The 87,759-nt window shown below is 71.8% G+C and carries 76 protein-coding genes and 2 pseudogenes; 39 read left to right on the top strand and 39 right to left on the bottom strand.

The window, feature by feature from the left end; translation table 11 throughout:
* Nucleotides 1-207, bottom strand: a pseudogene (locus tag CGQ25_RS14745) (IS481 family transposase); the annotation flags it as partial.
* 362 nt (nucleotides 208-569) lie between these two features.
* Between CGQ25_RS14745 and CGQ25_RS14740 the strand changes: the two are divergent.
* Nucleotides 570-1,523, top strand: coding sequence for a hypothetical protein (locus CGQ25_RS14740; RefSeq protein WP_208710604.1), 954 nt, complete (start codon nucleotides 570-572; stop codon nucleotides 1,521-1,523).
* A 67-nt stretch (nucleotides 1,524-1,590) separates the two neighbouring features.
* Nucleotides 1,591-2,940: a rhodanese-like domain-containing protein gene (locus CGQ25_RS14735; protein WP_208710603.1), complete on the top strand. Its 1,350-nt coding sequence runs from the start codon at nucleotides 1,591-1,593 to the stop codon at nucleotides 2,938-2,940.
* Nucleotides 2,941-3,109: 169 nt separating this feature from the next.
* Here CGQ25_RS14735 and CGQ25_RS14730 read toward each other — a convergent pair whose 3' ends face one another.
* The 3 genes from CGQ25_RS14730 to CGQ25_RS14720 form a co-directional block, all read right to left on the bottom strand.
* Nucleotides 3,110-3,574 carry an Lrp/AsnC family transcriptional regulator gene (locus CGQ25_RS14730; RefSeq protein ID WP_208710602.1) on the bottom strand — a complete coding sequence of 155 codons (465 nt, stop codon included), beginning with the start codon at nucleotides 3,572-3,574 and terminating at the stop codon, nucleotides 3,110-3,112.
* A 278-nt stretch (nucleotides 3,575-3,852) separates the two neighbouring features.
* Nucleotides 3,853-4,137: a WXG100 family type VII secretion target gene (locus CGQ25_RS14725; protein WP_208710601.1), complete on the bottom strand. Its 285-nt coding sequence runs from the start codon at nucleotides 4,135-4,137 to the stop codon at nucleotides 3,853-3,855.
* Nucleotides 4,138-4,314: 177 nt separating this feature from the next.
* Nucleotides 4,315-4,815: a hypothetical protein gene (locus CGQ25_RS14720; protein ID WP_208710600.1), complete on the bottom strand. Its 501-nt coding sequence runs from the start codon at nucleotides 4,813-4,815 to the stop codon at nucleotides 4,315-4,317.
* Between the two features lie 196 nt (nucleotides 4,816-5,011).
* Here CGQ25_RS14720 and CGQ25_RS14715 point away from each other — a divergent pair, with 196 nt between their 5' ends.
* On the top strand, nucleotides 5,012-6,055 hold the full coding sequence (locus CGQ25_RS14715; protein ID WP_255405354.1) for an LLM class flavin-dependent oxidoreductase: 1,044 nt from the start codon (nucleotides 5,012-5,014) through the stop codon (nucleotides 6,053-6,055).
* A gap of 86 nt (nucleotides 6,056-6,141) precedes the next feature.
* Here CGQ25_RS14715 and CGQ25_RS14710 read toward each other — a convergent pair whose 3' ends face one another.
* The 6 genes from CGQ25_RS14710 to CGQ25_RS14685 form a co-directional block, all read right to left on the bottom strand.
* A complete protein-coding gene (locus CGQ25_RS14710) occupies nucleotides 6,142-7,062 on the bottom strand; it encodes an HAD family hydrolase (protein WP_255405353.1) in 921 nt (306 codons plus the stop codon).
* On the bottom strand, nucleotides 7,055-9,886 hold the full coding sequence (locus CGQ25_RS14705) for a phosphoribosyltransferase domain-containing protein (RefSeq protein ID WP_208710598.1): 2,832 nt from the start codon (nucleotides 9,884-9,886) through the stop codon (nucleotides 7,055-7,057). The genes CGQ25_RS14710 and CGQ25_RS14705 overlap by 8 nt, the downstream gene beginning before the upstream one ends.
* Entirely contained in the window at nucleotides 9,883-11,127 is a 1,245-nt protein-coding gene (locus CGQ25_RS14700; protein ID WP_208710597.1) for an HpcH/HpaI aldolase/citrate lyase family protein, read from the bottom strand. Before CGQ25_RS14700 ends, CGQ25_RS14705 begins: the two co-directional genes overlap by 4 nt.
* Nucleotides 11,128-11,193: 66 nt before the next feature.
* Entirely contained in the window at nucleotides 11,194-12,009 is an 816-nt protein-coding gene (locus CGQ25_RS14695; RefSeq protein WP_222703656.1) for a hypothetical protein, read from the bottom strand.
* Nucleotides 12,006-12,563 (bottom strand): TerD family protein, encoded by a 558-nt coding sequence (locus CGQ25_RS14690; protein WP_208710595.1) that lies wholly within the window; start codon nucleotides 12,561-12,563, stop codon nucleotides 12,006-12,008. The genes CGQ25_RS14695 and CGQ25_RS14690 overlap by 4 nt, the downstream gene beginning before the upstream one ends.
* The gene (locus CGQ25_RS14685) at nucleotides 12,563-13,105 is read right to left on the bottom strand and encodes a hypothetical protein (protein ID WP_208710594.1); all 543 of its coding nucleotides are present in this window, start codon (nucleotides 13,103-13,105) and stop codon (nucleotides 12,563-12,565) included. The genes CGQ25_RS14690 and CGQ25_RS14685 overlap by 1 nt, the downstream gene beginning before the upstream one ends.
* A 118-nt stretch (nucleotides 13,106-13,223) precedes the next feature.
* Between CGQ25_RS14685 and CGQ25_RS14680 the strand changes: the two genes are divergently transcribed.
* Nucleotides 13,224-14,426, top strand: a complete 1,203-nt coding sequence (locus CGQ25_RS14680) for a hypothetical protein (protein WP_208710593.1) — start codon at nucleotides 13,224-13,226, stop codon at nucleotides 14,424-14,426.
* Between the two features lie 71 nt (nucleotides 14,427-14,497).
* Here CGQ25_RS14680 and CGQ25_RS14675 read toward each other — a convergent pair whose 3' ends face one another.
* From CGQ25_RS14675 to CGQ25_RS14655, 5 genes are read right to left on the bottom strand one after another with little or no spacing between them, the layout of a single operon-like run.
* Complete coding sequence (locus tag CGQ25_RS14675) at nucleotides 14,498-15,703, bottom strand: toxic anion resistance protein (protein WP_208710592.1); 1,206 nt, start codon at nucleotides 15,701-15,703, stop codon at nucleotides 14,498-14,500.
* Between the two features lie 50 nt (nucleotides 15,704-15,753).
* Nucleotides 15,754-16,335: a TerD family protein gene (locus CGQ25_RS14670; protein ID WP_208710591.1), complete on the bottom strand. Its 582-nt coding sequence runs from the start codon at nucleotides 16,333-16,335 to the stop codon at nucleotides 15,754-15,756.
* A 47-nt stretch (nucleotides 16,336-16,382) separates the two neighbouring features.
* Nucleotides 16,383-16,964, bottom strand: a complete 582-nt coding sequence (locus CGQ25_RS14665; protein WP_208710590.1) for a TerD family protein — start codon at nucleotides 16,962-16,964, stop codon at nucleotides 16,383-16,385.
* 28 nt (nucleotides 16,965-16,992) lie between these two features.
* Nucleotides 16,993-17,595: a TerD family protein gene (locus CGQ25_RS14660; RefSeq protein WP_208710589.1), complete on the bottom strand. Its 603-nt coding sequence runs from the start codon at nucleotides 17,593-17,595 to the stop codon at nucleotides 16,993-16,995.
* 43 nt (nucleotides 17,596-17,638) lie between these two features.
* Nucleotides 17,639-18,748: a DUF475 domain-containing protein gene (locus CGQ25_RS14655; RefSeq protein ID WP_208710588.1), complete on the bottom strand. Its 1,110-nt coding sequence runs from the start codon at nucleotides 18,746-18,748 to the stop codon at nucleotides 17,639-17,641.
* 419 nt (nucleotides 18,749-19,167) lie between these two features.
* Between CGQ25_RS14655 and CGQ25_RS14650 the strand changes: the two genes are divergently transcribed.
* From CGQ25_RS14650 to CGQ25_RS14640, 3 genes are read left to right on the top strand one after another with little or no spacing between them, the layout of a single operon-like run.
* On the top strand, nucleotides 19,168-20,637 hold the full coding sequence (locus CGQ25_RS14650; protein WP_208713109.1) for a DUF3375 family protein: 1,470 nt from the start codon (nucleotides 19,168-19,170) through the stop codon (nucleotides 20,635-20,637).
* Nucleotides 20,638-21,546, top strand: coding sequence for a DUF4194 domain-containing protein (locus CGQ25_RS14645; protein WP_208710587.1), 909 nt, complete (start codon nucleotides 20,638-20,640; stop codon nucleotides 21,544-21,546).
* Nucleotides 21,543-25,067 carry an ATP-binding protein gene (locus tag CGQ25_RS14640; protein ID WP_208710586.1) on the top strand — a complete coding sequence of 1,175 codons (3,525 nt, stop codon included), beginning with the start codon at nucleotides 21,543-21,545 and terminating at the stop codon, nucleotides 25,065-25,067. The genes CGQ25_RS14645 and CGQ25_RS14640 overlap by 4 nt, the downstream gene beginning before the upstream one ends.
* Before the next feature lie 172 nt (nucleotides 25,068-25,239).
* Here CGQ25_RS14640 and CGQ25_RS14635 read toward each other — a convergent pair whose 3' ends face one another.
* Together CGQ25_RS14635 and CGQ25_RS14630 are read right to left on the bottom strand one after the other, a co-directional pair.
* A complete protein-coding gene (locus tag CGQ25_RS14635) occupies nucleotides 25,240-25,776 on the bottom strand; it encodes a TetR/AcrR family transcriptional regulator (protein WP_255405352.1) in 537 nt (178 codons plus the stop codon).
* A complete protein-coding gene (locus CGQ25_RS14630) occupies nucleotides 25,773-27,746 on the bottom strand; it encodes an MFS transporter (RefSeq protein ID WP_208710585.1) in 1,974 nt (657 codons plus the stop codon). Before CGQ25_RS14630 ends, CGQ25_RS14635 begins: the two co-directional genes overlap by 4 nt.
* 133 nt (nucleotides 27,747-27,879) lie before the next feature.
* Between CGQ25_RS14630 and CGQ25_RS14625 the strand changes: the two genes are divergently transcribed.
* A complete protein-coding gene (locus tag CGQ25_RS14625; RefSeq protein ID WP_255405351.1) occupies nucleotides 27,880-28,731 on the top strand; it encodes an SGNH/GDSL hydrolase family protein in 852 nt (283 codons plus the stop codon).
* Nucleotides 28,732-28,819: 88 nt separating this feature from the next.
* Entirely contained in the window at nucleotides 28,820-30,013 is a 1,194-nt protein-coding gene (locus tag CGQ25_RS14620; protein WP_208710584.1) for a multidrug effflux MFS transporter, read from the top strand.
* Between the two features lie 76 nt (nucleotides 30,014-30,089).
* Here CGQ25_RS14620 and CGQ25_RS14615 read toward each other — a convergent pair whose 3' ends face one another.
* Together CGQ25_RS14615 and CGQ25_RS14610 are read right to left on the bottom strand one after the other, a co-directional pair.
* Nucleotides 30,090-30,479: a DUF1304 family protein gene (locus CGQ25_RS14615; protein WP_208710583.1), complete on the bottom strand. Its 390-nt coding sequence runs from the start codon at nucleotides 30,477-30,479 to the stop codon at nucleotides 30,090-30,092.
* A gap of 33 nt (nucleotides 30,480-30,512) precedes the next feature.
* Nucleotides 30,513-31,130, bottom strand: a complete 618-nt coding sequence (locus tag CGQ25_RS14610) for a maleylpyruvate isomerase family mycothiol-dependent enzyme (RefSeq protein ID WP_208710582.1) — start codon at nucleotides 31,128-31,130, stop codon at nucleotides 30,513-30,515.
* An 84-nt stretch (nucleotides 31,131-31,214) separates the two neighbouring features.
* On the opposite strand from CGQ25_RS14610, the gene CGQ25_RS14605 reads away from it, so the two are divergent.
* Nucleotides 31,215-31,637: a MarR family winged helix-turn-helix transcriptional regulator gene (locus CGQ25_RS14605; RefSeq protein ID WP_255405350.1), complete on the top strand. Its 423-nt coding sequence runs from the start codon at nucleotides 31,215-31,217 to the stop codon at nucleotides 31,635-31,637.
* 121 nt (nucleotides 31,638-31,758) lie between these two features.
* Here the strand turns inward: CGQ25_RS14605 and CGQ25_RS14600 are convergent, their stop codons facing one another.
* Nucleotides 31,759-32,163: an antibiotic biosynthesis monooxygenase gene (locus CGQ25_RS14600; RefSeq protein ID WP_208710580.1), complete on the bottom strand. Its 405-nt coding sequence runs from the start codon at nucleotides 32,161-32,163 to the stop codon at nucleotides 31,759-31,761.
* Nucleotides 32,164-32,475: 312 nt separating this feature from the next.
* Here CGQ25_RS14600 and CGQ25_RS14595 point away from each other — a divergent pair, with 312 nt between their 5' ends.
* From CGQ25_RS14595 to CGQ25_RS14565, 7 genes are all read left to right on the top strand, one after another.
* Complete coding sequence (locus tag CGQ25_RS14595; protein ID WP_255405800.1) at nucleotides 32,476-33,252, top strand: nuclease-related domain-containing protein; 777 nt, start codon at nucleotides 32,476-32,478, stop codon at nucleotides 33,250-33,252.
* A gap of 124 nt (nucleotides 33,253-33,376) precedes the next feature.
* The gene (locus tag CGQ25_RS14590) at nucleotides 33,377-34,768 is read left to right on the top strand and encodes an ATP-binding protein (RefSeq protein ID WP_208710578.1); all 1,392 of its coding nucleotides are present in this window, start codon (nucleotides 33,377-33,379) and stop codon (nucleotides 34,766-34,768) included.
* A gap of 73 nt (nucleotides 34,769-34,841) precedes the next feature.
* Entirely contained in the window at nucleotides 34,842-35,933 is a 1,092-nt protein-coding gene (locus CGQ25_RS14585; protein WP_208710577.1) for an App1 family protein, read from the top strand.
* Nucleotides 35,934-36,072: 139 nt separating this feature from the next.
* Nucleotides 36,073-38,448 carry a molybdopterin oxidoreductase family protein gene (locus CGQ25_RS14580; protein WP_208710576.1) on the top strand — a complete coding sequence of 792 codons (2,376 nt, stop codon included), beginning with the start codon at nucleotides 36,073-36,075 and terminating at the stop codon, nucleotides 38,446-38,448.
* Nucleotides 38,445-38,930 (top strand): hypothetical protein, encoded by a 486-nt coding sequence (locus CGQ25_RS14575; RefSeq protein WP_208710575.1) that lies wholly within the window; start codon nucleotides 38,445-38,447, stop codon nucleotides 38,928-38,930. The genes CGQ25_RS14580 and CGQ25_RS14575 overlap by 4 nt, the downstream gene beginning before the upstream one ends.
* A gap of 49 nt (nucleotides 38,931-38,979) precedes the next feature.
* The gene (locus tag CGQ25_RS14570) at nucleotides 38,980-40,137 is read left to right on the top strand and encodes a type III polyketide synthase (RefSeq protein WP_208710574.1); all 1,158 of its coding nucleotides are present in this window, start codon (nucleotides 38,980-38,982) and stop codon (nucleotides 40,135-40,137) included.
* A gap of 14 nt (nucleotides 40,138-40,151) precedes the next feature.
* Nucleotides 40,152-41,297, top strand: a complete 1,146-nt coding sequence (locus CGQ25_RS14565; protein ID WP_208710573.1) for an NAD(P)/FAD-dependent oxidoreductase — start codon at nucleotides 40,152-40,154, stop codon at nucleotides 41,295-41,297.
* A gap of 63 nt (nucleotides 41,298-41,360) precedes the next feature.
* On the opposite strand, the gene gluQRS is transcribed toward CGQ25_RS14565, so the two are convergent.
* From gluQRS to CGQ25_RS14550, 3 genes are all read right to left on the bottom strand, one after another.
* On the bottom strand, nucleotides 41,361-42,263 hold the full coding sequence (gene gluQRS, locus CGQ25_RS14560; RefSeq protein ID WP_208710572.1) for a tRNA glutamyl-Q(34) synthetase GluQRS: 903 nt from the start codon (nucleotides 42,261-42,263) through the stop codon (nucleotides 41,361-41,363).
* A 32-nt stretch (nucleotides 42,264-42,295) separates the two neighbouring features.
* Entirely contained in the window at nucleotides 42,296-43,363 is a 1,068-nt protein-coding gene (locus tag CGQ25_RS14555) for an LLM class flavin-dependent oxidoreductase (RefSeq protein ID WP_208710571.1), read from the bottom strand.
* Nucleotides 43,364-43,513: 150 nt separating this feature from the next.
* Nucleotides 43,514-45,022 carry a serine protease gene (locus CGQ25_RS14550; protein ID WP_208710570.1) on the bottom strand — a complete coding sequence of 503 codons (1,509 nt, stop codon included), beginning with the start codon at nucleotides 45,020-45,022 and terminating at the stop codon, nucleotides 43,514-43,516.
* A gap of 347 nt (nucleotides 45,023-45,369) precedes the next feature.
* Here CGQ25_RS14550 and CGQ25_RS14545 point away from each other — a divergent pair, with 347 nt between their 5' ends.
* Nucleotides 45,370-45,921 carry a MarR family winged helix-turn-helix transcriptional regulator gene (locus CGQ25_RS14545; protein ID WP_208710569.1) on the top strand — a complete coding sequence of 184 codons (552 nt, stop codon included), beginning with the start codon at nucleotides 45,370-45,372 and terminating at the stop codon, nucleotides 45,919-45,921.
* Nucleotides 45,918-46,685, top strand: a complete 768-nt coding sequence (locus tag CGQ25_RS14540; RefSeq protein WP_255405348.1) for an SGNH/GDSL hydrolase family protein — start codon at nucleotides 45,918-45,920, stop codon at nucleotides 46,683-46,685. The genes CGQ25_RS14545 and CGQ25_RS14540 overlap by 4 nt, the downstream gene beginning before the upstream one ends.
* Nucleotides 46,686-46,687: 2 nt before the next feature.
* Here CGQ25_RS14540 and CGQ25_RS14535 read toward each other — a convergent pair whose 3' ends face one another.
* The 4 genes from CGQ25_RS14535 to CGQ25_RS14520 all read right to left on the bottom strand — a co-directional run bounded on the left by CGQ25_RS14535 (nucleotide 46,688) and on the right by CGQ25_RS14520 (nucleotide 50,593).
* The gene (locus tag CGQ25_RS14535) at nucleotides 46,688-47,566 is read right to left on the bottom strand and encodes an FAD:protein FMN transferase (RefSeq protein WP_208713105.1); all 879 of its coding nucleotides are present in this window, start codon (nucleotides 47,564-47,566) and stop codon (nucleotides 46,688-46,690) included.
* Between the two features lie 82 nt (nucleotides 47,567-47,648).
* Nucleotides 47,649-48,191 (bottom strand): FMN-binding protein, encoded by a 543-nt coding sequence (locus tag CGQ25_RS14530; RefSeq protein ID WP_208710568.1) that lies wholly within the window; start codon nucleotides 48,189-48,191, stop codon nucleotides 47,649-47,651.
* The gene (locus CGQ25_RS14525) at nucleotides 48,188-49,657 is read right to left on the bottom strand and encodes a ferric reductase-like transmembrane domain-containing protein (protein WP_208710567.1); all 1,470 of its coding nucleotides are present in this window, start codon (nucleotides 49,655-49,657) and stop codon (nucleotides 48,188-48,190) included. Before CGQ25_RS14525 ends, CGQ25_RS14530 begins: the two co-directional genes overlap by 4 nt.
* A gap of 108 nt (nucleotides 49,658-49,765) precedes the next feature.
* Nucleotides 49,766-50,593: an enoyl-CoA hydratase/isomerase family protein gene (locus tag CGQ25_RS14520; protein ID WP_208710566.1), complete on the bottom strand. Its 828-nt coding sequence runs from the start codon at nucleotides 50,591-50,593 to the stop codon at nucleotides 49,766-49,768.
* Here CGQ25_RS14520 and CGQ25_RS18640 point away from each other — a divergent pair.
* Together CGQ25_RS18640 and CGQ25_RS18730 are read left to right on the top strand one after the other, a co-directional pair.
* Nucleotides 50,592-52,166, top strand: a pseudogene (locus tag CGQ25_RS18640) (DUF222 domain-containing protein); the annotation flags it as partial. The gene CGQ25_RS14520 and the pseudogene CGQ25_RS18640 overlap by 2 nt on opposite strands.
* Nucleotides 52,105-52,485, top strand: a complete 381-nt coding sequence (locus CGQ25_RS18730; protein ID WP_369802232.1) for an HNH endonuclease signature motif containing protein — start codon at nucleotides 52,105-52,107, stop codon at nucleotides 52,483-52,485. The pseudogene CGQ25_RS18640 and the gene CGQ25_RS18730, both read left to right, overlap by 62 nt.
* A gap of 55 nt (nucleotides 52,486-52,540) precedes the next feature.
* Here the strand turns inward: CGQ25_RS18730 and CGQ25_RS14510 are convergent, their stop codons facing one another.
* Entirely contained in the window at nucleotides 52,541-53,824 is a 1,284-nt protein-coding gene (locus CGQ25_RS14510) for an MFS transporter (RefSeq protein ID WP_208710564.1), read from the bottom strand.
* Nucleotides 53,825-53,834: 10 nt separating this feature from the next.
* Nucleotides 53,835-54,998 carry an acetylornithine deacetylase gene (argE, locus tag CGQ25_RS14505; RefSeq protein ID WP_255405347.1) on the bottom strand — a complete coding sequence of 388 codons (1,164 nt, stop codon included), beginning with the start codon at nucleotides 54,996-54,998 and terminating at the stop codon, nucleotides 53,835-53,837.
* Nucleotides 54,999-55,128: 130 nt separating this feature from the next.
* Between argE and CGQ25_RS14500 the strand changes: the two genes are divergently transcribed.
* The 4 genes from CGQ25_RS14500 (at nucleotide 55,129) to CGQ25_RS14485 (ending at nucleotide 59,379) form a co-directional block, all read left to right on the top strand.
* Nucleotides 55,129-56,202 (top strand): glutathione S-transferase family protein, encoded by a 1,074-nt coding sequence (locus tag CGQ25_RS14500; RefSeq protein ID WP_208710562.1) that lies wholly within the window; start codon nucleotides 55,129-55,131, stop codon nucleotides 56,200-56,202.
* A complete protein-coding gene (locus CGQ25_RS14495) occupies nucleotides 56,199-57,008 on the top strand; it encodes a gamma-glutamyl-gamma-aminobutyrate hydrolase family protein (protein WP_208710561.1) in 810 nt (269 codons plus the stop codon). The genes CGQ25_RS14500 and CGQ25_RS14495 overlap by 4 nt, the downstream gene beginning before the upstream one ends.
* Before the next feature lie 21 nt (nucleotides 57,009-57,029).
* On the top strand, nucleotides 57,030-58,097 hold the full coding sequence (locus tag CGQ25_RS14490; RefSeq protein ID WP_208710560.1) for an enoyl-CoA hydratase/isomerase family protein: 1,068 nt from the start codon (nucleotides 57,030-57,032) through the stop codon (nucleotides 58,095-58,097).
* An 82-nt stretch (nucleotides 58,098-58,179) separates the two neighbouring features.
* Nucleotides 58,180-59,379, top strand: coding sequence for a metallophosphoesterase (locus CGQ25_RS14485; protein ID WP_208710559.1), 1,200 nt, complete (start codon nucleotides 58,180-58,182; stop codon nucleotides 59,377-59,379).
* A gap of 121 nt (nucleotides 59,380-59,500) precedes the next feature.
* Here CGQ25_RS14485 and CGQ25_RS14480 read toward each other — a convergent pair whose 3' ends face one another.
* From CGQ25_RS14480 to CGQ25_RS14465, 4 genes are all read right to left on the bottom strand, one after another.
* Nucleotides 59,501-60,991, bottom strand: coding sequence for an aldehyde dehydrogenase (locus CGQ25_RS14480; protein ID WP_255405346.1), 1,491 nt, complete (start codon nucleotides 60,989-60,991; stop codon nucleotides 59,501-59,503).
* Nucleotides 60,988-62,226, bottom strand: a complete 1,239-nt coding sequence (locus tag CGQ25_RS14475; RefSeq protein WP_208713103.1) for an acyl-CoA dehydrogenase family protein — start codon at nucleotides 62,224-62,226, stop codon at nucleotides 60,988-60,990. The genes CGQ25_RS14480 and CGQ25_RS14475 overlap by 4 nt, the downstream gene beginning before the upstream one ends.
* A 64-nt stretch (nucleotides 62,227-62,290) precedes the next feature.
* Nucleotides 62,291-63,628: a CaiB/BaiF CoA-transferase family protein gene (locus CGQ25_RS14470; protein ID WP_255405345.1), complete on the bottom strand. Its 1,338-nt coding sequence runs from the start codon at nucleotides 63,626-63,628 to the stop codon at nucleotides 62,291-62,293.
* Nucleotides 63,625-65,001 carry an aminotransferase class III-fold pyridoxal phosphate-dependent enzyme gene (locus tag CGQ25_RS14465; protein ID WP_208710558.1) on the bottom strand — a complete coding sequence of 459 codons (1,377 nt, stop codon included), beginning with the start codon at nucleotides 64,999-65,001 and terminating at the stop codon, nucleotides 63,625-63,627. The genes CGQ25_RS14470 and CGQ25_RS14465 overlap by 4 nt, the downstream gene beginning before the upstream one ends.
* 278 nt (nucleotides 65,002-65,279) lie before the next feature.
* Between CGQ25_RS14465 and CGQ25_RS14460 the strand changes: the two genes are divergently transcribed.
* The 4 genes from CGQ25_RS14460 to CGQ25_RS14445 all read left to right on the top strand — a co-directional run bounded on the left by CGQ25_RS14460 (nucleotide 65,280) and on the right by CGQ25_RS14445 (nucleotide 71,340).
* Nucleotides 65,280-66,698, top strand: coding sequence for a PucR family transcriptional regulator (locus CGQ25_RS14460; protein WP_208710557.1), 1,419 nt, complete (start codon nucleotides 65,280-65,282; stop codon nucleotides 66,696-66,698).
* Between the two features lie 169 nt (nucleotides 66,699-66,867).
* Nucleotides 66,868-68,391 carry an MFS transporter gene (locus CGQ25_RS14455; protein ID WP_208710556.1) on the top strand — a complete coding sequence of 508 codons (1,524 nt, stop codon included), beginning with the start codon at nucleotides 66,868-66,870 and terminating at the stop codon, nucleotides 68,389-68,391.
* A gap of 48 nt (nucleotides 68,392-68,439) precedes the next feature.
* A complete protein-coding gene (locus CGQ25_RS14450) occupies nucleotides 68,440-69,705 on the top strand; it encodes an amidohydrolase (protein WP_208710555.1) in 1,266 nt (421 codons plus the stop codon).
* 138 nt (nucleotides 69,706-69,843) lie between these two features.
* Nucleotides 69,844-71,340: an amino acid permease gene (locus CGQ25_RS14445; protein WP_208710554.1), complete on the top strand. Its 1,497-nt coding sequence runs from the start codon at nucleotides 69,844-69,846 to the stop codon at nucleotides 71,338-71,340.
* Nucleotides 71,341-71,429: 89 nt separating this feature from the next.
* Here the strand turns inward: CGQ25_RS14445 and CGQ25_RS14440 are convergent, their stop codons facing one another.
* Nucleotides 71,430-72,209 (bottom strand): IclR family transcriptional regulator, encoded by a 780-nt coding sequence (locus CGQ25_RS14440; RefSeq protein WP_208710553.1) that lies wholly within the window; start codon nucleotides 72,207-72,209, stop codon nucleotides 71,430-71,432.
* A 132-nt stretch (nucleotides 72,210-72,341) separates the two neighbouring features.
* Here CGQ25_RS14440 and CGQ25_RS14435 point away from each other — a divergent pair, with 132 nt between their 5' ends.
* The 6 genes from CGQ25_RS14435 (at nucleotide 72,342) to CGQ25_RS14410 (ending at nucleotide 79,073) form a co-directional block, all read left to right on the top strand.
* Nucleotides 72,342-73,178 carry an ABC transporter ATP-binding protein gene (locus tag CGQ25_RS14435; protein WP_208710552.1) on the top strand — a complete coding sequence of 279 codons (837 nt, stop codon included), beginning with the start codon at nucleotides 72,342-72,344 and terminating at the stop codon, nucleotides 73,176-73,178.
* Between the two features lie 110 nt (nucleotides 73,179-73,288).
* Nucleotides 73,289-74,038, top strand: coding sequence for an ABC transporter permease (locus CGQ25_RS14430; RefSeq protein WP_208710551.1), 750 nt, complete (start codon nucleotides 73,289-73,291; stop codon nucleotides 74,036-74,038).
* A 36-nt stretch (nucleotides 74,039-74,074) separates the two neighbouring features.
* Nucleotides 74,075-75,193 carry an ABC transporter substrate-binding protein gene (locus tag CGQ25_RS14425; protein WP_208710550.1) on the top strand — a complete coding sequence of 373 codons (1,119 nt, stop codon included), beginning with the start codon at nucleotides 74,075-74,077 and terminating at the stop codon, nucleotides 75,191-75,193.
* Complete coding sequence (locus CGQ25_RS14420; RefSeq protein WP_208710549.1) at nucleotides 75,174-76,460, top strand: CaiB/BaiF CoA-transferase family protein; 1,287 nt, start codon at nucleotides 75,174-75,176, stop codon at nucleotides 76,458-76,460. Before CGQ25_RS14425 ends, CGQ25_RS14420 begins: the two co-directional genes overlap by 20 nt.
* The gene (locus CGQ25_RS14415) at nucleotides 76,457-77,398 is read left to right on the top strand and encodes a hydroxymethylglutaryl-CoA lyase (protein WP_208710548.1); all 942 of its coding nucleotides are present in this window, start codon (nucleotides 76,457-76,459) and stop codon (nucleotides 77,396-77,398) included. The genes CGQ25_RS14420 and CGQ25_RS14415 overlap by 4 nt, the downstream gene beginning before the upstream one ends.
* Nucleotides 77,399-77,501: 103 nt before the next feature.
* Nucleotides 77,502-79,073, top strand: a complete 1,572-nt coding sequence (locus tag CGQ25_RS14410; RefSeq protein WP_208710547.1) for a sodium:proton antiporter — start codon at nucleotides 77,502-77,504, stop codon at nucleotides 79,071-79,073.
* Nucleotides 79,074-79,104: 31 nt separating this feature from the next.
* Here the strand turns inward: CGQ25_RS14410 and CGQ25_RS14405 are convergent, their stop codons facing one another.
* The 5 genes from CGQ25_RS14405 to CGQ25_RS14385 form a co-directional block, all read right to left on the bottom strand.
* Nucleotides 79,105-81,141 (bottom strand): acyl-CoA dehydrogenase family protein, encoded by a 2,037-nt coding sequence (locus CGQ25_RS14405; RefSeq protein WP_208710546.1) that lies wholly within the window; start codon nucleotides 81,139-81,141, stop codon nucleotides 79,105-79,107.
* 74 nt (nucleotides 81,142-81,215) lie between these two features.
* A complete protein-coding gene (locus tag CGQ25_RS14400; RefSeq protein WP_208710545.1) occupies nucleotides 81,216-82,028 on the bottom strand; it encodes an alpha/beta fold hydrolase in 813 nt (270 codons plus the stop codon).
* A gap of 134 nt (nucleotides 82,029-82,162) precedes the next feature.
* Entirely contained in the window at nucleotides 82,163-82,807 is a 645-nt protein-coding gene (locus CGQ25_RS14395; RefSeq protein WP_208710544.1) for an NADPH-dependent F420 reductase, read from the bottom strand.
* A 129-nt stretch (nucleotides 82,808-82,936) separates the two neighbouring features.
* On the bottom strand, nucleotides 82,937-84,598 hold the full coding sequence (locus tag CGQ25_RS14390; protein ID WP_208710543.1) for a hypothetical protein: 1,662 nt from the start codon (nucleotides 84,596-84,598) through the stop codon (nucleotides 82,937-82,939).
* Nucleotides 84,595-85,113, bottom strand: coding sequence for a hypothetical protein (locus CGQ25_RS14385; protein WP_208710542.1), 519 nt, complete (start codon nucleotides 85,111-85,113; stop codon nucleotides 84,595-84,597). The genes CGQ25_RS14390 and CGQ25_RS14385 overlap by 4 nt, the downstream gene beginning before the upstream one ends.
* 153 nt (nucleotides 85,114-85,266) lie before the next feature.
* Between CGQ25_RS14385 and CGQ25_RS14380 the strand changes: the two genes are divergently transcribed.
* The 4 genes from CGQ25_RS14380 (at nucleotide 85,267) to rpsN (ending at nucleotide 87,196) form a co-directional block, all read left to right on the top strand.
* The gene (locus tag CGQ25_RS14380) at nucleotides 85,267-86,247 is read left to right on the top strand and encodes a glycosyltransferase family 2 protein (protein ID WP_208710541.1); all 981 of its coding nucleotides are present in this window, start codon (nucleotides 85,267-85,269) and stop codon (nucleotides 86,245-86,247) included.
* Nucleotides 86,248-86,480: 233 nt separating this feature from the next.
* Nucleotides 86,481-86,717, top strand: a complete 237-nt coding sequence (gene rpmB, locus CGQ25_RS14375; protein WP_208710540.1) for a 50S ribosomal protein L28 — start codon at nucleotides 86,481-86,483, stop codon at nucleotides 86,715-86,717.
* Nucleotides 86,717-86,887 (top strand): 50S ribosomal protein L33, encoded by a 171-nt coding sequence (gene rpmG / locus CGQ25_RS14370; protein WP_043122011.1) that lies wholly within the window; start codon nucleotides 86,717-86,719, stop codon nucleotides 86,885-86,887. The genes rpmB and rpmG overlap by 1 nt, the downstream gene beginning before the upstream one ends.
* 3 nt (nucleotides 86,888-86,890) lie before the next feature.
* Entirely contained in the window at nucleotides 86,891-87,196 is a 306-nt protein-coding gene (gene rpsN, locus CGQ25_RS14365; protein WP_208710539.1) for a 30S ribosomal protein S14, read from the top strand.
* Nucleotides 87,197-87,759: the final 563 nt, after the last annotated feature.

Raw genomic sequence — 87,759 nt, 5'->3', positions numbered from 1 at the left:
CCGGCACGGGCTGGTCAGCGGACGGTTCGACCCGACTTCGGTGGCGGCCCACGTCCCCTCGGCCCGGGCCTTGGCGAGGACCTTGTAGAACCAGGCCCGTGAGACACCGTGCCTGCGGCAGAACTGCGCCACCGCTCCGCGCGGGGCGTCATCGGGCCACTGGGCCACACGCATACGGACCTTCAGATCAGGCTCATGGATGCTCATGCCGTGATCTGAGCGGTGAAGTGTCCACACACTCGTGAGACACACCGTCCACGATCTCCTGAGACAGAAGTGTCCATTCAGTCCCGAGACTTCACATCCCGCCCACGCCATTCCGGGTACGCACGACGGCGCGTGAGCCCCACGCGCGGCCGGCGCCCTTGTGCGGGACGCGCTTGTACGAGACGCCCTGTGGCGGAGGAGACGCCCCGAAGGCGCCCTCCCCGCACCAGGACGTCCCGGCAGCGCCGCGCGGCGTCTCAGGTGCACCAAGGCGTTCCTGGGGGCACCCGCGTGCCCGAAAGCCCCGGGCGGGCAGAGCCGTACCCGCACCACGGCCGGCGGCCCTCGCTAGCATGGTGGGCATGGCTTCCGGCAAGCTGGACCGCCAGCCCTCGTTCCACGACCTGCGCGACCTCACCCCGTTCCGGGGCGTGCAGGTCTATGCGCCCGTGCGCGGATTGGGCCGCAGGATTGCCCGCCGCGTCACCGGGCGGGTGCGCGCCCCCAAGCTCCGCACGTTCGCGTCGAAGGTCGAGAAGCAGGTCCATGCGGCGATCTTCCTCGGCAGCGACCCCGAGCGGCTCGTTCTGCTCGCACGGGCGCATCCCGGCTGGTCCGGCCTCTGCTACGTTGCGGCCGGCCTCCACGCCTACCGCGCGCACCAGCACGCCCAGGCCGCGGAGCTGCTCTCGCGCGGCCTCGCCGGAGCGAGCGGGCCGCCGGCCGCAGCCTTCGCCGCCACGTACCTCGGGGGCCTGCGCCACTGGATCGAGCTCTCCGAGGGCGTCGAGGTGGAAGTCGCCTTCAGCGAGGAGGCCGTATGCCTCGCGCTCGCCCACAGCCTGAGGGAGATCGGCAGGCCCGAGGAGGCGCTTGCCGTCATGGATCCGCTGCCGCCGTCCCTTCCCGCCGCGCTCGCCACCTGCCGCCTCTACGAGGTGCTCGGCCGCCCCCGGGACGTCGTCTCCCGGACCGAGGGCCTCACGAACGCGAACGACGTCGCCGCCGCCCTCCTCGTGATCCGTGCCCGCGCGCTGCGCGAGCTCGGGCAGCGCCCCGCCGCCCAGGCCGCCGTGCGGGAGGCGATGCGGCGCCGTCGCACGTCGTTCGCTGTGAAGAACGCTGCGGCGACCGAGCGCGCGCTGCTCATGCTCGGTGTCGGGCGGAGGAGCCGGAGCGGGGCGGCGGAGTCGGCGCCGTCGGCGGCCTTCGAGGAGCTGCGGGCCGCGACGAAGGCGCGCCGCGCGCGCGAGGCCGAGGCCCGGGAGCTGTGGCTGCGGGAGTTCGAGCGGCTCGACGGCGGCCCGCGGCTCTAGCCCTGTCGTGGCAGGCTGCCCCGACGTACGGTGGGCTCACGCCAGGCCGCACGACGAGGAGGACGCCATGGAAGTCGTGGTCATCGAGACGCCGCCGCTCGGGGACAGGAGCTACCTCGTCCACGACGGCGCACACGGCCTCCTCGTGGACCCCCAGCGGGACATCGACCGGCTCGAGCGGGCGGCCGCCGAGGCAGGCGTGGAGGTGACCCACGTCCTCGAGACCCACCTCCACAACGACTACCTCACCGGCGGCTACGCATACGCCCGCAAGCACGGGGCGCAGTACCTCGTGAGCGCGCTGGACGACGTCTCCTTCGAGCGCACCCCCGTCGCGGACGGGCAGCGGTTCAGCGTCGGCGCGCTGACCGTCACCGCGGTTGCCACACCAGGCCACACGCACCACCACCTCTCCTATGTGGTGGAGCACGAGGGCCGGCAGGCTGTGTTCTCCGGCGGGAGCGTCCTGTACGGGTCGGTGGGGCGCACGGACCTCCTCGGCGCCCGGGACACCGTGGGCCTGTCCCACGACCAGTACGCCTCCGCCCGGCGGCTCGCGGGGGAGGCCCGCCCGGACGCGGCCCTGTACCCGACGCACGGCTTCGGTTCCTTCTGCTCCTCGGGCCCCGCGTCGGATGCGACCGAGTCGACGCTCGGGGAGCAGCTGGAGTCCAACCACGTCTACACCGACCCGGACGAGGGGCACTTCGTCGCCGAGCTCATCGCCAACCTCACCGCCTACCCGAGCTTCTACGCCCACATGGCCCCGCTCAACGCCGAGGGCCCCGGCGAGCCCGACCTCTCCGTCCCCGAGCCCCTCGACCCCCACATGCTGCAGCACCGGCTCGAGGCGGGGGAGTGGGTGGTGGACCTCCGCAGTCGGGTCGCCTTCGCCTCGGACCACCTCCGCGGCACCGCGAGCTTCGAATACGGCACCAACTTCACGAACTACCTCGGCTGGCTCTTCCCCTACGGCCGCACCCTGACCCTCGTCGGCGCGCGCGACGACGTCGAGCGCGCCGTCCGCGACCTCGCCCGCATCGGGATCGAGCGTCCCGACGCCGCCCTCGGCGAGGATCCGGCCCAGCTTGCGCCCGGCGCCCCGGCCTCCTCCTACCCCCGGCTCGGCTGGGCGCACGTGGCGGCGCAGCTCCCGCCCGAGGACACGGTCCTGGACGTGCGCCGCCGCGAGGAGCACGACGCCGGCCACCTCCCCGGGGCGGTCAACGTCCCGCTGCACGAGCTGCTCGCGAGGCTCGACGACGTCCCGGCTGGTCGGGTGTGGGTGTACTGCTCGTCGGGCTACCGGGCGAGCGTCGCGGCGAGTCTGCTCGACCGGGCAGGCCGGGCAGTGGTGCTCATCGACGACCGCCTCTCGCGGGCGGCCCACGCCGGGCTGTCGCTCGTCACGGCCTGACCCGACCCTCCCTTCCCGTCCCCCTCCCTTCCCGTCCCCTCTCCGTCCCCTCTCCCTTCCCGTCTCGGGTACAGATCGGGACGCCAGAACGCCCTTTCGGGTACACGCCCCCGTACCCGAAACGCCCACGGGGCGCGCGAACTGTACCCGAGATGGGGCGGTGGGGCGCTCAGGCGAGCAGCGCCGTCGTGCGGTAGGGGATGACGGTGCGCAGGATCATCCGCGTCGAGGTGCGGCGAATGCCCGGGCAGAGGCGGATCTCCTCCGAGACGCGGTAGAGGTCGTCGGGGCTGGTGGCGACGACCCGGATCAGGAGGTCGGTGTCCCCGGCGGGGGCGAGGCACTCGAGGACCTCGGGGATCCCGCGGAGCGCGGCGACGGCGTCGTTGATCCGGCTCTGGTCGAGCTCTGCGCTGACCTCCGCCATGACGCCCCGGCCGAGGCCCTCCGGGCGGACCCGCGTCGAGTGCTCACGCAGGACCCCGGAAGCCGTCATGCGCTCGATGCGCGACTGGACGGTCCCCCGGGCCAGGCCGAGCCGCTGGGCGAGGACCATGATGGGCGCCCGCGGGTCCTCGTCCAAGGCGAGCAGGATCCGGCGGTCGGTGGAGTCAAGCTGCTGCGAAGTGACCACTCCTCGCGGAAAATCGGGCGGACTATTGATCAGATTGACCACTCTACTCCACGCCTGTTGTCACTGACGGGCATCCAGTGGTCCGATGGTGGCAATCAGCCGGACCGGCCCACAGGTCGGCCCGGCGCGGAGACGGCCCGCGGCGCACCACCCAGCGCCCGGGACCCGAGAGGGCGCGCCAGCCCTGCCGCACGCCAGCACAGGATGCACTTGAGATGCACTGAAGGGCCCAGAGGCGTCTGCCTCGGGGCCCTTCAGTGCTGCAGCTGCGCTCCGGGTCAGCTGAGGGTGCTGGAGGTCTGCTCCTGGGCGGCGGCGTTGGTCTTCATCGTCCGGGACGCCTCGCGCAGCTGCTCGATGAGCTTCGCGAGCGACTTCATGCCGCTGGCCTGCCACTCGTTCTTGAACTGGTCGGCGTCGCGGCCGGCCCAGTTGGCGGGGATGTTGTTGTTGATGAGGGCGTTGAGGTTGTTCTTGATGCTCTCGACCTCGGCGGCCTTGGAGTCAAACTGCTTCGCGACGCCGCGCAGCTCGGCAACGTTGGCACCCTGCTGAATCGCCATGATCTCTTCCCTTCGTCCGTTCCCCGAGCTTCCCCCGTGGACTCTGGGCCCCACGCTACCGGGCCGGGCCAAGGGCTGCGATGGGGAGAACTCCACACGCGCCCGAGGGCCCCGGACCGCCGTCGCGCGGCGCATCGGGGCCCTCGGTGGTCGGGCGGGCAGGTGCTGGGGCTCCGGTCAGCTGGCCCGGCCGACTGCCAGAACGGGCTGGGTCCCCGTATGGATGGGGCGGCTCGCTGCTGGCCTGACGAGGGTCACGGTGGTTTCGACGGCGGCGGTGGAGGCTGCGGGTGCGGCGGCCGGGACCGCGACGTCCTCGTCTTCAGCCTGGGTGGCGCCGGTGGCATCCCGCTTCGGATCGCGGGCGGACGAGGCCGCCTCGCTGGAGGCGACCGCTGCCGCGCGCTGGGAGGCGAGGATCGCGTCCGCCTTGGCGATCACAGCCGTGCGGATGTGGTCCGCGTCGGCCGCGTCCGCCGTCGTGCGCTCGGCTACGGCCTGGCCGCCGGTGCGGCGGAAGGGGCGCAGGAGCAGGCCGATGATGGAGGCGATCCCTTGCCCGGCACCCGCGATCAGGAGGGTGATGCCGAAGGCTGCGGCGAGGAAGGCGAACAGGACACCGCCCAGAATGAGTGTCCCGATGTAGACCAGGTTGGCAACCAGCAAGGCGTCGTCCACAGAAGCTCCTCCCCACGGGGTCGGTTGGCTGGCCCTCGCGCCGGCCACGACCATCCATTCTTTCCAGAGAAGCGGCTGCTCCCACAAGCCGGAAGCGGCTTAGTTGCTGAAAAGCAATGCACCTGTTATCCGCTGTGACATTCTTCCCACATCCGTCTCGGGAACATCTCGGCTCGCGCTCAGGTTGCCCAAGCATGTGACCGCTCTTTCGATCCTGGACCTTGCCCCCGTCGTGGAGGGCGCCACCGTCGCCGACGCCCTCGCGTCCGCGACCCGCCTCGCCAAGCTCGCCGAGGAGGCAGGCTACCGGCGGCTGTGGTACGCGGAGCACCACAACACCGACGCCCTCGCCTCGAGTGCCACCGCGCTGCTCATCGCGAACGCGGCCGCGAACACCTCGACGCTGCGGGTCGGCTCCGGTGGCATCATGCTGCCGAACCACGCCCCGCTCGCCGTCGCCGAGGCCTTCGGCACCCTCGCGCACCTCTACGGGAACCGCATCGACCTGGGCCTCGGCCGCGCCCCGGGCACCGACCCGCGCACGGCGGCCCTCCTGCGCCGCGGCTCGCACGACGACGGCGAGGCCGCCTTCGCCGCGAACATCCGCCTCCTCGCGTGGTACTTCGGGGACCAGGTCGATGACGCGGAGTCGGTGCAACTCTCGCACGGCGTCCACGCCGGCGTGGCCCGGGGGACGAACGTGCCCCTCTGGATCCTCGGGAGCTCGACGGCGGGTGCGGCCATCGCGGGCCAGCTCGGCCTGCCCTACGCGGCCGCGAGCCACTTCGCCCCGTTCCAGCTCTCCGAGGCCATCTGGACCTACCGGCAGATGTTCAACCCCTCGGCCCCGACAGCCCAGATCGCAGAGCCCTACGTCATGGCCGGGGCAAATCTCATGGTCGCCCCGACGCGCCAGGAGGCGGAGTTCCTCTTCACCACACATCAGCAGATGTTCGTTGCGATCCGCCGTGGCACGCGCGGGCCGCTGCGGCCGCCCGTGCCTGAGATGGACTGGGCGCCCCACGAGGAGCAGATGGCGACCTCGGCGCTGCGCGTCTCCGCCGTCGGGACGCCGACGGAGGCCGCCGAGTTCCTGCGGACCTTCGCGGGCTCTTACGGGATCGACGAGATCATCCTCACCGGCTACGCGCACGACCCCGCGATGCGCGAGCGCTCCTTCCGCCTCATGGCCGAGGAGTGGGCCCGGGACGCGTCGGCATCCTCTGCGCTCCGGGGCTGAGCGTCCGGGGTGAGTCCGCGGGGGTGAACCCGCGGAGTGAGCCGCAATTGTCGGCTGGCCGTGGGTGCGCGCGCCCGGAACCGGCGTCAACCCGACAATCGCAAGGCCAGCGGCGAGGGCCGTCGCACGGCCTCGAGCGCCGCGCGGAGGATCTCCTCGCCGGCACGGACACCGGGAGTCTCCGTGACCCGGAGCCCCGGCCGCGTGTAGCCCGCGGCGTCGAGCTCGCCATGGCAGGGGCGCAGGGCGACGTCCGCGATCTCGAGCAGCCCACGGTCAAGGAGCGAGTCCCCCGCGGCGACGAGCGTCGTCGCGCCCACGCGTTCCATGACCTCCCCGATGGCCGCCTCCTTCGTCACCGGAGCCGGGACGCAGTACAGCTTGCGGCCCTGCAGCGAGACGACCCAGCCGCGCTCGGCGCACCACGCGGTGAGCTGGCCGACGTATCCGTCCGGCAGCTCGGCCCGCTCCACGATCGCGTACGCGAACAGGTCCTCCGCGGTCCGGATCCGCTGCACCCCCGGCGCGGGTTTCTCCGACAGGTGCGCTAGGACCTCCGCGAGCGGGGCAGACCCGCGGTCGACGGCGCCGCGCACCTGGGCGGCCCAGTCGCCGTCGGGCTCGCCGTGGGCCAGGAGGACTCCGCCGTTGGTCGTCACGGCGTACCGCGTGGCCGGGAGCTGGACGCGACGGAACTGGGCACGCGTGCGCGTCGTGACCGGGACGAGGAAGGCGTGGTCGAGGAGCTCGAGGAGGAGGTCCTCGGCGTCGCGCGTCATGTAGCTCAGCGGGAGGCGCTCGTGCAGCTCGCTGACCACGAGCCGGGGAGCCTCGTGGTCGGGGCCGTCGAGGTAGAGGGCCTTCGCCGAGTAGATGAGGGTGCGGTCCAGGTCGCACGCGACCACGGGCAGCCCGGTGAGGTGTGCCGGCAGGGCGTCTCGGGGTGCGTCGGGCGCTGTGTCCGGCGGGGTGTCCGGGACGAGCGAGAGCGTTCCTGTCTCAGACATCGAGCACCGTCTTCCCATCGGCCCCGGTCGCGCCCGGGGTGAGCTGTGGATGGATGAGCCCCACGCAGCTGTAGGGCAGTCCCTCGACCGGTTCGACCGGGACGCCCCGCTGCTCGGCGAGCAGCAGCACGTGGGCGAGTTCGCCGCGCAGGAGGCGCCCGGCGTCGTCCGTCTCGAGGAGCTCGGGGCGGGCCAGGACCTTCCACGGCACGCGGCGCAGGAGGACGCGGGTGGTCTCCCCGACGCCGGGCTTGACGAGGTTCACCGCGCTGCGGACCGGGCCGAGGCCGTGCTCCGCGGCGATCTTCTCCACGGCGGCCCAGCCCGCCCAACTGGGGTCCGCCAGCGGCGGCTGGGCTGCCGGGCGGATGGCCGGGAAGCAGGCCGCGACCGCGTCCACGAACTCGTTCGAGACGTCGCGCCCGGCGAGCTCGCGGTAGAACTTGGCGCCGTGGAAGTCATGCGGCCCGATGAGCTCCCGGTTGAACACGGTGCGGGACGCGAGACCCGAGACGGTCGAGTTGAGGCATGCGGACGGGATGAGGAAGTCGTCCCGGGTGCCGAACACCCGGACGCAGTGCCCGGGGTCCGCGAGGACGGCGAGCTCGGGGGAGAGGCGCCCACCGGATGGCTGGAGGCCTGCGCCGCCGGACCCGTCCGCGGCGAACGCCGCCACCGCGGCGGCCAGCTCACGGGTGATCGCGCCCTTGCCCGTCCACCCGTCCACGAACATGAGCTGCTCGGGGCGGTGGCGGGTGAGGAGCCAGCGCAGGGCGTTCCTGTCGATCCCGAGCCCGCGCACGATGCTCATCGTGTAGTGCGGCACGTCGAGCCCATGGGCGTGCCGCGCCCAGCGGCGCATGAGCACGCCGACCGGAGTCCCGGCACGGGCGAGCGAGACGAGGACCGGCTCGTTGCCGCGCAGCGCCAGGACCTGCTCGGTGACGTCCGCGACCGCCTGGGCGATCCGGTGCTTGGACTCCTCGAGGGCCTGGTGGAAGAGGGCCTGGTACTCGGGGCTGGGCTCGTACTCCTGGGGGAGGGACTCTGCGTAGCTTGCCCGGCCCGACTGGATCGCCGCCTCCCGCTCGTGGGTCGGCGCCTCGAGGCGCGCGTGGAAGAGGTCTTTCAGCAGCCAGCCGACATCCTCGGCAGGGTAGGAGCCGAAGCCCGGCCCGCGGAGCGGTTCGGGGTACGGCGGCGCGGCGGCGAGGTGGAGCACGACGACGGTGTCCGCCGCGCGCTTCAGGGCGGCGGACACGCTGCCGTCGCCGGCCTCGAGGTCTCCGGGGGCGGTGCCGGGCTCGGGGACGTAGACGATCGCGTCGAAGCGCTTGCCGCCTGTGGTGAGGTTGTATGCGAAGCGCGGGCCGCTGCCGGGCCCCCCGTCCACTGCGTGGTCGTGGGACGCGAACTGCAGGGCCGAGCGGATCGCGTAGCCCGGCTCGTCGTGGACATGGACCGGTGAACGGGTGGTGGAGGAGAAGCTGGTGTCCGGGAACGCGGCCGTCAGCGCGTCCGCGATCGCGAGCGGCAGGGCGAGGTGCTCCTCCGATCCGAGGACGAGGACCCGGGCCGTCCGCACGACTCCGGCCGCGGCCAGCGCCTCCGCGGCTTCCCGGGCCGCGGGGACGGCGAGCTCGGAGAGGCGTGTCCCGTGCGGGCCGGAGGTGTCGATGCCGAATCGCGCGCTCCGCACCCCGCCGAGGTCGCCCCGTGTGGGCTCGAGGTCACCCGGTGTGGGGGCGAGGTCACCCCGTGTGGCGCCGAGGTCACCCGGTGTGGGGGCGAGGTCACCCCGTGTGGCGCCGAGGTCACCCGGTGTGCCGCCGAGGTCACCGCGCGTGGGGGCGAGGTCACCCGGTGCGGGCATTGCCAGCCACTCCGAGGCGCGGTCCAGCACATCATCGGGGAGCTCGACCGATCCTGAGCCGAGTGCCACGACATCCAGCCGGCATCCCAGCTCGTCGGCCACCGCCTGGAAACGGGACCTGTCCTCGCGCGAACGCAGGTCCACGAGTGCGGCGACCACATACCGCCGCCCGCCCTTCTCGCCGCCGGGCGCGTCGCCGTCGTGCGTGCCGGTTGACGCAGCCGGGCGCCACGCGGTGTGGAGCTCGCGGATGGTGTTGAGGACGGTTCGGCCGGTCGAGAGCTCGTCGTCGACGAGCACCACGGTGGCCGCGCGCGCGAGCCGGTCGGGATCTGTGGGGACAAGCGTGTGGCTCGTCGCGTGCGAATGCTCCTCTTCGAATCCGCCGAACGGCCGCACGGCAGTGGCGATCCGGGTCGAGTGCACGTAGTACGAGCCGAGGAACTCTGCGACGAGGTGGCCCAGCCCGGTCGCGGTCTCCGCGTACCCGAGCGTGCCGATGGAGCGACCGGCCGCGGGCGGGCTGTCGGGCAGTGCGACGATCTCCGCGCACGACGGCGGCGTCCCCTCCAGCCAGCGGCGCAGCGCCTCGGCGGGGGCCTTGGGATCCGGCGAGAACAGCCCGTGCGCGTGCGCCACTGCGGCCCCCAAGAGCCGGCCTGCGCCGATCGCGAGGCCCGGAGGCGTGGGGGCGTGCTTCGCGAGGACCCGCGAGACGAGCAGCTGGGCGCGCTTGGGATTGCGGCGCACCGCCAGTCCCACGAGGGCGTCGATGGGCAGCAGGCTCCCGGGCGCCGTCGTGAGCCGGATGCCGAGCCGCTCGCTCACGACGGCCCCCGGCCAGCGCTGTTCACGCCGGGAAGGGGTGACCTCGGCGCCAGAGGGGGTGACCTCGGCGCCAGAGGGGGTGACTTCGGCGCCAGAGGGGGTGACTTCGGCGAGGTGGGTCACTTGATGCTCACTTCCAGGAAGTCGACGAAGGTGACCTTGGGACGCGCCACCCCGTAAGCCTCAGCACGGCGCAGAGTGCGCAGGGCCCAGGCACGGTGGGGCTTCGACTCGTTCATGCGGGTGCCGGACCGGGAAGCGGTGGCGCCCCCGCCCTCGGACCCGACGATGTCCAGCGCGTCCACATACTCCTCGTGGCTCACCACGTGCAGCGCGTGCACCACTGGGACATGCGTGGGGTGGATGACCGTCTTGCCGATGAGCCCATTGGCCTGGTCGAGCTCGATCTCGCGGATGAGCCCGTCCAGGTTCGCGCCCAGCAGGTGCTGCCGCAGCATGGCGGAGTTCGCCACCTCGAACGGAGTGGCGCGCAGGAGGGGCCGCAGGATGCGCTCGGTGTTGCTGTAGTGCTCCCAGACGGTGCCGGAGATGACCCACCCGTCGTCGGCGCGCCCGAGGATGCCCACGACGTCGGCGATCACCTCGGCCACGACTCCCACGTGGTAGATGGTCAGGTCGCGCGTGCGGCGCAGGCCGTACTCCGAGGCGATGTCGGTCCCCCCGAGCCGCACCGACAGGACCTGGCCGCGGTGGGCCCTGAGGAGGTCCCGAACGGCAAGGAGCGCCTCGTGCCGGGTTTCGCGGTGCGTCGTGAGCGGGTGCTCGATGATCGGCATCGCGCGCAGCGGCACGCGCAGGGACAGCTCGGCGTTGAGCCGCTCGAGCGCGCGGAGGTACCGCTCGCCGCGACCGGTCGAGTTCTCGAACTTGGGGAGCACGAAACCGGTGAGCAGCTCCGACGCGTCGCCCAGCCGGCGGCCCACCGACAGGAGCTGTTCCGGCGAGCGGGGTCTGATGAACAGGAGCGGGAGGCGTTCCGGGCGCCCGCCGTCGTCCGTCCACACACCCGCGGCCGCGTTGCCCGCGTGGGCCGGGGCCGCGCCGTCGACCCCGGTGGCGCGCCGCCTGGCGAGCTCGTGGAGGGCGGCCACCACGTTGTCCTCGGCACTCTCCACAGCGGAATCGGCCACCGAGTCCTCAAGGCACAGGACGGTGCTCGTGCAGCCCGCGCGGGCGCGCTTGAGGATCCCCTCGCCGAGGGCCGCCCGCGTCCCGGGCGTGTAGAGGGTCGCGCCCAGCCCGGTGGCCAGGGTTGCCGGGTCGGAATCCGCTCCGAGCTCCTGCGGCGGCCGGTGGAAGAGTCGATCGCGTGTGCTGTCGTTGAGGAAGGAATAGTGCAGCATGGTTCCCCCAAAGTGTCGGCTGCAGTGTGCGGTTGGCTCCGGGGCGGCGGGTGCCGCGGCCGGGGTCTAGCGGCGTGGGCCTCCCAGTCCCACCGTCATGGTGAACGCGAACTCGCGCCAGATCTGCCCGTCGTCCCACTCCTCGGGCACGGACTCGGCGCGCACCTCGAGCATCGACCCGATCCGGGCGACCGTCAGCACGGTGCGCTGCCCGGGTGCGAGGGTTCCCTGCACGGCGACGCCGGAGCCGTCGAACGTCTGGACGGTCATCGGGGGTCCCGCGGCGATGAACAGGGCACGGCGGAGCAGCCGGACGTGGCGCAGCACGATGAGGGCATCCCGTCCGTGGTAGCCCACGAGCGGGCGGTTCCCTGCGGTGGGAATCGGGGTGCCGATCTCCTCGTGGTGCACGCTCTGCGCGCCGGTCGTGCGGTCCTCGCCCTCCCACGCGACACCGCGCGTGCCCGTCACGATGAGCGAGCCGATCCCAGACTGGCGCGGGTTGAGACGCACGACGGCGTCGCTCGCCGTGAGCTGCCGCAGCTCGCCGAACGCCGGGGCCGGGTAGAGGCGGGACTCGGGGGAGCGCGGCACCTCCGGCCGAGCCACCGACGGCCCGGGCGCCGACGGCCGGGGGGACGCGTGATGCGAGAGGTCGAGGGGGTTGCGGTTCGGGGCCGCCGCGGACGATGGGCTGTGTGCCGACGGCGCCGAGAGGTCGAGGGGGTCTCGGTTCGGGCTGGCCGCGCGCGTCGGGCTGGGCGCCGACACCGGGCTGGCCGCTGCCGGGTTGGGCACCGCCGGGTTGGGCGCCGGTGTCGCCGGCTCCTTCACGCGCCGGGTCAGGAACGGCACGTCCGAGCCCCGCAGGCCCCGCGTCACAGGTCCAGCCCGAAGTCCTGGGCCACGCCCACGAGGCCGTTCTCGTAGCCCTGCCCGAGGGCTCGGAACTTCCAGTCGTCCCGATGGCGGTACAGCTCGCCGAACATCATGGCCTTGATCCGGTCCCCATGCATCTCGGGAATGTCGAAGCGCAGCAGCTCCGACCCGTCCGGGCGCGCGACCCGGACGTAGGCGCTGCGCACAGCGGCGAACGTCCCGGGGCCCCGGAGCTCGGGGTCGACATAGGCGAGGAAGGAAATTTTGGCGACGTCCGCAGGCACGCGCGCGAACTCGACATCGACCTGCTCGGCGTCCCTCGCCTCGCCGCCGGCGAAGCGGACGCCGCCGCCCGCCGTCGTGAGCTGGTTGAAGAACACGAGGTGCTCTGGGGAGAGGGCGCGGCCGTCGGCGCCGCAGACGATCGCCATCGAAGTGAGCTCCGACTGGGGCCCATTGCTGGGCACAGCGGTCCAGCCCATCGCGATGATGACCCCGGGCAGACCGGGGTTCTCTGCCGTGAGCGGGGCGTTGCTGCCCGCGACCATCGAGGCCATCAGTGGCTGTCTCCTTCGTGGGGGTGCGGGCCGGGGCCGGGCGTGAGGCGGATCCCCCCGACGTCGAACTTGTCCTGGAGGAAGCGGCCGTGCACGCTCAGCTCCGCGATGGCGCCGGTCCGGACCTGGTTGTCGAGGTCGAGGGCCGTCGAGTGGAGGATGTCGAGCTGCTCGAGCAGCTTCTCCGCCTCGGGGCTGTCCTCCGTATGCGTCGAGGCCGGCAGGGCCCGGTACACGCGCAGGGAGGTGGGGAGGTAGTCGGTGACCATGGCGTTGAGCAGCACCCGCTGCTCGGTCGAGGCGCCGTGCTCCGCGATGTATCCGATGAGGGCGGCGAGGAGGTCGTCCGTCTGGCGGAGCCGCGACGACGCGAGGACCGGCAGGACGGCGCCCGCGCGTCGGACCGCGCTGCGCAGCTCCGCGAGGGCCACCCTCGTCTGCTCGAGCTCCTGCTCCTGGGTCAGCGGCAGTTGCTCGTCGAGCGCGCGCCGGGGCTCGCGTTCGGCACCGCCGAACAGCGAACCGAAGAACTTCGCCACCATGGGATCAGCGTAGCGTCTGGCGCCGACAGCCTTGCAGCCCGCTCCCAGCCTCCGCCCGGGGGGGTGCCCGTAGGGCGCGGCACTGTGTTGCGGCGCGGTCGGGACGTACGCTCGTGTCATGCCGAAGAGCCGCACCCGCAAGCCGAAGAACACCCGCCCAAAGCAGGCGGTCGCGCCCAATGTGGTCCAGCGGCGGGCCCGGAACGTCGCACTGCTCGTGGACTCCGTCACGCCCGAGTACATTGCCTGGGCCACCGGGGGCGAGCCCGACATGGCAGCCTTCGCGGCCCAGCAGCTCAACGTGGTCAAGGGATTCCTGACCATCATCCACGCCGATCTCGCGACGCCGACCTCGTTCCGCATGGATCCCCGGAGCTTGGAGACCTACCTCGAGCCGTACATCGAGGACGCCGCGACCTTGGCCGAGGCCGAGGGGGCCGATGAGGACGAGGCCATCGAGGACCAGCGCTATGTGGTGGGGACCCTCGTCGACTGGCTGAGCTTCCTCGAGGAGACAGGCCGGTGGGTGGGCACCGCGGAGGAGCTCGAGGACGTCGCCGAGCAGCTCGACGCCCAGGCCGAGCGGCTTGGCGGGATTGTCGACGCCAGTCCGCTGGCCGGCCTTCCCGAGGCCACCGATGAGGAGTCCAGAGCCTTCGCGACCGATTCGCCGTTCGTGCGCCACGCGCGCCAGCTCCTCGAGTGGCTCGGGGAGGGCCGCGAGGTCGACGCCGATGGCTCGCTTCCCACGGCTGCGCTCACGGAGGTGGCCGGCCCGATCGGGTCGGAGGAGCGCGCGCTCCGTGTGTGGCAGGCCATGCTCGCCGCGGAGCTCGTGGAGCTCGACGAGGGGTCGGCCCGCCCCGGCGAGGGCGCCGCGGACCTCGGAGGCGACGACGCGATGGGGCACCTCGAGGCGCAGTTCCTCGCCACGGAGATTGTCGCCGCCGCCTGCTCCGACGGGGCGCCCGGGACCCTCGAAGGGGAGACCGGGGCCGTGCTCGCGACGATCCTCAACGCGGGCCTCCACCAGGAGCCGTTCCCCCTTGAGGACGTCGCCTCGCTCGGCACGGAGTCCGGGGACGACCTCGACGTCGAGGAGGAGCTGGGCCCGGACGCTGCCGAACGGCTCAAGGGCCTCGGTGAAGCCCTTCTCTCCGAGATCCGCGAACTCGAAGCGCTCGGGCTCCTCGACACCTCGGACGGCATGGTCGCGGTTCCGGTCGCAGCCCTCGACGCCGTCTACGACGCCCTCATGACCGAAGAGGAGCTCGGACTCGTGGACGAGGACTTCGAAGCGCGGGAGCTCGACGAGACCTGACCTTCCCGGCGGAGCCGGCGACGCCCGCCGGGGAAGTCAGCAGCGAGGGGGAAACCGTCGCGAGCGCGGCGTCAGCTCGCGTTGCCCTCCTGCCGGCGCACCCTCTCGATGTACGGGCGGGACCTCTCCAGACCTTCCTCGAGGGCGTGCACCGTGCCCTCCATGCTCTTCGCGGCCTGCGACCGGAAGGTGTCGATGGCGTCCATCGTCTCGTAGATGTTCGCGAAGGCCTTCTCGAGGGTCTGGACGGAGACGCCGGAGCTGGCCGCCTGCTGGTGGATGCGCCCGGTCTGGTCCTTCAGCATCTCGGAGGTGCGCAGGATCATGTTGTTCGTCGTCGTGTTGATCGCATCGATCTGGTCGAGCACGAGCTTCTGGTTGGCCAGCGCCTGCGCGACGATCACTGCCGTGCGGAGGGCGCTGATCGTCGTCGTGCGTGCGCGGTCGACGCCCTTGATGAGCTCGTTGTTGTTCTTCCGGATCATGTCGATTGCGAGGTAGCCCTGCACGGACACCGCGAGCTGGGTCAGGATGTCCTGGCGACGCTGGCGCACCGGGAACAGGACGTCCGACTCGAGCTGCTGGGCGTGCTCCGCCTGCCCGCCGCGGCGCACCTCGTCGATCTTCTCGACGGTGGCCTTGTCGAGCTCCTGGGCGAAGACGGCGTACTCGGAGAGCTGCTGCATGGTCTCCCACAGCCGCGTCTTCTCCTGCGCCAAGGACGCGTTGTCCTTCATGAGCTCGTCCTGGCCCGCCATGAGCGACTTGATGATCTTGTCCAGCTGGGTCTGCGCGGACTCGTAGCGCTGGAAGTACTTGGCCAGCTTGTTCCCGCCGGGGATCACGCCGAGGATCTTCCGGCCGACGCTGAGGTCCGACTGGTTCGGGGTGAGGTCCTCGACCGTGGAGCGGAGCTCCCCGAGCGTCGACGCGACATACATCTGGGCGCTGTTGCCGGTCTTCTTCGCGCTCGCCATGGACGTGGTCGAGCGCTCGAGGAGGCGGTTCGAGGCGTCCGACGACGCGACCATCTCGCGGCCCGCGAACCTGTTGAGGCCCTCGACCTTCTGCTGGAAGTCAGGGCTCCGCGAGTCCATCGCCGCGATCTCGGCCACGAACGCCTTCGCCTGCGAGGCGATCTCGGTCTGGCGCTCGGTCGGAACCGGCACCATGCCGGGAGCTTCCTCCTCCTTGATGACAGGCGCCGGCTCGGGTGCCTGCAGGACGAGGGCGGCCTGCGTCTCGGTGGGATCCGGAGGGGTCAGGGAGATGGACATCGCGTGCTCCTTCGTAGTGGTCTGCGGTGCTCGTGCGGCCGGTGCCCGCGTCAGCCGAGGTTGACGCCGAAGTCGGTCGCCACGCCGGCGAGACCGCTCGCGTAGCCCTGGCCGACGGCCTTGAACTTCCACTCGCCCGAGTGGCGGTACAGCTCGGCGAAGATCATGCAGGTCTCGGCTGCCGCATCCTCGGAGAGGTCGTAGCGGACCACCTCGGTGTCCGTGCCGGCGTTGACGATCCGGCAGTACGCGCCCCGGACCATGCCGAAGTTCTGCCGGCGCGACTCGGCCTGGTCGATGCTCACGACGACGACGATCCGCTCGACGTCGGCAGGGACGTTCGCGAGGTGGACCTTGATCTGCTCGTCGTCTCCGCCGCCCTCGCCCGTGCGGTTGTCCCCGAGGTGTGAGACCGATCCGTCGGCCGAGTCCTTCTGGTTGTAGAAGATGAAGTCGGCGTCCGACCGGACCTTTCCGTTGGCCCCCAGCATCAGCGCGGAGGCGTCGAGGTCGAAGGCGTCGCCAGTGGTCGTGCGCGGGTCCCAGCCGAGGCCGACGATCGCGTTCGTCAGGCCCGGGTCGGTCTTGGTGAGGGAGAGGTTGCCGCCCTTGGAGAGGGTCAGTCCGGCCATGTCGGTGCTCCTTTGCTGTTGGTCTTGGGCCGCGCTCTCGGCGCGGGTCAGTCGAGGACGATGCCGAAGTCGGTCGCGACGCCGCGCAGGCCGGTGGCGTAGCCCTGGCCGACCGCCCGGAACTTCCATTCACTGCCGTGCCGGTAGATCTCCGAGAAGATCATGCAGGTCTCCGAGGCAGCGTCTTCCGTGAGGTCGTAGCGGACCACCTCGTCGCCGGTCTCGTCGTTCACCACGCGGCAGAAGGCGCCGCGGACCATGCCGAAGTTCTGCCGGCGGGCTTCGGCCTGGTCGATGGAGACGACGATGACCACCTTCTCGATGTCCGCTGCGACCTTGGAGAGGTCGATGAGGATCTGCTCGTCATCTCCCTCGCCCACGCCCGTGCGGTTGTCGCCCTGGTGGACCACCGAGCCGTCGGCGGCGGTGAGCTGGTTGTAGAAGATGAAGTCGTCGTTGCTGCGCACCTTGCCCCTGGCCGTGACGAGCAGGGCCGAGGCGTCGAGGTCGAAGGCCTCGCCCGCCGTCGTGCGGGGGTCCCAGCCGAGACCCACCATGGCGCGGGTCAGGCCGGGGTCCGCCTTGGTGAGGGACAGGTTGCTTCCCTTGCTCAGGGACAGGCTTGCCATGATGCTCCTTCGCGGACTGTGGTGGCGGTCAGAGGACGGCGGCCGCGGGGCCGACGAGGTCGCCGACTGTGCGGCCGTTCGCCGGCTGGCCGATCGCCGTGAACTTCCAGCCTGCACCCTCACGGGACAGCTTGGCCATGATCATCCCCGTCGACGGGCCCTGTTCGGTGAGCGTGTACCGTGCGACCTCGGGGCTGCCGGGCACCGAGTCGTCGACCACCCGGCAGAACGCGTTCTGGACGCGGTCGAAGGTCTGCTGCGAGTAGCTGGTGATGACGAAGACGATGTGCTCCACCACGCCGTTGACGCTGGGCAGGTTGACCATGATCGTCTCGTCGTCGCCCTCGCCGGCGCCCGTGAGGTTGTCGCCCGTGTGGCGGATCGAGCCGTCCTTGCTGGCGAGCTGGTTGAAGAACACCGTGTCGAGGGCCTGACGCCCGGCGTTGTACAGGATGGCCGAGGCATCGAGGTCGATCTCGGCTTCCCCGCCCCCGAACAGGCTCCCGAACAGGCCGCCCTTCTTGGGCTGCTGGACGGCGTCCCACCCGAGGCCCATGCGGACCTGGGTCATGCTCGAGCCGTCCTGCTTGGTCAGCGAGAGCCCTTGGCCCTTCTGCAGGCTCAGTCCCACAATGCGCTCCTTGTCGTCGTTCTTCTCGGTAGTGGTTGGTGTCTCAGGCTGTGGCCGCGGGTTCCGGCTCGCGGGCCCTGCGGCGGTTCCGGCGGACGGAGGCGATGAACGCTGCCGCGATGAAGAAGACGCCAACGAGGCCGGTGACGACCTCGTTGACCTCGATGCCGATCGTGATCAGGAGGATGATCGCGAGGGCGCCGATCGCCCAGTGCGCCCCGTGGTCGAGGTACTCGTACTCGTCGAGGGTGCCCTGACGGACGAGGTAGACCGTGAGCGAGCGGACGAACATGGCGCCGATGAGGCCGAGGCCGAGGGCGATGATGATCGGGTCGGAGGTGATGGCGAAGGCGCCGATGACGCCGTCGAACGAGAACGACGCGTCGATCATCTCGAGGTACAGGAAAAGCATGAACGCGGCCTTGCCCGAGACCTGGACGACCCGGTTGGGGACTCTCGCATGGGTGCCGCCGGCGACTGCTGGGATGTCCGCCGCATCGATCTCGCCGCTGTCGTCGACGTCGAAGAGCTCGCCGAGGCCCTTGACCAGGAAGTAGGCGACCATGCCGAAGATGCCCGACATGAGGACCGCGCCCTGCAGTCCGGGACCGGAGAGCTGACCGATCACCGCGAGGGCGATGAGGCCCACGACGAGGGACGCGCCGTTCATCCGGCCTACCTTGGCGAGGGGCATCTCGAGCCAGTGCAGCCACTTGATGTCCCGTTCCTCGAAGAAGAAGTCGAGGAAGATCATGAGCAGGAAGAGGCCGCCGAACGCCGCGATCTGCGGGTGGGCGTGGTGGAGGATGTACGCGTAGGTGCCGGGCTCCTCGATCGGGCCCTTGGCCAGCGCGAGCTGGACAGCCTCCACGGGGTTGAGCTGGGCCGTGAGGCCCACGATGAGCAGCGGGAAGAGCACGCGCATGCCGAACACGGCGATGACGATGCCCACGGTGAGGAACATCTTCTGCCAGAACGGGTTCATGCGCTCGAGGATGCGGGCGTTGACCACCGCGTTGTCGAAGCTCAGGCTCACCTCGAGGATGCCGAGCACGAGCGCGAGGAACAGCGCTTGGGGCCCGCCATAGAGGAATGCGACGGCCAGGGCGACGAGGCTCACGCCGAACGACCACCCGAAGGTTCTCAGAAACACCGCTTGGGTACAGAGCTCCTTGTTCAAGGCCCGGGGTGCCGGGCGGCATCCAGCGTTGGCGCTGCCGACGGGCCAGGGGCGGTTCCCCCAACCAGCCACGGCCATTATGTCGCGGGGCGCCGACAGTTCTCGAACCCCGCCGGGGTCCGGGCAGCTTCTGCCGGTTCAACGGGGAAGGGCGGCCCGGGGTTCCCGCAGTGGGCTGCCGGCGCAGGACGGCCGGACCGGTGTCGCTAGACTGGTCTGCCGTGCCCGAATCCACGCCTCCGTCGACGCTTCGCGCAAGCGTGCCCGAGCGCGTGATCGGGCCGGACGCCGCTCCAGCAGCCCGGGCCGCCGCTCCAGCAGCCCGGGCCGGCGCGCCAGCCCCACGGGCCCGAGGTGCGGCGGCCGCCAGGGGTGGGGCGGCGCCGTCGTCCATGCTGGCGCGGCTCGCGGAACTCGAGGCGCTCCACCACGGCCCGGCATGGGCGCTCACGCGCTCGGCCCCGTGGACCATCGCCGCGCTGCACACTGCCTTCTCGCGCAACCGGCCGCAGGTGGAGCTCGAGGCGTTCCACGACGAGCTCGGGGCGTTCCTCGAGGACCTGCGGTCCCGCGACGCCGCGGCCGGCCAGGCGCCCACGGCCGGTGCCGCGACTGCCCGCGCTGTCGCCGACGACTGGACCCGCCGGCGCTTCCTCACGCGGCGGGCGCAGGGTGGCCGGATCGTGTACGAGCTCACCGAGGCCACGGCCCGCGTTCTCGCGTTCCTCGAGTCCCTCTCCTCCGACCGCTCCACGCTCACGGGCTCGCGCCTCGGGACGCTCCTGGGCGACGTCGAGAAGCTCGCACGGGAGACCAACCCGGACACCTCGGCGCGGATCGAGGCGCTCGAGGCGGAGATCGAGGAACGGAGGGAACTCGTCCGCCAGCTGCGCGCGGGCGAGCAGACCGGCGGCCTCGACAGCGACACCGCGCTAGAGGCCGCCGAGAACATCCTCGACCTCGCAGCCGGCCTCCCTGCCGACTTCAAGCGCATGCGCGCCACGCTTGAGGACTCCGTAGGCCAGCTGCGCAACCAGATCATCGAGGAGTCCCTCACGAAGGGCGCCACGATGGCGCAGGTCCTCGAGGCCGACCGCCGGCTGCGCGCCTCGACTGAGGGACGTACCTTCCGGTCCTTCACTGCGTTCCTCGAGGACCCAGAACAGCAGCTGCGGTTCCGCTCCGCTATCGCCGAGGTGCTCTCACGCGACTTCGCCGACCGCCTCGGCCACGAGGAGCGCGAGACGCTCCGCCACCTCGTCATCGAGCTGCGGGAGTCGCATTCGCAGATCCAGAGCATCTACGGCAAGCTCTCCGAAAGCCTCAACACGTACGTCCAGAGCGACGACTACCGCCAGTCCGTCCGCCTCCGTGATGCGATCCGGCGTGCGGAGCAGGCGATCCGGCGGCTCCCCTATGCCCGGGAGGAGTCCGGTTTCGCGCCGGGGCCGGAGCTGTTCGGCGCGGAGTTCGAGTCGCTGTCCATGGTCAAGCTCTTCGATCCCGACGAGCTCGCCCCGCCGCCCCGTCTCGCCGAGCCGATCAGCTTCGGCGGCCAGGAGCGGGCGCGGTCGGCCCGCACCGCGAAGGCGCGGGCGGCGACGCTGAGGCAGGCGGTCGCCGTCGCGCTTGAAGCGGGCGGCGGACAGGCCCGGCTCTCCGAGGTGTGGGAGCAGATCCCGCCCGAGGAACAGCACATCAACTCGATCCGCGCCCTGCTCGGCCACCTGCTCCACGAGGGCGTGCGCCTCGACCGTTCCGGCTGGGTGGCGCTCGACTTCGGCCAGGTCGATGGAACCCGGCGCTCCGCGTACGTCCCGGACGCGACGATCACCCGCCCTTCGCGCGAGGAGGAGAACTAGATGGACACGACCGCCGAGGTCACCGCCTCTGACGCCGAGGTCACGCTTTCTGAGCCCGAGGTCACCCCGTATGACGCCGAGGTCACCCCAGAGCACGCGTACTCCACGGGATCGGCCCTCTACGACGGCGACACCGGAGCCCTCCCGCTCCGGGTCCGCCACGTCCTGGTCAGGCTCCTCAAGGGCCCCTACCTCGACGGCGGCCGCGACGAGAAGGCCTGGACGACGCTCCTGGACCACCAGGAGATCCTCCGGTCGCGGCTGTCGGAGCTCTTCCTCCGTCTGCAGATCGACCACGAGCGGAAGGTCGCGGTCCTCCGGCCCGTCGACCCCGAGCTGCTCGGGACGGCGTCGCGCGCGACGGTCCTGCGCCAGCAGCGGGCCCTGAGCCGCGTCGAGACAATCCTGGTGCTGCGGCTCCGCCTGCTCCTCGACCGGCACGCCACCGCCCAGACCGAGCCGACGGTCACGCTGGAGGAGCTCGCCGACGTCGTTGCCCACTACCAGCCCCCGGAGGAGCAGGACGCCCTCCGCGATGCAGACACCTTGGCCCGCGCCGTCGCCAAGCTGCAGGCGCGCCGGCTCCTCATCCCGACCGCCCTCGACGACGCGTACCTCATCTCCAATGCCCTCCCGCTCGCGCTGCCGTTCGACAACATCGGCGACGTGACCCGCCACCTCGAGGCGGTCGCCGCCGCGGGGCCCGTCCGGAATGCGGTGCCCGCGCACGACGCCGGCCAGCTCGCCTTGGGCGTCGACGGCGCCGCACCCTCGGCGGAGGAAGAAGGTGACCTCGGCGTCACTGGGGGTGACCTCGGGCCCACTGGGGGTGACCTCGGGCCCACTGGGGGTGACCTCGGGCCCACTGGGGGTGACCTCGGCGTCGAGGGGCAGGAGGCCTTCCTGTGAGCATCGCGGCCATGCTCCCGCTCGGCACCGAGGTCAACCCGGGCCAGTACCGCCTCGCCCTCGTCCAGGTCGTCAACTGGGGCACCTTCCACGGGGCCCACACGATGCACGTCGACCGGGGCGGCACGATGCTCACCGGTAACTCGGGCGTGGGCAAGTCGACCCTGTTCGACGCGATCGCCCGTGTCTTCGACGCGCGCCCGCGCTCGAACGAGGCCGCTGCCGCCCGCACGGGCCATAGTGAGGACCGCCGCACCACCTACACGTACATGCGGGGCAAGGTCGGCGACGTGGCCGTCGGCGAGGGCCAGACGAGCGCGTTCCAGCGGCCCGGGGCGACCTGGAGCGCCGTCGCCCTCACGTTCGACAACGCCGCCGGCACCCGCCACACGCTCACTGCCCTGTTCGACCTGCCAAAGAACGGCACTGAGTCCAGCCTCGGCCGCTTCTACCTCATCGACTCGGCTCCCTTGGACGTCCAAGCCGTGGAGGGCCTCGCGGGCGAGGGCCAGGGGCGCCGCTTCACGAAGTCCGCCCTCGAGGCGCTCTTCCCCGACGCGCAGGTCTTCGACGTCCACAAGACGTTTGCCGAGCGCTTCCGCCGCCTCCTCGGCATCTCAAGCGACCAGGCGCTCCCGCTCCTGCGCGTCATCCAGGCGGGCAAGGGCCTGGGCGGCAGCGTGAACAGCTTCTTCCGCGACCAGGTCCTCGACCCTCCTGCCACCCTCGCCGCCGCCGACGAGGTGGTCGAGGAGTTCAGCAACCTCATGTCCATCCGCGCACGGCTCGAGGACGTGCGCCTCCAGCGCGACCAGCTTGCCCCCGTCCCGGCGCTCAACAGCGAGCATGCGGCAGCGCTCGAGGAGGCCGCGGGGCTGCGCGAACTCGCCGCTGAGCCGTTCGACGCCGTCCGGCAGGCCCACGCCGTCACGGTCCAGGAGCGCCTCCTCGCCGGGATCAAGGCCAGCGCCCAGGCCAAGGCCGCGGAGCTCGCTGCGGAGCGGCAGCGCCGGGATGCCCTCGCGGCGGACCTGCGCTCCCTCGAAGCCGAGTACAACAACGCCGGCGGCAACCAGATCGCCACGCTCGAGCAGGCCCGCGACAACGCTGCAGTGGGCCTGCGCCTGCGGCGCGAGGTCGAGGAGGCAGCCCGGGCGGGGATGCGCGACGCCGGCCTCGACCTCCCGTTCTCAGCCGAGGGCTGGGCGGCCGCCCACCAGCAGGCGGCCGAGGCCCTGGACGCCCTCGAGGGCGACAGTGCGGCGCTCAAGGAGGCCCGCTTCGAGGCGTTCGAGGCCCAGGCCACCGCGAAGCGCGCGCTCGCCGAGGCCCGGGCCGAACTCGCGGCGATGTCCTCGAGCAAGAGCCTCCTGCCCCCCTCGGCCGTGGAGAATCGCGCCCGCATTGCGCAGGCCCTGGGCCTGGCCGAGGAGGAGATGCCGTTCGGCGGCGAGCTCGTGGACCTGGCCGACGGCGAGGAGCGCTGGCGGCCCGCTGCGGAGCGGGCGCTGCGCTCGCTCGCGACGACGCTCCTCGTCCCCGGGCGGCACTTCGCCGCAGTGACGCGCTGGCTCGACGCGAACCCGGTGCGCGGGGCGCTGCGCGCCGTCGACCTCTCGGCCCGCGTCCCGGGCGCCGAGCTCGCACTGGCCCAGGTGCGCGACGGCGACCTCCTCACCAAGCTGCAGTTCCGGGACGCTGCCGCGTCCTCCGCGTCCCCCGCGTCCCCCGCGTCCTCGGGAACCCCGGCCGATCCCGCCGACGACCCGGCCCAGTACGTCCGCGAGCGCATTGCCGCGGACTTCGCGTTCCCGTGCGTCGAGAACCCCGACGAGCTCGCCGGCCTCGAGCGGGGCCTGAGCCTCGGCGGGGTGGTCAAGCGCGGCCGAGGCACGGTCGAGAAGGACGACCGGTTCGCCGCCCGCGCGGACTTCGTGCTCGGATTCGACAACGGGGCCAAGGTCGAGCTCCTGGCCTCGCGGGTCCTCGAGCTCGAGAGTGCGCTCGCCCGCGCGGCCGAGGCGGCGCAGGCGAGCGAGGATTCGCACCAGGGCGTCGCGCGCCGGATCGAGGCGCTCCGGCGCGTCGCGCAGGACGACCGGCCGTGGGAGGAGCTCTCCTCCGCCGTCGCCGAAGACGAGCTGGCGCGGATCGAGGACCGCCTCAGGGACGCCCTCGCCGCCCAGAGCGACCTCGAGCCGCTGCGGGCCAAGGTCGAGGCGGCCCGCGCCGAGCACCAGGCATCCACCGAGGCCGCAGCCGTCCTCGGCAGCGAGTACTGCCAGCTCGACAGCCAGCTCTCGTCCGCCGACCGCGTCCTCGACGCCGCGCGCTCGCGGCTGGCGGCAGCACCGCCGTCGGACGCGGCGACGGGAATGCTCGCGCCGCTCTTCGCCGAGTTCGGCGAGCCCGGCGACCAGCACGACCTCGAACGCATCGCCGCGGAGGTCCAGGCCCAGCTCGCCGCCAGGATCCACGCCGCCGAGAGCCGCGCGCAGGCCGCCGCCGAGCGGCTCACGCGCATCTTCGAGCAGTTCCAGCGGGACTGGGGATCGGTCGTCTCGGCGGACCACGGCACCTCTGTCGCGGCGGCAGACGCCTTCGAGGACCGCTACCACCAGATCGTGACCGAGGGCCTGCCCGCCCAGGAGTCCCAGTTCCGGGAGTTCTTCGCGCAGCGCACGCACGAGTCCTTCTCGACCCTGCTCCACCTCCTGGACGAGGAGCGCCGCGGGATCGCCGCGCGCATCCTGCCGCTGAACTCGATCCTCGCCGGAGTGGACTTCCACGAGGGCTCCTATCTCGAGCTGGACATCCGCCAGACCGTGCCCGCGTCCGCGAAGCAGTTCAAGGATGCGATCGTCTCGGCGCTCAAGGCGCGCCACGCGCCGTCGGCCGTCTCGGCGGCGTCGGTGCCAGCGTCGGCCCCGGGCACGCACGACGGCGCGGGCTCGCCCGGCGAGGACCAGCTCACCATCCGCTACAAGACCCTCGAGGGCCTCGTGAAGCGGCTCGCGTCCCAGACGCCCGAGGACCGCCGGTGGCGCGCGGAGGTCCTGGACACGAGGGCCCACGTGTTCATCTCGTGCAAGGAGCACCGGGTGTCCCGGGACGCGGCGACAGGGGAGCCGCGGGATGAGGTGTTCGTGCACGCCGACACCGGCTCGATGTCCGGCGGCGAGCGGCAGCGCTTCACCGCGTTCATCATGGCCGCCGCCCTGAGCTACCAACTGGGCATCGCAGAGCAGGGGTTCACGAGCTACGGGACGGTCATGATGGACGAGGCCTTCGTGCTCGCGTCCGAGGAGTTCGCCGGGGCAGGCATCTCGGCCCTGCACGAGTTCGGGTTCCAGCTCCTGCTCGCCGCGCCGGAGAACGTCATCGACCTCTCGCGGTACCTGGGCTCGGTCACGGAGATCCTCCGGGACAAGCGCACCAACAGGTCGGGCCTCATCGAGGGGCCTGCAGTCCCGGGCGGTCCGGCGTCCCAGGCGAATCCGGTCGACATCGTGCTGCGCTGACGCCGGGTTCGCCGTCCGGCTCCGACGGGGTGCGTCCCACGGTCGGCCCTTGCCCGCATGATCGGTGCCGGGCAGCACCGGTCATGCGGTGTGGCACCGATCGAGCGCTGACGCCCGGCCGGACGACCGGCGCCCCGCCCGCCGCCCCGCCCGCCGCCCTGCCCCGCCCGGCTCACGGGACCCGGTCGATCTCCGCCTGGATGATCGCGCCGTAGTGCCGCACGGCGTCGTCGAACTCCCACCCGGGCGCCGCGAGCAGCCCGAGCGTGCGGGTGCCCTCCGCGAGCCCGAGCATGAGCGAGCACACCACCTCGGCGTGCCGCCGCCCCGGCGACGTGTCGCCCATGAGGTCGGCCATCCAGGCCAGGAGCTGCTCGCGGGTCGCGTCCCGGGCCGCCTCCGAGTCGGGCAGCTCCCGGACGTTGCGGGACATCGTGATCCACGGCTCCGGCAGATCCCGCTCGCGGCGCATGAGCACGCGGAACACGAGGGCCTCCCCGAGCTCGGAGCGCGGCGCGGTGATGGCGTGGGTGAGGGCGTCGTCGGGGCGGGTCTGGGCGAAGAGCTGCTCCTTGGACCCGAAGTGCTTGATCACGAGCGCGGGCGAGCAGCCGGCCGCCGCCGCGATCTCCCGCACCGTGACGGCCCGGTAGCCGCGCGCCCCGAACAGCCCGTGCGCGGCGGCCAGGATCGCGTCGCGCGCACTCACGGCGTGACCCAGTCGAGCTGCTGCGAGCGAGTCTCGATGTGCACCTTGCGGGCCTGGGCGTGCTCGGTCGCCGGGTCGAGCAGGCTCACGACGTAGCGTCCGGCCGGGGGCAGCAGGAGGCGGTAGCGGCCGTCGTCGTCCGTGCGGGCCGTGCCCTCGAACGCGCCTTCCCAGCCCACGACGGAGAGGACCGCCCCGCGCACCGGTGCGCCGGCGGCGTCGTGCACCATCCCGTGCAGTGCCTGCTCCTCGCCGAGCAGCAGCTCGTGCGGCGTCTCCGGCTCGAGCCGCACGACCCGGGCCGACGGCGCCCAGCCCGGCGCCGTCGCGACCGCGAGGTACTGCCCGGCCTCGGGGACCGCAACCGAGAACCGGCCCTCGGTGTCGATCCGCGCCCAGTCCATGGGCGTGCCGTCGAGCGTGAGCACGGTGACCAGCCCGCGCGTGGCCGGCGTCCCGGCCCCCGTGCGGAGGATCCCGCGCACGACGACGTCGCCGCCTTCCCGCGCCGCGTGCACCGTCGTGGGGGTCGGCTTGGGGACGAACCAGACGACGGCGATGGCGCCGAGCGCGGCCACGGCGGCCATCCAGTACACGTCGTGGAAGGCATCGGCGGAGGGGAAGGTGGCGTCCCCGCGGTGCACGACCACGGTGGAGAGGAACGCGGCCACCGCGGCGCTCGAGGCCGAGGTCCCGACCGCCCGCAGGAGCGCGTTGAGCCCGTTCGCGCTCGCCGTCTCGGTGACGGGCACGGAGCCCATGATGAGGGTCGGCATGGGCGCATACGCGATCGCGGTGCCGATGCTGACGAGGGTCGCGCCGATCGCGACCTCGAGCACGGAGCCGGAGAAGAAGACGCGGAACACGTAGCTCACGGCGAGGACCGCGGCGCCGATGATGAGCGTGAGGCGGCCGCCGAGCCGATTGATCATCGCTCCCGAGACCGGCGCGAAGACCGCCATGACCAGGCCGGACGGGACCATGACCAGGCCGGCCTCGAGCACGGTGAGGCCGAACCCGTAGCCGGTCGCGGTGGGGAACTGGAGCTGCTGCGAGGCAAGGAGGAGGTTCGCGAACATCGAGAAGCCCACGAGGACCGAGGCGATGTTCGTCAGCAGCACCGGCCGGCGGGCGGACGTGCGCAGGTCCACCATCGGGGCGCCGACCCGCAGCTCGTAGGGGAACCACACCGCGAGCAGCGCCGCGGCGGCGAGGAACAGGCCGAGGACCGCCGGGCTGCCCCAGCCCCACGTTCCGCCCTTCGTCACCGCGAGCAGCAGCGCGACGAGGGCGGCGGAGAGCAGGAGCGCGCCGGGGAGGTCGAAGCGGCCTGGCGTCTTGACCCGCGACTCGGGGATGCTGCCGAGGATCGCGGCGAACATCGCTACGCCCGCGGCGCCGGTGACCCAGAAGAGGCTGTGCCAGCCGAGGTTGTCGTAGATGACGCCGGCCAGCGGCAGGCCCAGCGCCCCGCCGATCCCGAGCGTCGCGGACATGAGGGCGACCGCGCCGCCCACCCTCTTCGGCGGGAGCTCGTCCCGCATGATGCTGATCCCCACGGGGATGAGCGAGGCCGAGAAGCCCTGCAGCGCCCGTCCGACGATGACCCAGGCGAACCCGAGCCCCACGGCGGCGACCACGGAGCCTGCGATCATGACCCCGAGGCACACGAGCATCATGAGCTTCTTCCCGAACATGTCCGCGAGCTTGGACACGATGGGGGTCGCGACGGCCGCGGTCAGGAGGGTCGCGGTCACGAGCCACGAGGCGTCCTCCGGGGAGACGCCGAGGATCTTCGGGAAGTCCGGCAGGAGCGGGACGACGAGCGTCTGCTGCAGCGCGACCAGCGTCCCCGAGAGGGACAGCACCAGCGTGAGGAGCCAGGGCGCACGACGGCGCCCGGCCGGCGTGCTGCTGTCGCGGCGTCCGGGTGCGGCGGGAGTGGGGGCGGCGTGCGGGGAGGTGCTCATGGATCCTTCGGAGCTGGGAAGGGTGAACGTGCGTTTACCTCCAAGGGTAAACGAGTGTTCACCCGCGCCGCATGTCGTCTCGCGTTAACCCGGGCGTCGGCTGCGCGTGGCCTGCCGCGCCTAGACTCCCGGCGTGGCTGAGCGCGTGTCCGGGAGCCGGAGGAGGTTCGTCGCCCTGGGCGACTCCTTCACCGAGGGCGTGGGGGACTGGAACCCCCTCCTGCCCAACGGAGTCCGCGGCTGGGCCGACCGCGTCGCCGAGAAGCTCGCCAAAGCCGAGAAGGGCTGGGAGTACGCAAACCTCGCGGTGCGCTCGAAGCGGCTGCGGCAGATCATCGCGGACCAGCTCGAGCCGGCCCTCGCGATGGAGCCGACCCTCGTCACGCTCTACGCCGGCGGGAACGACATCCTCGACCTCGGCACCGACATGGACGACCTGCTCGCCGAGTACAGCGGACTCGCCCGGGCCCTCGCCGAGACGGGCGCCACGCTGGTGCTCTTCACCGGCTACGACGTCAAGGTCAACCCTCTCCTCGAGCCCCTCAAGCGCCGCAACTGGCAGTACAACGCCCATGTGCGCGCGCTGGCGCGCGAACTCGACGCCGTGCTCGTGGACTACTGGTGCTTCGACGAGTACGCCGATCGGCGCATGTGGGACTCCGACCGCCTCCACATGTCCAAGGCGGGCCACAAGTTCCTCGCCCGCCAGGTCCTGGACCACCTCGGGGTCCCGCACCGCATGGAGCCCAAGGAATGGGAGGAGCCCGCGCGCCGCACGGCCCGCGAGTGGGTGTCGCAGCAGCGCACGTGGCTGCAGGACTGGGTCGTCCCCCTCATCGGGCGCAAGCTGCGCGGCGTGACCCTCGGCGACTACCTCGAGCCCCGCTGGCCCGAGCCCGTCAAGGTTCCCCGCACGGGCGGGCTGCGACGGTACGTCGAGGAGCACCCCGAGGTCCTCGCCCGGACCCCGGGCTGGCTTTCCTAGGTGTGGGTAGCAGAGCCTGGAGCGTCACGAACGGGCAGACCGCCTAGGCTTGTCGGGTGCCTGACGTCTCAACCACCTTCCTACAGCGATGCCCGCGCACGCGCTGAACCGCAGCGGCGGCATCAGCGCGGGCTGGCTCCTGGTCCTCGCCTTCCTCGCGACGGCCGCGCCGCTTTCGACCGACCTGTACCTGCCCGGGTTCCCGCGCGTGCAGCAGGAGTTCGCTGCCACGGCGTCGGGCGTGCAGCTGACGCTGACCGGGTTCCTGCTCGGGATGGCGGCGGGCCAGCTCGTGTTCGGCTCGCTCTCGGACCGGTTCGGCCGGCTGCGCCCGCTGCTGGTGGGGAACGTCGGTGCGATCGCGTCGAGCGTGGTCGCGGCGATCGCGCCGAGCCTCGAGGTGCTCGTCGTGGGCCGGCTCTTCCAGGGCCTGTGCGGCGCGGCGGGGATCGTGATCGCGCGGGCCATCATCGTGGACCTCACGAAGGGCCACGAGACGGCCCGGACCATGAGCCTCATGATGACCGTGGGAGGCGTCGCCCCGGTCCTCGCGCCGTCGATCGGCGCGCTCCTCGAGGGGCCGATCGGGTGGCGCGGCATCATGTGGGTCCTCGGGCTCGTGTTCGCCCTCATGATGCTGAGCGTCTCGACGGTCTTCCGCGAGACCCTCCCGCGCGAGGCGCGCGGGAAGCACAGCCTCGCAGGCGGGTTCGCCCAGCTGTTCCGCGTCCCCCGGTACCTCGGCTTCGCGGCGCTGTTCGCCACGACGTTCGCGGTGATGATGGCCTACATCTCCGCGAGCTCCTTCGTCTACCAGAACGTGATGGGCTTCTCCGCGGTCGCGTACGGCGTCCTGTTCGGCGCGAACGCCGTGGGCCTCATCACCTCCGGCTACGTCTCGTCCCGGCTCGTGCGGCGGCTGGGCGCCCAGGCGATGATCGGCGTGGCCGTCCCGGTCCTCCTCGCGGCCAGCATCGCGATCCTTGCCGTGGCGCTCCTTCCCGGGCCACGATGGATCCTCGCGATCCCGGTCTGGGTCGCGGTGACGAGCGTCGGGTTCGTCATGGGCAACTCCTCGGCCCTCGCGCTCGGGGAGGTGCGGCACGTCTCCGGCAGCGGCTCCGCCCTCCTCGGCGCCTCGCAGTTCGTGTTCGGCGCCGTGGTGTCCCCGCTGCCCGGCCTCGCGGGCGAGGACTCCGCAGTGCCGATGGCCCTCGTCATGACGGCCGCAGCCGCCGCGGCGGCGGTGCTGGTCGCCGTCCTGCGCAGGCACCGGGACTGACTGGGGCCTGCGCTTCCGGCGGCCCCGACCCGCCGCCGCCGCGCGCGGCAGCGCCGTCCAAGCGGTAACGCGCGGGTCACCCCGCGACGGCGAACGCCACGAGCCCCACGAGCGGCAAGGAGGCCTGGCCGATCGCGCTGCCCCACAGCCTCCGCTCGGTGACGCCAAGCCACGGGCCGAGGAGCAGGTTGGCCGCGAGCGTGTACACGACGATCCCGACGCCCATGCCGTGCACGAGGCCGGTTCCCGCGTTGGCCATCCACAGGCCGGACGCGATGCCGGCGGCCGTGACGATGTTGACCGCGCCGATGTTCTGGGCCCACATGCGCACGGCACCCTCGGTTCCCGGGTCCACGTAGAAGATGGGCCGGAAGCGCTGGTCTCCGTAGAAGCGGATTTCGAGGATCCCGACGACCACGAGGATGAGGGCGGACAGCCCCGCGGCGATCTGGGTGACGAGGTTCATGGCGGCCTCCTCGGGCCTGGTCCTGCGTGGGAACTACAGACGTGCCACTCCGGGACCGGCGAGGCGGTGCAGCCACGCCCGTCGGCCCGTGAGCAGCGTCAGGAGGGCCTCGATGGGACCCTCGACGGCGGGGCCGTCGCCGGCCTGCCAGTCCGCGTCGGTGGCACGGAGGCCGAAGCCAGCCAGCCGGCGTCGTGCGTTGAAGGGGAAGGCGACCCGCCACACCTGCTCCGTGCACGCGGCCGCCGCGTCGACGGGCATGCGGTGCGCGAGGCCGAGGGGGATCGCGATGTCCTGGGTGTGGACGAGGACGTCGAGCAGCGGGGTGACGCCTCCGGTTCCCGGCGCACGACGGCGCGAGGCCGCCAGCCGCCGGTAGTCGCCGAGGATCTCGGTCACCGGGGCGGAGCCGCGCCGCTGGCCTTCGAGGAGGTTCATCCGGTCGAAGCCGCCGCGGGCGCGCGCGAACGCCGCCGCCTCGCCCAGGACACCGGTCTGCGCTGCCGAGATGACATGCGCGGCGACATCGCGCACGCGCCAGCCTGGGCAGAGGCTCGGGGAGTCCCACTGCTCGGGCGTGAGGCCCGAGAGGAGGCTTGCGAGCGCGCCGCGCTCGGCGTGGACATGGGCCCAGAGTTCGTCACCGCGCATCGGGCACTCCTTGCAGGGATCTGCAGCAGAAGAAGTACGAGTTCCTGATCAATTATGGTCAGGGAGACTGACTATAATCAAGGGGTGGCGTTGAACATCGGACTGCTCCTCTACATCCCGTACCGCGCCCTCGAGGACCGGGTCTTCGAGGCGGTCACGGCCGCCGGGTTCACCGACATCACGATGGCGCAGTCCCGCGTGTTCCAGCGGATATCCCAGCACGGCTCGCGGGTGACAGAGCTCGCCGACCGGGCCAAGGTCACGAAGCAGACGGCGAGCGCGCTCGTCCAGGCCCTCGAGGATGCCGGGTACGTGGAGCGCGTGCCCGATCCCACTGACGCGCGGGCTTCGCTCGTCCGGGTGGCATCGCGTGGGGCGGCGGCGACGGCGGCCGCGAGCGCGGAGATCGGGCGGATCGAGGCCGAATGGCGCCGGGAGCTGGGGGCCTCGCGCTACGACCGACTGGTGCGGGACCTCGAGGTGCTGCAGAGGCTCACGGACATCTGACGGGCGCGGGCAGTCTCAGCCGCGCCGACCGGCCGCCCCCGGGTGGCCGCACCTCAGGTTCCGGACATCACCACGCGCCGCGGCGGAGGGCGATGTCCGGAAGCTGGGGCGACGGCGTGGACTACTTCCCGAGGTCAGCGGGCTCGAAGCTCCACAGCTCGGCCGAAACGCCGACGGGGCGCTGCCGCCCCGCGTCCCCGGCCCCTCCGGTCCCCGCGGCTCCGGCTCCGGCCTCTGCGTCTCGGGCCTCGGGGCCGCCCCCGGTCTGGGCCGCGCCTTCGGTCCCCACCGGCCGCCCGTGCCCGTGCCCGAACGACGCGGAGTTCTTCCACGCCTCGAAGCTCTCCTCGTCGGCCCACCGGGTCACGACGAGCCAGACGTTGCGCCCGTCCGTGGGCTGCAGCAGCTCGAAGCCCTCGAATCCGGGGACGCCGTCCACGGCGCCGGCGCGGGCGGCGAAGCGGCGGGCAAGCTCGTCGCCGGAGTCGGCGGGGACGGTGATGGCGTTGATCTTCACGATGCTCATGGCTCCGATCCTCGCAGGTGACTCTGTCCGTTTCCTCTGTGTCCGTTTCTCTTGCGAGACGGCCTGTGGCGGGTGAGAGCGGGGCCGGCGGCACGCGAGACGCCACAATACGGGTGAGACGCCTACAGGCGACCCTCGTCGCGGCAAGGCGTCTCACCCCTCGTGGCGTCATCCCCCGGCGCCCTCCCCGCCCGCTCGGGCCTCCCGCCCGCCCGGCCCCTCCCGCCCGCCCGGGCCTCCCGCTACCCTGATCCCCAGGGCGTGTCATGGGGGCGCTGCCCGGCACGGCGAAGGGGGACCACCGTGGACTTCATGACCGGCCCGCTCAGGGCGCGCGTCGCAGGACAGGCCGTCATGGCAGAGACTCTCCGGCTGCAGGCGGGGACGCCCCGGCGCAGGCCGCTCGCGCGGCTGTTCGGCGCGAACCCACTCGCCCCCGAGGCGCGCAGCTGGTACGCGGGCGCGGTGGGGGAGATGCGCGTCGCGAAGGCCCTCGCGAAGCTCGGCCCCGAGTGGCACGTCCTGCACTCGCTCCCGGTCGGGTCGCGCGGGGCGGACATCGACCACCTCGTCATCGGCCCCGGCGGCGTCATCACGCTCAACACGAAGAACCACGCCGGCAAGGACGTGTGGGTTGCCGGGAGCGTGCTCCTGGTCAACGGCCAGCACGAGCGGTACCTGCGCAACTCCGCGCACGAGGCGAAGCGCGTCGCCGCCGCCCTCACCGCCGCGGTGGGCCGAGAGGTGCCGGTGCGCGCCGCCGTCGTGCTCGTGGCGCCCCGCCGGCTCACGATCCGCCGCTTCCCCGAGGGCGCCGCGGTCGTGACGGACTCGCAGCTGCGCCGCTGGCTCACCCGGCAGGCGGAGGCCCTCGCCGCGGACGACGCCGCGCGGCTGGCCGCCGCTGCCGCGGAGCCCGCGACGTGGGGTCACCGGCAGGCCCCCGCGGACGACCCCTCGGCGACGCGGATGTCCTTCGGCGCCCTTCACTCCGAGGTGATGGGCGCGCAGCTGCGCCGGCTCACATGGGCCGCCGGCGCCGTCCTGACGATGCTCGGGGCCGCGGCCGGCGGCGTCTGGCTCCGGTAGCGCGGCCTGGGCAGAACCGGAGCGGGCCGTCACGCAACGTCCCCGCGACCTGCCCGCAGGCGGCCCGCCGATAGACTCGCTGCAGCGCCCACAGGGCACACGGACAGCGCAAAGGAGCACGCCCATGACCACGTGGCGGATCAGGGACTTCCACCCCTCGGACCTCGACGGCATCCTCCACCTGTGGAGCGCCATGACGGCGTCGGGCATCGAGCCGGTCTACTCGCTCTCGGAGGTCCTCGCGAGCTGCCAGAAGGACGTCGCGGTCGTGGCCCTCCACGGCGACGATGTGGTGGGCGCCGCGGTCGGCCGTGCCGCGCACGAGCAGGGCTGGATCGTGTTCCTCGCGACCCTGCCCGAGTGGCGCTCCCGCGGCATCGGCACGGCACTCCTCGCCGCCCTCGAGAACCGGATGGCCCCGCTGGGCCTCACGAAGCTCTCGGCACTCATGCCGGACACCGAGACGCGCCTCGAGGCGTTCCTCTCGCGCGGGTTCAAGGACGTGCAGAACCTGCGCTTCTTCGAGCGCCAGATCCCGGTGGCGCGCACCGAGCTCGAGCCCCTCGCCCAGCTCGGCGGCCGGGTCCTACCACGGGACCTGTGGGACAGGGTCGCGGGCATGAAGCGGGAGAAGCAGCTCCTCGAGCGCCGGCTCGTCCTTCCCCTGGCCGAGGCCGAGCTGGCCGACGAGTTCGGCGTGGTGCCGCCGCGCGCCGTCGTGCTCTTCGGCCCGCCCGGGACCGGCAAGACGACGTTCGCGAAGGCCATCGCCTCCCGCCTCGAGTGGCCGTTCGTGGAGGTGTTCCCGTCCCGCCTGGCCGGCGACGCGGAGGGCCTCGCGGGCGCGCTGCGGCGCACGTTCACGGAGATCGCCGAGCTCGAGCACGCGGTCGTGTTCCTGGACGAGGTCGAGGAGATCGCCTCCCACCGCGCCGGCGACCCTCCGAGCCCCAACCAGGGCGTCACGAACGAGCTGCTCAAGATCATCCCGGCCTTCCGCGAGCAGCCCGGCCGCCTCCTCGTGTGCGCGACCAACTTCATCCGCGCCCTCGACTCCGCGTTCCTGCGCCACGGCCGCTTCGACTACGTCATCCCGATCGGCCTGCCGGACGCCGAGGCGCGGCGCAGCATGTGGGAGCGGTTCATCCCCGAGGCCGTCGTAGCCGAGGTGGACGTCGAGCGGCTCGTCGGGCTGACCGAGGGCTTCTCGCCCGCGGACATCGAGTTCGCCGCGCGGTCGGCGTCCCAGCGCGCCCTCGAGAAGGCCGTGTATGCGGGGGAGTCCGAGCCCGTGCCCGTCGCCGCCGGTGCTGGCGGCGCCAGCGCCACCGCCGGTGCCGGCACCGAGCCGACCGCGCACGACGCCGGCCCCCTCGCGGAGGGCGCGGGGGTGCCGGCCAGGCGGGGCCCCACCACGCAGGACTACGTCGACGCCATCGGGGAGACGAAGACGACCGTGAGCGAGGAGGTCGCGGCCGCGTTCCTGGAGGACATCGACGAGCTCGCACGGGCCTGAGGGGCCTGTACCCGATGGGCCTCGGGAGGTGCTGAAGGTGAGCTGGGCCCTTCCTGCGTGGGAGAGTGGAACCATGACAGCGCAGCACACCCACGCCGTCGCCCGGGACGCCGATGCCGACGCCGCCGCGGACCGCGCCGGGACCCCCCGCCTCAAGCCCCTCTTCCGTCTCGCGCAGAGGCTGGGCCAGGCATGGAACGGCCTCCGCACGCGCCAGGCGAGGAACGGCGACTATGTGGCGCAGGTCGTGGCCTACCGCGGCTACGGGACGACCGAGCGCGTGCGCGTCCTCGGCCGGGTCATGTACGCCCGTCCCGGGCTGCACGGGACGCAGGACACGTTCAACAACTTCCGCGGCTGGGTGTCGTTCACGTCGGTGCCGATCCAGGACGCGGACGTGACGGTCGAGATCGGGGCGACGCGCGCCGTCGTGCGTGCCGACTCCGGCGGCGTGGTGGATGCGATGGTGGACGTCGAGCTCGAGCCGGGCTGGCACGACGTGCGGATGAGCGCCGACGGCGCGGAGGCGTCGGTCGCGCAGGTGCGGGTCGTGGCGCCGGACACGCGGTTCGGGATCGTCTCGGACATCGACGACACGGTCATGGTCACGGCCCTCCCGCGCCCCTTCCTCGCCCTGTGGAACACGTTCGTGCTGAGCGAGCGGGCCCGCACCCCGACCGCCGGGATGGCGGTGCTCCTCGATCGGCTCGCGACCGAGCAGCCCGCCGCCCCCGTCATCTACCTCTCGACCGGCCCGTGGAATGCCGCGCCCACGCTGCAGCGCTTCCTGGGCCGCAACCTCTACCCGGCGGGCCCGCTCCTGCTCACCGACTGGGGCATGACCCCGGACCGCTGGTTCCGCTCGGGCCGCGAGCACAAGCGCGAGAACCTCGAGCGGCTCGCCGCCGAGTTCCCCGGCATCCGCTGGCTCCTCGTGGGAGACAACGGGCAGCACGACGAGGCCATCTACGCCGAGTTCGCGGCCGAGCACCCGGACTCGGTGGCAGCGGTCGCGATCCGGCAGCTCTCCCCGGGCCAGGCGGTCTTCTCCGGCGGCACGACGCACGACGGCGGCGGGGTCGCCGCGCGCCCGGACGTCACCTGGGCCTCGGCCCCCGACGGCGCAGGGCTCGCGGAGCAGCTCGAGGCCGCCGGCGTCCTCTAGCGCGCCCTCCATCCTTCCGGCTCGCCCCTGTGCACGGGAAAGGTTGAACCGCCGGACTGCGGGAAGGACTGAGACGGCGAGCCGACCTCTGCCCTGCGCCGCGGGGCGCGCCCGCCGTGTTCAGCCGGAGGGAGTCCGAATGACCGCGAAGGAGCGCATCGCTGAACCGTGGGGGGCCCGCACCCCCTATGGGCCGGGGGAGCAGTGGCCGCAACGGACTGACATGCATCTCGCCGACGGCCTGAGCCCGGAGGACGTGGACCGCTGGGTGCAGAGCGCCTCGATCCTCCACTCGAACGGCGACGCGATGGACATCGCCGTCAAGGACGACCGCATCGTGGGCGTCCGGGGCCGGGGGGCCGACCGCGTGAACCACGGCCGCCTCGGGGTGAAGGACCTGTACGGATGGCAGGCCAATGCCTCGCCGGACCGGCTGACCCGTCCCCTCATCCGCGAGGGCGGCCGGCTGGTCGAGACGGACTGGGACACCGCCATGGGGCGGATCGTGGAGCGCACGCAGCAGCTCCTCGCCGACCAGGGGCCCAGTGCCGTCGGCTTCTACACGACCGGCCAGCTCTTCGCCGAGGAGTACTACACGCTCGGGATCGTCGCGCACGGCGGCATCGGCACCAACCACGTGGACGGCAACACGCGCCTGTGCACCGCGACGGCGGCGGAGGCGCTCAAGGAGTCGTTCGCGAGCGACGGCCAGCCCGGCTCCTATACGGACATCGACCACGCCGATGCGATCTGCCTGTACGGGCACAACGTCGCCGAGACCCAGAGCGTGCTGTGGATGCGCATGCTCGACCGGCTCGAAGGGCCGAACCCGCCCAAGCTGGTCTGCGTCGACCCGCGGCCGACCGAGGTCGCACGCCACGCCACGGTGCACCTGGCCCCGCTGCCGGGGACGAACGTCGCCCTCATGAACGGCCTCCTGCACGAGATCCTCGCGAACGACTGGGTGGACCATGCCTACCTCGAGGCCCATGCCGTCGGCTTCGACGAGCTTGCCGCGCGGGTGAAGGACTACCCTCCCGAGGTCGCGGCCCACATCTGCGACGTCCCCGCCGAGCAGATCCGCGAGGCGGCGGCCATCATCGGCCAGGCCGAGCGGCTCCTGTCCACGGTGCTCCAGGGCTTCTACCAGTCGAACCAGGCCACGGCCGCCTCGGTCCAGGTCAACAACATCCACATCGTGCGCGGCATGCTCGGGAAGCCGGGCTGCGGGATCCTCCAGATGAACGGCCAGCCCACCGCGCAGAACACCCGGGAGTGCGGGGGCGACGGCGACCTCCCGGCCTTCCGCAACTGGTCCAACGACGAGCACATCAAGGACCTCGCCCGGGTGTGGAACGTGGACCCGATGGAGATCCCGCACTACTCCCCGCCGACGCACGTCATGCAGATGATGCGCTACGCCGAGGACGGCTCGATCAAGCTCCTCTGGATCAGCGGCACCAACCCGGCCGTCTCGCTGCCGGAGCTCCCCCGCGTCCGCTCGATCCTGGCCCAGGAGCGGCTCTTCGTGGTGGTCCAGGACATCTTCCTCTCCGAGACCGCGCAGCTCGCCGACGTCGTGCTCCCCGCCGCGACGTGGGGCGAGAAGACGGGCACCTTCACCAATGTGGACCGCACGGTCCATCTGTCCGAGAAGGCCGTCGACCCGCCGGGCGAGGCGAAGGCGGACCTGGAGATCTTCATCGACTACGCGCACCGGCTGGGCCTGAAGGACAAGGACGGCGCGCCACTCGTGAAGTGGCACGACGCCGAGTCGGCGTTCGAGGCCTGGAAGGAGTGCACCCGTGGCCGGCCCTGCGACTACACGGGCATGACCTACGAGAAGCTGCGCGGCGGCTCCGGCATCCAGTGGCCCTGCAACGACGAGCATCCCGAGGGCACGGAGCGCCTCTACGAGGACGGAAAGTTCTTCAGCGCGCCGGAGTACTGCGAGAGCTACGGCCGCGACCTCATCACCGGCGCCCCCGTGGAGCCCACCGAGTACAGGGCCCTGAACCCGACGGGCAAGGCCGTCATCAAGGCCGCGGGCTACATGCCGCCCCACGAGATCCCGAGCGAGGACTTCCCCTTCATCCTCATTACGGGGCGCACGCTCTACCACTTCCACACCCGCACGAAGACCGGCCGCGCCCCCGAGCTGCAGGCGGCGGCCCCGGACGTGTGGGTGGAGGTCAGCGAGCACGACGCCGCGGCGCTGGGTCTGGCGGAAGGTGACCTCCTGGAGGTCAGCAGCCCGCGGGGATCGCTGCGCGCCAAGGCCAGGATCACGGCGATCCGGTCCGGGGTGGTGTTCGTGCCCTTCCACTACGGCTACTGGGACACGGAGGGCGGCCACGCCCCGGACGACGTGGGCCGCGCCGCGAACGAGCTGACGATCACCGACTGGGACGCGTGCTCCAAGCAGCCCATCTTCAAGACCGCCGCGGCCCGGATCGCAAAGGTCGCCGACGCCGACGGCCCCTCACCGGCACCGAGGATCGGAGCGACGCGATGAAGATCGGACTCGCCCTGGAGGAGCTGCACCGCTCGGAAGCGGAGCTGGCGCGGGAGCTGCTGAAGGTCTCGGAGCGCCACAAGGTGGACCACGAGATCTACCACCTCGGCCTGGACCTCGCCCGGTGGTCCCAGCAGCACGTCCGCGACATCGCCGAGATCGCCAAGGACTACGGCCAGGACGGCCTGGACCCGGAGGCGGGGACCAAGCACGGCCCCGTCGACGCCGTCAGGGAGAAGGGCAGCGAGCTCATCGGGCGCATGGGTTCGCCGGCGCTCCTGCTCCTGCGGGACCTGCGGGAGGTCTACATCAAGGCCGCCGGCGTTTCCGTGGACTGGGAACTGCTCGCGCAGGCCGCCCAGGGCATCAAGCACCGGGACCTGCTCGGGCTTGCCGAGCGGTGCCACCCGGAGACGCTGCGGCAGATGCGGTGGGCCAACGGCAAGCTGAAGGAGAGTGCCACCCAGATCCTCGTCACGTGAGACGCACCCACCCCTTGCCCCGGCGCCCCTGCCCTAGAGAGGATGACGCATGGCCGTCCTGATGAGGTCCCTTGAGACCTCCGTCCCGTCCACCGTCCTCAAGCAGCCCGAGGCGCGCGACGTCTTCGCCGCGCAGGAGGGCCTGACCCGGCTCGGACAGCGGCTCGTGACCGCGTGCTTCGATGCCTCCGCGATCGACACGCGCCACTCGGCGGTCAGCGAGTTCTCGTGGGACCAGCCGGACCACGAGCCGGACTTCTTCGACCCGGGCACCGGCGCCATCCTCAACCCGAGCACCAAGACCCGCAACGACCTCTTCGTCCGCGAGGCCACCCCGCTGTTCACCGAGACGGCCCGGCGGGCCCTCGACGCCGCGGACGGCATCGGGCCCGAGGACGTCACGCATGTCGTCACGGTCTCCTGCACGGGCTTCTTCAACCCCGGCCCGGACTACCGGATCGTCCGCGACCTCGGCCTGAGCCCGTCCGTGCGCCGCTTCCACCTCGGCTTCATGGGCTGCTACGCCGCGTTCCCGGCCCTGCGCATGGCCAAGGCGTTCTGCGAGGCCGAGCCCCACGCCGTCGTGCTCGTGGCCATCGTGGAGCTGTGCTCGCTGCACGTGCGCAGCTCCAATGACCCGGACACGATCCTCGGCGCGTCGCTCTTCGCGGACGGTGCCGCAGCCGCCGTCGTGACCGCGCGGGACCTCCCGCTCACGCGGCCCGCCCTGAGCCTGGACGCGTTCGAGACCACGCTCACGCCCGTCGGCGAGGAGACGATGGCGTGGAACATCGGCGACCAGGGCTTCGAGATGGTCCTCGGCAGCTATGTCCCGCACATCATTGACGACCACATCACCGGAGCCCTTGAACCCCTCCTGGCCAGCGACGCGGCCCTGGCCGGGCGGCCGCACGCCGAGATCGAGCACTGGGCGATCCACCCGGGCGGCCGCAGCATCGTGGACAAGGTGGTCACCCGGCTGGGGCTGTCCGAGGAGCAGGCCGCGCCCGCGCGGGACACCCTGCGGGAGTACGGGAACATGTCCAGCGCCACGGTCATGTTCGTCTTCGACCGCATCCTGAACCTGCCACCGGGCCCGGGGCAGGGCGCCAACGCCGAGCGGGCCGGCGCCGAGCGGATCTGTGCGATGGCGTTCGGGCCGGGCCTCACGGTCGAGACCGCACTGTTGACCCGCGTCCTCCCTTAGGCGCCGGGCCGGCGGTGGGGCACGAGTCGCACGAGGCCGTCATCGTCGGCGGCGGCGCCGTCGGGCTCTGCTTCGGCGTGCTCCTCGCGCAGGCGGGGGTCGACGTCGTGGTGCTCGAGGCGCGCCACGAGCCCGGCCGGCACTCGCGCGCCATCGGCATCCACCCGCCTGGACTGCGCGTGCTCGGCAGGGCCGGCATCGCGGAGGGGCTCGCGGCCGCCGGGGTGCTGATCGGCGAGGGTGTGGCGCGCTCCGGAGGGCGCGACGTGGCACGCGTGGGCTTCAACCCCGGGGTCCTCGCCGTCCCGCAGTGGCGCACCGAGGAGGCGCTCGAGGCCCGGCTTGCCGCGGTCGTCCCGGGAGCGCTCCGGCGAGGCGTGCGCGCGGCTGCAGTCGAACGCGCGGAAGGCGGCGCCGTCGTGCGCACCGCGACCGGGGAGGCGTTCCACGGCGCCTGGGTGATCGCGGCCGACGGCGCGCGGTCGCCGCTGCGGACGGCGCTCGCCATCCCGGTGCGCGAGCGGGCGCTCCCGGATGCGTACCTCATGGGCGACTTCGCCGATACGACCGGCGACGGGACACGGGCCGTGCTGCACCTCGAACCGGAGGGGATCGTGGAATCCTTCCCGCTGCCCGGTGGAGTGCGGCGATGGGTCGCGCACCTCGACGCGCCCGAGGAGGCTCCGAGCCCCGAGCGGCTCGCGCAGGTCATCGGGGAGCGCACGGGGGAGACGGTGGTCACGGCGTCGTGCACCATGCTGAGCGCCTTCACGGTGGCGGAGCGGCTCGCCGCGAGGATGCGCCAAGGGCCCGTGCTGCTCGTCGGGGACGCCGCGCACGAGGTCAGCCCGATCGGAGGGCAGGGAATGACCCTCGGATGGCTCGATGCCGAGGCCTTCGCGCCCCTTGTTGCAGCGGACGTGCGGGAGCGCCGCCGGGACCCCGGGCAGGCGGACGGCTGGCCCGAGCTCTGGGCGGCGGCCGAGCGCGGGAGGCTGGCCGCGGCCGCGGCGGCGGCCCGGCAGGCCAGGCTCAACATGGCGCTCGGCCGCCCCCTCCCGCCGCCGCTAATGGCGGCCCGGAATGCGGCCTTCCGTGCGCTCTACCGCGCGCCCCTGGCCAGGAACCTCACCGCGGCCCGCTTCACGATGCAGGCCTGACCCGCAGGCAATGACTCTCAGGTGGTGACTCTCAGACGGAATCTGGGGGTCACCTTCTGGGGGTCACCTCCTGGAGGTCAGCTCCCCGGGGTCGAGGACCCAGGGGTCCCGGGGCAGCGCGTCGGTCGTGAAGGCCGCGAGGGCTTCCGGGAGCGAGGCGGGCAGGCCAACCGAGGCGAGCAGGAGCCCCGTCACGCGCTCCGCGGACACCCCGGCGGCCGCGAGCGCACCCAGCGTCACGGCGCCGTCGCGCTTGGCGAGGCGGCGTCCGGCGGGGTTGAGGACGAGCGGCACATGCGCATACTCGGGCACGTGCGCCCCGAGGAGCCCGGCGAGATAGGCCTGCCGCGGCGCCGAGGAGAGGAGGTCGTCGCCGCGGACCACCTGGTCGATTCCCTGCGCGGCGTCGTCCACGACGACCGCGAGGTTGTACGCGACCACACCGTCGTTGCGCCGCAGCACGAAGTCGTCCACGAGCCCCGCGTACCGCCCATGCAGCGCGTCCGTCACGGCCCATTCTGTGACCCCCGCGCGAAGCCGGACGGCGGCGGGACGCTCCGCGCGGCGTCGTGCGCGCTGGCCCTCGGTGAGGTCGCGGCACGTGCCCGGGTACGCGCCCTGCGGCGCGTGCGGAGCGCTCGGGGCTTCCTGGATCTCCCGGCGCGTGCAGTAGCACTCGTAGGTGAGGCCCGCGTCGGTGAGGCGGGCGATCGCGTCGTCGTACAGCGCGCCGCGCTCCGTCTGGCGCACCACCTCGCCGTCCCAGTCGAGCCCGACGGCGGCGAGGTCCCTCAGCTGGACCTCCTCGGCGCCCGCCCGGGCCCGGTCGAGGTCCTCGATGCGCATCAGGAAGCGGCGGCCTGTGGACCGGGCGAACAGCCACGCGAGCAGCGCCGTGCGGAGGTTGCCGACATGGAGCTCCCCGGAGGGGCTCGGGGCGAACCGGCCTGCGCCGCGTGGAGTCATGCCGTCAAGGCTAGCGGCCGCCTCCACCGTCCCTATTCGGCGATCGCCTTCTTCACCGCCGGGACGATCTCGGTTGCGAGCAGCTCGATCGAGGATGCCGTCTCGGCGAACGGCAGCGTCCCCAGTCCGACCTGGGCCATGAACCGGTCCGTGCCGAGGGCCTCGTGCGTGGCGAGGATCCGCTCCGTGATCTGGGCGGGGCTTCCCACGAGCAGGCCGCCGCCGGGACCGGCCCACGCGTCGAAGTGCTCGCGTGGGAACTCGCCGGCGGGCCGCGGCATGTTCTGCTCGATGTACCTCGCGTAGTGCGGGTAGAAGGTGTCGCGGGCCTCCTGGGAGGTGCGCGCGGCGAAGAAGTGGCTCCCCGTCCCCACCCTGAGGGACGACAGCGCGTGGCCGGCCTGCGCCCCGGCGGTGCGGTACAGCTCGACGAGCCGCACGAAGTGCTGGTGCCCGGAGAGCAGCGCGAGGAAGAGCGGCACCCCTGCCTGCCCCGCCCGCACGAAGCTCGACGGCGTCCCGCCCACCCCGCGCCAGATCGGCATCCGCTCCTGGACGGGTCGGGGGGAGAGGGCCGCGTCGCGCAGGGCGTGGTGCGCGCGCGGGCGGGAGGGGTACTCGCCGTCGTCCGCGGGCGGCCAGGTCACGGTGGCGTGCTCGCGCATCTCGAGCAGGAGCTCGAGCTTGTCCTCGAAGAGGGCGTCGTAGTTGGCGGGGTCGTAGCCGAAGAGCGGGAAGGACTCAGGGAACACTCCGCGGCCGGCGAGGATCTCGGCGCGGCCGCCGGAGACGATGTCCAGTGTCGCGAACTGCTCGAAGACGCGCGCCGGGTCCGCGGTGGAGAGGACCGTGACCGCCGTCGTGAGCCGGATACGCTCGGTCTCGCGCGCGATCGCCGCGAGCACGACCTCGGGGGCGGAGAACGCGAAGTCGTGCCGGTGGTGCTCGCCGATCCCGACGACGTCGAGCCCCGCCTGGTCCGCGAGCTTGGCCAGCTGGATGGTCTCCTCGGTGCGCTGCCGCGCCGAGCGGGTGAGGGCGCCGGGGCTGGCCGAGGTGTCGCGGGTGAGCTCGCCGAACGTGAAGATGCCAAAGTCCATGATTGCTTGAACATTCAATTATCCGGCGGGTATTCCCGCGCACGACGGCGAGCGGCCGGCGCCTCGGGTGAGGTGCCGGCCGCTCGGGTTCTGGCCGCTGGGGTCAGTGTTGCGGCGGGTCAGTGTTGCTGCGGGTCATGTTGCGACGGCTCAGGCTGTCGGGGCCTGGGGCCGCTGGTCCTGGCCCGTCTGGTAGGGCCCGGGCTGCTGGACCTCGGGGTACTGGTACTGCGGCTGGGGGTACTGGTTGGGCTGGTACTGCGCCTGGTACTGCTGCGCCTGCGGGTGCTGGGCCGACTGGTACTGCGCCTGCGGGTGCTGGCCCTGGCTGGGCTGGAAGCCCGTCGGGACCGTCGTCGCGGGTGCGGCGGGCTGCTGCTCCGGGTGCTGCGGGGCGCCGTACTGCTGCTCGGAGTACTGCGGGGCGCCGTACTGCTCGGAGGCCTGCTGCTGCGTCCCGGCGAACTGCTGCGTCCCGGAGGCCTGCTGCTGCGTCCCCGCGAACTGCTGCGTCCCGGGCTGGGCGGGGCCGGCGGCGTACTGCGGAGCCTGCGCCCCGGGGAACTGGCCCACAGGTCCCGCGACGGCCGTCTGGGCGGAGGGGCCCGAGGCCCGGCGGCGCTTGCCCATCACGATGAACAGCGTGGCGCCGAGGCCCAGGATCACGATCGCCGCGCCGCCGATCGTGAGGTAGAGAGGCAGGCTGTCGCCCGAGGATGCGGGCGCCGTCGTGCTTGCCGTGCTCGGAGCGGCGGTGGCCGAAGGGGTCTGCACGACCGGGGTCACGCCGTTGCGGGTCAGGAACGTCTTCAGGGCCTCGGTGTCGGTGACGAAGTTGAAGGCCTGGGACTCGCCGCGCGGCTTGAAGCTGTTGACGCCGATGGCGTTGCCGTCGTTGTCGATCGTGGGGCCGCCCGACATGCCGTTGGTGACCGCGGCGTCGATCTCGGTGACGGGGACGCCCGTCGTGGTGACCTGGCGGGAGGACACGGTGCCGGTCTTGAACGAGGCGCGCTGGCGCGAGGCGTCACTGACGTCGGTGACCGAGCCGGCGAAGCCGACCGCTGTCACGCGCTCGCCGGTGCCCGGCGACTTCTGGGCCATGGTCAGCGGGGTGGTCCCGGCGAGGTCGGCGATCTTGAGGAGGGCGAGGTCGCCGTTCGCGAAGGTCTGCGCGTCGATGAGCTGGGCGGTGAGGCCGGTGTTCTGGAGCGCGGGGACGGCGCCGTCGACGCCCTGCGGCTGGTAGGCGCGCACGGTCACGTTGGTCACGGTCGCCCAGTTCTCGTCCCGTGCCCGCTGCAGGTACTCGCTGATCCCGAGCTGCTGCATGACGTTCTTGAGGATGGCGAGCTTGATGTCGTCGCTCTTCTCGACGCAGTGCGCGGCGGTGACGATGTGGGCCTGCGAGCTGGCGAACCAGCCGGTGCAGCCGGCGGGGATGCTCGAGGTGTACGTCTCGGTGCCGGAGTTGAAGGGGACCTTCACCTCGCCGTCGAACTGGACGTAGAGGTACACGACCGACTTCTCCGCATCGGAAGCAGAGGCCGCTCGGGCGGGGGACTGGGCGCTGGGGCCGAAGAGGGCAAGGCTCAGGGCGGCGAGAGCGGCGAAGGCCGCGAGGACGGCATGCCTGAGGGAGGAGTGCAGGGTGGTCATCGTGGGGGCTCTTTCCTCTGGGCGCACAACCGTGCGCCCCTACGGTGCGGTTCTGAGCAGGCGGTCCTGCAGAACGCGCGGTTCTTGAAGGGTGCGTGGAGCTGTTGTGGCTTCGGCGGGTCCGTCTCGCCTCCCCGAACGGGGCGAGCCGTGGTCCCGCGAAGCAGCCGTTCCCCCAGCGGTCCGGCCTGGGCGCCGGCCTTGCGGCCTGCCCGTGAGTCTCGACCTGAGAGGCCGATATCACTAAGGTAGGCGCGCGGTCCAAGTAAGTCAAGACGTTGGATTTAATAAGTTCGCAGCCTCTCTGCGGACCAGACCGCAGTCCCAACGCTCTATGCTTGGTTTCCGTGACCGAACCCCGCTGGCTGACCGCTCAGGAGCGTCGGGCCTGGCTGGCGCTGCTGAGCGTGAACACCCTTCTGCCTGCCGCGCTCGACGCCCACCTGACGAGCCTGAACAGGCTCTCCCTCTTCGACTACGACGTCCTCGCGATGCTCTCCGAGGCCGAGGGCCGCATGCTGCCCATGAAGGAGCTCGCCGCGCGCACGTCGGCATCGCTGTCTCGCCTCTCGCACGTGGTGACCAAGCTGCAGGCGCGGGGCTGGATCGACCGGCAGCCCTCGCCCGACGACGCCCGCGTCACCACCGCCCACCTCACCGACGCGGGATGGGAGACGATCGTCGAGCTCGCGCCGGACCACGTGGAGCGCGTGCGGCAGCTCATCTTCGACGCGCTCGACGGCGACGACGTCCAGCGCCTGGCCGAGATCGGAGAGAAGATCGTGTCCCGTCTCGAGTCAGACAGCTGGATCTTCCGCGACCCCGCGCGTGCGGCGGCGGTCGCCGAGGGCGCCGGGGTCGCGGGCGCCGGGGCGCACGACGCCGGGGTGGCACCGTGAGCGGCGACTTCACCACGCGCTTCGTGGCGCTCGGGGACTCCTTCACTGAAGGTGTCGGAGATCCTGATCCGGCCCGTCCCAACGGGGTCCGGGGCTGGGCCGACCGGGTGGCTGAACAGCTCCAGGCGGCCGACCCCGGACTCGGCTACGCGAACCTCGCGATCCGCGGGCGCAAGCTGCAGCAGATCGTCCGCGAGCAGCTCCAGCCCGCCCTCGCGCTCTACCCCACCCTCGTGACCCTGTACGCGGGGGCGAACGACATCCTCCGCCCGAAGGTGGACATCGACGCGCTGCTCGTCGAGTACGACGTCGCCGTGGAGCGGCTGGTCGAGTCTGGCGCCACGGTGCTGCTGTTCACGGGCTTCGACGCGGGATCCTCCAAGGTGTTCGGCTCGATGCGGGGGCGCACAGCGATCTACAACGAGCAGGTCCGGTGGATCGCGGACCGGCATGGGGCCAGGATCGTGGACTACTGGCGCTTCCACGAGTTCCAGGACTGGCGGATGTGGGACGTGGACCGCATGCACATGTCCGCGCTCGGGCACGCGACAATGGCGAACCGGGTGCTGGAGATCCTCGAGCACGAGGGGCTCGTAGAGGTACCGGACGTCCCTCCGCTGCCGGTGCTGAGCCGTGTGCAGCAGCTGCGGGCCAACGCCGTCTGGGCCCGCGAGCACGCGGGGCCGTGGGTCATGCGCCGGCTCACCGGCCGCTCCTCCGGCGACGGACTGAGCCCCAAGTACCCGGAGCTCACCCGCCTCTGAGGCTACGCCGCGCTCGGGGCGCGGAACCCCGGCGTGGCGAGCAGCGCGCCGTCGTGCGTCACCGCGAGAACGTCCACGTCCCAGCGCGCCGTCACCGCGTCCAGAGTGCCGCGGCCGCCGGCCACGACGGCGGTGGCGAGGACGTCTGCGGTGACGATGTCCGACGCCGCGACGCTCACCTGCGCGAACTGCGGACGCCGGGCCCCCGCAGGACCCTGCAAGCCCGGACTGCGCGAGCTCGGACCCCGTAGACCCGCCGTCCAGATGTGGTCGCCGCGCTCTGCGGAGCCGGAGGTCGCGAGGGCCAGCCGCCGGGCCCCCGACCGTGCCGGCTCACGCGAGGCGGGTGGCGGGGCTCCGTGGGCCTGGGCGCCGACGGCCTGGGCTCCGAGGGGGTAGGCGCCGAGGAGCGTGCGCCGGTCGGCGGGGTCGACGATGCCGGCGAGCCACGGCTTCCCGCCAGCAGCCGACGGCGCGGGCGAGCCCGAGACGAGCACGTCCCCGCCCGCGTTGAGGCACCAGTCGTGCAGGCCGAGCGCCACGAGTGATCGCCCCGCTTCCGCGATGGCGTACCCCTTGACGAGCCCGCTGAGGTCCAAAAGCCCGTCAGGCCGCTCGGGCGTGAATGCGCCGTCGGTGCGGCGGCGCCAGCGCACGGCGTCGGCGTAGAGGCCGCGCATGAGCGGGCTGGCCTCCATCAGGGACAGCTCCCCGCGGGAGACGCGGCTCGCCTCCGAGTTCGGCTTGAACAGGCTGAAGCGAGCATCCAGGTCCTCGAACTGGTCCTCGACGACGGCGGTGGCCGCCTCAATCCGGTCGGCGTCGGCATCGCTGGGGCTCCCGGGCTGCGCGGGAACGGTGAGGCTCACGACCGTTCCCATGCACACGAACGTGCGGGCGCGGAGGGACGGGGTGGGCGACCCTCCGGAATGGCCTGCCGAGTCGCCAGCCGAGGACGTGGGGTCAGAGATGGGCTGCATCGAGGGCCGCCTGGAGGGAGGTGAGGTAGGCGTCGGAGGTGACCGTCGCGCCGCTGACGGTCTGCACGTCAGCCGACTGCGCCCGGAGCACCTCCGAGCGCAGGATCGGGGCCGCCTGGGAGCTGATCATCTGGGACTTCCGCTCGGCGTCGGTCAGCTTGAGCGCCGTGACGTCGGTGATCTTCCCGTTCTGCACCGTGATCTGCACCTGCACGGTGCCGAACCGGGTCGAGACGACCTTGCCGGCGTAGGTGGCCTGCGCCTTCGCCTGCGCCCCGGTGGTCGCCTGCCCGGACGTGCTGCCGGAGCTGCTCGCCCCGGACGACGTCGACCCGCCCGTCGCGCCCGAGGTGCCGCCCGCCGTCGTGCTTCCCGTGCCGGATGTGGCGGTGCCGGTGGTGGTGCCCGTGCCGGTGCCGGCGGCGGTCGCCTGAGCGGCGTCGAGCGCCTGGGCGCCGGCCTGCCAGCCCGCGGCGAGGATGCCGACGGAGGCGAGGGATGCGGAGATGGCTGCTCGTGTTCTCACCAGTCGAACCTTTCGCGATGGAGCTGATCGTCGGCGGCGCCGGCCGTCCTCGCGTCCGCGAGGATGGCGTCGGACCATTCCCTCGGGCCGCAGACGTAGACGTCCGAGTCGGCGAGGGCGGGGGCGCCGGGGTGGAGGTAGTCGGTCAGGGTCAGGCCCGCCTGGTGTGCCGGGAGCCAGCCCGAGCGGGCGGACCGGTGGCCCACGAGCTCGTACAGGACGGCGCCGCGATCCGCGCAGAGGGCGCGGATCTCGTCGCGCAGGTACATGTGCTCGTCGGTGCCGGCGCGGAGGATCACGGTGGCGTCGCCGGGTGCGAACTCGGCCCGCTCGAGGAGGGCTCGGATCGGCGTGATGCCGATTCCGGAGCCGGCCAGCACGAGGCCGGGGCGGGTGCGGGAGGCGTGGGCGAAGTTGCCGTAGGGGCCCCCGAGCGCGACCTTCGTCCCGGGCCGCAGCCCCAGGAGGGCCGCGCTTCCGCGGCCAAGGCTGCGGACGGTGATCCGGATTGTGTCCCCGTAGGCGCCACGGTGCGGTTCGGCGGAGAGGCTGAACGGGTGCGCGTGCCACCACAGGCCCGGGGCGAGGAAGCGCCAGATGAAGAACCGGCCGCCGTCGCCCGTGAGCTCGTGCAGGCGCAGGCCGGTCATCTCGATGCTCACGACGTCGTCCGCCTCCTGGACCACGCGGCTCACGGTGAGCTGGTGCCGCCACGTGCGGGCGACCGGCGCGACGACCCGGAACGCGACGAGCGCCCCGACGACGCCCCAGTAGAAGGCCTCCCAGTAGACGCGCTGCCACTGGCCCTCGGCGAAGACCCCGCCGACGCTGAACTGGTGGGGAAGGCCCGTGAGCACGGCGGCGTAGGAGAGGAGGTGGATCCCATGCCAGAACTCGTACGGCATCTTCCGGCGCACCACGACGAGCGAGGTCACGACCACCGCGACGAACAGCGCCATCGAGACGAAGGCGAGCCACATGTCCGGCACGAGGTTCCACAGGGCCACGGCCTCCGACACGGGGTCGAGGCCCTCGGCCGCCCCGTAGCCGAGCAGGAGGAAGACCATGTGGGCCAGGAGCAGGTACAGCGCAGGCTTCCCAAGCCTGCCGTGGACGGCCATGGCCTTGTCGTGGCCGATGGCCCGGTCGATCCAGGGCAGCCGTGCCGCGAGCAGCAGCATCACGAGCACGAGATCGGTGCCGATCAGGCCCGCGACGATTCCGACCGCGGTGAGCGCGGAGGCGATCGAGCCGAACTGTCCGGCGGCACCTTCGGCGAGGTACAGCGCGACGGCGGCGGCCGCCGATCCCCAGGCCGCGACGGTGAGCGCGTCCGCGGAGAGCAGACGACGCCGGCCGCGCGCCGTCAGCTCGCGGGCGAGGACGCCGCGGGGGGTCAGCCGGGAGCGGGTGGTGGGCGGTGTCCTGTGGGGGGCCTTGTCGTGGGAGGGGAGTGTCGCCGTCATGCCACCTACATTTCCGCCCAACCCTTTCATTCCGCTGTGACGGCGCCGGAGCTCCAGCTGTGACTGTCAGGGGACTGGGGGGCGGGTCCCCCGCGCTGACCCCGTTCCCTACTTCCCGGTGAACGCGGCCTTCCGCTTCTCGAGGAAGGCGGTGGTGCCCTCGCGCATGTCGTCGGTGGTGAAGGCCTCCCGGAACGCCTCCGCCTCGGTTTCGAGGCCCTGGATGGTGGGTCGGCCCGTGGCGCCTGCAATGGACTGCTTCGCGAGTCCGACAGCGGCGGGCGCCTTCCCGGCGATCTCCTGGAGGGTGTCCCGGGCGGCCCCCAGGAGCTCCTCGCGCGAGGGAAGGACCCGGTTGGCGAGGCCCAGGCGGAGCGCCTCGGCGGCGTCGATCCTCCGGGCCGTGTAGATGAGCTCGCGGGCGGGACCCAGTCCCACGCGCTGGGGGAGCCGCACGGATCCGCCGAACCCGGGCACGAGGCCCAGATTGACCTCCGGCTGGCCGAACTGGGCCGACTCGGAGGCGTAGATGAAGTCGCAGGCGAGGGCCAGCTCGCAGCCGCCCCCGAGCGCGAAGCCGTCCACGGCGGCGATGACCGGCACAGGGAGCTTCTCGATGAGGAGCGTCACGCCCTGCATCGACCGCGCGTACTCGGCCGCAGAGTCGGGGTCCATGGACGCCATCTCGCGGATGTCCGCGCCAGCGACGAACGCCTTCCCCCCGCCCCCGGTGACGATGACGCCGCGGACCGGCCACCCGGCGTCGTGCGTGCAGGAGTCCTGGATGGCGGTGAAGGCCTTCCAGAGTTCCGAGACGACCTGCTGGGAGAGCGCATTGAGGGCATCCGGCCGGTCCACGGTGAGGGTCAGGATGCCCTCGTCGAGGTCGAGCTTGAGGGTGGTGTAGCTGCCCGGGTCAAAGGTGCTGGAGTCCATGGTCACGTCCTCGCCGTCGATGGTGTGTTCCGAGGCCCACGCTAGCCGGTGGGACCGACACCGTGAAACTGAGTCTCACCCCGCGTCGATACGACGGTGCGGGAACCCCGCCACGAGAACTGTCGGACCCCTGTGGTGGGATCTTTCCATGGACGGGTTCAGGGGAATCTCTGAAGGGGCCGCGCACGACGGCGAGCGGCTCGCCTCGCGCTCCGGGGCGTCCTTTGAGGAGCCATTGCGGCCCGAGGGCGAGTCCCCGCGGCTGTCCGGATGGGCGGACGCCGACGACTGGTCGGACCCGTCCTTGGCGGCGGAGCTGTCGGAGGCGGCCGACTATCCGGCGTACCTGGACGACCCTGCCGCAGACCCGGACCGCGAACTGTCGGAGCAGCGGGACTGGGCGGCGGTCGATGAGAACGGCATGGGCGAAGTGGTCCTCCTCCACCCTCTGGCGGTGGCGGCCCGCAACCACGAACGAGCGGTTGACGCACTCCTGTCGTCTCTCTCCGCGGTCGAGGCAGCTGAGGCGAAGCTGCACGCGATGCGGGTGCTCATGGTGCGGGGGATCGCGAACCTGCTCGGTGCCGATTCCGCCAGCCCGTTCGACCGGCTCGACGCCCCTTCCCTGACCGCCGCCGAGATCGCCGCTGAGCTCTCGCTGCCCCCGCGGACCGCCCGGGCGCTGGTTGCCGAGGCGCTGGCCGTGACGGAGCCGGAGGCTGTGCCCGTCTTGGCGGCCCTGCAGGACGGTCGGCTGGACCGTGCTCGCGCCCAGACGATCCTGCATGCTGCCGCTTCCGTCCCGGCCGCGTCCGCCCCGGAATTCCTGGAACGGGCCGTTGCGCTCGCGGTTCCCGGGGACGCCGGACAGGGCCAGCCTGCGGACGCCCCCGCCCCGCCGAGGCTCTCTCTGCCGGCGCTCAGGCGTTCGCTGCGGCGCATGGCCGAGGAGCACAGCGCCCTCACGCTCGCTGCCCGTGCCAAGCAGGCGCGGGAGCGGCGCAGGGTGGACATCGAGCCGGGCGACGACGGCATGTGCCACCTCCACGCCCATCTGCCCCTCGAAGCCGGTGCCATGATCGACGCCCGGCTGCAGGCCATTGCCCGCAGCCAGGCTTCTCCTGATGACCCGCGCACCGTGGCCCAGCGCCGGCTCGACGCCTTCACCGACCTCCTGCTCGCCCCCGCGTGTGCTCCTGCGGGCGCCGGAGCAGTGCGCGCTGAGGTCGTGATCAAGGTCCCGCACACCACCGTCCTACCAACCGCAGGCGGCGGTCCTGGCTCGTCCCAGCCCCAGCACCCGGCCCGGCCCCAGCGCTCGGCGCAGCCTCGGCACCCGGCGCAGCCCCAGCACCCGGCCCGCCCCGCAGCCGAACTGGTGGCGGCGGGGATGGCGTTCGGCGACGAGCCTGCCGAAGTCCTCGGCTTTGGCCTCATCCCCGCCGAGGCTGCGAGGTCGCTGGCGGCCCAGTCGGCCACGTGGCTCCGCCTCCTGACGGATCGCCAGACCGGTGCCCCGCTCGCACTGGGGCGCATGCGATACACGCCACCCGCAGCCCTTCGTCGGTTCCTCGCGCTCCGCGACCAGGGCTGCCGTTTTCCCGCCTGCGACCGACCACACCCCCCACACCGAAGCGGACCACACCCACGAATGGTCGACGGGCGGGTCCACGGACGCGGAGAACCTGGGCCTGCTGTGCCCCGAGCACCACAGGATCAAGACGCTCGGGCACTGGACGGCTGAACAGAACGAGCGGGACGGCACCATCGTCTGGACGTCGCCCCTCAGCCGACGGCACGTCACGCGGGCCTGCGACTCCAATCCCCGGTCGACCGGCCAGCCCCCGAGCCCGCCGCGCAAACCTCCGCCCGACCGGCCGCCACCATTCTGAGCCGGCGCCGGGCAGGGCGAGGGTCGATGCTGCTCAGCGCCCGCGAGCGCAGCCCCTACCGGGCGTTGTACCGCGTCCGCGCGACGCCGAGTCCCACGAGGGAGATGACGGCGACGGCCATGTAGTAGAAGCTCGGCGCGCTCAGGGCGCCGGCGAGGTCCAGAAGCCACGTCAGGACGAGCGGTGCGAGCCCGCCCAGGACGGTGACGCCGACGTTGTAGGCCACCCCCACCCCGGTGGTGCGCACGTTCACGGGGAAGATCTCGGTGAGGAGCGTCGGAAGCGGGCCGAAGTAGAGGGCACACAGGACGCCGAGGAGGCCGACCACGAGGAGGAACACCGGCAGCGTGGGTGTGCTGATGATGAGCTGGAACAGCGGCCAGGCGAGCACGAACGCGGCGACGGCGGACCACAGCATGAGCCGGGCAGGGCCGACCCTGTCTGCGAGCATCCCGACGAACGGCGTCCCGATGAGGATCACGAGCCCGGCGACGACTCCGCCGAGGTACGCCGCGCTCGCCGTGACGTGCAGGCTCTTCACGGCGAAGGTCGGCATGTAGAGGATGAGGTAGATCGAGATCGTGGCGACGCCGATGCACGCCGACGCCGTGAGGAGCCGGCCGAGGAAGTGCGTGAAGATCGCACGGACGGGCCCCGCGTGCTTCTCGCTGGTCAGGAATTCGTCCGGTTCGGTCAGCCGCGCCCGGATGTAGAGGCCCACGGGACCGATGAAGATGCCGATGATGAACGGGATCCGCCAGCCCCAGGCGTAGAGGTCGTCCTTGGAGAGCCAGTTGAACAGGGCGAAGCCGAAGGCCGAGGCGAGGAACATCGAGATGCCCTGGGCCGCGACCTGCCAGGACGCGTAGTACGCCTTCCGGTGCGGGGCCGTCTCGACAAGGAAGGTCGTGGCCGTCCCGAACTCGCCGCCGGCCGAGAAGCCCTGGATCAGCCGCGAGATGAGGATGATGATCCCCGCCCAGGCGCCGACGAGGGCGTGTGTCGGGGCAATGGCCATGATGAGGGTCCCGACCATCATGAGCGTGAGCGTCAGCGTCAGCGCGCCCTTGCGGCCGTGCCGGTCCGCGTACGAGCCGAGGAACATGCCCCCGAGCGGCCGGATGAGGTAGGAGATCGCGAAGGTGGCGAACGTCAGGATGAGCCCGAGGGTGCTGTCGCCCTCGGGGAAGAAGTTCTCGGCGATGACGATCGCGAACGAGGCGTAGACGATGATGTCGAACCATTCGAGCGCGGCACCGATCGAACTGCTGACAACGGCCTTCCGCGCGGCGGCGAGCCGCTCCGGGGTGGCCGCCGAGGTGGCGGAAGTGGCGGGCATGCGAGGCTCCTCAGGGGGTGCGGGCGGATCGTTCTTGCACAGAGGCAATTACCCGGTCGAGGAAGGCCTCGCACAGGGCGATCTGCGCGAGGTCGACGAACTCGTCGGGGGAGTGCGCCTGGGCGATGTCGCCGGGGCCGCACACCACGGTGGGGATCCCGCCCTGGTCGAAGAGGCCCGCCTCGGTGCCGTATGCGACCTTCTCATCCGAGGGTAGCCCGCCCCATTGGGTGGCGAGGCGGACAACCTCGGCGTCGGGCGGGGTCTCGAGCCCCGGAGCCGCGGCGACGACTCTCAGTTCGATGTGTGCAGCAGGATTCTCGGCCTGCATCTCGCCCTCGATCCTGCGCAGCTCGGAGCGGAAGCGCTCGACCAGGGCGCGCGAGTCGACGGCGCCGATCGAGCGGAACTCGAAGTGCAGCGTGCAGTCGGCGGGGACGGTGTTGACGGCGATCCCGCCCTCGATGAGGTTCACGGTGCAGGTCGTGTAGGGGACGTCGAAGGCGTCGTCGAACGGCCCCTGCGCGCGGAACTCGTCGGCGACGGAGCGGACGAAGCGCGCGAACGCGGCCGCGTGCTCGATCGCGTTGACGCCGTTCGGGGTGAGCGACGAGTGCGCCGCGACGCCGTGGAAGTCGACCCGGAAGAGGTTGATGGACTTGTGCCCGTGGACCACCCGCATGCTCGTGGGCTCGCCCACGATGCACGCGCGCGGGCGGAGGTCCCGTCCCACCATGTCCTTGACGAGGTCCTCCGCCCCCAGGCATCCGATCTCCTCGTCGTAGGAGAAGGCGAGGTGCACCGGCTCGCGCAGGGGCGCGGCGGCGAGGTCCGGGATCCGTGCCACGACGGCGCCGACGAAGGCCTTCATGTCGCACGCGCCGCGGCCGTAGAGGCGTCCGTCCCGCACCTCGGGGGAGAAGGGGTCGCTCGACCAGTCCTGTCCGTCCACGGGCACCACATCGCTGTGGCCGGAGAGGACGATGCCGCCGGAGACCGAACCGTCCGCCGCCGGGAAGGTCGCGATGAGATTGGCCTTGCTGCCATCCTCGTTGGGCACGAGGACAGGCTCGACGCCGTGCTCCCGCACCTCGGCGGCGATGAGGCCGATGAGCGGCAGGTTCGAGTCGCGGCTCGTGGTGTCGATGGCGATGAGACGGGCGATCCAGTCCATCGTCCTGTCTGAGGGCGTCCTGTCTGATGGTGTCGCGTCTGCGGGGGCGGGGGGCGGCGTGTCCGAGGGGGATGGGGAGGGTGCGGGCCGTTCCATCGCTCCAATCTAGCCCCGGCACTAGGCTGGCTCCATGGCCAGCATCGGAGAGTTCAGCACCAAGGGCGCCTACGTCCACACGGGCGAGGAGTTCACCCGTGACACGAACTACATCGAGGACCGCATCACCCGCGACGGCACCTTCCCGCCGGGCACGCCCGCCCCCGAGGGAGCCAAGGCGTGGCCGGTGGAGGCAGGCCGCTACCGGCTCGTCGCGGCCCGGGCCTGCCCGTGGGCGAACCGGACGATCATTGTACGGCGCCTGCTCGGGCTCGAGGACGCCATCTCCCTTGGGCTCCCCGGCCCCACCCACGATGCGCGCTCCTGGACCTTCGACCTCGACCCGGACGGCCGGGACCCTGTCCTTGGGATCGAGCGTCTCCAGGAGGCCTACTTCCGGCGCTTCCCCGACTACCCCCGGGGCATCACGGTGCCCGCGATCGTGGACGTGCCGAGCGGCGCCGTCGTGACCAACAACTACCCCCAGATCACCCTCGACTTCGAACTCGAATGGACCGCCTTCCACCGCGACGGCGCACCGGACCTCTACCCGGAGCGCCTCCGGGACGAGATCGACGAGGTGAACGCCCGCGTCTTCAAAGACGTCAACAACGGCGTGTACCGGTGCGGGTTCGCGGGCTCGCAGGAGTCGTACGACCGTGCCTACGCCCGCCTCTGGGACGCAATGGACTGGCTCGAGGAGCGACTCACGCGCCAGCGCTACCTCGTCGGCGACACGATCACCGAGGCCGACGTGCGGCTCTTCACGACGCTCGCCCGCTTCGACCCCGTCTACCATGGCCACTTCAAGTGCAACCGCAGCAAGCTCACCGAGATGCCTGCTCTCTGGGGCTACGCGCGGGACCTGTTCCAGACCCCGGGCTTCGGCGACACCATCGACTTCGTGCAGATCAAGCGGCACTACTACATCGTCCACGAGGACATCAATCCCACCCAGATCGTGCCCGCCGGCCCCGACCTCTCAGGCTGGCTCACGCCCCACGGCCGCGAGGAGCTCGGCGGCAGGCCCTTCGGTGACGGGACGCCGCCCAGCCTCGTCCGACCGAACGAGCGCGTCGCCGCCGGCCACAACCCCCTCTACGCATGACCGCCACCCGTGTGCCCCGCATCGCCGTGACGTGGGCGGCCAGCGCGCCGTCCCACGAAGCCTGGTTCCACGCCGAGCTCGCCTCCCTCACCCACAGCGCGGCGGCGGCCCTCGCCGCAGCGGGGGCTGACGCCGTCGTGCTCGACGCCGCGGCCGGCCCGCTCCCGCCCGTGGAGGAGTTCGACGGCGTGCTGGTCATGGGCGGCGGCGACGTGGACCCCGCGCTGTACGGGGGCGACTCCGCGCACCCGGCCATCGCGGACGTGGACCGGACGGCGGACGACGCCGAGGGGGCCCTCGTGCGCGATGCCCTCTCCGCGGGCCGCCCCGTCCTCGGCATCTGCCGGGGGCTCCAGCTCATCAACGTGGTCTTCGGCGGCACACTGGAGGAGGACCTCGGGTCCCGCGGCATGCACAGCAACCACGCCGACCCGTCGGGCCCGATGGTTCTGCACAACGCCGCCATCGAGCCGGGCACGCGGCTGTTCGAGATGCTCGGGCCCGCCGCGCGCGTCGTCTCCGGCCACCACCAGGGCGTGGGGCGCCTCGGCGAGGGCCTGCGCATCTCCGCGATGGCCCCCGACGGTGTGGTCGAGGCCGTCGAGTCCGCCGACCCAGGCGTGTGGCTCGTCGCCGTCCAGTGGCACCCCGAGGACCCGCAGACGGCTGCCCCCGACGGCGCCAACGACCCCGGCCAGCTCGGCGCGATCCTGGGCGCCTTCGTGGACGCGTGCCGCACGGCCCCGCGAGTGCGCCCCCCGTCGAGCGGTCTGGTCCCGCCCGCCGAGGGGTCACCGGCCGCCTGAACCCTTGAGGAGATCGTCAGCATGAGCCAGCACGTCCGCGCCGAGATCCGCGGCCCGCTCGGGATCGTCACCCTCGACAGGCCCCGGGCCCTCAATTCGCTCGACCACGCCATGATCGCTGCGCTCGAGGACCTCCTCGAGGAGTGGGCCGACGCGTCGGACGTGCGTGGCGTCGTCGTGCGCGGTGAGGGGCGCGGGCTGTGCGCGGGCGGCGACGTCCGGGCCCTGCGTCTCGGGCCGGACGATGACGCGGTCGCCTTCTGGGCCGACGAGTACCGCCTCAACGCTCTCATCGCCGCGTACCCGAAGCCGTACGTCGCGGTCATGGACGGCGTCACGATGGGCGGCGGCCTCGGGATCTCCGCGCACGGCTCGGTCCGCATCGTGACCGAGCGGACCCAGGCAGCCATGCCGGAGGCCAGGATCGGCTTCACGCCGGACGTGGGCATGGCCACGCTCCTGGCCGCCGCCCCGGGCGAGCTCGGCACGCACCTCGCGCTCACGTCGTCGACCCTGACCGGCGCCGACGCCGTGCACCTCGGCTGGGCCGACCACCTCGTCCCGTCCGAGCGGCTGGGGGAGCGCGCCGAGACGCTGATCGAGGCGCTCGCCGCGCGTCTGGCCGAGCCGGGCGTGGGGGAGGACTCGGCGCTCGCGGCGGCGCACGACGTCGTGCGCGGGCTCGCGCTCGAGGCCTCCGACCCGCGGCTGGTCGCCCCGCTCGCTCGCGAGCGCGAGTGGATCGACGAGGCCTATGCGGGCGACGACGCCCAGACGATCCTCGAGCGCCTTGTCGAGCTCGCGGCCGAGGGCCACGGGGGTGCGCGGGCGGCCGAGGAGGCGATGCGGTCGGTGTGCCCGTTCTCCGTGGTGGTGACGCTGGCTGCCCTGCGCCGGGCGGCGGTCATGGAGCTTGTCGACGTGCTCGCCCAGGACCTCCGGTTGGGGGCGAGCCTCATCGGGAGGCACGACATGCGCGAGGGGATCCGTGCCTTGCTCGTCGACAAGGACGGCGCGCCGCGGTGGCGTCCGTCCAGGATCGAGGACGTCGACCCGGCCGAGGTGCGGGCGGCCTTCGGGGAGGACTGACCAGTAGCTTCCCGGGAGTCCCCGCGGGCCCTAGCATTCAGGTGCCGTCTGCGCGGCGGCGTCGTCCTGGATGGAGGGTGAAATGGAACGGGTTCCTCTGATGGGCCAGCCGGGCCATGTCTTCGCGATGCAGCGGCCGTCGATGACGGCGGCCTTCGCGGTGAACAGCCGCCAGCCGCGAAATACGTCGTACCGCGAGCTCCCGCCTCCCACCGGGGCGAGTCCCTTCCGCCTGGACCTCAAGGACATCATCTCCAGCGAGCAGTACGGGAAGATCGTCGCGACGAACACCATGAGCTTCCATCTGGATGGGGACGTCGGCGGAATCGGCAACGCGGTTCCCCAGCAACTGGTTGCCGCGGGGCTTGAATCCGACCTCGCACAGCAGGGTTCCTCGGGGTCGACGCCGGCGTTCCTCTATCTTGCCGGTGACTGCGTGTACTTCAACGGGCAGGTCGAGAACTACTACGAGCAGTTCTACGCGCCGTACGAGTACTATGGCGTGCCGATCTTCGCTGTTCCGGGGAACCACGACGGCGAGAACCTCGAGGACGACACCTCGCTCGACGGCTTCCTGAGGAACTTCTGCGCGACGGAGCCCACCAAGACCCCCGAGTCCGGCGACGCCCCCCGCACCGCGATGGTCCAGCCCAACGTCTACTGGACCCTGCTGACGCCCCTGGTCAACATCGTGGGCCTCTACAGCAACGTCCCCGAGGGCGGCGAGATCCGCGAGCCGCAGACCGAATGGCTCGCGCAGGAGCTCTCGGAGCTGCCGAAGGATGTGCCGATCTTCGTCGTCCTGCACCACCCGCCCTTCTCGGCCGACGACCACCATTCCGGCAGCGTCGCGATGAAGGACGTCATCAACAATGCCGCGGAGCAGGCAGGACGGCGACCTGAAGTCGTCGTGGCCGGGCACGTCCACAACTATCAGCGCTTCACGCACGAGATCGACGCCGAGGCGAGTTCGCTCTACCTCGTGACCGGCGCGGGCGGCTACCACAACCTCCATGCCGTCCAGACGGTCGACGGGGAGAAGATGATCCCGCCGGTCGTGCTGACGGACTCCGAGGGCGACGATGTCACCCTGAACTCCTACTGCGACGACCACCATGGATTCCTGCGCGTCGACCTCGCGGGCTCAATCCTGAGCGGGCGGTACTACAAGGTGCCCCGGCCCCAGGACCCGTACCAGAAGGGCAACCAGCTGCACGACTACTTCCAGTTCGACCTCGCGGCACGGAGGTACCTCCCGAACACCCTCCCCGGTAGCAGGTAGCCCAGCCATCGTCTACCGTCTAGGCCGAGCCCCGCGCTCCGCCCCCCATCGACTGCTGCGCAAGTGTCGCTATAGAGCTTCAAAACGACACTTGCGCAGCAGTCGATCCAGGGGGGAAGGGCTACCCCCGCAGGTACACCGTCGTGGTGTGGGTGAAGAACTCCTTCGCCGCCCCGCCCTGTTCCTTGGGCCCGTAGCCGGATTTCTTCGCGCCGCCGAAGGGCACGTGGGGGTCGGCGCCGGCGGATTCGGAGTTCACGTGCAGGATGCCGACGTCGAGGGCGTCCACCGCGTCGAGCGCGGTGGCGATGTCCCGCGTGAACAGTGCCGCGGAGAGCCCGAACTCGGAGTCCTCGGCGAGCGCGAACGCCTCCTCGGCCGACGCCGCTCGGCGCACCGCGAGCACGGGCCCGAACAGCTCCTCGCGCCACAAGAGGCTCTCGGCGTCGACCTCGAGGACCGTCGCGGGGACGAAGGCGGAGGGTGAGACGCCGGCGTGAGACACCTGCCCGCGGTAGGCGAGCCGTGCGCCGTCGGCCTCTGCGGCGGCGACGGCGCCCCGGACGGAGCGCGCGGCGTCCGCCGTGACGAGCGGCCCCATGTGCACGGTCGGGTCGCTGGGGTCGCCCACGCGCCACGCGTCCAGCCGCGCCGCGAGCTTCGCGAGGAACTCGTCCGCGACCTGCTCCGCGACGACGAGCCGCGATGTCGCCGTGCACTTCTGCCCGCTCGAGCGGAAGGCGCCGAAGAGCACCTGCTCGGCGGCGAGGTCCAGGTCCGCGTCCGCGAGCACTATCGCGGCGTTCTTCCCGCCCATCTCGCCCTGGAACGGCACGCCGCGCGAGGCAGCCTCGCCCGCGAGCATGCGGCCCACGCCCGTGGACCCGGTGAAGGAGAGCCCGTCCAGCTCCGGGTGCCGCACGAGCTCGGTGCCGAGCGCCCCCGGCCCGATGAGGAGGTTGAGCACGCCGCCCGGCAGCCCGGCCTCGACGAGCGCCTCGGCGAGCCGCATCGCGAGCAGCGGCACGGTCGAGGCCGGCTTCCACACCACCGCGTTCCCGTGCACGAGAGCGGGCGCGATCTTCCACGCCGGGATCGCGATCGGGAAGTTGAACGGCGTCACGATCCCCACGACGCCGAGCGGCTTGCGCGTGACGAGGATCCGCTCGCCGCGGCGCGGGGATGCGAAGTGCTCGCCGGCCGCGCGGTCGCCCTCGCCGGCGTAGTAGCGCAGGACCTGCGCGGCGCGCAGCACCTCGCCCCGCCCCTCCGCGAGCGTCTTGCCCTCCTCCTGGGTGAGCTCGAGGCCGAGCTCCTCCGCGCGCTCCTCGAGCTCCGCGGCGGCGCGGGCCAGCACGGCGCCGCGCTCGTGGATCGGCGTGCGGGCCCACCCACCCTGGGCGGCGCGGGCCGCGCGCACGGCGCGGTCGACGTCGGCCGGGACGGCCTGGGTGCCCTCCGCCACCACCTGCTCGGGGTGGGCCGGGTTGACCGAGGCGAGCGGGGCGCCGTCGCCGGCTACCCACTCGCCGCCGATGAGGAGGCGCAGCTGCGGTGGTTGAGCCGAGCGAAGCGGAGTCGAAACCCGCGCCGTGTCCGTGCCCGCGCTCACCGGAACGCCGCCTCTCCGGTGAGCTGCTGGCCCAGGATGAGGGTGTGGACCTCGTCGGTGCCCTCGTAGGTGCGAACGGACTCGAGGTTGTTCGCGTGGCGCAGCGGCGAGTGCTCGAGCGTGATGCCGTTGCCGCCGAGGATGGTGCGGGCCTCGCGGCAGATCTCGATGGCCTCGCGGCAGTTGTTGAGCTTGCCGACGGAGATCTGGTGGTGCGCGAGCTTCCCGGCGTCCTTGAGCCGGCCCAGGTGCAGGGCCAGGAGGAAGCCCTTGTTGATCTCCAGGGCCATGTCCACGAGCTTGGCCTGGGTGAGCTGGTACCCGGCGAGCGGCCTGCCGAACTGGAGGCGCTCCTTGGAATAGGCGAGGGCGTCCTCGAAGGCGTCGCGGGCGGCACCCATGGCGCCCCAGATGATGCCGTAGCGGGCCTCGTTCAGGCACGAGAACGGGCCCTTGAGCCCGGCGACGTCCGGCAGGACGGCGTCGTGGGGGAGGCGGACCTCGTCCAGCTCGATCTCGCACTGGATCGAGGCGCGCATGGAGAGCTTGGGCTCGATCGGGGTGGCCGTGTAGCCGGGGGTGTCTGTGGGGACGACGAAGCCGCGCACCCCGCGGGGGTCTCCGTGTTCGCCGGTCTGGGCCCAGATCACCGCGACCTGGGCGACGTTCGCGAGGCCGATCCAGCGCTTCTTGCCGGTGAGGATCCAGTCCGCGGTGTCCCCGGAGCCGTCGCGGCGGGCGCGGGTGGTCATGGAGCCGGGGTCGGAGCCGGCGGTGGGCTCAGTGAGGCCGAAGCAGCCGATCGCCTCGCCGGCGGCCATCCGCGGCAGCCACTGGGCCTTCTGCTCCTCGGAGCCGTGCTTGTGGATCGCGGACATCGCGAGGGAGCCCTGGACGGAGACGAAGGTGCGCAGGCCGGAGTCGCCGGCCTCGAGCTCCGCCCCGGCCAGGCCGTACTCCACGGCGGAGCGGCCGGCGCAGCCGTAGCCGTGCAGGTGCATGCCCAGCAGGCCGAGCCTGGCCATCTCCGGGACGATCTCGAGCGGGAAGCGTGCGTCCTCGTACCAGCGGGCGATGTTCGGCTTGATCTGCTCCTTCACGAACGCCCGGACGGTGTCGCGCAGCGCGAGCTCCCCTGGTGTCAGGAGGGAGTCGAAGGAGATCAGGTCGGCGGTGTCGGGGAGCCGGTCGGCGTCGCCGGCGTCGGTGCTGTTGGTGCCCGGGGCGGTGTCCATGCCCGTCAGGCTAGCGGTGGCAGTCATGCGTGGGGTTCCTTTCAAGAGTTTGCGGGGTGGGGAGTCAGGCTCTGAGCCAGCGCACGACGTCGGCCGTGTCGGCTCCCAGCGCGGGCGGCGCCTGGGTGCGGTGGGGCAGGGGTGGGGTCCAGGTGATGGGGTGGCGGATCTGCCGGCCCACCGCAGCCCCGGAGCGGTCGCGGACCTCGACCGTGGGGGAGAGCCCGAGCGACTCGGCGTAGTCGAGCCCCTCCCCGATTCCGGCGACGCGTCCGCACGGGACGCCGAGGCCGGCGAGCTTGTCCTGCCACACCTCGGCCGAGGCCGTCGAGAGCCCGGCCTCGAGCAGCGGGACGAGCTCGGACCGGTGGGCCACCCGCGCGGCGTTGGTCGCGAATCGCGGGTCCGCGGCGAGGTCGGGGGAACCGATCGCCTCGCACAGCCGCGCGAACTGCCCGTCGTTCCCGGCGGCGACGGCAAGCGGCGCGTCGGCGGTCGCGAGCAGCTGGTACGGCACGATCGAGGGGTGGTCGTTGCCCATCCGCCGCGGGGCGGCTCCGGCGCCCAGGTACGCCTGCCCCTGGTTCGCGAGCGCGCCCTGGAGGGAAGAGAGCAGGTTCACCTCGACCCGCCGCCCCCGCCCCGTCCGGGCCCGCTCCGCGAGGGCCGCGAGGATCCCGATCGTGGCGTCCTTGGCCGTGAGAACATCCACGACGGCGACCCCCACCTTGGTCGGTCCCGCACCCGGCTCCCCGTCGGCGGCGCCCGTGATGGACATGAGCCCGCCGAGGGCCTGGACGATGAAGTCGTACCCCGGCAGGTCCCGCCCCCCGGCGGATCCGAACCCGGAGATCGAGGCGTAGACGAGCCCCGGATTCTCCGTCGCCAATGATTCGTACCCGAGCCCGAGCTTCTCGAGGCCGCCGGGCTTGAAGTTCTCCACGAGCACGTCGGCGCGCAGCGCGAGCTCCCGCGCCAGGGCGCGGTCCTCCGGGTCGGCCAGGTCCAACTCGACCGACTCCTTGTTCCGGTTCACGCTCTCGAAGTACGTCGACCCCGTCGCGGAGAACGGCGGCCCCCAGTGCCGGGTGTCGTCCCCGCTGCCAGGCCGTTCGACCTTCACGACCCGCGCCCCCAGATCCGCGAGCGTCATCGTCGCCAGCGGCCCGGCGAGCACCCGCGAGAAGTCGGCAACGAGAATCCCCTCGAGGGGAGCTGTGCCCGGAGCGCGGCCCCCCGTTTGGGACGGAACCCCGCGCTGTGGCGCGTGGTCCTGTCCGAAGGAAGGGGTGCCGTCGGCCGGCTCGGTGATGCACGACGCCGCGGGGCCGCCTCCCGCCGGCACCTCACCGCCGGCACGGCCCGGCACCGCACGGGCAGCGCTGCCCGGTGCCGCGGTCATGACAGCGCCTGCCGCACCGCGGCCTCGAGCACCGCCAGGCCCTCGTCGAGGACGTCGGGCTCGATGCCGAGCGGTGGCAGGAGCCGGATGACGTTCCCGTGCGTGCCGCAGGTGAGCGTCAGGACGCCGGCGGCGTTGGCGGCGGCGGCCGCGGCCTTTGCGAGGTCGGCGCGGGGGCCGGAGTCGTCGCCGAACTCGATCGCCATCATGGCGCCGCGCCCGCGCACGGATACGATGCCCTCCAGCGCAAGGAGCGGCTCGAACCGCGCCCGCACCGCCTTCTCGACGGCGCGGGCCCCGGCGAGGAGCGCGCCGTCCTCGAGGAGCTCGAACACGGCGAGGGCCGCCTCGCACGCGACAGGGTTGCCCGCATAGGTCCCCCCGAGGCCGCCCGCGTGGACGGCGTTCATGAGCTCTGCGCGCCCGGTTACGGCGGAGAGCGGGAGCCCCGCGCCGAGGGCCTTGGCGGAGAGGGTGATGTCGCCGGCGACGCCGTCGTGCTCGGAGGCGAACAGCGTGCCCGTGCGGCCCATGCCGGTCTGGATCTCGTCGATCACGAGGACGATCCCGTGGCGCGTCGCGAGCTCCCGCAGCCCGGCGAGGAAGCCGGGGGCGTGGACCACGAAGCCGCCCTCGCCCTGGATCGGCTCGATCACCATGGCGGCGAAGGTCTCCGGGCCCGCCGAGGCGAGGACCTCCTCGACGCCGGCCAGCGCCTGGGCGACGACGGCGGCTGTCCGGTCCGCCTCCCCGGCACCGGACGGCGCGAGGTGCGCGGGCGCCGTCGGGCCCCGGAAGACCGAGCCCGGGAGCGGGCCGAAGGTGATGCGGTACGGGTTCTCCTTGGCGGTCATGGCCATGGTGAGCTGGGTGCGGCCGTGGTAGGCCTCGTCGAACACGAGGACGTTGGGCCGGCGGGTTGCCGAGCGGGCGATCTTGATGGCGTTCTCCACGGCCTCCGCCCCGGTCGAGAAGAGCGCGGTGCGCTTCTCGAAGGCGCCCGGGGTGTGCTCGTTGAGCCAGCGGCAGACCTCCACGAACGAGGAGTACTCCGTGACCATGAAGCACGTGTGCGTGAAGCGGGACAGCTGCGCGGCCGCCCGCTCGGCCACGCGGGGGTTTGCGGCCCCGACGCTCGTCACGGCGATGCCCGCGGCGAAGTCGATGATCCGGTTCCCGTCCACGTCGACGAGCAGCGATCCCTCCGCCCGGTCGATGAACACCGGCAGCGTCACGCCGAACCCGTCGGTGACGTGGCGGCGGCGCTCGGCCTCGAGCTCGCGGGAGCGCGGACCGGGCAGTTCCGTGGCGAGGTGCCGGGCGCGCTGGGCGACGGCGGCTGCGGAGGATGGGGCGAGGGCGGTGTCAGTCATTGGTCTCTCCCGGTGATGGAAGGCTGTGTGGTTGAGACCACACTAGGGACCGCTCAGGGCCGCGTCTTTGGATGTTATGACCCATACTGGGGTCTCATGAGACTTACTGCACAACCCCAAGGTGTGCGAGGTGCGCACGCGGCGGCGCAGTGCGGCGGGGGCCGGGTGCGCGCGTCCGCTCCTGCTCGGTTTGCCGCCCCGCGACCCGCGCACACCGGCGTGTCCCGCCGCGACACGCCGGCGCTCGTCCTCCGAACTGAGCAGAACCGGACGCGGCGATGATCACCCTCGCTCAGCTCGCGGACGCCGCCCGCGGGGACCTCGTCCCGTACTGGCCTGTCCCGCTGCCGCGCGTGGAGCTGACGGGAGTCCACGTCTCGGAGCTCGAGGACCCGACCGTGTTCCTCGACGGAGGCGAGCTGCTCCTCACCGTCGGGATGCAGCTGGCCGGGCGCGACGGGGCCGAGCGCGCCGAGGCCGCCACCGCCTACGTGCGGCGCCTCGTCGAGGGGCGCGTCGCCGCACTCGGCCTGGGCCTCGGGTCCGGCCACAGCATGGTGCCCGACGAACTCCGGGCGGCGTGCGTCGAGGCCGGCCTGCCGCTGCTGACGGTGCCGCGGGAGTCGCCGTTCCTTGCGGTGTCGCGCGCGTACTGGGAGCTGGTCCGCCGCGGGGGAGAGGCGGAGCTCACCGCCCTGCTCGGCCTCCAGGTCGCGCTCACCCGTGCAGCGTCGAAGGGCGACGCCGAGCCCGCCATCGTGCGCGAGCTCGCCCACGCGCTCGGCACCTGGGTGGCCTACCTGCCGGACGGCGAGAAGGCGCCGTCGTGCTCGGGGCCCGGGGGGCCGGACGACGCTCCAGCGGGCCTGCTGGCCGAACTCGCCCGGGAGGCCGCTGCCCTCCGCGCAGCCGGCCGCGGCGCGACTGCCACGCTCGAGCTCTCCTCCGGACCGGCTGCGCTGTACCCGCTCTCCGACGGCCGTTCCGGCGGCGCCTACCTCGCGCTGGGCCGCGGCGGCCAGCTGGCCCCCGCGGAGCGGCACCTGTTCCTCACGGCTTCGACCCTCCTCGCCCACCGGGCTGCCGGCCTGCGCCGGGCCGAGGAGGAGCGCACGCGCAGCGACGGCATGCTCGTCGCCCTCGTCCTCGGGGGGCACGACGACGCCGCGCGCCTCCTCGCCGACCAGATGGGCACCGCGCTGCCGGAGTCGGCGTACCTTGCAGTGCTTGACGCCGCACCCCGGCGCGGCGGTCCCAGCCTGCCCGGCGAGGCGCTCGCGTTCGAGCTCGGCGGCCTCCTGTATGTCCTCCTACCCGCGGACACCTCGCGGCCGCGGCTCGCACCCGGGTCCCGCGGTGCCTGGGGCGGGCCGGTGCCGCTCCGCCGCGTGCGGGAGATCGTCGGGCAGGTGGCGGATGCCGCCGGGCAGGCCCCCGCCGGCACCATGGTGCGGGTGGGGCACGGCCTCGAGCTCCCCGCGGACGAGTGGGCCAAGGCGCTGGCCGACGCGGGCGGCGAGCTGCTGCCGACCGTGCGGGCGTACCTGAAGAACCGGGGCCAGTGGGAGGGGACGGCCCGGGACCTCGGGGTGCACCGCAACTCCGTCCGCAACCGGATCGCCCGGGCGGGTGAGCTGCTCGGCGTCGACCTGGACGACCCCGACGTCGCAGCGCACCTCTGGCTGGCCCTCCGCTGAAGGGCTGGGGGCGACGGGGCCCGCAGAGGGACCAACGGCCCGTTGTCCGCCTACGCGTGACGGACGACACTTGGCACAGGATGGCAAACGGTGCCGGAAGCACGCCTCACCGGCGCATAGTTGAAGAATCAACCATCTAAGGCGGTAGCCGCTCCAGCGAGGAGTTGTCATGGCAAGCACCACCCCAGCCCCAGCCCGGACCACCTACCAGGGCAACGACAAGTTGCTCTTGGGAATTGTGCTCGGCGTCATCACCTTCTGGCTGTTCGCCGGCACGATGGGAACCGTCGCCCCGAACATCCTCACCGACGTCAACGGCCCCTACTCGGACCCGGCTGCGAAGACCTGGACCAGCCCGTTCGTCGGCGTGGACGCGATGAACCTCGCGGTGTCCATCACCGCGCTCTTCTCGGGCATGTTCATCGTGGTCGCCGGCGGGCTCGCGGACCGTGTGGGCCGCGTGCGCATCAGCCTCATCGGCAACGGGCTCGGGATCCTCGGCTCGCTCATGATCGTCCTCGCCACGGGGCCGCTCGCGCTGCCGCTCATGCTCGGCGGCCGCGCCGTCCAGGGCCTTTCCGCGGCATGCATCATGCCCGCGACGATGGCCCTCGTGAAGACCTACTGGGACGGGCCCGGGCGCCAGCGCGCGGTGTCCATGTGGTCGATCGGCTCATGGGGCGGGTCCGGGCTCGCCGCCATCTTCGGCGGCTACGTCTCGACCCTCGTGAACTGGCGCTGGATCTTCATCGCCTCGATCGTCATCTCCGTCATCTCCATCCTGCTCCTGCGCGGCACGCCCGAGAGCAAGGTCGCCCAGACCGGCGAGGCCTTCAGGTTCGACCTCCCGGGCGTGCTGGTGTTCATGGTCTCGATGCTCGCGCTCATGATCGTGCTGATCTTCGGGGCGAAGATCGGCTGGGCCTCCCCGGTCACGCTGGGACTCGCGGTTGTCGCCGTCGTGGGCCTGGCCTTCCTCGTGAGGATCGAGCGCCGCGCCGCCAAGCCGTTCATCGATTTCGCCCTCTTCGCGAACCGGACGTTCACCGGCGCGACGATCTCGAACTTCCTGCTCAACGGCACGATCGGCCTGCTCATCGTCACCCAGCAGCTGCTCCAGCTCGCCGGCGGGATGAAGGCCTCGGACGCTGGCCTGCTGACCCTCGGCTACGCGGTTACGATCATCGCGTTCATCCGCCTCGGCGAGAAGCTCCTCCAGCGCTTCGGGCCCCGGCAGCCGATGATCTGGGGCTCACTCATCGTCATGCTCGCGGTCCTGCTGCTCATGCCCACCAACCTTCTGCTGGGCACGTACTCGTGGCTCGCCGTCGCCGCCTACGCGCTGTTCGGCCTCGGCCTCGCGTTCTACGCGACCCCGTCCACCGACGCCGCCCTCGCGAACCTCCCGGCCAACCAGGCCGGCGCGGGCGCCGGCATCTACAAGATGGCCTCGTCGCTGGGCAGCGCCATCGGCGCCGCAATCTCGCTGGCGCTCTTCACGGCCTTCGGGACCGGGGGCGCGGCGCAGTTCGTGGGCGACGTGCTCATCAACCAGGGCCGCACCGACAACACGGCGCTGCGCCAGGCCGCCGTCGTCGCGCTCGCCTTCAACCTCGTCATGGTCGTCATCGCGATCGTCTCGATCATGGTCACCGTCCCGAAGGGCAAGGAACAGGCAGAGCCGGCGAAGTGACCACAGGAGTAGTCTCAGGGCGACAACGCCTGCAGCAAGGAGAAGGCCATGGCATCCGCTGAATCCGCACGCACCATCCTTTCCGGCCAGGCGGCGATCGCCGACTGGCAGGAGTCCCTCTACAAGGACTTCCACCTCAATCCCGAGCTGAGCCACCAGGAGGTCCGCACGTCCGGGATCGTCGCCGAGCAGCTCGGCGAGTCCGGCTACGAGGTCCACCAGGGGATCGGCGGCACGGGGCTCGTGGGGGTCCTCAGCAACGGCGAGGGCCCCACGGTCCTCCTGCGCGCGGACATGGACGCCCTGCCCGTCGCCGAGGCCACGGGCCTGGACTACGCGAGCCAGGCGACGGCGACGGACGAGACGGGCAAGCAGACCCCCGTCATGCACGCGTGCGGGCATGACGCGCACGTGGCCTGCCTGCTCGGTGCCGCCAAGCTCTTCGCCCAGGGCCGCGACTCCTGGTCCGGGACCCTCATCGCGCTGTTCCAGCCCGCGGAGGAGCTCGGCGACGGTGCGCAGAGCATGGTCGACGGCGGCCTGGTCACCACAGTGCCGAAGCCCGACGTCGCCCTCGCCCAGCACATCCTCGTGCACCCCGCCGGAACCGTGAGCACCTACGCAGGCGCCTTCCTCTCGATGGCGGACAGCGTCCGCATCACGCTCTACGGGCGCGGGAGCCACGGATCCATGCCGCACCTGTCGATCGACCCGGCCGTTCTCGCCTCGATGGTCGTGGTGCGGCTGCAGGCGGTCGTGGCGCGCGAGGTTCCCCCGGGCGAGTTCGCCGTGCTCACGGTCGGCAGGATTGCGGTCGGCGCCAAGAGCAACATCATCGACGACCACGCCGTCCTCGAGCTCAACATCCGCACCTACAGCCAGGGGATCCGCGACCAGCTCCTCGCGGCCATCGAGCGGATCGCGAAGGCTGAGTCCGCGGCATCGGGCTCGCCCCGGGACCCAGAGATCGAGGTCTACAACAGCTACCCCCTCACCGACAACGACCCGGATGTCACCGCCAGGGTCGCCGACGCGTTCGCGGCCTACTTCCCCGCCGAGGCCATCGGCGACTACGGGCGCCAGACCGCCAGCGAGGACTTCAGCGACGTGCCCAGGGCCTTCGGAGTGCCCTACACCTACTGGGGCGTCGGCATGGTCGATCCGGAGGTCTACCGGGCCGCTGAGGCCGCGGGCGAGGTGAGCTCCATCCCCGCGAACCACTCCCCGAAGTTCGCCCCCGTCCTCGAGCCCACGCTCACCACGGGAACGGCCGCCCTCGTCGTCGCCGCCTCGGCATGGCTCGGGAAGGACTGACGGCAAGGACGAAGCATCCAGCCGTTCGGGCTTGCGGAGTGCGGTTCCTCCATCGCGCCATGTGACCAGGATCGCGCATCCTGACGGGGCACTGTGATCGGCACCACGCCGATCGCCCCGGATGGAACGGAGATCCGCATGCAGGCACCTGACAACCTCGCTGCGCCCACCCGAGAAGACCCAGCGGCCCGCGCGGCCCCCGGCAGCGGCGCGGTCCGGACGACGGAGTCCGACCCCCGTACCCGGCTGCGGCCGCGGCACCTGACCATGATCGCCCTCGGCGGCATCATCGGAGCGAGCCTCTTCGTCGGCTCCGGCTCGGTGATCCGCACCGTGGGACCCGCGGCCCTGCTCTCGTACGCGATCGGCGGCGCCCTCGTCGTCCTCGTGATGCGGATGCTGGGTGAGATGTCCACGAACCGGCCCGTTGTCGGCTCCTTCATGGAGTACGCCCGCGACGGCCTGGGCAACTGGGCGGGGTTCACCATCGGGTGGCTCTACTGGTACTTCTGGGTCGGCGTCGTGGCCTTCGAGGCCGTCGTCGTCGGACGGATCTTCCACGAGTGGTTCCCGAGCGTCCCGGACTGGACGTTCGCGCTCGCGGGAATGCTCGTGTTCACCTTCACGAACCTCATGTCCCTTCGGTCCTTCGGTGAGACGGAGTTCTGGCTCGCGTCGATCAAGGTGACCACCATCGTGGTGTTCCTCGGCGTCGGCACCCTCTACGTCCTGGGCATCATCCCCGGCTCCACTGGCTCGGTCGCCAACATCACCGACCACCGCTTCATGCCCCACGGCTGGGCCGCCGTGTTCAACGGCGTCGCCGTCGTGATCTTCAGCTACTTCGGCACCGAGATCGTCACCATGGCTGCGGCCGAGTCGGACCAGCCCGCCAAGGGTGTCGCGAAGGCCACCAACACCGTCGTGTGGCGCATCCTGCTGTTCTACGTCGGCTCCGTCGCGATCCTTCTCATGGTCGTCCCCTGGGACGAGCTGCCCGCCAAGGTGAGCCCCTTCGCCTTCGCCTTCGGCCGCTTCGGGCTGCCCGGCGCCGAGCAGGTGATGAACGCCGTCGTGCTCACCGCCGCGCTGTCCGTGCTCAACTCGGGCCTCTACTCGGGCTCCCGCATGCTGTTCGCGCTGTCGAAGCACGGCTATGCGCCGCGGTGGGTGGAGGACCGCAACCGCGCGGGCGTGCCCTGGAAGGCGATCCTGCTCTCGACCGTCGTGGGCTACGTGGCGATCGCGGCGAACTACGTGGCGCCCAAGGACGTCTTCGACTTCATCATGAACTCCGCGGGCTGCGTGGCCCTCTTCGTCTATGCGTTCGTCGCGCTCACGCAGTGGCGCCTGCGCAATCGCATGAACGCCCGGGAGAAGGCTGGGCTGACCCTGAAGATGTGGCTGCACCCATGGCTGAACGCGGTAGTCCTCGCCGCCGTTGGGCTCATCGTCGTGCTCATGGCGCTCGACCCGGACGCCGCCCCTCAGGTGTGGCTCAGCCTCGGGGCGCTCGGGCTGCTCCTCGTCGTCTACCCGTTCGTGCGGCGCCGCGCCGCCCAGCGCGCGCTCGGAACCTCTTCCGCGCACGACGGCGCACGCTCGCCGTCGGCGGCCGGCTCACCCGAGGCGTAGGCTCCCGCCCTTCCCGCAGCGGCGTCCCGCTCTTGCGCCATGGCCCCACCCTGAGTGCGGGCCATGGCGCGTTCTCGCGCTTGCGCCGGTCAGGCCGCCGCCGGGATCCGTCCGCCGAGGAGGCGGGTCGCCTCCTCGGCCGCGGCGAGGAGGGGCTCGACCCACGACTCGCACACCTCTCGCGGCATCCGGACCGTCGGGCCCATGACGGACAGGGCGCCGAAGAGCTCGGCCTGAGGGCCGAAGACGGGCGCGGACAGGCCGCTCGCGCTCGTGACGCGCTCGCCGGTCGTGATGGCGTAGCCGTCCGCGCGGGTCTGGGCGACGGCCTGCCGGAGGGCGTCCGGGCTCGTGATCGTCTGGTCGGTGATGGCATCCAGGCCGGCGGAGTAGACCTCCTGCGCGACCTCGGGGGACCAGGCCAGGATGACGCGCCCGGCAGAGCCGACGTGGAGCGGCATGATGCTCCCCACCTCGACGGCGCGGCGGAGCAGGTGCTGCGTCTGGGCTACGGCGACACACACGCGCCGGCCCTCCGAAGCCCTGAAGAGGCAGACCGTCTCGGTGAGCTGGTCCCGCAGCCGGCGCAGCACCGGGGTGATGAGCTCGAGGTAGTCGATGCCCTGCGTCGCCGGCGCGGCCCAGTGCGCGACCTTGAGCCCCACCCGGTACCTGTCGCCGTGCCGGTCCAGGAGGCCCTCCTGGACCATGTTCGCCACGAGCCGCTGCACGGTCGAGTGCGGGATGCCGGTGGATGCCCGGATGTCCGCGAGGCCGAGCTCCGGGCGGGCCAGCGAGAAGGCGCTCAGGATCGCGGTGATCTTCTTCAGCACGAGCAGCGGTGCGGCCGCCGAGTCCCGCTCTGTCATGGACTGAGTGTAGGAGGGGGCGGTCGCGCCGTCGAACCCGCCTCCGGGGGTTGAGGGTGACGGGGGTCACTGCTACGCTCGACCCATATTCTGAACTTGAACCCACGATGTGGTGAGGTTAGGGGAGTGGGGATGGTCCGGCACACGGCTGTCGACGAGTACGCGGTGGACCTCGAGGGCTGCACGAAGCAATTCACGACGCCCAGCGGTGACACCTATGTCGCGGTGCGCGACATCAACCTCAAGGTCAGGCCCGGCCGGTTCGTCTCGGTCGTCGGCCCCACGGGCTCCGGCAAGTCCACGATCCTGAACATGGCGGCTGGCCTCCTGTCCCCGACCGAGGGGACCGCCCGCAGCTTCGGGCAGCAGGTCAAGGGCGTCAACCGGCGCGCGTCCTACATGTTCCAGCAGGACGGGCTGCTCCCGTGGAAGACCGTGATCGACAACGTCAGCCTCGGCCTCACCATGGCCGGCGTGGGCAAGGCGGATGCCCGGGCCGAGGCGCAGAGGTGGCTCGAGAAGGTGGGCCTGAAGGACTTCTCGGACCGCTACCCCCACCAGCTCAGCGGCGGTATGCGCAAGCGCACCGCAGTCGCCCAGGCGTGGATCGTCAACCCGGACATCCTGCTCATGGACGAACCGTTCTCGGCGCTGGACATCCAGACCCGCCAGATCATGGAGAACGAGCTCCTGGCCCTCTGGCAGGAGTCCGGCAAGGCGGTCATCTTCATCACGCACGACCTCGACGAGGCCATCGCCCTCTCCGACGAGGTCGTCATCCTCGGCGCCGGCCCGGGCAGCACCGTGGTGGCCTCGTACGACATCACCCTCCCCAGGCCGCGCGACCTCCTCGAGATCCGCGACGACCCGCAGTTCGTCGAGCTGCACCGCGAGATCTGGGGACGCCTTCGCGTCGAAGTCTCCAAGACCTATCAGTCCTCGGCGGCCGCGGGAGGTGGGGCGGAATGACCGTCGCCAACGTCAACCGACAGGGAGCAAAGCCGATGGGACGGTCGGTGGCGGGCAGCCCTGGCTCGCGGGGCAAGGGGCCCCGGACGCGTGCAGCCCAGACCGCAGGGATGCGCCTCCTCCAGCTCGGCCTCGCCGTCGTCGTGCTCGTGGCGTGGGAACTGCTGGTGCGCGCCCGCGTGATCGACCCGTTCTTCTTCCCGCTGCCCTCGGACATCTTCCAGACCGTCTGGCTGTGGATCTCCTCGGGCTACGTCTTCCCGCATCTGTGGATCACGATGCAGGAGGCCCTGCTGGCCTTCGCGGTCGGCGCGGCGGCCGGCCTCGCCCTCGGATTCGTCCTCGCGCGCGTCGCCTTCCTCGAGCGGCTCTTCCAGCCGTTCCTGCAGATGTTCAACGCCCTCCCGCGCGTCGTCCTGGCCCCGATCTTCCTGCTCTGGTTCGGCCTGGGCATCTGGTCCAAGGTTGCCTTCGGCTTCACGCTCGTCTTCTTCATCGTCTTCTTCAACACCCTCGAAGGCGTCAAGAGCGTGGACCGGGTGCTCATCGACAATGCCCGCATGCTCGGCGCGAGCGAGAAGCAGCTGCTGCGCCACGTCTTCATCCCCAGCGCCCTGACCTGGATCTTCTCGAGCCTGCACATCAGCGTGGGGTTCGCGATCACCGGCGCGGTCGTCGGCGAGTACCTCGGCGCCTCCGGTGGCGTGGGCTACGCCATCGCACAGGCCCAGGGCGTCTTCGACACCAAGGGGGTGTTCGCCGGGATGTTCATCCTCATGATCGTCGTGCTCATCATCGACCTCATCGTCAACCGGATCGAGCGCCACCTGCTGCGCTGGCGTCCCGCCCAGTCCGCCTAAGAATCCCGCTACCTGTCCCAGGAAGGACCATTCCCTATGACGTCGTCTCGCCCATCACAGCAGGCTCCCGCGGTCACGGCCGGCTGGAGCCGCCGCCGGGTCCTCTCGGTTGCCGGAGGTGCCGCAGCGGCGCTCGCGCTCGCGGCCTGCGGGGCCCCGTCCTCGGCGCCGCCCGGGCAGAACGCGCCCTCGGGAGCCTCTGGGGCGGCCGGCGGCGGATCCGGATCCAAGGTGGTCATCGGCGTCGGCGGCCAGACTCTCCTCACCTACCTGGCGGCGACGCTCGCCGAGCAGCTCGGCTACTACAAGGAGGAGGGCGTGGACGTCGAGCTCCAGGACCTCCAGGGCGGGTCGAAGGCGCTCACCGCCATGCTCGGCGGCAGCACCCAGGTCACGTGCGGGTACTACGAGCACACCATCCAGATGCAGGCGAAGAACCAGAGCATCAAGGCCTTCGTCGACATGGGCCTGTCCTCCGGCCTCGCCCTCATCGTGGCCCCCAAGAACGAGGGCAGCATCAAGTCCATCGGTGACCTCAAGGGCAAGAACGTCGGCGTCACGGCTCCCGGCTCCTCGACTGACATGTTCGTCAAGTACCTCCTCTCCAAGAACGGGTTCCAGCCCACGGACGCCGCGGTCTCCGCCATCGGCGCCGGCTCGAGCGCCGTCGCCGCCGTGCAGAACAACCAGGTCGACGCCGCCGTCATGCTCGAGCCCGACATCTCCGTGCTGGCGAAGCAGCTCGGCAAGCAGCCCGTCATCCTCGAGGACGTCCGGTCCGTCGAGGGGCTCAAGGAGGTGTTCGGGACCGACTCGTGGCCGTCCGCCTGCCTGTACGCGAAGACCGACTGGCTCCAGCAGAACGAGGACACGGGGAAGAAGCTCGCCCGGGCCATCAAGCGCACCCTCGACTACATCAGCCAGCACTCCGGCCAGGAGATCGCGGACAAGATGCCGGAGAAGTTCTCCGGGGGCGACAAGGCCCAGTACGCCAAGGTCATCGACGACCTCAAGAAGACGCTGAGCAAGGACGGCAAGTTCACCCAGGACGGCACTGAGGCGGTCCTGAAGACGCAGCGCGTGGCCAACCCCGAGGTGGGGAACAAGGACATCGACCTGAGCAAGACGTACACCAATGACTACGTCTCGGCCTGAGCCCCACCCGCGGCCCGCGGAGGACGGATCCCGGCCGGCGCCCCTGGCCGGGATCCGGGTGCTCGAGCTGGGCAACTACATCGCCGCGCCCACCGCGGGGCGGATGCTCGCGGACTTCGGGGCCGAGGTCATCAAGGTCGAGCGGCCGGGCACGGGGGACGAGCTGCGGAACTGGCGGCTCTACGAGGGCAGCACCTCGATGCTCTTCCGGACCATCAACCGCAACAAGAAGTCCATCGCCCTCGACCTCCGCTCCGATGCCGGGCGGGCGCTCGTGCTGGACCTCGTGCGGCACTGCGACGTCCTCCTCGAGAACTTCCGCCCCGGCACCCTCGAGCGGTGGGGCCTCGGCCCCGACGTGCTGAGCGAGGCCAACCCGGACCTGATCGTCACCCGCCTGTCCGCGTACGGGCAGACTGGCCCCCTGTCGGCGCGGCCCGGGTTCGCCGCCGTCGCCGAGGCAGTCGGCGGGTTCCGCGAGCTCGTGGGCGACCCCGACCGGCCCCCGGTGCGCGTGGGCATCTCGATCGGGGACTCCATCGCCGGGCTCTACGCGGCCTTCGGCTCGGTCATGCTCCTGTTCGAGCGCGAGCGGGCCAAGGGCGCCCAGCGGAGCCTCCCGCTCGGGGAGCGGATGGTCGACGTCGCGCTCAACGAGGCGATGTTCTCGATGATGGAGTCGCTGGTCCCGGACTTCGAGGCCTATGGGGTGCGCCGCGAGCGCACCGGCGGGCGGATGGAAGGCATCGCGCCGAGCAACGCCTACGTGTGCGCCGGCGGCGGCAGCATCGTGATCGCCGGGAACGGGGACTCCATCTTCGGCCGGCTCATGGAGATCATCGGCCGCCCCGACCTCGCCGCGGACCCCTCGCTCGCCAGCAACGCCGGCCGGTGGGCGCGCCGCGACGAGCTCGACGCCGCCATCGGCGCCTGGACGGCCACCCTCGAGCCGAAGGAGGCCCTCGCGGTGCTCGATGCCGCCGGCGTGCCCTCCGGGCCGATCTATACGGCCGAGGACATCTGCGGCGACCCGCAGTACGCGGCAAGGAACATGATCCAGCGGTTCGACGTCTCCACCGGGGAGCGCACCATCCCCGACGTCGGCTTCCCCGGAATCGTCCCCGTGCTCGGGGGCGAGTCGCTTCCCATCCGCTCGCTCGGGCCTGAGCTCGGCGAGCACACGGAGGAGATCTGCCGCGACCTGCTGAAGAAGTCCGAGGACGAGATCCGGGCCATCCTGCGCGCGGCCGAGGGGGTGGCGGTATGAGCTTCGCCTTCGCGCCCGCGGCCCGGCTCCGCGACGTCACCCTCCGCGACGGGCTCCAGCTCACGGGCAAGGTGCTGCCCATCCAGCGGAAGGTCGAGATCGTCCGGAGGCTGCTGGCCCTCGGCGTCCCGGCCCTCGAGATCGGCTCGATGGCGCGGCCGGACAAGGTCCCGCCGATGGCGAACACGCTCGACGTCGTGCGCTCCCTCACGCCCGAGGAGCTCGCCTCCTGCTGGCTGTGGGTCGCGACCCCCAGGCACGTCGAGCTCGCGCTCGAGGCGGGTGCCAGGAACCTCCAGTACTGCTTCTCTGCCACGGACGCGCACAACCTCGCGAACATCGGGCGCACCACGGAGGCCAGCCTGGCGGCCATGCCCGCCGCCCTGGACATGGCCCGCGAGGCGGGCGCCGCCGTCGAGCTGTGCATCGCGACCTCGTTCACCTGCCCGTTCGACGGCCCGGTGGACCCGGACCGGGTCATCGCGATCGCCAACGATCCACGCGCCGAGGGCGCCCAGGGAGTCGTCATCTGCGACACCCTGGGCCAGGCCGTCCCGGCCCAGGTCGCGGACCTCATCGCGCGCGTCCGCGAGGAGACACCGGAGCGGGAGATCGTCTACCACGGCCACGACACGTGGGGTCTCGGCGTCGCGAACACGCTCGCCGCGGTCCAGGCGGGCGCGTCGATGGTCGACGGCGCCCTCGGCGGCCTGGGCGGCTGCCCCTTCGCCCCGGGCGCGAGCGGCAACACCTCGAGCGAGGACATCCTGTTCGCGACCCGCCCCGACTGGTTCACCCCGGGGGCCCTCGCCGAGCTCGTGCGCATCTCCGAGACCCTCCTGGCCGACCTCGACGAGCCCAACCGCTCGCGCGCGGCCCAGGGCGCCCGATCCCGGGCCCGCGCCTTCGAATGGGTCATCCCCGAGCCGGCACGCTGATTCCCGCCGGCGCACGACGGCGACCGCTCGCCGTCGTGCGCCCGGCCACCTGAGGCGGCGGCCCGGCCGCGTGGAAAGATGCTCCTGAGGCGAAGGGGCGCGCATGGAATTTCTGCTGCTTGTGGTCGGCCTGCTGTTCGGGACGGTGGTCATCGTGGGGATCGGCGAGCGGATCCGCCTGCCGTACCCCATCCTCATGCTGGTGTTCTCGGCGCTCGCCGCGTCGCTGCCCTTCGTCCCGGACACCCACATCGAGCCGGAGCTGATCCTTCCGCTCTTCCTTCCGCCGCTCCTGTTCGCTGCCGCCCAGCGCACGAGCTGGTCGGTGTTCCGGCTCCGCTGGCGCTCACTCGTGCTCCTGGCCGTGCTGCTGGTTGTCGCGACGGTGGCGGCCGTGGCGGCGGTGACGTCCTGGCTGGTCCCCGCCGTCGGGGTGCCGCTCGCGATCGCGCTCGGAGCGGTCGTCGCCCCGCCCGATCCGGTGGCCGTGGAGGCGGTCGCGGGCAAGGTCAGCATGCGCCGGAGGCTGCTGACGGTGCTCCAGACCGAGGGCCTGTTCAACGATGCCATGGCCATCGTGATCTTCCAGGCCGCCGTGTCAGCGACGGTGAACCATGAGCGGGTCGGCTGGGACGTCGTGCCGCGGTTCCTCGTCGGGGCGGCCGGGGCGGTGCTGCTGGGGCTCGCGATGGCGTGGGTCGTCGGCGCGCTCACCCGGTTCGTGCCCAACCTCGTGGCCCGCAGCGCGGCCACCCTCGTGGCACCCTACGCCGTCTACCTCCTGGCCGAGGTGGTGCACTGCTCGGGAGTGGTCGCGGTGGTGGTCACCGCGGTGGAGCTGGGCCGGAGGGCCCGGCCCCAGGACTCCGAGGAGCGGCTGACTCGCTCGGCCTTCTGGGAAGTGCTCGAGCTCCTGACCACGGGGATCGCCTTCGGCCTCGTGGGGATCGAGATGCGCGCGGTCGTCGTGGCGGAGGGTCCCAACCTCGTGACATTCATTCCCGGCATCGCGGCCATCTGCGTGACTGTCATCCTGGTGCGGTTCGTGTGGATGTACGGAATGTACCGGATCGGGGGAGCGGAGCGGCGCGAGAGGACGCCGGGCACCCTCAAGGAAGTCGTGGTGCTGACGTGGTGCGGCATGCGCGGCCTCGCCACGCTTGCACTGGCCCTCGCGCTCCCCTCCACACTGGCCGACGGGTCGCCCACTCCCGGGCGCAACTTCGTGGTCGCGGTGGCGGTGTCCGTCCTGGTGGCCACCTTGGTCCTGCCCGGCCTGACACTGCCTTGGCTCATGCGGGTGCTCCGCCTGCCCTATGACCGGGCAGCGGAGGAACAGGCGCAGCGGGGCCTCGCACGCCGGGCCGAGCGGGTGGCGCTCGAGGCCCTGCACAGCTCCCCGGCCGCACTGAAGCTCCCCGAAGGACGGCGCAAGGCGCTCGCTCGGCGGATGTCCTCCCTCCACAGCATCCTCGAGTCGGACTACGCCGAGGACCCCGAGAAGATGCGCAGGCTCCAGGCCGTGCTCGCCGTGATGGACCGCGCCCAGCGCGACGCCCTCGACGCCGCACGCCGCGAGATGCTCGCCGCCCGCAACGAACCGGGCAACGACCCGGAGCTCGTCGACCGCGTGCTGCGCCGCCTCGACCTGCGCACCGTCACCCTCGACCGCTGAGCCGGGGCAACCCCGGGTCCCGGAAGCGGTGTCACCGCACGCTTCGGTGCGCGTCCGCGGCGGTGCTCGCCCCGGCGGCCGGCGGCGCGATCCACGGCCCGGTGCCCTCGGACGGGTCGAGCACGCCCTCCTCGAGCCAGGCGAAGTCACCTGCGAGGACGCGGCGGGCGAGGTGGCGGTCGGCGTCGTCCGTGTTGTCCCAGAGCGAGGAGAACAGCGTCTCGATCCGCCGGCGGGACTGCCCGCAGAACGCCTCGGCGAGGTCCCGCGCGCTCTCGGCGCCCGGAGCCCCGGCGGAGCGGAGCTGCTCGGCCCGGCTGCACGTGGCGGCCATGGCGAAGAGTTCGGCGCCGATGTCCACGACCCGCCCCAGGAACACCTGCCGGCGCTCGAGCCCGGCCTGCCACCGGCCCATCCCCGCGAAGGTGTGGCGGGCCAGGCGCCGCGATGCCCGCTCGATGTAGCGCAGGTGCCGCCCGAGGGGCCCGTGTTCGCGGTAGGCGCGGGGGTCGTTGCCCTCGCCCGCGAGCAGCTTGGGCAGCCACTTCGCGTAGAAGCCCGAGGCGTCCCGCGCCGCGCGGGCTTTCTCCGCGAAGGTCGCGTCGGCACGGGCTAGGTCTCCGGCCGCGGCGAGGTGGGCGTCCACCGCTTCGCGGGCAATGAGCAGCCGCATGATCTCGGTAGACCCTTCGAAGATCCGGTTGATCCGCAGGTCCCGCACGAGCTGCTCCACGGGGACGGCACGCTCGCCCCTGGCCCGCAGCGACTCGGCGGTCTCGTAGCCGCGGCCGCCCCGGATCTGGAGGAGCTCGTCCGCGACCGTGTAGGACATCTCGGAGGTCCACAGCTTGGACAGGGCAGCCTCGATCCGGACGTCCTTCATGCCGGCGTCAGCGACGGCCGCGTACACCTCGAAGACTGACTCGAGGGCGAAGGCCGTGGCGGCGATGAAGGCGATCTTGCCCGCCACCGCCTCGTGCTCGCCGATCGGGCGGCCCCACTGCACCCGCGCCGCCGACCACTCGCGGGCGATCTTGAGCGCCCACTTCGCGCCGCCCGCACACAGGGCAGGGATCGAGAGGCGCCCCGTGTTGAGGGTCGTCAGGGCGATCTTGAGCCCGAGCCCCTCCCGTCCCACGCGGTTCGCGGCGGGCACCCGCACGCCGTCGAACCGCGTCACGCCGTTCTCGAGGCCCTTGAGGCCCATGAACGAGTTGCGGTTCTCCACGGTGATGCCCGGACTGGCCATGTCGACCACGAACGCCGTGATCCCGCCCTTGCCCGCGGGCACGTCGCCGGCGGCCTCATGCGGGAGGACCTTGGCCATGATGACCACGAGTTCTGCGATGACCCCGTTCGTGGTCCACAGCTTCGACCCGTCCAGGACGTAGCTCTCGCCGTCGTCGGCGAGGCGGGCTGTGGTCGTGAGACGGGCGGGGTCGGAGCCGACGTCGGGCTCGGTGAGGAGGAACGCCGTCACGGCGCCCGCGGCGCAGCGGGGGAGGAAGGCCTTCTTCTGCTCCGCGGAGCCGAACATCTTCACGGGCTCCGGCACCCCGATCGACTGGTGAGCCGAGAGCAGCGCGCCGATCGAGGGGTGCACCGAGCCCAGGAGCATGAGCGCGCGCCCGTAGTAGGCGAGCGTGAGCCCCAGGCCTCCGTATTCGGTGGGGATCTTCATCCCGAAGGCGCCGACCCGGGCGAGGGCACGGAGGTACTCGTCTGGGATCCGGTCCTCGGCCTCGATGCGGCGGCCGTCCATCGTGGCGGCGAGCTCGCGCAGCCGCGCGAGGAACGCCTCGCCGCGCTCCACATCCTCGGCCGCAGGCTCGGGAACGGGGTGGATGAGGTCCCACTGGAAGTCGCCGAGGTAGAGGGCCTTGCCGAAGCTCGGGCGCTCCCACTCCGTCTGGCGACTGGCCTCCGCCACGGCGCGCGACTCGGCCCAGGCCGCCTCCTTGCGTGACTCCGGCGCGGTGATCGGCTCGCCCGGGGCGGCGCCGGTCGCGGCTGCTGGGGGTGCAGCTGGGGGTGCAGCAGCGGTTGTCGGGTCGGTCTCGGTGCTCATGGCTGCCCCCTGTCGTCCAAAGGGGCGCCGCGGGCCGGTGACCCCAAGCTGTCAGACCATGGTACGCCGCGTCCCTACTCGCGGGTAGGGGCCTCTGGCTGCCGCGGGTGCCGCGGGACGACCGGTGCCGGCGGGACCGACGCCGCGAGCGCGAGCAGGGCGTCGGCGCACTGCTGCGGCGCCTCCACATGCACCATGTGGCCGGCGTCAGGCACGCTCGTGAGAGTCCAGCCCGGGTGCGCGGCGAGGAGCGCCTCGATGGGCCCCGCCGGCCGCGTCTGGTCTCCGCCTCCGAGCACGACGGCGACCGGCGCCTCGATCTTCTCGGGCACCTCGGGCGCGACGCCGCCGAGGGCTGCCCGGAGGGAGCCACGCAGGACGTCGGAGGGCACGCGGAACGGCGCCTCGAGCTCGACCCGCAGGACGGGATCGGTCGGGGCGGCGCCGTACCAGGCGGCGAGAACGGATTCGATGGCGGCGGCGTCGGGGATGGCGGGGGCGTTCGGCCTGAGGAACAGCCTCGTGAGCCGCTCGGCTGTCGCTGGGCTGGGCGCCACGGGGACCATGCCCACGAACGCGAGCCCCCTCACGAGGTCAGGCCGGCGGGCCGCGAGCGTCGCTGCGACCGAGCCGCCCAGGGAGTGCCCCGCCACGACGGCAGGCGAGCCGAGCCGCTCGAGGAGGCGCACGACGTCGTCCACGGCCGCCTCGAGCGTCCACGCGTCCTCATCGGGGCCGGTGCTCCCGGCTTCGGGCCCGTACCCGAGCAGGTGGGGCGTCACCGCGAGGTGCCCCGCGGCCGTGACGAGCCGCGCGACCGCGTCCCAGTTCGCCGGCGGGCACGCCCAGCCGTGCAGGAGGACGAAGGGAGTCCGGGCGCTGCTCATGCGCCCACCCTAGCCACGCTGTGGGTCCAGTCGGTCCAAGCCCACCTCGACCCACCTCGATGGCCTGGGGAACGATGGCGGCGCCGCACCCGGGTGGGTGCGGCGCCGCCGTCGTGCGCATGGGGGTTCGGGGATCAGACCGCCGGGAGGAACTTGAGGGCGGAGTTCCACTGGTACTCGGGCAGGTCGTCGTTGGCGGAGAGGAGGATGTTCAGGAAGCCGGTCTGCTCGAGCTGCTGGGCGCGGCGCAGCGGGCCGACGGTGATCGCGTTGAGCCCCGCCGCGGAGGCGAAGTCGGAGACGGCCTTGACGGCGGACTCGTCGTCGCCTGCGATGAGGACGTCCAGCTGCTGCCCGGAGACCTCGCCCGAGACGAGCGTGCCGGCGAAGGTCGTGTTGAAGGCCTTGACCACGGTGGCGGGCGTGAGCTTCTGGAGCTCCTCCGCGGCGGAGGACCCTGCGGCCACCGCGAGGCTGTCGAAGGTGGAGAAGTCGACGGGGTTGGTGATGTCCACGTACACCTTGCCGGAGAGGGCCTCGCCGTACTGGGACACGATGGCCTTCGAGGCGTCGAAGTAGACGGCGGGGATCACGATCTGCCCCTCGACGGAATCGCCGAGGACGCCGGTGGTGACGCCGCTCCCGAGCTGGCTGGCCAGCGATTCTGCCTTGGCCTTGTCCTCGTGCGCGAGGAGCTGGACGCTCCTGCCGGCCGCGATCGCGCGGGATGCGAGTCCGCGGGCCATGTTGCCGGTGCCGATGATGGTGATGTCAGTCATCCTGGTCTTCTTTCCGTAGAGGGCGGAAGCTCGGTGGCGGGCTTTCGTCGCTGGGTTGGCCGTCCGGGCCTTACTTGAAGCTACAACTCAAAGCGCTGCGCATTCATTCCCGGCCCACGGGTCACCGGCTCACCGGAACAGGTCTCCGCGCACGCCCATGATGATCCGGTCGCCGGGGCGGGACCGCTGGAGGAAGTCGACGACCGCCCAGTCGTCGAGCGCGAGGCACCCCGCCGTGGGCGACTTGTTCTCGTGCAGGAAGATGGCGAAGCCGGCATCCTGGACGATCTCGCTGTCCGGCGGGCGGTTGTAGTTGATGACCGCACCCTGCCGGTAGTCGTGCGTGGAGCGGGTGGCGAAGTACCACATGTTCTCGTCGTACCCGACCCATGAGCTCGACTCGAAGTACGTGTTGTACGTCGGGGTCCAGGGGTTCCCGCCCCAGCGGGAGTTGGGATTGAGGGTCGTGTACTGCAATGCGGTGCCCGGGTTCCCGACGCCGAACGCCTCCGTGACCGTGTACGACCCGCTCGGGGAGTAGTCGTAGCGGGTGGGGCCCGAGGGGACGCCCGGGGCCTTGAATCCTGCCTTGCCGGCCTGGCCGTCGGTGATCCACTGCGGCACGAACAGCCCTGCGACCTTGAAGCAGTTCACCGCGGTCACGCCCGTCACGCCGTAGGCCTCGGCGATCGCGAAGGTCACCCTCGCCGAGCCGTTCGCGCCGTAGACGCTGAAGCCGTTGTTGAGGGCGTTGCACTCGCTCATCGCGTACACGGTGGTGCCCTGCGCCGACGACCAGCCGATCAGCCCGCCCTGGAACGTCTGGATGCACTCGCCGCCGGCGCACACCTCGGGGCCCACGGGGTACCCGAGGATGCCGCGGTTGTGCCCGTAGCTCGCGTAGCGGGACAGGATCGCCCCTCCCACAGCCCACGCGCCGGTGGTGGGGGACCAGAAGATGTAGCCGTGCTGGAAGGCCTGGAAGCAGCCACCGCTGGGCTGGCCGCAGGTTTCGGGTCCGGTGGGGTAGCCGAGCCAGCCGCGGTTGTGGCCCAGCGCGGCGTAGGTTCCGAGGATCGCCCCGCCGACGGCCCAGGCGCCGATGGCGGGGGACCAGAAGATGTAGCCGTGCTGGAAGGCCTGGAAGCAGCCGCCGTCGGGCTGGCCGCAGGTCTCGGGTCCGGTGGGGTAGCCGAGCCAGCCGCGGTTGTGGCCCAGCGCGGCGTAGGTCCCCAGGATCGCCCCGTTGACGGCCCACGCCCCGGTGGTGGGCGACCAGAAGATGTAGCCGTGCTGGAAGGCCTGGAAGCAGCCGCCGTCGGGCTGGCCGCAGGTCTCCGGCCCCACCGGCAGGCCGAGGAAGGAGGACTCGCCCCCAGCCGCGGTCCAGACCGCTCCGATCGCGCCGCCCACCGGGTAGGGGAGTGCAGCGGCTGTCGCCGCCGGAGCCGCCGTCGGCGAGGTGTCTGCCGTCCCCGACGGCGCGGCAGACGGGCTGGCAGACGGGCTGGCGGGCGCGGTGGAAGGCGCCGTCGCCGGGGCGCCCGGGGAGCTCGTCGGAGGCGTTGGCGAAGGGTCGGCGGTGCTGGACGGCGTGGTGCTGGACATGGTGGTGCTGGGGGCGGGGGTGCCGGTCGCCGTGGTTGCCGTCGTGGTTGCCGTCGCGACCGGCACGGGCGACGGCGCGGTGGTCGCCTCGGCGGGCATGGCGGCCAAGGCCGAGGCGAGGCTCACGACGGCGGCGATCGCTGCGAAACGGAGCGCGGGGAGGAGCCGCCGGCGGCGCGTCACTTGGCCACCTCCTGGGAGACGACGGCGTCACAGCGCAGCTGCGCGGGACCGGACGCCCCCTGGCCGTTCGTGACCGCAAAGGCTTCCGCACGCACCTCCGCGGTGCCTCCCGGACTGACGGTCACGGTCTGGAGCGAGTGGCCCGCCACCCTCGGCCCGTCGGTCACGGCGATGGCCACGGTGTAGGTGCGCCGCTCCTGGCTGTCGTTGCGCACGGTTCCGCTGAAGCTCCACGCCCCGGCCGCGTCTGCTGTGCACGTCTGCGACACGAGGGCGTCCTGCGCGATGATGCTCTGCGCGGACGACGGGACACCCAGGGGGTCCGAGGGAGTGGGTGCAGCGATCGGCGAGCCGGCCCCGGTGGAGTCACTCGGCGTCGTGCTTCCCGCAGTGCCGCCGCCTGAGCCCGTGGCGGGGGAGGCTCCCGGCGGCGCGCCCGTCCCGGAGCAGCCCGCGAGTGCGAGGGCCATGGCGAGCAGTGCGCAGGCGGCGGGCAGGGTCGAGCGCTGAGTCATGAGTCCCCCTCTGGCAGGCACGCGGCAGCTGCCGCGCTTGCGCTCATTCTCAGGGCGCCTTGGCCGCGCGGCGCGCAGGCGCGGCGGCGCGCCGGGGAGGGAGCGGTGCCGTAGCATTGCCTCGAATCGCCCGCCCCGCCTGAAATGAGTACCGTGAGCCGACCGTCTGCCCGCGTTGTCATCGTCACCCGGACCAAGAACCGGCCGCGCCTGCTGCGCCGCGCCATCGAGGACATCCTCCAGCAGACCTTCGAGGACTGGACCCTCGTCGTGGTCAACGACGGCGGGGAAAGCGCGGAGGTGGACGCGGTCCTGGCCGACTTCCAGGAGCAGCTCGCCGGGCGCCTCCTAGTCCTGCACCACGCCGAGAGCCTGGGCATGGAGGCCGCCTCGAACCGCGGCATCGCCGCTGCGGACAGCGAGTACATCGCCGTCCACGACGACGACGACGAGTGGGCGCCCGAGTTCCTCGCCACGACGGTCGCGCATCTGGACTCCCACCCGGACGACGGCGGCGTGACCGTCGAGACGGAGATCGTGTTCGAGAAGCTCACCGCCACCGGCCGCGAGGTTGAGGAGCGGGTGATCTTCGAGCCCCAGCTGCACGCCATCACGCTGGTGGACCAGCTGCACTACAACCGCTTCGTGCCCATCTCGTTCCTCTTCCGCCGCTCCGTGTACGACGAGCTGGGCGGCTTCGACGAGTCCCTCGCCGTGGTGGGCGACTGGGAGTTCCACCTCCGGTTCCTGGTCCGGCACCACATCGGGTACATCAAGGGCCGTCCGCTCGCGTTCTGGAACCAGCGGCGCGGCGCGACCGACGCCGACGCGAACAGCGTGATCGCCGGCGATCTCGACCACCATGTCTACTCGCTCAAGGTGCGGGATCGGCTCGTCCGCGAGCACGCGGCGGCGTACGGGCTGGGTCCGCTCGTCTACCAGCGGGAGCTGATGGCCGCCGAGGTCGGCCGCTTCCACGCGCGCATCGATGAGCTCCAGCGCGGCCAGGAGGCGCTGCTCGAGGAAGTGCGGGCGCTCAGGGCGGCCCTCGACGAGGAGCGCCAGGCGCGCGGGGCGTGGTCGCAGCTGCCCGGGAAGGCGTTCCAGCAGGCGCGGTCCGCGCTGCGGCGCTGATTTGCGGCCTCGGGGCGCGGCGCCTAGTATTTAAGGCTGTCGTATGCAGTGGAGTCCACTTCTCGGCACTGAAGTCACCGTCTAACCGCGGCGAGGATACTTCGGCTGGTTCTCACCCCGCCTGGTCACCCTCCGGAAAGCTGCAGAACGAACGGTGCATCGAGGTGGCGGGACGCATCTGCGGACCGCCATTTTTACTGCAACTGTTTGACTACACCTTGGAGGAGCGAAACATGGCAGCGCATTGCCAGGTGACCGGGGCATCGCCCGCGTTCGGTCACAGCATTTCCCACTCGCACCGCCGCACCAAGCGTCGGTTCGACCCGAACATCCAGAAGAAGCGCTACTGGGTCCCGTCCCTGCGCCGCAACGTCACCCTGACGGTGTCGGCCCGCGGGATCAAGACCATCGACGTCCGTGGCATTGACTCGGTCGTCGCCGAGCTGCTTGCGAAGGGTGTGAAGCTCTGATGGCGAAGAAGGACAAGGACGCGCGTCCCATCATCAAGCTCAAGTCGACGGCCGGTACCGGGTACACCTACGTCACCCGCAAGAACCGCCGTAACGACCCCGACCGTCTGGTCATGAAGAAGTACGACCCGGTCGTCCGCAAGCACGTCGACTTCCGAGAGGAGCGCTAAGACATGGCCAAGAAGTCCAAGATTGCCCGCAACGAGCAGCGCAAGGCCATCGTTGAGCGCTACGCCGCGAAGCGCGCCGAGCTGAAGAAGACCCTCGTCGACGAGAACGCGACTGACGAGGCCCGCGAGGCGGCCCGCCTCGGCCTCCAGAAGCTTCCGCGCAACGCTTCCCCGGTCCGCCTCCGCAACCGGGACCAGATCGACGGCCGCCCCCGCGGCACGTTCCAGAAGTTCGGCATCTCCCGCGTCCGCTTCCGCGACATGGCGCACAAGGGCGAGCTTCCGGGCGTCACCAAGTCCTCCTGGTAGGACTCGGCACGGCTCGCGAGAGTCTCCAGACCCGTCCCAAGGGGCGGCACCCATCACGGGTGCCGCCCCTTCGGCGTCTCCGGGATGACAGCTCGATGGACCGCGCCGGCGAGGCCGGCAGCACGCGACACGCCCGGGCGTCCCAGTCGATTTGCGAGGCACCCGGGCGGCGGGTAATGTATTCCGAGTCGTCAGGGACTGAGGCGCTCACAGCGCCGAGGAGGAAGACGAAAAGAACCCTTCAAACCAGCTGAAATCAGCAGCGCTCAGGCGCGGCCAGAACAGCCGGGAAGGATCATTTCAGCGAAATGCGCTCCGAATGCGGAGTTTGCGGCCGGGACGATGATCTGGTAGGTTTGAGAAGTTGCTTCGGGACGGGGCGGGCGCCGAGAGGGTGCCGCGCTTACCGGAGGGGCCTGTTGTTTGAGAACTCAATAGTGTGCCAAGTTCGTTGATGCCATTTTTTTGATGGTGTTGATTGCCTGGTTGCGTGCACCCCCGTGTGCGTGGCCGGGTTTTTATGCCAGTTTTGGATTGTGCTGGCCGGTGTGGGTGTTTTCCCG

This window comes from Sinomonas sp. R1AF57, from assembly GCF_002224485.1.
Lineage (GTDB): Bacteria > Actinomycetota > Actinomycetes > Actinomycetales > Micrococcaceae > Sinomonas > Sinomonas flava.
This window is presented reverse-complemented; position numbering and strand designations above follow the sequence as displayed.

Bases quoted from the DNA above. Each gene is read 5' to 3' on its own strand.
- CGQ25_RS14740 (WP_208710604.1), top strand. From the start codon at position 570: ATGGCTTCCGGCAAGCTGGACCGCCAGCCCTCGTTCCACGACCTGCGC.
- CGQ25_RS14525 (WP_208710567.1), bottom strand. From the start codon at position 49,657: ATGACGGCGACACTCCCCTCCCACGACAAGGCCCCCCACAGGACACCG.
- CGQ25_RS14460 (WP_208710557.1), top strand. From the start codon at position 65,280: ATGATCACCCTCGCTCAGCTCGCGGACGCCGCCCGCGGGGACCTCGTC.
- CGQ25_RS14700 (WP_208710597.1), bottom strand. From the start codon at position 11,127: ATGCTGCACTATTCCTTCCTCAACGACAGCACACGCGATCGACTCTTC.
- CGQ25_RS14435 (WP_208710552.1), top strand. From the start codon at position 72,342: ATGGTCCGGCACACGGCTGTCGACGAGTACGCGGTGGACCTCGAGGGC.
- CGQ25_RS14645 (WP_208710587.1), top strand. From the start codon at position 20,638: ATGGACACGACCGCCGAGGTCACCGCCTCTGACGCCGAGGTCACGCTT.
- argE (WP_255405347.1), bottom strand. From the start codon at position 54,998: ATGGACTGGATCGCCCGTCTCATCGCCATCGACACCACGAGCCGCGAC.
- CGQ25_RS14470 (WP_255405345.1), bottom strand. From the start codon at position 63,628: ATGACCGCGGCACCGGGCAGCGCTGCCCGTGCGGTGCCGGGCCGTGCC.
- CGQ25_RS14455 (WP_208710556.1), top strand. From the start codon at position 66,868: ATGGCAAGCACCACCCCAGCCCCAGCCCGGACCACCTACCAGGGCAAC.
- CGQ25_RS14580 (WP_208710576.1), top strand. From the start codon at position 36,073: ATGACCGCGAAGGAGCGCATCGCTGAACCGTGGGGGGCCCGCACCCCC.
- CGQ25_RS14405 (WP_208710546.1), bottom strand. From the start codon at position 81,141: ATGAGCACCGAGACCGACCCGACAACCGCTGCTGCACCCCCAGCTGCA.
- CGQ25_RS14710 (WP_255405353.1), bottom strand. From the start codon at position 7,062: ATGTCTGAGACAGGAACGCTCTCGCTCGTCCCGGACACCCCGCCGGAC.
- CGQ25_RS14490 (WP_208710560.1), top strand. From the start codon at position 57,030: ATGAGCCAGCACGTCCGCGCCGAGATCCGCGGCCCGCTCGGGATCGTC.
- CGQ25_RS14685 (WP_208710594.1), bottom strand. From the start codon at position 13,105: ATGGTGGCGAAGTTCTTCGGTTCGCTGTTCGGCGGTGCCGAACGCGAG.
- CGQ25_RS14630 (WP_208710585.1), bottom strand. From the start codon at position 27,746: ATGAGCACCTCCCCGCACGCCGCCCCCACTCCCGCCGCACCCGGACGC.
- CGQ25_RS14615 (WP_208710583.1), bottom strand. From the start codon at position 30,479: ATGAACCTCGTCACCCAGATCGCCGCGGGGCTGTCCGCCCTCATCCTC.
- CGQ25_RS14475 (WP_208713103.1), bottom strand. From the start codon at position 62,226: ATGGACACCGCCCCGGGCACCAACAGCACCGACGCCGGCGACGCCGAC.
- CGQ25_RS14500 (WP_208710562.1), top strand. From the start codon at position 55,129: ATGGCCAGCATCGGAGAGTTCAGCACCAAGGGCGCCTACGTCCACACG.
- CGQ25_RS14570 (WP_208710574.1), top strand. From the start codon at position 38,980: ATGGCCGTCCTGATGAGGTCCCTTGAGACCTCCGTCCCGTCCACCGTC.
- CGQ25_RS14465 (WP_208710558.1), bottom strand. From the start codon at position 65,001: ATGACTGACACCGCCCTCGCCCCATCCTCCGCAGCCGCCGTCGCCCAG.
- CGQ25_RS14450 (WP_208710555.1), top strand. From the start codon at position 68,440: ATGGCATCCGCTGAATCCGCACGCACCATCCTTTCCGGCCAGGCGGCG.
- CGQ25_RS14510 (WP_208710564.1), bottom strand. From the start codon at position 53,824: ATGCCCGCCACTTCCGCCACCTCGGCGGCCACCCCGGAGCGGCTCGCC.
- CGQ25_RS14440 (WP_208710553.1), bottom strand. From the start codon at position 72,209: ATGACAGAGCGGGACTCGGCGGCCGCACCGCTGCTCGTGCTGAAGAAG.
- CGQ25_RS14445 (WP_208710554.1), top strand. From the start codon at position 69,844: ATGCAGGCACCTGACAACCTCGCTGCGCCCACCCGAGAAGACCCAGCG.
- CGQ25_RS14610 (WP_208710582.1), bottom strand. From the start codon at position 31,130: ATGCGCGGTGACGAACTCTGGGCCCATGTCCACGCCGAGCGCGGCGCG.
- CGQ25_RS14595 (WP_255405800.1), top strand. From the start codon at position 32,476: ATGACCGGCCCGCTCAGGGCGCGCGTCGCAGGACAGGCCGTCATGGCA.
- CGQ25_RS14535 (WP_208713105.1), bottom strand. From the start codon at position 47,566: ATGGGAACGGTCGTGAGCCTCACCGTTCCCGCGCAGCCCGGGAGCCCC.
- CGQ25_RS14680 (WP_208710593.1), top strand. From the start codon at position 13,224: ATGCCGAAGAGCCGCACCCGCAAGCCGAAGAACACCCGCCCAAAGCAG.
- CGQ25_RS14585 (WP_208710577.1), top strand. From the start codon at position 34,842: ATGACAGCGCAGCACACCCACGCCGTCGCCCGGGACGCCGATGCCGAC.
- CGQ25_RS14590 (WP_208710578.1), top strand. From the start codon at position 33,377: ATGACCACGTGGCGGATCAGGGACTTCCACCCCTCGGACCTCGACGGC.
- CGQ25_RS14650 (WP_208713109.1), top strand. From the start codon at position 19,168: ATGCTGGCGCGGCTCGCGGAACTCGAGGCGCTCCACCACGGCCCGGCA.
- CGQ25_RS14690 (WP_208710595.1), bottom strand. From the start codon at position 12,563: ATGGCCTCGATGGTCGCGGGCAGCAACGCCCCGCTCACGGCAGAGAAC.
- CGQ25_RS14420 (WP_208710549.1), top strand. From the start codon at position 75,174: ATGACTACGTCTCGGCCTGAGCCCCACCCGCGGCCCGCGGAGGACGGA.
- CGQ25_RS14725 (WP_208710601.1), bottom strand. From the start codon at position 4,137: ATGGCGATTCAGCAGGGTGCCAACGTTGCCGAGCTGCGCGGCGTCGCG.
- gluQRS (WP_208710572.1), bottom strand. From the start codon at position 42,263: ATGACTCCACGCGGCGCAGGCCGGTTCGCCCCGAGCCCCTCCGGGGAG.
- CGQ25_RS14555 (WP_208710571.1), bottom strand. From the start codon at position 43,363: ATGGACTTTGGCATCTTCACGTTCGGCGAGCTCACCCGCGACACCTCG.
- rpsN (WP_208710539.1), top strand. From the start codon at position 86,891: ATGGCCAAGAAGTCCAAGATTGCCCGCAACGAGCAGCGCAAGGCCATC.
- CGQ25_RS14735 (WP_208710603.1), top strand. From the start codon at position 1,591: ATGGAAGTCGTGGTCATCGAGACGCCGCCGCTCGGGGACAGGAGCTAC.
- CGQ25_RS14575 (WP_208710575.1), top strand. From the start codon at position 38,445: ATGAAGATCGGACTCGCCCTGGAGGAGCTGCACCGCTCGGAAGCGGAG.
- rpmB (WP_208710540.1), top strand. From the start codon at position 86,481: ATGGCAGCGCATTGCCAGGTGACCGGGGCATCGCCCGCGTTCGGTCAC.
- CGQ25_RS14600 (WP_208710580.1), bottom strand. From the start codon at position 32,163: ATGAGCATCGTGAAGATCAACGCCATCACCGTCCCCGCCGACTCCGGC.
- CGQ25_RS14430 (WP_208710551.1), top strand. From the start codon at position 73,289: ATGCGCCTCCTCCAGCTCGGCCTCGCCGTCGTCGTGCTCGTGGCGTGG.
- CGQ25_RS14520 (WP_208710566.1), bottom strand. From the start codon at position 50,593: ATGGACTCCAGCACCTTTGACCCGGGCAGCTACACCACCCTCAAGCTC.
- CGQ25_RS14410 (WP_208710547.1), top strand. From the start codon at position 77,502: ATGGAATTTCTGCTGCTTGTGGTCGGCCTGCTGTTCGGGACGGTGGTC.
- CGQ25_RS14415 (WP_208710548.1), top strand. From the start codon at position 76,457: ATGAGCTTCGCCTTCGCGCCCGCGGCCCGGCTCCGCGACGTCACCCTC.
- CGQ25_RS14485 (WP_208710559.1), top strand. From the start codon at position 58,180: ATGGAACGGGTTCCTCTGATGGGCCAGCCGGGCCATGTCTTCGCGATG.
- CGQ25_RS14385 (WP_208710542.1), bottom strand. From the start codon at position 85,113: ATGACTCAGCGCTCGACCCTGCCCGCCGCCTGCGCACTGCTCGCCATG.
- CGQ25_RS14550 (WP_208710570.1), bottom strand. From the start codon at position 45,022: ATGACCACCCTGCACTCCTCCCTCAGGCATGCCGTCCTCGCGGCCTTC.
- CGQ25_RS14675 (WP_208710592.1), bottom strand. From the start codon at position 15,703: ATGTCCATCTCCCTGACCCCTCCGGATCCCACCGAGACGCAGGCCGCC.
- CGQ25_RS14395 (WP_208710544.1), bottom strand. From the start codon at position 82,807: ATGACTGACATCACCATCATCGGCACCGGCAACATGGCCCGCGGACTC.
- CGQ25_RS14670 (WP_208710591.1), bottom strand. From the start codon at position 16,335: ATGGCCGGACTGACCCTCTCCAAGGGCGGCAACCTCTCCCTCACCAAG.
- CGQ25_RS14665 (WP_208710590.1), bottom strand. From the start codon at position 16,964: ATGGCAAGCCTGTCCCTGAGCAAGGGAAGCAACCTGTCCCTCACCAAG.
- CGQ25_RS14495 (WP_208710561.1), top strand. From the start codon at position 56,199: ATGACCGCCACCCGTGTGCCCCGCATCGCCGTGACGTGGGCGGCCAGC.
- CGQ25_RS14400 (WP_208710545.1), bottom strand. From the start codon at position 82,028: ATGAGCAGCGCCCGGACTCCCTTCGTCCTCCTGCACGGCTGGGCGTGC.
- CGQ25_RS14425 (WP_208710550.1), top strand. From the start codon at position 74,075: ATGACGTCGTCTCGCCCATCACAGCAGGCTCCCGCGGTCACGGCCGGC.
- rpmG (WP_043122011.1), top strand. From the start codon at position 86,717: ATGGCGAAGAAGGACAAGGACGCGCGTCCCATCATCAAGCTCAAGTCG.
- CGQ25_RS14620 (WP_208710584.1), top strand. From the start codon at position 28,820: ATGCCCGCGCACGCGCTGAACCGCAGCGGCGGCATCAGCGCGGGCTGG.